We start from the raw sequence: 115343 nt of genomic DNA, 5'->3' as shown, positions 1-115343 counted from the left end.
GAAAACGGATCTTTTCGATCTGGACTTTGCTGCCCTCATCGAAGACAAAACGGACCAGGACGCGGTTGCTGTCCTCGCGGCTGACATATTGATTGACCTTGACCTTGGCCAGGAGGTAGCCCTTTTCCTTATATTTGTCGTAAATCTTGGATTTGGCGCGGCTGATCAGGGTGGGGCTGACCACCTGACCAGGGTAGAAATTGAGTAGGGTCTCGATATCGCCTTTTTTCAGCTTCTTGTTGCCTTCGATCTCCACCTTTTCCAGGCGGGGATTCTCCACCACCTTGATCGTCAGATAGGCCCCGTCGGCCACCTCACGGTCCACAACGATTTCGACATCGGCAAAAAGCGCGAGACGCCAGAGCCGGCGTATGGCCTCCTGAATGCCATCGCCAGTGACCTCGCTGCCGACATTCAGACCGGAGCTGAGACGGATCATGCTCGCGTCGACCGTCTTGTTCCCCTCCACAGAGAGGCCAAGGATTTTAAGCGATCGTTTCTGGGCAAAACCCGTCAAAGGCAAGATCAGCAGGAGCAGCACAAGAGGGATGTATCTACGATGGTGCAGCAAGGTCATGAGGTTTCAGCCTTTTCCAGTTTGATTAAAACTTTTAAATTTAATAAATTCTAATATTTTTGTAAAGAGAAATATTTCAAAAGGGCGGCTGACCCCGTAATTCCGATCGGAATCCATGGCGTTCCTTCCGTTGCTTCGCCTTCCGGTTGTACTTCATCTTACTCTTACAAAGCCATTAAGTTCCCTTAAAAGGTGCTTGCCGCACCGCGCTCCGAAACCGCTCCGCCGCCTGCGGCGGCCCAGGCGATAGTCGAGTCGGGAATCGCCTGAGAATGGATTGGAATCGCGGAAAAAAGGGAGGGCTGGATCACCCGGTGACCTTGCCGAAGCGGCGCTCGCGGTGCTGGTAGGATTCGATTGCATCAAAAAACTGATCGTGGCGGAAGTCCGGCCACAAGATCGGGGTGACGTAGAACTCAGAATAGGCGAGCTGCCAGAGGAGGAAATTGCTCAGGCGCATCTCGCCGCTGGTGCGAATAAGAAGATCCGGGTCGCCGATCTCTGCGGTCTGGAGATGGCGGGCAAAGAGCGCTTCATCGATCTGATCCGGGTCGAGACGGCCGGCGGCCACTTCGCGAGCCAGCGCCCGGGCCGCCTGGGTGATCTCCTGGCGACCGCTATAGCTCAGGGCGATATTAAGCACCAGGCCGGTGTTCTTGCGCAGCCGGGCGGTCACTGCATTGAAACCTTGACGCGGCGTTGCTGGTAGTGCATCGAGATCGCCGATCACAGTCAGGCGGACGTTGCTGCGATCCAGCTCATCGGCCTCACGGCGCACGGTCCGCACCAGCAGGGACATCAGGGCGCTCACCTCGGCGCGCGGCCGCGCCCAGTTCTCCGAGGAGAAGGTATACAGCGTCAAAGCCTTGACTCCCAGGGCACCGGCGGCCTCGACGCAAGCCCGCACCGATTCAATCCCCTCCTTGTGGCCTTCAGTGCGCGGCAAGCCGCGACCCCGGGCCCAGCGACCATTTCCATCCATGATCACCGCAACGTGGCCTGGCACGTTGCCTCGCGCGATGATTCGATTGACACGCTCCTGATCGATCACAAGATACTCGCCGTCTGACACCGTACTGCACTGATAACTTGTTCGCCGCGACAGAGCGCGACGGCTATGTGTAGTAATAATAAACGCAAAATTTGCATGAGATTCAAGGCAAAAAAAAGCCCCACAGCGCGTGCGGGGCTCGCAGGGGAAAAGACTGGCTACTTGCGGAGCTGTTCGGCCTTGTTGAAGAATTCGGCGCCCTTGGTCTGATCGCCGATGTTGATATAAGCGACGCCCAGGTTGTAATAGATCGCCGAGTTATCCGACTTGACGGCAATTGCCTTTTCCAGGAAGGGGATGGCCGCTTTGTAAAAATCCTTCAGCTTGGCCACATCGGCATCCGAGACGGTCTGCTTGGCGGTCTCCTTCTCAACGAGGCTTTTGCGCAGATCATCGGCCATGGTCAGATAGGCATTGCCAACATTCAGATTGGCATCATAGTCCTCGGGATTGAGGGTGATGACCTTCTGAAAAAGCTCGATGGCCTTGTCATATTCCTTGTTGAGATAGTGGAGGCGGGCAAGGTTGAAAAGCAGGTCCTGGTCATTGGGATTCTTGGCCAGGGCGGTCTCATAGGTTGCCAGTGCCTTGTCGTTCTGGCCGCCGAGATCGTAGGCCATGGCCAGGTTTGAAATGGCATCCAGATTGGCCGCATCAATAGCCAGTGTCCGCTGTGCGGTCTCTTCAGCCTTGGAGTAGTCCTTGGCTTCCATGTAGAGGCGGGTTACCTCGTTGAGGATGGTGACCTCTCTGGGATTGACGGTCAGATACTTTTCATAGGTCGCGATGGCGCTTGGGGTATTGTTGCTGCGCAGATAGGAATAGGCCAGGTTTTTGTAGGCCTCGACGCGGCTGGGATCGATTTGAATGGCGGAGGCGAACTCATTGATAGCGCCTTCGAGATCCGCAGTCTGCCCCTCTTTGGCGTTCACCTTGGAAACGCCTTGATTGAAGGACGACACCCAGTACTTCTCGCGGGTGTTCTTGATCTGCGTTGCGAAGGTGGGTGCCAGAGCAAGAGACGCATTGAACATCTGGTTCATTTTATCCCACATCCCCTTGTTGCCGTACCCTTCGCCGAGGAGATAGTGCGCCTCGGGATCTTTCGGGGTGATCTGAATGGCCTGTTCGAGTTGTTCGATGGCCTTGTCCCAGTTGTTCTGGCTGATGTACACCTTGGCTGAGGTCACCTCTTTGGTCGGGCATCCGGTCAGCGTCAGAAGAGCGACCAGCATGACGAGCGGCAGGATGCGAGAGAAGAATGTTTTCATTTTGAATGCTCCCGAGTTAAGGTTGAATATTATATTAAGAAATTTACTATAAAAATATTTTTTAATCAAGCTTTTAGTTCAATTATTGCCAAACTTTCATCGTAGGGGGGCCGGAGGATACCCTTCTCGGTGATGAAGGCATCGATCAGCTTGGCCGGGGTGATGTCGAATGCGGGATTGAGGACGGGGACGCCTTCAGGCACCACCCGCAGGCCGCCGCAAATTTCGATCTCAGCCGCACTGCGCTGTTCGATCGGGATGTTGTCCCCGCTGCGAATCTCGGGATCAAAAGTGGAGAGCGGGGCGGCGATATAAAAGGGAATGCGGTAATGCCGCGCGAGAACCGCCAGGCCGCAGGTGCCGATCTTGTTGGCCGTATCCCCGTTGCGGGCGATGCGGTCGGCGCCGACGATGACCATCTGCACCAGCCCGCGCGCCATGGCATAGGCGGCCATATTGTCGCACAGGACAGTCACCGGGATCTCTTCCTCAGCCAGTTCCCAGGCGGTGATGCGGCTGCCCTGCAGCAAGGGTCGGGTCTCACAGGCATAAACCTGCACCTTCTTGCCTGTCTGCATGGCGCTGCGGATGATGCCGAGGGCGGTGCCATAGCCGCCGGTTGCATAAGCGCCGGCGTTGCAGTAAGTCATCACCGAGCTTGTCTGCGGCAGCAGGCCCGCGCCCATCCGTCCGATCGCACGGCAGCGTTCGACATCATCGGCATGGATCTGCTGCGCCTCGGCCAGCAAGGCCCGTTTGATTTCGCGCAGCGGCCGGCTGAGCAAGCGCATCAGGGCGGCCCGCATGCGCTCGAGAGCCCAGAAGAGATTGCGCGCGGTCGGCCGTGCATGACCAAGAGCTTCGAGGGCCTGATTCACGGTCTGGAGGAACGAGGGACGGTCCGATTCCTCAAGATACCAGATCGAAAGGACCACGCCATAAGCCGCGGCGATGCCGATGGCGGGGGCGCCGCGGACGTTCATCTCCCTGATCGCTTTGACAATCCCCTGATAATCGGAAATCTCGAGTAGGACCAGCTCTTCGGGGAGTCTGGTTTGATCCAGGATCCGAACCCGGCCGTCATGCCAGGCGATCCCCCGCAGCTCATCCATGGTTGCGCTCCTCTCCTGCCGGCAAATGACGAATGATGGCATCAACGACCCGCGCGCTGGCCCCCAGATTCTCCCGGACCATCTTCAAGGCCTCCTCCCCGCTGGTCTGGATAGTCTCACCCTGCTCAAGAAATCTCTCGAGCAGGCGCTGCATCTCCTCGGTCGTCGTGATTTCGATACCGCCGCCGCGGCGTTTTAGTTCGGCGGCCTCAAGCGAGTTGATGTGGCGGGGTCCAAAGGCGACGGCACAGCCATGGGCCGCCGGCTCCAGTACACTGTGCACGCCCGGGCCAAAGCCGCCGCCGACAAAAGCAAGCCTCCCCAGGGCATAGAGATTGGCGAGCAAGCCGACGCGGTCGATCAGGAGCACGCGAAAGGGGACGGCCGGATCAAACCCGGCAAGACGCAAGAAGGAGACCTCGGCCGCAGCAAGCGTCGTCTCGATGCCGTGGAGGTGTTCTTCGGTGGTCTCATGCGGAGCAATGATCAACGTCAGATCAGGATCCCGCTGCAGCCCTGCGATCAGGGCGGGCAGGATCACTCTTTCATCGCTCGGCCAGGTACTGCCCGCGACTATACAGCGATCGCGCCGGAACCGTCCGCTCGCGCGCAACATCTCGATCCTTCCGGTTTCCAGTGCCCGCAGGTTCACCTGATCATAACGGGTGTCCCCGCTGACCGCTATCTTGCCCGGTTCAGGATAGATCCAGCGGAAAGGTACGACATTTTCTGCCGTGGTCACCAGGATTTCGGCGAAAGTCGCATAGACCGGCCGCAGCACGCCGCGCGCCAGCCGCACCGTACGCAGCCGCTGCGGCGTGAGGCTGGCGTCGACCAGGAGCGACGGGATATGACGGCGCTGCAACTGGTGCTGCATATTGGGCCAGATGTCGTGGCGGATGATGAGATGCACGGCGGGCTGCAAGATGTCGAGGAAGGCTCCGGTACTGCGCCAGGAATCAAGAGGCAAGTAGGTGATGAGATCCGCCTCGGCGTATTTCTGGGCGGGCTCGAAGCCGGATGGCGAGAAAAAAGAGAGCACGATCCTGCACTGCGGCAGGCGGCCGCGCAAGACCCGGACGATCGGCTTGGCCTGTTCGAACTCGCCCAGGGAAGCCACATGGATCCAGATGCGCGGCGCATCAGGGGGCAGCCCGGCGCAGAGCCCCCGCAGTCGCGGCAGGAGATCACGGCGTCCGGCGAAACCCCGCGCTATTTTACGGTTGAACAGTGAGGCGATGCGAATGATGAAGGAAAAGAGGGGGATGAAAATCCCATTATAGATCAGCAAGATTATGGGCTGCATGCTTGTTAGAGGATTGGTGCCAAAGGATCAGACCTCCCCTTGCAGGGAGGTCTGCCGGAATCAATGTTTTTTGCGGTATGCGCGCAGATCCTTGTAATCAGCGCCGACGACAAATTCGACATCGCTTTGTGCGGTTTTGCTTTCGATGGTCAGGATGCGGTCGCGGGAAACGCCCACAATCGAGGCAATCCGCTCGACCTCCTTGTTCTCGACCTGCCCGCGATTGATCAGGACCGATTTTTCGTAATCGAAAGTTTCCGCATTTCCAACTGCGACGACATTGTACTGTTTCTCGCGCAGGGCATCGGCGAAGACGTTGGCGACGCCCTTGACGCCGCAGCCGTTGAGCACGGCAACGCTGGTGGTGCTGCTGTTAACGATGGTGGTCGGCGTACCGCCGGCTGGCAGCACGATCTTTTTCACCAGGGAGGCGATGAGGACGATATTAACGACCAGGAGCCCCCAAATGAGAATGTCTTTGCCGCCCTTTTTGAAAAAGCCGGCGGCGGGACTCGAACTCCGTGCCGGCTTTTGGTTCGCAGGCCGTTTGACGTACACTTTTCTGGTGGCAAATGCTCTCTTGTTCACTGCCTTTTTCCTTCCCATTAACCCGTAATTATTTGCCGCGCGATACCGCCCCACCCCCAAATAAAGATTTGATATCAATAAAGATATAAAAAATAGCGAGAAAAACAACAATTAATTTGGCTTTTTTGGGGTTTTCCCATCAGTCATTTTTAACGGCAAGCCGCATGTTATCGATCAGCCGCGTCCGGCCGATATAGACAGCGAGCAAGGCCTGGACGTCTGCGACAATGTGCTGGACGGGCTCCAGGGTATCGGGATCGACGAGGGCGATATAGTCGATCCGGCTGGAGGCTATTCCATCGATGAGAATCCGCATCGCGGCGATAATTTGGCCGGCATCCCGTTCTCCGCTCCGGACCAGTGCTTCCGCGAGGCGCAGGGCATGGTAAAGCACTGTGGCTTCGGCGCGCTGCTGCGCTGAGAGATAGCTGTTGCGAGAACTCATGGCCAGTCCGGAGGACTCGCGTACAATCGGGGCGACCTCAATCGCAATGCCGAAGCAGAGATCCCGGGTCATCCGCCGCACGACAGCGGCCTGTTGGTAATCCTTGGCCCCGAAGACGGCGATGTGCGGTTTGGCGAGATGGAAGAGAAGGGTGACCACCGTCGTCACTCCGTCAAAATGGCCGGGGCGGGAGGCGCCGCAGAGCCCCGCGGTGAGTCGCTCCACGTGGACGCTGGTCTGAAATCCGGAGGGATAGAGATCGGCTGCTTCGGGCACGAAGAGGAGATCCGTCCCCTCCCGGGTGACGAGCGCCTTGTCCTTCTCGAGATCGCGGGGGTAAGCGGCGAAATCCTCATTCGGGCCGAATTGGATCGGATTGACGAAAATGCTGACGACGACGCGGTCCGCCAGCTCGCGCGCGCGCCGGATGAGACTGGCATGACCCTCATGGAGAAATCCCATGGTCGGCACTAGGGCGATTGTCAAACCTTGGCTGCGCCAAAGATCAGCCTGGGCCCGCATTTCCTCGGGGCGGACGATCACGGTGAGAGCGGAATCGGACATCCACCTGCTCCTCTACAGTTCAATAACTTTCGTCGGGGCCGGGGAAGGCGCCGCTGCGTACCTCCTCCGCGTAGCGGCCGCAGGCCTGGCGTACGACCGCGGCCAGCTCGGCGTAGCGACGCACGAATTTGGGACGGAACGCTTCAAAGAGCCCAAGCATGTCGTGGGTGACCAGAATCTGCCCGTCGCAATGCGGGCCGGCCCCGATTCCGATGGTCGGCACCTCCAGCTCAGCGGTGACCTTTCGGGCCAGCTCCGCTGGGATCTTCTCCAGCACCAACGCGAAGATGCCGGCTTGTTGCAGCGCCTGGGCATCGACGCGGAGCTGCTCCGCCGCCCAGGTCTCGGTCGCCTGCACGGGGTAGCCCCCAAACCGGTGCACCGACTGCGGCGTCAACCCGAGATGCCCCATGACCGGCATGCCGGCCTGGACCAGTTGCCGAACCGTGCCGGCGATGGTTATGCCGCCTTCAAGCTTGACTGCATCGACTTCCGCCTCCTTGAAGAAGCGGCCGGCATTACGCAAGGCCTCCTCTGCGGAAACCTGATAGGAAAGAAAGGGCATATCCGCAACCAGCAGGGCCGTCCGCACGCCGCGGCGCACCATGCGGCTGTGGTAAAGCGCCTCCTCCATGGTCATCGGCAGGGTCGATTCGCGGCCGGCGCAGACCTGCGCGGCAGAATCCCCGACCAGAATTACATCGATACCCGACTCCTCAAGCAACCGGGCAAAGAGGGCATCATAGGCCGTAAGCGCGACGATCTTGTCGCCGCGTCGTTTGTAATCAATCAGGGCGGGTACGGTAACAGGGTGCGGTTGATCCGGGTTCATGGTATGACCCTTGTTAGGGGGCACGGCCGGCTTATATGCCGGTTAAAAGCTGCCCGAAAGGGTAAAGCGATTGAGAACGCCCAGAGCGCCCATGGAGCTGATGGCGTAGTCGATCCGGTAGTCGCGCCAGACGGTACCGAGTCCCAGGGCGGCGCCGGCGAAACGATCGTTCGATTGATCGACGTGCAGCTCTCTTCCGGACTGATCGTAGCCAAGCCGCAGGAAGACGTTCTCATAGACGGTGAACTCGCCGCCGAGAGCACCGTGCCATTCCTCATCCGAATATTTATAGAGCTGCAGACTCAGCACCAGGGGCAGATGAGCAAGTCCCTTGGAGAGACCGAAGCGGAAGACCGCGGGAAGCGGATCCTTGCGAATGATATAGGCGCTGAGAACCTTGCCGGCGTTCGCAAAACTGGCGCCAATCGCCAGCTGCTGGCTGGGGATGCGGTAGATCAGGCCGCCATCGAAGGCCACGGCGTCCGAGGCGTAGTCATCGATTGCGGCGCGGACATACTTGATCGCAAGGCCGACGGCAAGATGGGGCAGTGGCTGCAGGCCATAGCCGCCAGTGAAGGCAATGCTCCCCGCATGAAACTGGCCAAGATCCTGGTTGTCCTGATCACGTTTGTCAAAGTCCCCATAATCCATATAATCGATGGCGGCGGCGGCAGTGCCCGGGCCGGTACGGGGCTGCAGGTAGACAATGTGACCAGCATTGAAATCGAGGAGATGGTGGAGGTAGCTGAAACTGCCGGAACGACTGCCGGTGAAGGCGATAATGGCAGGATTGTAATGTATGGCACCGGGGTCGGGGGAGACCGCTACCATGGCGCCGGCCATTCCGGCGGAACGCGCGCTGGTGTGCGTCTTGAGAAACTGAAAGCCCGCCGTTCCGCCGGGAGTGGAGGCCAGGCTCGCTGTGCCCATAGCCGTCAGCGCGAGGGCCAGGATCCATTGTTTCATGAGTTTTTCCAGATTCGGGTTCATTGCCCTGCCTCCACGCCAGAAATAGCATGAGCCACCTGTCGGAATCGAACCGACGACCTGCTCATTACGAGTGAGCCGCTCTACCGACTGAGCTAAGGTGGCTTTGCATAGGTTTCGTATTTTAAATCTTGATAATTTATATAACTATATGATTGGAATCAAGCAAAAAAATGCCCCTGGAGGGACCCCGGCGACTGCTTGCAGCTCGTATCACGGTGTATCCCCCTGCTGCAGGTAATAAAAAACCGTCAGGCCGATGCTCACCACCACCAGGCCGACGACGATGGCCATGACCACGACCATGCCGATCATCGCGATAATCTCACCGCCGGCCGAGGTCGCTTTGCGGCGTTTATACTGGTCGAGGATGGCGTCATAAAACATCTTGCCGCTGAAAAGGATGAAGAGCAGAATACCGAGGACGACGCGGCTGAAATCGACCGCCTCCTCGCCCGCGTTGCGCAGCGGGAGAAGCAAATAGATCACGGCGCCCCATTTGGCCAATTCGAGCAGCCAGGGGCCGATTTTTATCCATAGGCGTTTCAAAATCGCCCCGCCATGTCGGACATCCAGAAGGCATTGCGCAGGTGCATCAAGCCGGCTTCACCCTGGCGGAGGTCGATGGCGATGACATCGAAACGGCAGTCCTGGTTTTCGCAGTGGTGCTGGTGGATCCAGGTCAGAGCGGCGCCGGCGATGCGGCGCTGTTTGCGCGGGGTGACCCAGCTCTCCGGCCGACCAAAGGAATCCGATGAGCAGGTTTTGATCTCGACGAAGAGCAGCACCTCCCGCTCGCGGGCGATGAGATCGATCTCGCCATGCCGGGTGCGAAAGTTGCGCGCAAGGATCGTGCAACCCTGCTGCTGGAGGTAGCGGGCAGCCTGCTCCTCGCCCGCCCGGCCCACACGCTGCTGACGGTTCAGTGGATCCGCCACTCAGAACTCCTCAAGCGCTTTGGGGTGAAAGGAACGGCGATGCACCGGCGAGAGTCCGTAGCGGCGGATGGCTTCAATGTGCGCCGCAGTCGGATAGCCCTTATGGGCGGTGAAGCCGTACTCGGGATAGTGCTGATGCAGTTCTATCATCATCCGGTCCCTGGTTACCTTGGCGATGATGGAAGCAGCGGCGATACTCTGGCTCAAGCTGTCGCCCCGGACGATCGCCCGGGCCGGGGTATTGCTCTGCGGCACGCTGCGGCCGTCGACGAGGAGATAATCCGCCTCGGGATCGAGGCGGGCGATTGCTCGTTCCATGGCCAGATAGGTCGCATGCAAGATATTGAGGCGGTCGATCTCCTCATGCGAGGCCATGCCGACTCCGATAGCGAGGGCAGTCGCCATGATTCCCGTGAAGAGCAACTCCCTGCGGGCGGCAGAGAGCTTTTTTGAATCGTTGATCCCGGCGATGACCGCGGTTTCCGGAGCGAAGAGTACCGCCGCAGCGACGACGGGGCCGGCCAGGGGACCGCGGCCCGCCTCATCGATCCCGGCGACGTGGCGGAATCCCGCCTGCCACAACTCCCTTTCATGATATAACCAATCCATGGCTGAGCAAATTTCCCGTCTCATCGGTTCTGTTGAGTTTGACGGCTCCGCCGCTGCAGCGCCCCCTCAGGGCCGCAGGCAGCGCAGGGAGTCGCCGTTGGTTGCAAAGAGCACCGCCCCGGACTCGTCGGTGCGAAACACACGGGCGCCGCTTGCCTGCCAGCGAGCGACTACGGCAGGCGAGGGCAGATCGTAGCGGTTGCCGCGCCCCACCGAGATCACCGCGTAGCGCGCCGCCGTGGCGGCCAGCAGGGTGTCGGTGCTGGCGGTCGAACTGCCATGGTGGGCTACCTTGACTACATCACTACGAAGCAGTTCACCGTTTTCCAGCAGGCCTGCTTCACCCGCCTCCTCAATATCGGAAAGGAAGAGAAAGCTCCGGCGCCCATACTGGAGCCGGATGATCATTGAACCATTGTTCTCATCCCAGGGTTCCCCACCGTCGCCGCCCGCATGCAAGATTCTCAGCCAGGCGCCCGGCGCCGGAAAGAGATCGTTCCCTGTCAGTCCGGCATGAAACGGTACCCCGAAACACTGGGCGAGGCTGTCGAGGCTGTGGAATGCCGGTAGAGCTGTGCCGCCGGGGTGGTATAGCGTCCGGACTCTTCTCCGCCGCAGCAAGGCCGCCACGCCACCGGCATGGTCGCTGTGCGAATGGGTGACCAGCGCCGCATCGACGGCCCGAATACCATGGCGGCGCATCCAGGGCAGCAGGATGCGCTCGCCGCAGTCAAGGCGCTCGTTCGCCTCCCCCCCATCGATGAGCAGGTGCACCCCGTTGGGGAAGGCGAGCATCGCCGCGTCGCCCTGGCCGACATCAAAAAAGAGCACCTGCGCCTGACACCGCGGCCGCAGCGCCTGAGTCCAGATCCAGCCGTTCGCGACAACCAGCATTGCCAGGAACCAGCCCCTGGCTATCCGCGGCCGTGGCCAGGAGAGCAGCCCGCCAAGCGCCAAATACCAGAGTGCCAGCAACCAGAGCGAGGGGGTAGCCACCTCAAGGACGGCACCTGGCACATCGGCAGCCCCCTTGACGATGGCAGTGAGCAGATGCAGGAGAAGCCAGTCGCACTGGAGAAAGATGAAACCGGCCCAGGGTGAGATCAACGCCGCTCCAACCGCGGTAAAACCGGTCATGACGATGAGCGAGGCCAGCGGCACAACCAACAGATTGGCCAGGAGACCGAGCAGCGGCAAGGTATTGAAATACCAGACCGTCAACGGCAAAGTGGCCGCCTGGGCTGCCAGGCTGACCATCAACAGCTGCAGCGCCGCTTTGCGCCACGAATGATCCCAGCGCCGCCACCAGACGATGTGATTGGCCGCCCACTGATCGAGATGCCGGTAGATCAGCAGAATGCCAAGGGTCGCCGCAAAGCTGAGCTGAAAGCCCGCCGCGAACAGGTCGAGCGGGTTGCCGAGCAATATTACAAAGGCGGCCAGGGCGATGGCGTTGACCGGGTCGAGTTTTCTTTGCAGCGCTGGCGCTGCAAGCACCAAGGCGGCCATGACCGCCGCGCGCACCACCGGCGGAGCCGAGCCGGTGACCTGGACATAGAGCCAGAGCGCCGCCAGCAGCAGCGGCAACCGGGCCCGGTGGGGAATCCGCAGGACGTTGATACAGAGCAGAAGCGTGGCCAGGACGAAGCCGACATGGAGCCCCGAGACCGCGAGGATGTGGACCACCCCAACCGCGCTGAACTCCTGCCGCAGTTCATCATCGATATCGGAGCGCACCCCGACCAGGAGGGCGCGAAGCAGGGCGCGGCTCTCGCCCTCGAGGCCGCTATCGATCACACGGAGGATGTGCTCGCGGACGGGGCGCACCAGCAAGCGCTGGATCCAGGGATCCCGGTCGCGCTCCAAGAGCAGCAAACGGGCCGGGCTGGAAACGGAAAGCTGGGTATGGATCCCCTGGCTGGCCAACCAGGCGCGGAAATCAAATGCACCTGGATTGCCGGCGCCTGCCGGCGAGCGCAGCATCCCCTTGGCCACCAGCCGGTCCCCCTGCCGCAGTGTCAGGAGGGTATCGTAATAGATGACCCGCGTCCGGCCGCGGGCGGCGAACCCCTGCTCTTCGCTCCAGAGCGAATCGATCTCAAGGCAGAAGATCTGCCGGTCGCCCCTCCATTCGACGGGACCGGAAATGGTCCCTTCGAGGTTCACCAGGGCGGGCCAGTCCGCCACCCTGCGCACGTCATTTCGCGGTGTCAGCTGCAAAAGGAGAGCCAGACGCAGCCATCCGGCGCAGAAGAAGGCGAGGAGGACGGCAGCCGTGAAGAGGAGCGCGCTCCAGCGCCGCATGCCGATGAACGCAGCGGCCAGCAAGAGGACAAGGCTGAGGGCAGGAATCAGCCAGGGGAGGACGCTCCAGCGTGCCCAGACGATGCCCGCGGCAAAGGGGAGCAGAATTTTAACGGCAGGTCTGCCGTGCAACAGGGACCGCATGAAAGCCTCGCGATGTTGCGGGATAGTTATCTACTGTGCAGCGTGAGCTACGCCGGCAGCATGGCCGCAAGAAGCAGGGCAAAGAGGAGAAATCTTATAGGAGCTGATTTTTCCGCGCCCATTTTCCGCAAGGAGGAGATCGGGTTTTGAAAGGCGGGCAGATAGGGGAATATATTAAAAAGCAAGCTTAATGTAAAGAGCTTTTCTGCTGCAGAAGCCACGCGTGTAGCGCCACGATGCGTGCTTGCAGCGCGGTCAGATCGCCGCTGTTATCCAGGACGTAATCGGCGCGGCGGCACTTTTCCTCCTGGGGGAGCTGGGCGGCCATCCGCTGTTCCGCCTCGGTGCGCGAGAGCCCATCGCGGGCCATGGTCCGCTCGAGGCAGAGGGCGCTCGGTGCAAAGACGGCCACGACGCAGTCGAGCTCCCGCTCGAAACCAAGCTCGAAGAGGAGGGCGGCATCGACCAGGAGGTAAGGTGCTGCGCTTTGCCTGGGGGCCTGCTGCATCTGGCGGCGGACGATGGCGAGCATGGCGGGATGAACGATGGCATTGAGCCGCTGTCGTGCCGCCGCATCAGTGAAAACGATGCGCCCGAGAGCGCGGCGGTCGAGCGCCCCGGCCGCTGTCAGGATCTCCGGGCCAAAAACCGCGCGCAGCCGCAGCAGCACCGCCGGGCGCTCGACCGCCGCGCGGCCGGCCAAATCCATGTCGATCACCGGGATCTCCCAGGCGGCATGCAGCATCCGCGCCACTTGCGATTTGCCGCAACCGATCACCCCCGTCAATCCAACTCGCAGCACGGAGCCCTCCTACCGGACCACGGCCAGTTTTCCGAGATGATCTTTGCCTCCGGCGGTCACTCGGTAAAGATAGATTCCGCCAGGCACAAGCCGCCCGGCCTCATCGCGGCCATCCCAAACCAGACCGCCATCGCCGTTCTCCTCGTTGAGCAAACGCACAGTCTGGCCGGCGATGGTTAGGATGCGGATCTCGCATTCGGCGGGAAGATCGGCGAAGGTGATCCCCTCAGGATCAACGCCCATCCGGTAGGGATTGGGAAACGTATGGACGGCATCGAGGGTCCGGGCGGTGAACAGCAGCTGGATCACATCCCCCCGTCCGGGCACCAGTGCCACACCCGCGGCGCTCCGCAGACCGCTCACCTTGATCGTCAACGGCTTGCCGACCGCTCCCCAGGCGACGCTGCCGGTGATGTGAAGACGGACTGAGCGGTTATCGGGGGCGATCGCTTCCGCCCAAGCGACATATAGGCCCGTGCCCGGATTGTAGTTGTCGCGCGCCTCCAGCCCACTCTTCTCCATCGGTTCGTTGAAGGTGAGCTCGACGATCCCCCGGGCCGGTGCGCTGACATTGCTGAGATAGGGGGTGCTGGCCGGGGCACTGACGCTGAACGCGCACCCGGCGCGGGTGGTGTCGATGGGGAGGCCGTCAAGGTCCGCCACCTGGCGGACCTCCACCCGGTAGCGGCCGGCCGGCAGTGGCGCCGCCAGATTGAGCAGCACCCCGCCGCCCGAAGCGAGCGGCAGCGCGGTGTTGGGATGACCAACCTCCGGCGTGATGAGGTAATTCCGGCTGTTCTGAAGCATGCCGGCATCCATCGCTGTGCTGAAGCGCAGATGCAAGGTGCGCTCGCCCGTCACCGCAGCCGACAGCAGCGCTGGCCGTACCCCAGGGCGCGCTGCGACCACCGCAGAGCGCAAACTCACGGCAGGGGTGCGCGCCGAATCCTCGGCGGCGACGGCATAGTGATAACGCACCCCCGGCTGCACCAGGCTATCCCGGAAAGCGGGCTGCAGCACCCTCGCAAACAGGGCGAGACGATCCTCTGCCGGGCCGCGGTAGAGAAGGTATGCCTGCGCGCCCGGTACAGCGGACCAGGAGAGATCGACCCTGGTGGCATCGAACGGCCGGGCCAATAATCCCACCGGCATGGCCGGGGCGGACAGGTTCTCCACCAGCACCCAGGGATGGATGGCCTTGCCATCACTGAACCAGCACTCCCGCAGTGAATCGCCGTCGCTGTCGACGACCGTCACGGCATTGGCTTGAACGGTAGCCGTATGAAAGCTCAGCGCATATCCGCCCTCCGGCGTATATTCCGCCAGGTAGAGATCCGGATAGACGGCCATGAAAAGCTCGTCGCGCCCGTCGCCGTCGCTGTCGCCGCTCGAAACCCCGCTCTCGAAATCTTTGGACGACTCATAGCCGAAAAAGCGCCACTCTGCGGCCACCCCGTAATCATTATCTCCTCTCTTGTCGTAAATGCGATAGCACCAGTGGCGGCTGTCATAGGTGTGCTCGGTATTCAGGTCGGGATCGGAGTGGCAGCCGGCCGCGAATTCCGGATCGCCGTCCCCGTCAAAATCGCCCGCTGCAATGAAATCGACCGCATCGAGGAGAGGCAGCCGCTCCTGCCAGGTCAGGGTGAAGCGGTTCCCGTCCATCTCATAGATAAATAGGTCGCCGTCGCTATCGCCAAGGAGGATCTCGCTGCGACCATCTCCGTCAAAATCACCGGTTTCGCAATGCGGCACCCCGTAGAAATTGTCGCCCCGGCTGGGATTGGAGAGGACGGCAATGGGGGTAAATTCACCCTTGCCCGTGCAACGCCAGACCTCGAAATCATCGGAGGCATTGCTGCCAGAGCGGACCACGCGCATGATCAGCTCGCCGCGTTTGTCGCCGTCGAGATCCGCCAGACGGCTCCCCCAGTATTGCAGATTGCTGTCGCCCTGCCACTTGCGCACCAGCGACAGGCTCAGCGGGGCGATGCCGTTGACCTCATAGAGCCAGGTCGTAAAACCATAGCCGGTCAGCAGTTCGAGGCGGCCGTCGCCGTCGCTGTCGCCGATGCTGCGTGGGATGGCGGGTTCCTGGAGGGCCAGGAGCTGTCGCAGCCCCCCCACGCCATCCTGGCTGAAGAGCGCGGTTACAAGGCGATTGGGGTTCTCCTCATAGCCGAGGATGATCTCGGGACAGCCGTCTCCATCAAAATCGGCTGTACGGTCGAGGAGATGGCCATGCGGCAGGCTCGCTCCCAGGCGCGTATAGCGCATGGTATTTAGGGGGGGTTGGCCAGGATCCGCCTGCAGCAGTGTGTCGCCGGTCGTTTGCAGGCCCGCGGTGTTGGCGGCCCGGACTTGCAGTTCGAGCGGCATGGCGGCCATCTCCCGCGAGACGAGGAACCGGGATTGGCGGGTGCGATAGCCCATCGGCTCTTCCTGCCAAGAATCGCTGCTGCCGGCGCGGCGATACAGGACGGCGCCCTCGCAGAGATCGTCGGTATCAAACTGGAGAAGAGCGGCGGGGTACTCGGCATCGTAGAGGCCGAGGAGCGCGATCCGGGAGAGCACCGGCGGGCTCTGATCGATGAAGATGCGCACCTGGGACTGTTCGAGGGTGCCGTTATGATTCTGCACCCGCAGGCGTAGGGTAAAACTGGTATCCCGGGCTGGCGGGTTCGTCCAGACGCCGAGCAAGCCGTCCAGGACGCGGCTGGTCTGCGGCGCGGCGACCGGCGACCAGGCGGCCGGGTTATCGCCCATGCCCCATTCCAGGGCGTAGCTTCGCAGCGATGAGGTCCAGGCCGAGCCGTAAATTTCGATCGGTCCCTTCCGGAAGCCTTCATCCAGCCAGGGTGCGCGGATGCGGACAGCCGACTCGATCTGCGGCGCCAGGGCGCGCGCAAGATTGAGCCGACCGGCACCGTAATAGACGTCCCATCCCTGCAGGCCCAGATCGTCGGCGGTGGTGGTGAGAATGCTGCGCACTGCGTCCGGCGAGCGGCTGCCATCCTGAGAGAGCAGGAGTGCTGCGGCCGCTGAAACAAAGGGGGCGGAGAAGGAGGTGCCGCTGAGGGACGAGTCGTACAGCGCGTGCCGCACGGTCGTGAGAATGTTGACGCCCGGAGCGACCAGATCCACAGAGGGGCCGTAATTGGAGAAACTTGCGAGCTGGTCGGTGGCATCGGTCGCGCCGACGGAAATTGTACAGGCGAAGGCAGAGGGATAATGGATTGCATCGGTAGCGCTGTTGCCGGCGGAAGCGACCAGAACGACCTGCATGGCCGCGGCATAATGGAGGACATCATCCAACAATTGCGAAATGAACACATCGCCCCAACTCATGTTGACTACGGCGGCGCCGTTGTCGATGGCATAAAGCAGGGCGGCTGCGACGTCATCCTCCTCACCGTTGCCCGCCGCCGTGAAGGCGCGCAGATTCATCAGCCGGCAGCCGGGCGCCAGCCCGGCGATGCCCAGGCTGTTATTGGCCGTGGCGGCGATGATGCCGGCCACCGCCGTGCCATGGCCCATCTCGTCCATCGGATTATTATCGCGCTCGCGGTAGTCGCCGCCGTCCGGATAGTTGGGAGCATCGGTGAAATCCCATCCCTGCACGTCGTCGACAAAGCCGTTGCCGTCGTCATCGATCCCGTTATAATCGAGGGAATCGGCGCGGCCGTTGCCATTGAGATCCTCGCCGGGATTGATCCAGAGGTTGGCCGTCAGATCGGGATGGGTGTAATCGATGCCGGTATCGATGACGCCGACCACCACGCTGGAGCGGCCGCGCTCGATCTCCCAGCCCGCAGCGGCCGCAACCTTGTTCAGGGCGTACTGTCGGGAGATCAGGGGATCGTCGGGAAGCCAATCCGGATGGAAGGGGCGATTGATCGCGGCGCTGGCGACCTGTGGCGCGGCGCGCAGTGCCGGCAGGAGGGCATTGGGATCCGTTCCTGCGGAGAGGGTGATAAGGAGCCATTTGCCGAGTTCGGCTCTCGCTGCGGCCGCCTCCGCACCGGCTCTGGTCAGGGAAGTTCCGGTTTCGACGAAGGGGTGCCAGTCGGCGATCTCCGGACGACCGGTCCAGTCGCCGAGCGGCAGCACGGAGGATTTCTGCAGTCCTTTCGCATCCGCAAGCGGCAGCAACGGGGTCTTGAGTTTGACGAGTAACGTGCTGCCTGGGGCAGCGGCGGCCGCGGGCCAGACGGCGGCCAGGGTCGGCAGCAGCAACAAAGAGCACAGCATGCGGGGAAGGGGCCGGTTCATGATCTCAGCTTTTCCTAACCGTTTCTGCAAGCCAGCGTACGCCCAGGACCATTCTCAGCAGCAGGGCGATGAAGAAGGTGCCCAGTCGGTCACGCGGAGTGCGGTCGTGCATGGCGAAATAGTCGATAAAAGAGCGCGTGGAGGTCACCAGCATCCGCCGGCGGTCGCGGCGGATGCTGGCCCCCTTGTGATGGTAGACAAAAACCTCGCTGCAAAAGCGAATCCGCCAGCCCGCAGCGCGAATCCGTTCGCACCACTCGACATCGCTGAAAAACATAAAAAAGCGTTCATCCAGCAGGCCGATCTGCTCCAGCACCTGCCGCCGCGCCAGCAGGAAGGCCCCCTGCGGCTGATCGACGTAGATGCTGGTGCGATGATCGAACTCGCGCATCTTCCAGTCGCGGTAGCCGCAGTGCCGCGCCAGATGGACCAGCCCGGTGCTTTCCATCACAACATCCAGCTTGCGCGGGAAGCGGCGACATGAGGGCTGAATCCGGCTGTCCGGATATCGCAGCTGCGGCGCAACGACCCCGATCTGCGGATCGGCGTCGAGTTCACGCAAAAGGAGAGGGATCACCCCCGCCGGGATGATGACATCGGGATTAAGGAGCAGGATCCGATCGCCCTGGCACTGCGCCAGCCCCTGGTTGACCGCTGCCGTGAATCCCCGATTAGTACGGTTGAGGATCAAGTCAAATCGGGGAAAGCGGCCGGCGAGATCGCGCCGGGCAGCTTGCAGCCACTCAGCCGTGCCATCGTTGCTGGCATTGTCGACAAGATGAAGGTGCGCTTCGCAGGATGCCAGGGTGGGATCCAGCGCTTCGAGGCAGGCGTCGATTTCGGTGCGGTTGTTATAGGTGACAATGACAACGGAGAGGATCACAGCCGTTCAATTCCACCGCTAAGATCTGTCCGGCGCCGCGGCAGCTCCGCGAGCCGACCGGATCGGGGAGGCGGCCGCTGCCCGGAATCTATATCTTTTCATCCTCGAGCCGCTTGCGCAGGTAATCCAGTTTGGTGCGATACCACTCGTTTTCCGGATTTTTCTTGAGCAGCATTTCAAAGACGTTGATCGCCTTGGCGTATTGCCCCTGGGCGGCGTAGATTTCGCCCAACGTGGGGGTGACGAATTTTTCCTTGGGCTTGTCAGCCGCCGCGGGCGTCTCATCCGGGCTCTCTGCACCCGGCGGCGGTGTGCTGGATTCGAGAGGTTCCCGCCGGGGCGGCATCTCGACAGCAGGCGGTTCCTCCGGCTCCTCATCCCAGGGTATGGGAAATTGTTTCTCCCTGCCGGGCTGAGTCGGTTCCTCCGCCTCGTTTCCAAAGACAGCACCACCGAGACGGTCCAGATTGGCGAGAAAATCGCTAAACTGCTCCTCCTGCTCTTCCTCGTCCAAAAAGGCCTTCCCCAGATCGTCCTCCTGTTCCGGGCCGATCGCGCTGGCCAGGGGAACTTCGGTCTCCTCTTCCTCAAAGGGCTCGGACTCGACTGTCGGGGGTTCCAGCCGGACCGGCGTTTCGGGTTCGGGGGCTTCCGCAAAGCGGTTATCCTCCTGCCACTCCTCATCGCCGCGGAAGGGAAGGACCGGAGACATTTCGGGCTCCTCCGGAAAAGCAGCGCCAGCGGGCTCGGCGGGGGCTTGCGGCGGGGTGGCCAAGGGCGGTTCGGGAAAGTAGGGTTTGAAGTCGCGCAGCGGGGCGGGTGCGGCGACCACCTCCGCCGCCGGAGCAGGCGGTCCCAGTTCCGGCTCAGGCTGGCGAGCGGCGCGCTCGATCGAATGGCGGTCTTCGAGCGCGCGGCGGTCTTCTTCGTCGCGACTCAGACTGAACAAATCGTCGAGCATTTCCGAGAAGTGGATCTCCTCGCGCTCAAAATCGCTTTCCGGGCTGGTGCGATCTGCGGCGGATTCTGCCAACGGCTGGATTTCCTGCGGGCCGCTGCCTGCTTCCAGCGTCATTTCCCCCTCGGGCACATCCAGCGCTGCCAGCTCGCGTGCGAATTCATCGAGGTCCATTTCCGGCACAGGGGGTTTGTACTCGCCGAGCGGCACGGCTGCCGGTTCCGGTCCCGCTAAAGGCGCCTCAGGAGCGGCCGGCTGCCGGGCACCGGCATCCCATGCGCTTTCGGGTGCAACAGTCGGAGCGGCCGCGGTTTCCGGCTCCGGCGGAACTATTGCAGCGGTAGGCGTAACGGGTGCAGGCGCCGCCGCAACGCTGGCATCCACTGGTAAGGCCACAGCCGGCGGCTCTGGAGACGCACCAGGCTCCATCTCCGGTGTCACTCCAGAAAAGAGGGGATCCAGATCGCGGATGCGGAGCAGACTGGCGCGTTCACGCGTGGTCATCCCCATCCGTCCCATCAGCTCGGCATAAAGCCTGTGCGCATTGAGGAACCTGGGATCACTGAAAATCAAATGTTTGAGATGCTTTTCGGCCTCTTCGTATTGGTTGAGAGCGATAAAACATTTGGCCAGCACATAATGGGCGCTGTCGTAATGCGGATGATTGCGCAGGCCATTCTGACAGATCTCGAGCGCCTTTGCGGTTTCGTTAAGCTGCAGATATCGATCCGCCAGCCGGGCAAAGACCATCGACTCCTTGTGCGTGCCCAGATGCTGGGTCAAGGTTTTGATCTCTGCGGCATAGTTATCGCGCATGCCTTACTCTCCCGATCGTGCAATTCCTCACTACCGGCCAATCTCTATAGTTTACCTGTACCTGCATGAGGCGTCATATGCTGATGGTATTATTACAAAATTAACCATTCTTTGTAAAAATACCAAACAGTTTGTGCTAATATGCGCAAAAATTACCAATTGGCTACGGTCTTGTTAAGAACATCCTCGCTCACCTTTTGCATCGCCTCGGTGAGGGCTTCGCTGCGCGCCTCCTGCCCGCCGGAGGGATCGTAGCTGCCAAAATGGGTCAGCCGCTCTTGCCAGAGCACCTCGCGTTGAACCTGGTCGGTGCATTTTATCTGAACACTGAGATAGACCTTCATATCCTGCACGTTCTCGCCCGCATCGAAAGCGCCCGCCCGATCATCGATCTGGAGAATGCTCCCCTCGATAAGGACATCGGCCGAACTGCGCTCGGCGATCTTGAGCGAGTTATCGCTGGTGAACGCCGTGATAATGGCGTCGGTCAGGTCTTCCGCCACGCGGAACTCCGCGGTGCGGTTGTCAAAAAGCGGGATCGCCACGGTTTTAAGATGGGGCGCCATGGAGCCCTTTACCGAATAGATGCCGCAACCGGCTGCAAGGCCGAGCAGCAGCAGAATCGAGCCTTGTTTAATCACGGGAAACCTTCAATCCGTATTTTTCAATCTTACGGTAGAGTGTGCGCTCGCTCAGCCCCAGGGCGAGGGCGGCCTTGCGTTTGCTGCCGCCGAATTTCTGCAGGGCGCTCTGGATCAGCTCCTTCTCCATCTCCGCCACCGATCGGCGTTCCCCCTCCGCCGCTGGCGGTACCGGCTCGAGATACTCTTCGGCGAGCTCTTCCCGCCAGGGCGCCAGGGGATAGTGCGACGGCTGACGCTGCAGCACCAGTTCGCGCAGCTGGGCGATCTCGCTCTTGATCTCCAGTAAAATCCGCAAAAAAAGCTCCCGCTCGGTCTCTTCCCGTCCCCGGGTGACCGGCACCGGCAAGGCGGGATCCATGGGATGGCTGATCCGCAAGTATCGGCGGACAGTTTCCTCATCGATCCAGGTGCCGCGTTCGAGGACGATGATCTTTTCTACGACGTTGCGCAGCTCGCGGATGTTGCCCGGCCAGCTCGCCTTGGACATCGCCGCCAGAGCTGATGGGCTGAACCCCGGAAAATCGATATGGTTTTCGCGAGCAAATTCGGCCGCGAATTTCTGCACGAGAAGCGGAATGTCCTCGCTGCGCTCACGCAGTGCCGGCACGCGGATATGGACGGCATTCAGGCGGTAAAAGAGGTCCTCGCGGAAATGGCCGCGTCGCACCTCCTCCTCGAGCTGCTTGTTGGTGGCGGCGATGAAGCGCACATCGACCTGGACCGACTCAACGCCCCCCACCCGCATGAACTCACGCGCTTCAAGCACCCGCAGCAGCTTGACCTGGGTCGTCAGCGGCAGCTCGCCGATCTCATCGAGAAAGATCGATCCCCTGTCCGCCAGCTCAAAATAGCCCTTGCGCGGTCCAACCGCTCCGGTGAAGGAGCCCTTTTCATGCCCGAAAAGCTCGGACTCGATGATGCCCTCGGGGATGGCGCCGCAATTCACTGTGATCAGCGAATGGATCTTGCGGTGGCTACGCAGGTGGATCGCCCGGGCGACGAGTTCCTTGCCGGTGCCGCTCTCTCCCGTAATCAACACCGAGATGTCGGTGCCGGCCACCTGCTCGATGGTCTCCAGCAGCCGGCGGATCGCCTCAGAATCGCCGAGGATACCGGTCTCCCGCTGCACCTCGCGCCAGTGTTCATGTTCCGGTTGATCGACGCACATCGGACGTTCAGGATCTCGCTTTCTTGAAGAATTCAACGGTCTCATGCAGACCGGTCTCGAGGGTGAAGCGTGGTTTCCAGCCCAGCATCCTGGCGGCATGGCTGGCGTCGATGACGCTGCGGAACTGCTCTCCTTCCTTGGCCGGGCCGTGCTTTTCGGGCTTGTTGCTGCCAATCAGCGCGTTAAGGGTGCGGTAGACCTCGTTGATGGTGCTTTCATGGCCGGTGCCGATGTTGAAGGTATCGTTGGACGTCTGCGCCAGGGCCAGAAGGTTGGCGGCAACGACATCGGCAACGAAAACGAAGTCGCGGGTCTGCTCACCGGTGCCGTTGATCACCGGCTCTTCCCCTGCCAGCAAGCGGCTGCAAAAAATCGCGACCACCCCCGCCTCACCATGCGGATTTTGCCGCGGGCCATAAACGTTGGCGTAGCGGAGGATGGTATGGCCGATGCCCCAGGTCTGGCTGTAAAAAAAGAGGTACTTTTCGCCCACCAGTTTGGTGATCCCGTAGGGACTGCAGGGTTGGGTCTTGTGACGCTCATCTGCCGGGAAGCTATCCTGCTCGCCATAGATCGCCCCGCCTGAAGAGGCAAAAATAACGCGTTTTACACCGGTCTTGGCGCTGGCCTGGAGGATATTGAGAAAGCCGAGGACATTATTGCGGGCGTCGTAGATGGGATCTTCGACGGAGCGGCGCACATCCATCTGCGCAGCATGATGATTGACGATATCGAACTGATGACGTTTGAAGACCTCGACAAGCGCGGGGTCCTGAATGTCCATCTGATAAAAGGTCGCCTCGGGATTGAGATTCTCCCGTTTTCCGGTGACCAGGTTATCGAGAACCACCACCTGGTGGCCGGCGGCGATATAGGCATCGGTGATCTGCGAGGCGATAAAACCGGCGCCGCCGGTGACGAGGATTTTCATGATGGGCTCCTTGCGAGTGATGGCTGCATGCCCGGGAGCATGAAGCGATGAATGGCTGATAGGTTTCCGTGTGCTGAAGACGATGAAAACCGGCCGCAACGCCGGGCTCTTATTTCCGCCGCAATCCCTTGGCGCCGATATCCTTGCGGTAGTAGGCGCCGTCAAAGGCCACCTTGCCCACGGCCCGGTAGGCGCGGGCGATCGCCGACTCGAGATCCGGCGCCCAGGCAGTGACCGTGAGCACCCTCCCGCCGGCGGTCACTGGGTAACCGTCGGTTTGTTTCGTGCCGGAATGAAAGATGACGACATCCTTGTCGGGTGAAGCGTCGAGGCCATAGATCCGGTGGCCGGTGGTATAGCGCTCCGGATAGCCGCCCGAGGCAATGACGACGCCCACCGCAGCGCCGGCATGGTTGCGCCACTGAAACGAGCCGAGGCCGCCGTCGCGACTGGCCATGATCGCTTCAACCAGATCGCTGGCCGCCAGCGGCAGGATGACCTGGGTCTCCGGATCGCCGAAACGGCAGTTGAACTCGAGGACCTTGGGACCCTCGGCGGTCAGTATCAGGCCGGCATAAAGAACGCCGCGATAGGGGCGGTCTTCGCGCGCCATCGCGCGGATCGTCGGTTCCATGATCTCCGTGCGAACCTTCTCCGTCAGGACCGCGTCCAGGAAGGGCGCCGGGGCATAGGCCCCCATGCCGCCGGTGTTGCCGCCCTGATCGCCATCCAGGATCCGCTTGTGGTCCTGCGCCGGGGCCATATAGACCAAATGCTCCCCGTCACTGAGGGCGAGCACCGAGACCTCCTCGCCGGTGAGAAACTCCTCGATCACCACCCGGCTGCCAGCCTGACCGAAAACCATTCCGACCATGATCTTGTGCAGTTCCATCGCCGCTTGTGTCGGATCGGTGCAGATCACCACCCCCTTGCCCGCAGCGAGGCCATCCGCTTTGATCACCACCGGCAAGCGAGCCCCGCTCAGATAGCGCCTCGCCGCTTCATAGTCCGAAAAGACGCTGAAACGGGCGGAGGGTATGTGGTGGCGCGCCAAGAGCTCCTTGGTAAAGGCTTTGCTCCCCTCCAGTTCCGCGGCGCGCTGGGTCGGGCCGAATATGGCCAGGCCGTTGGCCTCGAATTCATCGACGATGCCGGCGACCAGAGGCTGCTCCGGCCCGACGATAGTCAGATCAATCTTCTCCTTGACGGCAAAGGCAAGCAGCCGTTTGATGTCATGCGCCGGAATCTCCACGCAGGCGGCTTCCCGCGCGATACCGTAATTGCCCGGGGCGCAATAGACCTTCTTGACCAGCGCGCTGCGCTTCACCTTCCAAACCAGCGCGTGCTCGCGCCCGCCGCTGCCGATGATCAGTACTCGCATGATCTTTCCTATTTCTCGAGGATGTGCGCGATCTTGAATTTTTCTTCATGGCTGAGACGGAGCAGATCGATCTGATCGCGCAGTTCCGCCGCCTGTTCGAACTGCAGCGCCGCAGCCGCGGCGAACATCTTCTTCTCCAGCTCGCCCAGGAGCTCGAGCTGTTCCTTTTCGCTCATCCGTTTCCAGGTCTGCCGGAACTCCTTGTCCTCGATCGTGACCTCTTTTTTGCCGTAAGGCTCCGGGCGGGCATCGGCGACGCGCGTTGCTCCCATCACCTCTTCCATTGACTTGACAATCGAGGTGGGTGTGATATGATGGGCTTCGTTGTACTCCGCCTGGATGGCGCGGCGGCGGCTGGTCTCATCGATCGCCATGCGCATCGAATCGGTGATCTTATCCGCGTAAAAGATCACCTTGCCGTTGATGTTGCGGGCGGCACGCCCGGCGGTCTGGATGAGTGAGCGCTCGGAGCGCAGGAATCCCTCCTTATCGGCATCGAGGACGGCAACCAGCGAGACCTCGGGGAGATCGAGTCCCTCGCGCAGCAGGTTGATCCCAACCAGCACGTCGAATTCAGCCAGGCGCAGGTCGCGGAGGATCACCACGCGGTCGAGGGCGTCGATCTCCGAATGCATATAGCGGACGCGGATGCCCATGCCCGAGAGGTATTCGGTCAGATCCTCCGCCATCCGTTTGGTCAACGTGGTGACCAGGATGCGTTCGCCGCGCCCGGCGCGAAGATTGATTTCGCCGATGAGATCGTCGATCTGGCCCTTGACCGGCCGCACCTCGATCTCCGGATCCATCAGTCCGGTCGGGCGGATCACCTGCTCGACAACCACACCCTTGCACATTTCCAGTTCATATTCAGCCGGCGTGGCGGAGACAAAGATGCACTGATTGATCGAAGCGGTGAACTCGTCAAAATTGAGCGGCCGGTTGTCCAGGGCCGAGGGGAGCCGGAATCCATATTCAACCAGGACCTCCTTGCGCGATCGGTCGCCATGGTGCATGCCGCGGATCTGCGGCACCGTGACGTGCGATTCGTCAATGATCAGGAGATAATCCCGGGGGAAATAATCAATCAGGGTCGAGGGGCGTTCGCCGGGCTTGCGGCCGCCGAGATGGCGGGAGTAGTTCTCGATCCCGCTGCAATAGCCGATCTCCTGCATCATCTCGAGATCGAAACGGGTGCGTTGTTCCAGCCGTTGCGCCTCGAGCAGCTTCCCCGCTTCGCGCAGCTCACCAAGACGCTCCTTCAATTCCCCGCGGATCGATTCCATCGCCACTTTCAGCCGCTCCGGTGAGGTGACGAAATGCTTGGCCGGGTAGATCGCCACCGTCTCCATCTCTTCCTTGATCTCTCCGGTGAGTACATCCACCCGGGAGATCCGCTCGATCTCATCACCGAACATCTCGATGCGAATCGCTTCACGCTCATAGGCCGGGATCACCTCGACTACATCACCGCGGACGCGGAAGGTCCCGCGGTCGAAATCGACATCATTGCGGGAATAATGCACCTCGACCAGCTTATGCAAAATCCGGTTGCGCTCGATGTGCTGCCCAACCTTGAGAATGATCAGCATCTCGAGCCAGTCCTCGGGCGAGCCGAGGCCATAGATGCACGACACCGACGCGACGATGATCACATCGCGGCGTGAGAGCAGGGCTGAGGTGGCGCGCAGCCGCAACCGGTCGATCTCGTCATTGATCGAGGTATCCTTCTCGATATAGGTGTCGGTATGCGGAAGGTAGGCCTCGGGCTGATAATAGTCATAATAGCTGATGAAATACTCGACGGCGTTCCCCGGGAAAAAACCGCGGAATTCACCGAAGAGCTGCGCGGCCAGGGTCTTGTTATGCGAGATGATCAGGGTGGGCCGGTTCATCCGGGCGATGACGTGCGCCATCGTGAAGGTCTTGCCGCTGCCGGTGACTCCAAGCAGGGTCTGGTAGCGTTCCTGACGCTGCAGTCCCTGGACCAGCTGCTCGACTGCTTGGGGCTGATCGCCCTGCAGCTCAAAGGGAGAAACCAGTTGGAAGCGATTCATGCCGGCACCTGTTCATAGAACCAAAAGAGATAACCTAAACAATTAATGTACCATGAATCAGGGAAATAGTCAAGCTGGAAATAACGTGCCGTGAAGCTGCAAAATACCAATAAAAGGATTTGATAGTAACTGCTTTTTGTGTAAATTCTCCCATCAGAATGACCAGAATGGAGCCTGCATGCGTAGCGGATTGGGCCTAACCGGCACCCTGATTTTCATCACCTTGTTTTGCACGATTGCCATCGCTTCGGGGGAGGAACCCGAAACGCGCGCCCTTTGGGTGACGCGCTGGGATTATCAGTCGCCGGCAGACATCGCTCAGATCATGGAGAATGCCGCGGCCGCCCACTTCAATACCATCCTCTTCCAGGTCCGTGGCGACGGTACCGTCTTCTACCGCTCTAGGATCGAACTCTGGGCCTCCGAGCTACGCAACAGCAACCCCGGCTGGGATCCCCTACAGGTGGCCATCGATCAGGCGCATGCCCGCCGCCTCAAACTGCAAGCCTGGATCAACGTCTACCCCGGCTGGATGGGTACCAAACCGCCGCGAATCGGCAATCAACTCTACAACGCCCATCCCGACTGGTTTATGGTAGACCGCTTCGGCCAGCGCCAACCCCTTAACGTGCAATATGTCTGGCTCTCCCCCACCCATCCAGAGGTCACCCCCTATCTCCTCGGACTCTGCGAGGAACTGTACACCACCTATGCCATCGACGGAATTCATCTCGACTATATCCGCTATCCCGCCCCCTCCTTTTCCTATGATCGGGCCTCGCTGGAAGTTTACCGGCAGGAGACCGGCGGAACCCCCGACCGCGACGAAACCGCTTGGAGCCAGTGGCGGCGCGAGGCGATCAGCCGGTTCATCGCCCGGCTCCACACCGCGATGCAAATCCATAACCCCACCCTGGTCCTCTCCGCCGCCGTCCTCGGCAACTATCCGACCGGCCGGCGCGTCTACCTCCAGGACAGCCACGAGTGGCTCGCCCGCGGCATCATCGACGCCATTTATCCCATGATTTACACCCGGGACGATACCCTCTTTCGCCGCCAGTTACTCGAGCACCGCTATAACGATCATAACCGCCATGTCTATCCCGGCATTTACCTCGGCAGCGCCCGTCATCTCGCCACCCAGTTGCGCATCGCCCGCGATGCCGGCTGCAAGGGCATGGCCCTCTTCTCCTACGAGTTGCTCTTCCCCAATCATACCCCGGATCCCGACCTTAACCGGATCCTGTCCGAAAACTTTGCCAGTGAAGTCGCCCTGGCCGAACAACCCTGGAAGCGCTATGCCGGAGATTCGCAGGGACCGATCGTCGAACAAGCCTATACCCTCCCTGATCGCGTTTATGCCCACTCCAAATTCCGGATCGCCGCCAAGATCACCGATCCCTCGGGCGTCTATGACGACCGTACCGGTTCGGACGGTAAAGGGATTTATCTGCTCTTCGACTGCGATTGGCCCCCCAATCCCGCCAATGAAGTCCAGATGAGCAAACTCAAGAACTACAAGGACTGGTATATCACCGACAAGGCCATCAAGGCCGATGATGCGGGCCTCGATTTCCGTTTTCGTATCCATGCCTGGGACAACCATGAAGAGTCCGCCGGCCACCCCAAACGCAATTTTGGCTATAGCGATGTCTGGTCCCTCTCAATTCTGGCCAGGTACCAGAACTTTCTCGCCCGCGGCACGTTCGGCCCGGTCATCGAGTCACCCTGCGCACTTGCAACTGACGACCGCGGCCAGATCTGGGTGGGTGCGCTGAGTGCTCCAGCCATCACCATCCTCGATCGCCAGGGCCATCCGGTTTCCTTCTCGCCGATCCAGTACGGCACCGACAAGGATCTCCAGAGCCGGCCGCTGGGCGTCATCAGCGCCATAGCCTTCGCTCCGCCCAACCTGATCTGCGTGCTCACCGAAGAAGAGCCGCGCATGATCTACCGCTTTCACGCCGGCAACGGCATACCCCTCCCCGGCATCGCCCTCGACTTTCCCGCCAGCGGCATCGACTGCGACCGTGAGGGGCGCTTTTATCTCCTTGAGGAAAACTCGACGCGCTGGCATCTCCTCTCCCCCCTCGGCATCGAGTTGAGCGGCAGCCCCTTCGGCATCGACCACACGGGCGGTGATATTGCGGTGCTCAAGGACGGCAGCCAGGTCTATCTGACCGATCAGACCACAGGCGGTGTGCAGTGCTGGAACGGCGCCATTGAGGGCTACCTGGCGCGCTACTGGCGGGTAAAAAATTTGCTGCCGGCGGATGCTGCTGAAGGCGGGGTGGCCAGCGATTCGGCGGATGTCGTATACGTCTCCCACCCCCAGCGCGGTGTGATCACCATCTTCAACCGGGCCGGACGCCTGCTCGCCCATCTCAGTGGCGGCGATCCCCCGCTTAATGCGCCGGAAGCCCTCGCCATTTCGGCCTCCACCGACTCGCTCTTCGTCCTCGATGCAGCAGGCCGGGGCCCGGCAACCCTCAACCTCTGGGTGCGGAAAAAATAACATACGGCTTGATCAAGCCCGTTTCCCAATCGCGGAAACGGGCTTTTTTTTTGCCCCGGATTGATCGCCGGAGCGGCGCACGCTATAGCGCGGCTTACGCGTCACCAGGATGGCATCAGGCAGAGTTTGCAGGAGGTGGGTCAAATTGTTTTTGATGAGACGATCCCAAACGCCGCTCTGGCGTCGCGGGCCGGGAAGAACCAGCAGGTTGGCGTTGAGATCGCGGGCGAATTCGAGGGTGGCGGAGAGCGAGTGTTCATGAAAGCACTGGGCCCGGCAGGAGACACCCTGTGAGGGAAAGCGGGAGAGGAAGCGGCGCAAACGCAGATCCTGACGGTGATAGATGCGCTGGGTTTCCTTGGTATCCACCTTACTCATCTTGCCCTCCCATTCCGGGATGTGGAAGGAATGAGTCAGCACGAGTTCGCGGCTGTGCATTTGCCGGGCTATGCTGATGGCCACCTCGACGGCAAAGTGAGCGGGCCGGTCATATTCGACGGCACAGTGAATCCGAAAGATCGGCGTCGGCGTGAGAGAGGAATCGGTCATCAGCAGCAGTGAGCACGGCGCTCCGGAAGCCAGCTGCGTGGCCACCGAACCGAGGAAATGGCGCAGCAGACTCTCTTTTTTGGGCGCCCCGGCGATGATCAGATCGGCGCGTTCGCGGCGGGCCACCGCGGCGATGACCTCGACCGGCTGCCCGGGCTGAATGATCAGCGCCGGCGTCTGATCACGGCCGAATGCCGAAGCGGCGATCGCTTCCTCCAGCCGCCGTCGCGCCGCTGCACTATCCCCGCCGACGTGCAGCAGCAGCACCTCCGTTCCTAGCGGCCGGAGAAGATGGCTCGACTGATTCAGGACCGCCGGAAGGTGCGGTGAAAGGGCGACAGCGACCACCGCACGCTGGAAAGGTGGAAATCCCTCCAGCCCCCCGGCGTTGTCTTGCTTGATTCTCATCCCTCTCCTGCCTTCGGCGCTGCCTCATGGCTGCTGTGCGGCTTACTTCCAGGCCGTCGTGGTGTCCGATAGTGTATGATCGATGTAGCTTCCAGAGCCGTCGGCCTTCCAGACGGCTTCGAATTGAAGCTTCCCGGCGAGTGTATAGCGATAACTCCCCGAGAAATCCCGGGCATTGGTCAGGTGCCAGAGGCCATCGGTCGCGGCAAAGGTGTCATCCAGCAGAATCACGCCGTTTTTGTTTTTGCTCCAGGCGATCTTGTGGGTGATGCCGCCGGAGACGAGATCATAGAACGTCCACGACTGTGCACTGTTATCCCCCGCCGATTTGCCGACGAAAAGTTTGCGGTCGCTGTAGAGCGTGCCGTCCGCCGCCACGCCGTTCAGCACCGCCGCCCAGTCGACCGACTGGTCCGAACGCCGGACCGCCTTGATCTGCTTGGTGATAGTGCCGTTGCCGAGTGGTACTTCCCAGGAATAGATGTTGCTGTTGATCGCCGGAGCCGTCTTACCGAGATCGGCCAGCAACCCGGTGACCGAGTTGAAATAGAAATTGATCTCGTCCGCCTTCTGCCCGATTTGCGGCGGTGCATTGACCGAAGCAGGCCCGCGAAGGACGATCATCGCCGGGGCTTCCGGTATTTTTTCTTCTGATTTGGTGGGCTCGGAGCACTGGATCCCCAGTAAAACCAATCCCAACGCCAACCCAAACAACCCGTTACGCATCCAGGCCTCCATAAATGAAATAGCACGTGACTATAAATTTAAGATAGTTGATGAAAATAGCAAGCTCTTTGTAATTTTGTTGGTTTCTCCCGCTATTTTTCCTAAATTTCCGCGGAGAGCCCTTCCCGAAGGAGGAAGCCATGCATTCGATCAAGCCCGCCGCCCTGCTGCTCGGAGGCATCGCCATGCTGGCGCAGCTCGTCCTGCTGCGCGCCTTCATGGCGATCTTTTGGGGCAACGAACTGCTGGTCGGATTTCTCCTCGCCATCTGGATGGGCTTTTCGGGACTGGGCAGTTGGCTCGGAAACCGGTTGCGGCTGCCTCGGCCGCAGCAGGCACCCGCCCTCGCTTTCCGCTTGCAGGGAGTCGCCCTGCTCTGCGGCATCGCCTCGCTTTTAGTGCTCCCCGGCGCTCGTACCTTGCTGCAGGTCCCGGCGGCCGAATACCTGACCATCCCGCACCTCTTCCTGCTTGCACTCATGACCGTCGTTCCGGTCACCGTTCCACTCGGACTCTCCTTCGCACTGCTCGCCGGCGCCGGCGCTGAGGAGAGTGACAATCCTGCGGCCAGCGTCTATGTTTGGGATGCCGCCGGAAGCGTCGCCGCCAGTCTCCTCTTCACCTTTTTGCTGGTGCACTGGCTTTCGCCCGTGCAGACCCTCCTGATCGCCGGGCTGCTGCTGACCGTCCTGATGACCTGGCGTGCAGGCCGCCGCCCGGGGCACGCCGTCCTGGCCGCCGTGCTATTGGCCCTTCTCCTGCTGGCGCCCGGAATCGAGCAGCGCCGGGCTGCGGCCTGGTGGCACGCCTTCGCCCCCGGTATGTCGCTGCGTGCCCGCGCCGCCTCGCCTCACGGCGAACTGGCGGTAGTCGACTGGGGTGGCGCGCCCAGCCTCTTCAGCAACGGGGTTTTCCAGACCGCGCTACCCAATCTTATCGACAGCCAGGCCCAGGCGGCCTTGCTCCTCAGCCAGCCCCTGTCTTCGCCGCGGCGCATCCTGTTGATTGGCGGCGGTCTGGGAGGACTGGCCCCCGAATTGGCGCGCCCCCAGGATGTGAAGGTCACGGTTATCGAAGCCGACCGTCGCGCCTTTGAGATCGCGCTCGCTGCCTGGCCCGATTCTCTGCGCGCGCTATGGCGCACACCCCGATTGACCGTCCTGCACACCGATGGCCGTCATTTCCTGCAGCGCTGCAGCGAACGCTACAACCTGTTGGTCCTTAATGTCGGGCGCCCCGCCGGAGCTCTGGCCAACCGCTATTATACTGAAGAGTTTTTCAGCCTCGCAAAAAGCCGTCTGGCCCCCACGGGGATGCTCGCCCTGCTGAATGTCCCTTGCGGTGAGAACTATCTCGGCCCCGAGTTGCTCCGCCTCAACCGCGCCCTGCACGCGGCCTTGCGGCGCTGTTTCGAGCATGTGATCGTCATCCCGGGCAATGATGCGCTCTATCTGGCGGGACAGCGGGAGGTGGTGACGGCTGATCCAGTGCTGCTTGGCAGCCGCCTAGCGGCTCAGCAGCTCGATCTCGACTATTTCTTCCCGCCGATGTTCGCCACCTGGCTGCCGACGGAGCGCCTCGCCGCCCTCGAAGCGCAACTGGCCGATGCGCCCGCTTGGCGTAACCGCGATTTTCACCCGATTGCTTATTTGACTGACTTGATGCTTTGGCAGAAGACAGTACGCGGCAGCAGCGCCCTCCTGCTCGCCGTCGAACGCATCGGCTACCGCCGGATCGCGATGTTTTGGTCGCTACTGCTGGTGATAGTACTGCTGGCGGCCTGGCGGCGGGCGCGTCGGGCGGGAGGACGGCGCAAACGCGGCCATCCTTTGCTCCCCTTCATTCTCCTGGCGGCGTTTACACTCGGCATGGCGGCGACGGCCTTTGATGTGCTCTTCATTCTGGCGCTGCAAAGCCTCTACGGCAATCTCTACGAGGCCATCGGCCTCGCTTTGGCCGCCTTCATGGGCGGACTGGCCGGGGGAGGAGGGCTCGCACTGCGCGTCCCCCCGCAGCATCGGGGTACTCTGGCGGCCCTTCTCCTCACCCTGATCGCGCTCTCGGCTCTTTTACTGACCCCCTTCTTCGCGCTGCTGGCACGCCATCCGCTGACGCCGCTCTTTTATCTCGGGCTCATCGGCATCAGCGGACTCACCGGCGCCCTTTTCCCGCTGCTTTCCGGGCTGCACGAAACCTTCGCCGGTCGCGGCAGGTGGGGAACGGTCAACGGTGTTGACTTGGCCGGCGGCGCCACCGCCGCCTTGCTTATCGGTGGTCTCTGGGTTCCGCTTTTCGGCTTCGCCCGAAGCCTCTGGCTGGTCGCCTTGGCCAACCTAGCGGCGGCTTTGGTTCTTGTTGCGGCAATCCGTCCGCAGATCGAGGAGGAGATAAATGGTCAAAACCATCGGGATTCTGATCGCTGCCGTGAAACTGATTTCAGGGAGTGACTGCATGCAAGAAGAGAAGGCAACCCCGCAAAGGAGCGCCGCGTCGGCGGAGCAGGCCCTGAACTCCGAACGGCAGCTCATGGTCGACCGTCAGATCCGCGCCCGGGGCCTCCAGGACTCCGCCGTGCTGGCGGCCATGGAAATGGTGCCGCGCCACCTCTTCGTTCCTCCCGGCGAGCGTAACCGGGCCTATGAGGATCATCCGCTGCCCATCGGTTACGAGCAAACGATCTCGCAGCCCTATATCGTCGCCTACATGACCGCCATGCTCAGCGTGCGTCCCGGCGACCGGGTGCTGGAGATCGGCACCGGCTCCGGCTATCAGGCGGCGGTCCTGAGCCTCCTGGCCCGGGAGGTCTACTCCATCGAGATCGTCGAACCGCTGTGCAGGAAAGCTGCCGGGCGCCTGGCCGCCCTGGGCTATTCCAATGTCCAGGTCCGTTGCGGCGATGGCTATGCCGGCTGGCCCGAACAGGCGCCATTCGATGCCATTATCCTAACCGCGTCGCCTGAGGTGATCCCTGAGCCCCTGGTCGAACAGCTCGCCCGCGGCGGCCGTATGATTCTGCCGCTCGGTGGCGCCTATCAGGAACTGGTGCTCATTACACGCAACCAGGAGGGGCATCTCTCGCGCAGAGAATTGATTCCGGTGCGCTTTGTGCCCATGACCGGGCGTGCAGAGGGGGGCCAGATGGAAAGCGGAATGGAATTTCACAACCGGGATGAAACAATGCAAAGGGATTTACGTTAATATAGGCAGCACAACTCTCCACTACGAAGAGGGATCCTCATGAAAAGAAAATACGACTCCAATCTGGTCCTGGGCCTGATCCTCATTCTGATCGGCGGCGGGCTTTTGTTCAAACAGATGGGCTTGTTCAGTTTCGGCTGGGAGGAGATTTACCCGGTCGCCCTTCTGCTCTTCGCGGCCATGTCGATCGTCTCGGTAGCCAAGGGCGACAAGGGCAATGTCTTCTGGGCGACCTTTCTGCTGGTTTGCGGCCTTTTCACTTTTTTGAAAAATTACGGTGTGATCGACTCACTCTGGAGCATCAATCTTTGGAGTATCCTGCTTCTGGCCTTCGGCCTGAGTTTCTTTGCCCTTTACGCGTTCAAACCGCAGGATTGGGGGGTTCTGGTCCCCGGCGGTATCCTATCCGCGTTCGGGCTGGTCGCCATTCTCGATGACCTTGGCATCAACTGGCTGACCATGCGCGAGATCATGGCTTACTGGCCCCTGCTCCTGATCGCCGTCGGACTGGGCATCATCTTTAGCAGCTATCACCGCAACCGCACCGAATAGCTCCACTTCTCCAGCGGCCGTCAGTGCTGCCGGTAATAGTCCTCACGCAAGATTCCCATCACGTAAAAATCGACATAGCGGTCATGGTGATACATCGCCTGGCGCAGGGTACCCTCAATGGCATACCCTGCTTTTTTATAGGCCGCAACCGCATGCGTATTCTCGCAGCTCACGTGCAACTGGATCCGATTGAGGTTGAGCTGGTCAAATCCATAGGCGACCATCATCCGCGTTGCCTCCCCGCCATAGCCCTTCTTCCATTCCCCGGGATCGTAGATTGCGATGTAAAAGATCGCTGCGCGACTGATCAGGTCGATGCGCACAAAGGCGGTCTGTCCCACCGGTTTGCCCTCCGTTTTGCTGCAAATTGTAAAGAGGACCGTCTCCTTGCTGGTGCTCCAAGCGGCCATCTCCGCCCGGACCTGTTCCAGGGTCTGCGGCATGGCCAGGAAGAGGGTCTCCCGCACCCGTGGGTCATTCTTGCCAAACTGAACCAGTTCCAGGTCCTCTTCCGCAAAAGGCCGCAAATAGATACTCTCTCCTTGTAAAAATGTGCAGGTGTACACAGGTTATCCCTCCGATTCTACTGCCGCTTCGGCGAGTTTCCGGTGGCGGCGGATGAAGAAGCGCATGCGTTTGAGATAGCGGGTAAGATAGAGTCCGCTGACCAGCAGCAGGCCGCCGCTGATGCAGAGCGTGGTCGGGGCACTGGTGTGCCGGGTGAGGAGCCCCGCCAACAGGCTGCCGAGCGGTGCCATGCCCTGGTAGGTCATGGTATAGAGCGCCAGGACCCGGCCGCGTTTGTCGTCCGCGACAAGAGTCTGCAGGATGGTGTTGCCCGAGGAGTAGACGGCCATGAGGCCGAAGCCGGCGAATATGATGAAAATCAGCGAGGGATAGAGCCGCTGCACCAGGGCGATCAGTACCAGCGCCGCGCCGGCGATGAGGATCGCCGCGACCATCACCCGCTCCAGCCCCGTTACGGTTTTACGGCTGGCAAGGTACCAGGCGCCATAGAGCGCGCCGACCCCGGTCGAGGCGGTGATGAAACCGAGGGTGGCAGCATTGCCATGAAAAACATCCCTCGCCAGGACGGGCAGGAGGACGGTGAAAGGAAGGCCGATCAGGCTGAAGAGCGCCAAAGCTAGGAGGATAATCCGGATCGGGAAAACGCGCCAGGAATAGGAGAGCCCCTCGCGCATGCTGGCGATCAGGCCGGGCGGTACAGAGGCCGGCCTTGGCGCGGGCGCAGTCTGAATCTGGAGCAAGGCTAAGATGATGGCGATAAAGGAGAGACTGTTGATCAGGAAGCACCAGCCTTCACCCACCAGGGCGATGGTGATCCCGGCAATGGAGGGGCCGATCAGCCGGCCGGCGTTGAACATAGTCGAATTGAGGGCGATGGCATTGCCGAGGTCTTCGCGCCGGAGGAGAAGGTCCTTGACAATGGCTTGACGTCCCGCCTGGTCGAAGGCATTGATCAGCCCGAACAGCCCGCTGAGAACGAGGATGTGGTCGATGCGGATCCAGCCGGCAAAAATCAGCAGGGCGATCAAGGCCGCCTGGACCATCAGTAGCACCTGGGTGGCGATCAGGGTGCGCCGCCGGTCCCAGCGGTCCAGATAGACACCGGCCACCGGGGCGAGAAAAAAAGCGGGGATCTGGCTGACAAATTCAACCACCCCGAGCATGAAGGCGGAATCCGTCAAGCGATAGACCAGCCATCCCATGGCCACGCGTTGCATCCAGGTTCCAAGCAGCGAGACCGCCTGGCCCCCCCAGTAAAGCCGGTAATTCCTGGAGGCGAAGGCGCGCAGTATCGAATCGGAATTCATCCGGGGACCTCTTGATACGCCTTGTAGAATTTTAATGTACTGAAATCCCGCTCTTTTTCCCACACCTTTTTTATCTCTTCTCCCTCCCGCACCTTCGCACCCCGCCTTCCGGACTTCTCTTCTGGCATGCTTTTTGAGCAACAGGAGTGCGAACGGCGCTCGCGATCTTCTACTTATTATTTGATATAAATAGAGTTATCAATCACATAAAACAGCTGCAAATGCGGATTTTCTGACAAAGAAATAGGACAAGTGTAACTGATATCATAGAGGAAAAGAAGTAACGAAAGGAGGTGCAGGACAGGGAAGGGGTTTATCGGCGAAAAGAGCGAGTCAGGCGGCTCTGGGCTCAGCCTGAACGTGACAGGTGATGTGAATTGATCGACAGGAGATGAGTACAATGAAGCAAATCAAATGGCAGCATCGCGTCAGCACCGGGTTATGGCTTCTGGTTTTCACGTTCTTCTTCGCGGCAGCCTTCCTGCCGGCGGCTCAGGCCGGCCAGGTGGTCCTACCCAGCAAGGACAATGTGTTGATGCAGACCAACGGACCCGCGGCTGAATTTGATGACGGGGACTGGTGGACCAATCCCGCCTATGGCAACTCCCCGCACATCTTTTGGCTCGAGATCCCCAAAGGCGTGAATCCCGACTTTGTGGCGACCATCCAGCTCTGGGATCCCGAGTCCTTCAGCAACAATCCCGAGAGCGCCACCGATTCGGATGAAGAGAAATCCAATGGCTGGGAAGCGACGACCTTCTCCCTCTACGCTCCGGATAACACCCTCATCGCCAGCCATGTCTACGAGGGCGGCGACGTCAGCACCAGCCAGAAGTGGGTCAAGTTCTACGATCTGCGCGCGGGCGACTACGGCCCCGGGATGTACAAGATCACGGTCGCGGTGGCGGGCGATGACGAGAACGGCTATAAGATCGGCATCGAGGACGGCAATGCGGACAAGATCGCCGCAAACGGCAACGAAATCAAACTCTATGCCCAGCGCACCGCCTTCCAGTTCGTCGGCGAGGGATCGCTGACCAATACCTTCTGGTTCAACGTGTCCAAACGCGACGTTCTGCGTCTCTTCAATTTCGATCTCGAAAAAGACGGTTGCTCGGTCAAGTACATCAGCCCCAGCGGCGTCGAATATCCGGGCACCCTAACGGAGGACGGCAGCTGGAATACCGATCCCCCAAGCCCCAACTTGCCCCTGAACGGCGGCGGCGATCTCATCGAAAATCCCGAGCCCGGCTGGTGGCAGGCTGTGATCACCACGTATCATCCCTCCAATATCGTCCGGCAGGGCAACCAGTTCATCTTCTGGCCGGATGATCTGCTTTTCAACGGCCCGCCGACCATCCATCGTGGCCTGATCGGCGACCGCATCTGGCTCGACGCCAACCAGAACGGCTTGCAGGACAAGGATGAAACCGGCATCGCCAATGCCACGGTTCGTTTGCTCGATGGCAACACCAGCGAGGCGATCCGCACCACAACCACCGATCTGGACGGTCTCTTTCTCTTCAGCGATGTCGCGGAAGGGAATTACAGGCTAGAATATCAGCTGCCGCAGAATTTCTTCTTCACAGCGCCTCGGGTCGGCGGCAATCGTGAGGTGGACTCCGATGCCGATCCCAACACCGGCCGGACCGGTGTGTTCTATCTCAAGGAGAACGAATCGCGCCTCAACCTCGACGCTGGAATGATCCCGAAGCATGTCTCCAATCTAACGGTGACCAAGAGCGTCGAGGGCGGCGATCTCGAGCTGGTACCCGGTGAAGAAGCGACCTTCGATATCACCGTCACCAACAAGGGCCCGTTCGAAGCCATCAATATCCGCGTCGTCGACAAGCTGCCTGCGGCCCTTGAACTGGTCAATGTGGACCGCCACTACGATGCCGGTCCCGATCCCCTGATTTGGATCGAAACCTCGCTGGCGGCGGGCGAATCGCGCACCTACAAGGTCAAGGTGAAAGCCACCAGCGTCCTCGGTGAGGTGGAGAACTGCGTTTGGGTCTCCAGCCCCAACAAGGATGAGGATTTGACCGACAACTCCAGTTGCGTGATCCTGCGCATCCAGCAGGAATACCCCAATCCGAGCGGTATCCGGATCGGCGATCGTGTCTGGATCGACAGCAACAACAACGGCCTCCAGGATGCGGGCGAGCCGGGCATGGACAAGGTCACTGTCCACCTGCTCAGCGGCGTCGACCAGACCCTGGTGCAATCCGACGTTACCAACGCAGAGGGCGCCTACCTCTTCAAGGAGATGCCGGCCGGCGCTTATCTGATCGAATTCGTCCTGCCCGAGGGATACGCCTTCGCCAAGCCAGACCAGGGATCGAACGATGACCTGGATTCCGATGTCGACCAGGTCTACGGCAAAACCCCGGCGATTTTTGCGATGAATGGCGGCAACTACCCGATGTGGGATGCCGGCCTGGTACCCTATATCCCGCCGCAGAAAAGCAATATCTCCATCGGTGACCGGGTGTGGAAGGACCTCAATCGCAATGGCATCCAGGATGAAGGCGAGCCGGGTATGCCCGGGATCACCGTCAACCTGCTCAGCGGCCTGGATGAAAGCCTGGTCCTGACCAGTCAGACCGATGCCGACGGCCTCTATCTCTTCAAGGATATGGCGCCCGGCTCCTACCTCCTCCAGGTGGTTCAGCCGGCCGATTACGATTACACCCTGCTCCAGCAGGGCGGCGATCCGGCTGCCGATTCGGATATCATCCCCGAAAGCGGCAAGAGCGCGCCCTTCAGCGTCGTCTCCAATGCCGCTTATCTGGGCATGGATGCCGGCTTTGTCCCCTTCATTCCGCCTGTGGTCAGCCACATTACCATCGGCGACCGGATTTGGAAGGATCTCAATCACAACGGTCTGCAGGAAGAGGGCGAACCGGGTCTGCCCGGGATTATCGTCAATCTGCTCAGCAGCCTGGATGAAAGCCTGGTCCTGGTGGATACGACGGATTCAGACGGGTTCTATCTCTTCAAGGACATGGCACCCGGCTCCTATCGCATCCAGGTGGTTCAGCCGGCCGGCTATCTCTTCACGCTGTACAAGGCGGGCAGCGATCCAGCCGCCGACTCGGATATCGCCCCCGAGAGCGGCAAAAGCGCGCCCTTTACGGTGGCTGCCAACACCAACTACCTGACCCTGGACGGCGGACTGACCCCCTACGTGCCTCCCGTGAAGAGCAACATTCTCATCGGCGACCGAGTCTGGAACGATCTCAACCAAAACGGCCAGCAGGATGCGAATGAGCCCGGCATGGCTCATGTCACCGTCCGCCTTGTCACCGGCGCTGCTGAGACCGCTGTCGATACCACCACAACCGACGCGGATGGCTTCTACAGCTTTGCCGACATGGCCCCCGGCGTCTATCGCGTGGTCTTTTCGCTGCCGGCTGGTTTCTTCTTTACAATCTGGAACAGCGGCGACGACGCCATGGACTCGGACGCCAACCCGGTCAACGGCCGCACCGACGAGTTCAGCGTCGAAAGCGGCAAGACCTACACGGGATGGGATGCGGGTGTGGTCGAGAACAGCGAGTCCGATCTCGAGGTCGCCAAGATCATCGAGGACAGCCGCAGCTATTTTTACCGCGGAGACTCCCTGACCTTTGTCATCACCGTCACCAACCACGGTCCTGATGATGCGCGGGGCATCACCCTTATCGACAACCTGCCGGACGGGCTCGCCTTCATCACCGCAGAGCGCGCCCAGGATGAGGGGCCCAACCCCCTGATCTGGCACGAGAAGCACCTCGCCGTCGGCGCCAGCGTCACCTATCGGGTACGGATGTGCACGACCGATGAATTGGGCGGCATGGACAACTGCGTCACGGTGAGCAGTGTCTCCTTTGATCCGGATCTAGCCAACAACATCGCCTGCGCGCAGGTCCACATCCTTGTGCCGGTCGAGCTTTCCTCCTTCACCGCCAGGAGCAGCCAGGGCAAGGTCATCCTCAACTGGACCACCCAGTCGGAGACCGAAAACCTTGGATTCCACATCCTCCGCGCTGAGAGCGAGAATGGCATTTATACTCGCGTCAACAAGGAGCTGATCCAGGGCGCCGGAACGACCTCCTCGGTGAGCAGCTACTCCTACACCGACGAGAGCGAGTTGAAACCCTCCGCCAGCTATTACTACAAGCTGGTCGATGTGGATTACAAGGGACGCCTCAATGCCCACGGGCCGGTCAATGCCGTGGTCGAAGTCCCGACCAAGCACGCTCTGGAACAGAACTATCCCAATCCGTTCAACCCCGAAACCCGCATCAACTTCAGTCTGAAGGAAGCGGGCAGGGTTGCGCTGACGATCTACAACGTCCGCGGAGAAGCAGTGCGCACGCTGATTTCCGGCCCGATGAATGCCGGGGCGCACATGGTAGTCTGGGATGGCCGCAACGACTATGGCCAGCCGCTGCCGAGCGGGATGTATATCTATACCATGCGGGTCAACAACTTTGAAGAAAAACGCACCATGATGTTCCTCAAGTAGCCCCCTGTTCTGCCGCTACACAAAAAAAAGCCGGAGGCTGGTTGGCCTCCGGCTTTTTTATTCGACAAATTTGCAGAACATGCTCTGTTCAGTGGCCTTCATGCGTCCAGAGACAGCTGCTTAAAGAAAATAAATGAAAAAGCACTTGATTTGATCTCATGTAAGGATTATCTTTCAGCAAATACTTGAAACGCAAGAGCTAAAAAAAGAAATTTTTGCCGGGATTAGGAGTTCTTTGCTGGCGTTTTGTATAAGGGCTGGGCATTGGCGGGCTGCAGGGAGCCTGAAAACGGTATATTCCTTTCGTAAATACTCTCCAAAAAAATGATGACTTCCTCCCTCTTCCCTCTTTGATTCCGAATTCAACAATTATTTAAACTGTATTTGTATTACCGCGAGGCTATTCTGTAGGTGTATTGAAGTGATCAATAACCACCGAGGGTCATTCCTATAGAATGTCCTAATAGTGAATTTGCAGGAGATGTTATGCCAAAAAAAATTATACTATACGCCATGCTCCTGGGACTCCAAGCATATTCAAGGATTTCAGCGCAAATACCGGCTGACTTTTTGCAATATGAAGATCTCGTAAAACCCACCGATGTTTTTGTGAATACCGTAATTGGCTCGGGGGCCCGCGCTTTTGGCGTTGGGGGAGCCTTCATCGCAATCGCCGATGATGCCACTGCAACTACATGGAATCCTGCAGGATTGGCAAGAATGATCGACCCTGAAATGTCTTTCGTTTTTACAGACTATTCCTACAATGTGAAGGTCCCGCCATTATTTGCCTTCACGAACAATTATTCCGAGCAAAAGCTTGAAGGGAAGGGCACGAACATAGATTTTATCAGTTTTGCCTTTCCTATTGAAGTCTCTAAAAGAGAGTTGAGGATTGTCCCCCAGATGAGTTATCAGCGGATACTGAATTATAAATCAAACGAGCACTTGCTCGAGCCAGTTTCATTGTTGATGGGGTTGCCGCCATTGCAGTATTTTAAAGGAAGTATCAACAGCTTCCGGAAAGAGTATTCAGGAGGCTTTAATAATATCTCTCTGAGCGTTGGAATACCCTTCTCAGCATCCATGCAAATTGGAGCGACTTTAAACTATTGGTATGGCGGACATACCGGAACTGAAAAATCTCAATTGGAGGGTACTCTCATCAGGAATTTTCCATGGTTTTCACCCAAGGGTATGTCTTTCAGATCGGATACAACGCACTTTTCAGCGGATATTCTTCAACAATCGACGGCTCGTATTCATGGCATAAATGGAAATTTTGGTCTCATGATTTGTATGTCGGAGAACTTTCGTATTGGCCTAGTCTATAAATTGCCTTGCATCCTGAATTATGAGAGCGAGTTCCTATTTTCCAATAAAAATGTGATCATCGATAGTACATCTTATGAACAATCCGGCAATTTGCATTATCCGGGAATACTGGGATTGGGGGTTTCGTTTCGGCCTGCCAGCCAGTGGACCATCACCACGGATTATACCGTTTGTGAGTGGTCAAAGTGTCAATTGGAAATGCTAAGGCGCACATGCAGAAATGGGGCTGATAGTCTGATTGATCAGGAAAACTTTCCGGGAAATGACTACATCAGTGCTTCAAGGAAACAAAGCAATACACAACAATATCGTTTGGGGACTGAGTATGTACTCCTTCGCAGCAAATATTCATTCCCCTTACGGCTGGGCTTCTTTATTTACACCCCGTATATCAAGGATGGTCGTGATCGAACTCCCCTCTATTATGGTTACACTGCGGGGGTTGGCATCGGTTGCATGAATAATCTATTCATTGATGCAGCTGTCGTTTATCAGACCGGTTCATCATTTATAAGCGATAACAAGGAACGAAAGATGGAATACACCCAAGTTTATCTTTCCATGAATTACAAGATGGATTTTTTCAATAAATGAATTCAAGAGAGGAAAACCAGATATGCGGCGACATGGAGGGAAAAATATTGATAGGTGCAATAGCATGCAGAATGTGCTGACCTTTTTCCTCTTTTGTCTTCTGATAAATCACGCCCAGGCGCAAGACTGGTATTCGAACTATCGAAAAGCGCTCAAATCGATCAATCAGGGTGCATGGGTTGATGCATCACATTTTCTTTCTGAAGCCGTTTTGGAAAAGTCCCGATCAGAAGCCAAGGCCAGGCCCTATGGCACCATCTTCATTGATTATTTGCCTTATTTTTATCTGGGAAGAGTCGCAGAAAAGTCCAACGATTTCATTTCAGCACTGGATTATCTCGCGGTTGAAGAAAAGTTTCATCAAATTGAGAAGAGTTTTGAACACAGCCGATATCTCAAAGACATCCAAGGAATACGGGAAGTAGCTTATCGCAAGTTGTTTTTTTCCTTCATTGCGTATATGAAAAAATCGGATTACACTGAAGCGATGCACATCATCGAAGTCCTGGCGAATCATTTCCCTGAAAAAGAGGTGATTAAAACAGCTAAAGCAATCATCGAGAAACGGGTAAAGACAAGAGATGTAGAAGGGATCTCATCAAGTCATCCGCCTTCATTGGAAACTACTCCCCAGAATTATGCCCTGCTTTTTGCTGTTCAAGACTATAACGACAAAAATGTCGCCGGCCTTCAATATCCCAAAGAAGATGCCTGGAATCTGGCATTAGTTTTATACAAGCATTATGGATACGATAAAAGGCATATTTACCTGGTCACTGATCCGGATCGGCTGACCATGATAGATTCATTGATGAGTCTAAAAAAAAGACTGTCAGCAGCTGATAATTTACTGATATTTTTTGCAGGCCATGGCTGTTTCGAAGATGATGAAGGTTATTGGTGGCCGCGTGATGCTGCACAGGAAAAACCGGGCACCTGGTTCCCTAACTATGCTATAATACAGATAATAAAGCAGATGAAGTGCCGGCATATTCTCGTCGTCGCCGATGCCTGTTTCAGCGGTACACTGACCATGCGTACGCCGGATCCGGCTGCCCAAAAAACAATCAAGGAGTTGAGAAAACGTCCAAGCCGGCACGCTTTAACAAGCGGAGGCAAAGAAAGAGTGCCCGATGTCAGTGTATTCATCACATACCTGGTGCAGGCCCTGGATAAAAATACTAACAAGTTCCTAACCTGCCAGCAACTGTACAGCAGGTTGATAGAACCTGTCGTATATAACAGCCCGGTTTCACAGATTCCGCAGTATGCTCCCTTGCACGGAACAGGCCATGAGGGAGGTGATTATATCTTTGAAAGAACTCCATAGAAACAGCACAACACTCACCCATTTTGGATGCATCGATTTCTAAACAGTATAACTTTACAGTCTTTTAAAAAATACTTGCTTTGCCTCGATCCATGGAGTATCTTTCACTAGCAGGAGTTTTTAGGCTGATCCTATTTTTTCAAGAGCTTTGCGGCGAGTGACCAGTAAGATGTGATCAATTGTTGTATATTGCTGGGCAACGACGGGATGCGGGGAGACAGAAATACCACCAATACCTTTCCTCTGGGCAGCACAACGTGCATCTACCTCAAGATTTCCCCTCCTGAGTACCCCCTGTTCTGTTTAACCTGCTATTCAACTGCGATACCCACTCAGAATCATAGCATCAGCATTTGGCATCCAATCGGCCTGCTGCCTCAGCAGGCCTCGAGGAAGGCAGGGGCAACAGCGGGGAGATGTTATGATCTCAATAAAACTAAGCGATTCTTTAATTAAAACGGTGCTGTATACCTTCCTACCCGGAGTGGTCTCGTGTGTGGCGTTCGCACGCGAGGTGTCGGGCGAAAATCTGCTCTTGTCAGCATGGAAAGCAGCGCTGCAAGCAGCATGCAGATTCTGCAATATCTTACATACTATCCTCGCTCAACAGTACAGGAGCGCGCTGGTGCACCTTCTTCATCCAAACCTCATTAAAACTCGTGTCGTAAAGAATAGGCAGTCAACCTCGCCAAGGGGAATCCATATGTCCAAATGTTCCTGCCTTGTCTTATGCATCTTTGCCTTGATCCTTTGTCAAGCGTGCAAGAAGCCTTCCTCATCTGAGGTCAAGATTGTACCCATCACCCGGTCTATACCGATTCCTGTTGAGATGCTCGGCGGCTCTGGCGACCGATCTGCTGCAGTCAATGATCCTGGTCGCATCGGCTTCATGCCGGGGGCTGAAGATGAGCTGCCAGAGGGACCGCAAAGTTTTACGGTTCTGAATAATGGTACTATTGTCATCGCTGATCCGCTGAAATTGAGATTAGCTTTTTTTGACCCGTCCGGCGCCTTCCTCCGCGACATTCGGACGGGATTCGCCATGAAAAGACTATATTCCACGACATACGGCGTACTCGTTGTGGAGAACGCAATAACCGGGGAATGGACAAGGATCAGTGAAAAGGGAACCATGGACCCCCATCCACTCTCTGCCCGCGCCGGCGAGCCCAGCAGCGACGTCAAAGTCGGTTTCATCAAGCCGAATCTCGGCGAGATCCGTCTGCCGGCAGCCGGAACCCGGAGCGCCACGGCCATTCCGATATACTATGCCAGCGACGACGCCACGATGATCGCCTTGAGATGTCTGGGGCGTGAAGAACGCGGCAAAATATATGTACTGCTCGAAACGACCCGGGGCAGTGCGGAAATCGAAATCCGTCAGATCATCCGCAAATACACTGCAAAGGGCCGGCTGATCTGCCAAATAGAGGATATCCCTGTCGGGAATTTCATTTCTCCCTTTGATGAATTTTGCATCGTCGAAGGTACCGTCTATCATCTGTTGATCAACCAGGACGAAATCGTGATCAGCGAGTGGGATACAAAGCCATTCTAGTCGGTCCGTCTCATCCGCCAGCCGGAGAGAAATGCTATGAAGAACTCCATACAAAGTACGATCGTCCTGGCTCTACTGGCCACCTTGCTGCTTGCCCAGGGAATAGATTATTCGCATTTGCCGGAACGGAGCCGTGAGCAAATCATCCAAACCGCCAGGCAATACAGTGAGCATGCCTGGACATGCGGCGCCAACAACCAGGAGGCCAAATGTGTCACCGCGGCAACCTATCAATGCAAATTCAAGCCGGGTGATACCATCACCGGCATCGCCTACGACTGGGGCGGCTTTGATAGCCCTGAAGAATTCGACCGCAAGCTGGCGGCAGGCCAGGCGGCCGGCTCGCACAGCAAGGAGGGGATTACAAATTGCACCACGGGCATTGATTGTTCCGGTTTCGTGATGCGCTGCTGGGGCATCGACACGGACAATCCCCGTTATACCACCAGCACCATCCGCTCGATCGCCCCGCGTCCGAAATATATTTGGTACACCGAGATGCAACCCGGCGATGCACTGGTCAAACCCGGTTCCCATATCGTGCTCTTTGCAGGTTACAGCCCGGCCAATGAGCCCATGGTCTATGAAGCGTCCGGCAGCGCAAGCCGGGTCATTTTCCAGGTTTGCAGCTGGGGCAGGTTCCGTGACTATTATCCTCTGGTTTACCGGGGCGTAAAATAGAGCGGCAACAGGCCATCCGATAAACCAAGGCCGTTTATCATGCTTATTGTGTCTTGATCATACTTGTAATGACTAGCCGAACTAAAAGAAAGGAGTCCGGGTCATGTTTGCACTGAAAAAATATATCGTCCCCATTGCGGTCGTCATAACCTTGCTCTCGTTGGCATCAGCCATTAAAGAGCATTTCTTCAGCGACAAGGAACGCATCATCAAGGATCTCCAAGGCCAGATTGCGGCAAATAACACGCGCTATAACCAGCTGAAATCGGAAATGGCTCAGATGGTCGAGGAGGAGAACAAAACCCTCGCAGAGATTGAAAAACTGAAAAATCTGTTGCGTGATGTCGAACTGAGCATCAAAACCGAGGAGGGAAACATCGATGAGATTAAAGGCAAGATCACTAGTTTCAGTCAGGCGGTGGATATCATCGCCCAGAACGCACAGGGTACTGTTAGCCGCGGCCGTGGTATTGTATCCACTTTCAACCCTGGCCCAAACCAGTGAACCCATCGAGACGACCCAGTCTTTATTGGAGAATCTGGCCAGACAGGTTGATCAGAATATCGAGGAAATCAAGTTTCTTCGCGCTGATACCGCAGGCGCTCCCGAGAGCATCGGTCAGATGATGGAAAGCATCGCCCGGGAATTCCCGCAGCCTCAAGCCCGCGAAGTAGGGGAATCAACCTCCTTTCCGCTTTACGAGGTCGGTTTTTCCATAATCTCCGGACAGTTTTATCAAGTAAAGGACAGGGAAGGCCGTCTTGGCCTGGTGCTTTCGGACAGATTGGCGCAAGACTATGCAAAAAAGATAGAGTTAATCCCAGCTTATGAAAAAGCCCTGGCTGGCTACAGGAGCCAGGCGGATTTGCACAAGCAGTTGGTGACGCAATACGAATTCGCTATGGAGATCAAAGACAAGCGTATTGCTGCATTGAATGAAATGGGCACCCTCCTGAGCGACAATGCCGAACTGTACAAAAAAATATCCGAGATCCGCCGTGGCAGCCTGTGGGAGAAAATCCTGCAAAAGCTGGCCTTTCCGGCCGGTTTAGCGTTCGGAATAGCCGTGGGCGCAAACCTGCCAGGGAAATAGCACACTTCAATAAAAAGCGTATGTAAAAAGCGTATTGATCGGTATCTGCTGTATTCGCATCTGTTTCCTCTTCATTGTATTTAGGGGAGAAAATCATGACAGTAATAAAGAGCGTTCTGGTCGGTCTGCTGATGATTTCACCCATCATAACAGGCTCACACTGCAAGCCGAAGCAGGTTGATGAGAGTATCCCGCAAAAGCCGCCAGCGGCGACATCTCCTCTCAAACTCGCTCTGCTGGTAGGCATCAATACGTACCATCCCAACGCCAGAATCAGCCCTCTGGCCGGCTGCATCAACGATGTTAAAGCCATGAAAACCCTGTTGAAAGGCAGATTTGAGTTTCCTGAAGAGAATATCGTGACCCTCATCAATGAACAAGCCACACATGCGGGCATAGTCAAGGCTTTTCAGGAGCACTTGATCAACAAAGCCAACGGGAACACCATTATCGTTTTTCATTACAGCGGACACGGATCGCAGATGAAAGATACCTCGGGGGATGAAGCCGACAAATTGGATGAGACCCTCGTGCCCTACGACAGCCGGCAGGGCGACATTTTTGATATTAGCGATGATGAAATTAATGACTTGCTCCAGCAATTATGCGCCAAAACGCCGTATATCACCTTCATCTTCGATGCCTGCCATTCCGGCACTGCGACGCGTGCCGCGGGACGCATCCGCGAGATCCCCGCAGATATGCGAATCCCACCGGAAACGGCGAGCAGGGCCCGGGCACGAGCCGCCGAGATCGGCAAAGCTGATTTGCGCCGGGAGGATCTCCCCTATACGTTGCTTGCCGGCTGTCTATCGAAACAGAGTTCCTATGAGTACCTGGACGAGAACAACACCGAGCATGGTGCTCTGACTTATTTTCTAACGCAGGAATTGTCCAAAGGGGAGTCCACCCAGAATGGTGTGACCTGGCGCGACATCTTCCCGGGCGTCAAAGGCGCTGTGATGAGTGCTTGTCCCGGCCAGGAACCACAGCTCGAAGGCAAGAAGAGTGAAGACCTGGTTTTCGGCGATCGATCCAGCCTGGCGCAGTGTTTCATTGAAGTCTCACCCCAGGGGAAAAAGATGGTCATCTTTGCCGCTGGTCAAGTTCAGGGGATGACAAAGGGCTCTCTATTTGATATTTACGTGCCAGGGACAAAAAAGTTCGAACCGCCGGAAACGCCGATCGCTCGAGCCCGGGTGGGCGACGTCACGCCCTTTGCGGCGGCGGGTGAATTGGTACAGGGCGCGAATATTCCTCCATACTCCCGGGCGGTAGAGCGGGAACATAACTATGCTGATCGCAAACTTGTCGTCGCACTTTCCGGACTGTCTGCATCCAGTACCTTGCAGGCTGTCCAGGCCGAGCTCGGCAAGTACAACCACATTTCAACCCGGACCGATCCCTACGGGTATCATCTCCTGCTGCGGGAAGCGCGCGGGAAGATCATCACCGAGGGGCCCGATACTCTTGAAGTCTCACCCCCGGTCAAGACTTCGGATCCGGATGCCGTCGCTGCCATCGTGAGCCAGGTCAACCATTGGGCCAAATGGTACAATATACTCTCCATTACCAATCCATCTCCTCAGATGATCGATTTCACGATTAATGTGACCACCGCAGGAAGCTCGAGGGACCCTTTTGCGCATATGGATACTTCGGATGCCGTGATGTTTGACGGTGAGATCTTTGAGTGCAGAATAAAAAATACATCTGGCCGCGGGCTCTATCTTTCGCTCCTGGATCTGACCAACAAAGGATTGGCTCAAGTGATCTTCCCGTTCACCCAAGGGGCCAATGAGCTGCTTGCTCCGGATTCTGTCAAGACCTTGAAGATGAGGGCAACCGTGCCGGAGGGGCAGCCCCATGTGAGGGATATTCTAAGAGCCTATGTTACGGAAAAACCTGTCAACCTGCGCATCATCGATCTCCCAGCCCTCGCGGGTGGCGAAAGAGGATCAAAGTCGGTTCCAGCCGATCCCCTTGAAGCCTTGCTGGAACAGGCCGCTGCCGGCACCACGCGTGATGTCCAGATGGCCAATATCGCCCCCGGCGAGTGGGCCACAGCGGACCGTGTGTTTGTTGTCAAAAAAACCAACTAGCCCGAAAGGCTTCAGAATAGCACAACGTCTGGTAGATCAATCCGCGTATTCCTGCGCTTCGCCTGCACTTGGCGAGGATGCACCTTTAGTCTATTTTGAGTAATCTCTCTCATGGTGATAAAAATGATATCGCAATATTGGCACATTCATTGTCAAACTTTCCCGATTACTGAACTCTATTTCTCCTGAACAACTTAAGTGCCGGTGGTAGCATGAAAGGTCCTGCAAAACAACAATTTGTTTGGCCGCGAGAGATCATCCTGCTGATCGGTATCATACTCCTCCTCCCCTCCCGCCTGCTCTTCAGCCAGCAGCTCATGGAAAGCGAAAAACAAGCTCTCAAAGAACGCGCCAAATCCCTTTTCGATCAAGGAGTGGCCTGTTATAACCAGGCAACGCATCAGGACAAACTCAAAGCCCTGGACTGCTGGAATCAGAGTGCCGCCCTTTACCACAGAATCGGGCGGTCTGATAATGAAGGCCTGGTGTTATACAATATCAGCATCGTCTACCAGGATTTTAAAGATCAAAAAAATGAAACGCTGCACCTGAAAAAATGCCTGGCAGCTTTCTCCAGCAATCCATACCCCGAACAAGAGGTAGAGGCATATCGCCGCGTTGGTGAAATACATCGGCAGACGAGTCAGTCCGATTCTGCATTGTTTTATCTGAAACAGGCCGCAGAAAAATATCACCAGTTGGGGAACCGTAAAAGTGAAGCCAGCACCCTCGACAGCATTGGCCGCATCTATCACGCAATTGGCCGACTGGAGATAGCTGTTGATTATCTGAACCAGGCTTGTACCCTCTTCATACAAACAGGCGACCAGTTAGGTCTCACGGCATCCAAACTGGAACTCCAGGGTGTCTGGTTGGGGATTGGCAACAAGCTCATCAGAGAAGGGAAAACAGAGGAAGGGCGCGCGATCATCGAAAAATATCTCAAAGCCAGTGATGAGGGATTTGATGATCTCGCGAAAATCCTCCAATCCGATGAAAATATAACGACCAGAGAGAACTTGTTCGGCAAGGAGTGTTCACAACAGGACTTGACCCGATTCACAACGGCGATGCAGTTGAAAGATCCCAATCTATCCGCCCTGATTGCGGTACGCCTCCTGGCAAAAAAGGCTGGAAGTCGGCAGGAAGAAGCCATGGCGCTTTGCTATACCGGGGATTATTATGTGGAAAAATCCAGGCCAGCCGAAGCCTTAGCCTATTACGATTCCGCACTGACTATGCAGAGGCATATCGAAGATGTGCGGGGGATGAGGACAACACTTACCGGAATCGCTCGTACCTGGCACCGCTGCTGCCATCCTATGGATTTGAACAAAGCGCTTCGCTATTATCAGTCGGCAGCAGAGGCGAGTTCGAGGATTGTTACTCGTGCAGGTGAAGATCCGGATCGTGTAAGCATGGCAGAACAGGACATCAAGCTTTATGGCGAATGGGTGCTCGCCTGCCTTGCCCTGGCCAAAGAATCAGGAGAACAAAAAGCGATTCTATCAGCCCTAGCTGCATCCGAGCAAGGACGTACCCAGGCGATGCTCAGCTTGATGCAGCGCACGTCGAGTGTGATCAAAGCTCAAACCTCTCTTTATCAACTGGGATCCTCCCTGGTGGAAGACCGGGAACCCAACACTACTATCCTGAACTATATGCTCACGGCGGACACCCTGCTTGTATGGATTATTCCTCCGCGAGGCGGGGTAGAGCTTTATCGCAAAGGATTGGCGTCTGAATCACTTGCCAGACTGGCTCAGCGAGAGAGCGCAACGATCCGTGAAGGCGCTCTGGCGCAAAATGCCCGCCAGTCCCTTGGCGAGTTGGTAGCTGCTATGCGGTTCGCAATGGGAGTCGCTAATACGAGGACGGTCAAGCGGATTGCCGGCGGCATCAATGATCGCGATGTCATCCCCCTCGAGCAAGCTGATGCCACCAGTTTGGCAATCCTTGCCCAGGGTGCAAATTCCAGCGAATCAAAGGATTCAGAAAAGGCATATCTCCATAACTTATCGGCGATTCTTCTGCCCACCGAGGTCCGCGTTGCCCTCCCGGCTTCCGGTGAAATCATCGTTATTGCACATGGCGCGCTTGACCTGGTACCCTTTGCGGCACTGCCCCTAGGTGACTCCGAAGTAACTCTCGGCCAACACTACGCCCTGCGTTATGCGCCCTCGCTACAGGTACTCGCAGAAGCCGGGAAGCGGCCCGGATCCGATGGCCGACTAGCCAGAAAATCGATTCTGCAAAAGGCGTATGTCATCGGCAATCCCGCGATGCCACAGGTGCTGGGCAGCGATGGCAGGAAAGTCCAGCTAACCCCGTTGCAAGGCGCCCAGCAGGAGGGACAATGGCTGGCCAGCTATGCAGGTGTGCCTTTCCATACCGGGACAGCTGCAAGCGAGACCGAACTGAAAAGGCAGGCAGGTGGAGCCAGTCTACTTCATTTTGCCACCCATGGATATGCCTATGCTGCAGAGACGAGAGCGCGTGATTCATTCATCGCACTGGCGCCCGATCACAGTAACGATGGCCTGCTAACCGTTGGCGAGGTCCTCGACCAGCTTCCGGCCCTATCGGCGGAGCTGGTCGTACTCAGTGCATGCCAGACTGGGCTCGGCAATATTCAGGAATCGGAAGGAACCATCGGCTTGCAGCGGGCATTTCTCGCCAAAGGTAGCCGAGGCGTGCTTGTCAGTCTATGGAATGTCTCAGACCCCGCCACGCTTTTATTGATGAAAAGATTTTATCAGCACTTGATCGACGATACCGATAATCCAAGCAAATCCGAAGCCTTGCGCCGCGCCCAGAATGATGTGCGCAAAACGTCCGGTTTCGAGGCGCCGCGATATTGGGCGGCATTCCAATTGGTAGGGGCGAATTGACAGCATCTTGGCGGGATAAGAAATTGAGAAGTTTAATTTATCTCGTATTGCCGGAAAAATAGGTCGTTCTTTGAGTTGAATTCAAGATTTGTGGCTAGAAATAGTCGGCGGACATAACTCTTAGACCGAAAAAGAGATACTTAAAAATGAATTTAATACAAAAGAATATATGGTTATCATTAAAGATCTATTTGATCATAGCGCTTTTCACCGCTATTATCGGGCTTATTATTTTATTAACACAATTTGAGCGGAAAGTTAACGGCATTTATCAGGAAACCGTAGTACTAAATGCCAGACAAAAAGCTCTGCTGGATTCCCAAGAAGTTATCAACCGATATAGGGTATTAACTCAGGAGGCTATTCTTGATTCCGTAAAAAGAATCGACCGGCGCTGGCAAGAAATGATAAGTGAATATGCAAATCGAGATGAATTACTTGATTCTTCTGGTCATGTTGAGAGAGGCAGTAAGAAACCGTGGGAGGATGATGACTATTTGTATGAACGAGAGCCAACAAAGAGGATTGCAGCCAATGATTCAAACGGATCTGATAAGATAGCAGCAGACGAACGCGAGATCCTGCGTTTGTTAGGTTTAGAGCCTGATTCCCTCAGTCACGATACTACATCCCAAAAGGAGAACAGAGCAGATAGAATATTGCTCTATCGATATCCAACAATAGAATGCCCTGCAGCGGTAGCGGCGAGTGATTCGTTCGCATTGCTTATATCCTTGACGGAAAGATTGCTCACTAAAGAAGTCCAGATCATTTTAGGTGATACGAACAACAGAGGGCAAATAGGTTTGAGTTTACTGCGCCGCGAATCCTGGAAGATTACGGCGGTGATAAATGCCCCGGACTTTTCGATCTATAAAGGATCAAATATTTCGACCTTCATCCTGCCACTTAAAGGCGATTCACAGCCGGCGATTTTTTATCTTTGTGCTAACCCAATCCTGGAGCAAAGGAAAATAACAAAAATCTATGTCTCCTTTTGGAATGAAGACGGCTTTCTCGCCCGTAGTGTTCGTGAAATCGTTATAGAAAATAAGAATATGAAAAAGAAGCCAGATAGTACACTCGCTCTCCAGGCACTCCTCTCCCGATCGAGCTCAGATATTAAGAGCCTGGTTACTCAAGCTAGGCGGGCTACGATCCATGGTCATCAAGAAAATCCAGATCTCACCGTGGAGTATATCCAGAACAAGGACGTAATAATGGTCAACATCCATAGTAAATTTTTTAATTTTAGCTCCGAGGAATACGCCAAACCAGACGGCTTGTCCGATTTTGTGCAGTCATACTATCACCAATTTGTGCAATATGAAAGAAGGGATGTCTCGCCCGTTGTACCGTCTGAGGCCATTGCTAACGTTGAAAAAGACCAAACTCTCTCCCTTTGTCGATCATTCGGCCGAGAGCTTTATAAAAGGTATGCACCACCGAACTTGAAGGCTATCTTTTGGAAACTGGTTGATAAACTTGGTAATGACTTTCAATCGATTCAGTTCTATTCAAATGATCCACTAATTCCATGGGCATTGATGAGGCCTTATCGTGGTACTGAGGAGAGAGATTTTTTAGGAATGGACTTTAATGTTGGGCTTTGGCCTGTAGACAAGAGTGACGAGGTCGATGACAAGCCTCCATCCGTTTTACTTTGGAAGGCGCTCGCAGTTGTCGCACCGAATTATCGCGATCAACTATTTTTAAAAAATCAAGAAAACGAAATTAAAGTACTTCAGTCTTTTAAAAATTTCATCCGATTTCCAGGCGATTATGCTAGTGTAAAAGCACTTTTTAGCTTACCGCCTCAGGGCATAATTCATTTTTGTGGACACGGTCAAGTCATTCCATCTCAATTTGGACATTATGAATATCAGATAGTTCTCGAACATGGAAGTTTAAGTGTACGGATCATGCAAGGATTCTTACCAAAAATAAATATAGGACAGCATCCTCTTGTCTTTTTCAATGCCTGTGAAGTTGGGCAATCTAACCAGATTGCCAATTTTGTTGAAGGATGGGCACCAATGCTGCTGGAGGCGGGGGCAAGTGGGTATATCGGGGGATTATGGCCAATAAGCGACCAAGGAGCAGCAGAATTTGCTATTGATTTTTATACGAACCTATCTCATGGCCTGCAGAAGGGGCCAATCAAAGTAACTGAAATCTTACAAAAGACACGGCGCAGGTTTTTTGAAACTGGCGACCCAACCTATTTGTCCTATGTCTACTATGGGGACTCCAACCTGAAATTGGAAATGGATGCAGAGAAAGAATGAAAATGGTTTTAATAGTTACCGAGCATGAGTACGCCTTAATGATGACATGGAAACGACCTACCATTCGTGCAAAGCTCTAATGGAAAACATTCATCTTTACATTAGGAGGCCAGACCATGAAATCTCTTAAAGCGCTTTCCTCGGTCTTGATCCTTTCATTTTCGTGCCATTTGACGGCTATGCACCCAGGACGAGAGGATACTCGGAACTCAAATCAGATCACAGAACGAATACCGGTTGAAAAATCGGCTGCGAATATCGCCTTGCTCATCGGCATCAATAGTTATCCCAACATGCCGCAGAACCGGCAACTTAAAGGCTGCATCAATGATGTACTCCTCATGAAAAAACTTCTAATCGAACAATTTGGTTTTAAAGAAGACAATATAAAAACGCTTCTCAATTCAGAAGCTACCAGGGAAAATATCGAGACATCTTTTAATAATTTCCTGATCGCACAAGCCAGTCCGAAAAAGCAGGTTCTATTTTATTACAGCGGTCACGGCGCTAAAATGACCGATCTGAACAACGATGAGATGGATGGGTATGATGAAGCGATCGTTCCCTATGACGGCGGCAATCAAAGAGACCAGGCGCTGTATATTGTCGACGAAATTTTGGGCGCCTGGATTGAAGTTCTGACCAAAAAGTGCAAAAACGTAACGGTTATCCTGGATTGCTGCCATTCCGGTTCCGGAACACGCGGCGGTTTCGATCTGTTCGATGCGCGGGCACGATTCGCTGATACCCTGAAACTGGATCTGCCGCACGCCAGAGGCTCTAGGACGGAAATTCCCAAAGGTCCCTCCGGCTTTCTTCCTCCCAATCCCAACTATGTGTTGATCTCCGGCAGCGCTGATAACGAACTATCCTGGGAAATTGGCAGTAATGGCGCTCTTACAAAAGCTCTGTATGAAGCCCTCAGCACCCCTGAGTCCAAGACCTACCGCGAAGTGATGTATCAGGTCGCAGCAAAGGTTTTACTAAAACTCCCCGACCAGCATCCGCAGATTGAGGGCGGGCGTAGAGATGCCCAGGTTTTTGGCGAATTGGGCAAAGTTGATCAATATCTCACTATAAATAAAAGGTCGCTGAATCGCATCCAGCTGAGCGGCGGCTCCGCCCATCGGGTAACGCCAGGGTCGGTTTATGCAATCTTCAAACCGGGCACGAAAAATAAAGCGGACAGTTCACGATATCTTGGGGATGTCACAGTGTCTTCGGACGTGGAGGCTTTTACCGCATGGGCTGACCCGAGAGATCCTGGCATTGATTTACCTCTCCACGCCTCAGCATTTGAGAGATTCCATCACTATGGCGACATGCAGCTGCCAATCCTTCTGGAACTCAAACAGGATCCCGCTTTTTTTGGTGAAGTCAAACGCGCGCTCGAAGAGTACAGAAAACAGGAAGATCTCGTGAAAATCGTCAGTGGGAATGAAGACTATGCAGTCAAATTAACCCTAAGTCCTGACCGTAAGATACTTTTGCTTAAAGGCCAGGATCAACGTGATATCAAAGCATTTGCGCGAGACACCTTAGACCTTGCAATGCATTTGCTGCCGCAGTTGACAAAAATCGCGCGCTGGCGGAATCTCTTTGATCTGGAAAACCGAGCTGATCTGAAAGTCTCCTTATCGCTCCATCGCTGGGCGAGCTACGATTCACAGCAAAAACGACCTGTCGGGCCTATGCCCATTGAAGAGACCGCCGGTGGTACCATGGTTTTTCACGATCAGGATATTTTTACCGTGACCTTTAAAAATAATGGCGATCGGGAAGTCTATTGCTATTTATTGGATCTGGGCTCAAGCGGCAAGATCACCTATCTTTTCCCGGGCAGGGGCGCGAAGGACAGACCTCTGGCGCCGGGAGATTCTGTTTCAAGCTACGCCATGCAAATCAGCTTGCCTGAAGGCCTAAATGCCATTAAATTAATCGCGACTAACAATCCAGCGGATTTTTCTGTGCTGGAACAGGAAGGGTATCGGGCCGTCGGTAGAGGTCAGGCGGCCCCGTCAGGCATAGAAAGTCCTTTGGGTAGGCTTCTCAATCTCGCCTATGGTGGAACGCGTGACACTTCGGTGATCGACGCCTCTCCCATCGATGAGTGGACAACAGCCATGGCGGCATTTGTGATCAAGCCAAAAGCGTCCAATTAAACGTACTCAATTCGTGATCCCAAGAGGCAAAACGATGAAAAGGGTGATAATATCTCTTTCCCTCATTCTGGGGATCAGCCTGGCCGCAGCCGGTTGGATACCTGATGAAAAAACGATCCCTCCGGAAGCTGAATTCCTCTACAAACAAGCAGTAGAGTGTTATGATAAAAACATTTATCAATGTGCCATCGATTACTGCAGTCAGGCTATCGAAATCGAGTCTGAATATGCGGATGCCCTACATCTCAGAGCCTAATCCAACGGCGCTTTGAAAAACTATGATCTAGCGGTCACTGATTTACGTAAAGTAAACCGTCTGGTGCCGGATTATGGCGATGCATTTCTAAGTTTGGGTTGGTACTCATTTGTGCAAGGAAAGTTCTCTGACGCCAGAAAGCCGACAGAGAAAGCTTGTCAGATACTACCAGAAAGCATGGCAGCCAACTTGAATTTGGGTCATATTCACTTGTTCCATAATGAACCGGCGAAGGCAAGAGAGTATTATGAAAAAGCTTTGACATTGATAACCTCGGACGAGAAATTAAAAACAGGCCCCGCGAGCGATTTTATTCTATTTAATAAAAACGGTTGGTGCATGGCGGAATGCAACGAACAGCTTTTATGGATGAGAAAAGAGTTCAAAGCCGATCTACCGATGTACACCATGGCAAATTCCTGTAATTCTCGTGCTGAAGCATATTTTGAGCAGGGGCAGTATGCTGAAGCAGCTGAACAATTTGCACTCGCTGTAGCGACGGAGGAGAAATGCTCAAGAAAGCAGTTGCTTATTTACGTTGAACAGCTCTATGGGGCGGGGAAAGCGTATGAAAAGGATGATGATTTTGAAAAGGCCGAACAATTCTTAAAAAAAATTGTCTCTACCAACATGCAGATCTACCCTGCTTTACATCCAGTGATCGCTTCAAATTTTGAGACCCTTGCCTGTCTCTATTTTAACCGGAAAAAAATATCCCGAAGCCAAACCCCAATTTGAAAGAAGTATTGAGATTAAAAGACAAGCATCGGGTGATAACATCATGGATGTTGCATATGACTATTATTTTTTAGGTCTGATCAATTTTTATGACAGGCAAAATGAAAAAGCTGAAACCTATTTGAAAAAGAGCCTTTATATTCAGGAAAAAATCCTTGGCGCTGATAATCAGGACTTAATCAACATCCTTCGCACGCTGGCAACTTTTTATTCCATGCAATCAGATATCACTTCAGAATGCAATACCTTGGAAAAGTTGATCGCCATCAGAGAGAAGTCTCCGGGTAATAACCAAGGTGTTCTCGCAGACGACCTCAGCAGATTAGCGGTGCTCTATTATAAACAAAGAAATTACATGAAAGCTGCTCCACTCTTTTCCAGGACTCTGTACATGAAGGAGCAGAAATTGGGGACCGAAAACCCTGAATTATGCCACTACTATAAGAATCTTGCTTTCTGTTACCAGGGGCTGGGTAAATTCGATGACGCTGAATCGCTTCTCAACCGATCCCTTTAATTACTCGCGTCCGCAGGCAGTGTTGAGGGCTTCACCAAGGCCATCATCGAAGGATATTTGGAAAAATTACACCATGCCAAAAGGGAATACGAAAGACAACAGGCATTTGATGCCCGAAAAAGGGCTTTGCTGGGTGCATGGATCACCGGCGAAACAGGTTGGCAATTCTCTTATTATGGTACCTTTTGCAAAAAAGCACCTTATGTTATCGCACTGGGACAGTACGGGTGGAATTACTATTGCGGGCGATATCAGATTGGGGATGACTTTTTAATTTTTTACTGGCAGAATGGCGCCATGGACAGGGTACCTTACAGCATAGGCTACGGGACTTTAGCAATAGACGGCGTTACCCATGGAAGAGAATTATAAAAATCCTCGAGGCCAGATCATGGACAAACTCCGCTCCTGTATTGCCCTGGCAATCACTCTGATATGGATCATTTCAGGTACTGCAGCAGGAGCGCGTGAGGAAAAGGAATCCGCTTCTACTACAGAAAGAGATACATTATTAGCAGAAAGCGGGAAGACAAAGAAATCCTTAGCAGACGATCTGATTGCGACCCGGACACAGATGGCCGAGCTCGAGGCCCAAAGAATAGCTTTCATGAAGGATTTTCAAAACGTATTCGATCATCTGCATCTCTATCGCGCGAATCTGCGACAGAGGCTGTTGCTGGTCCAACTCATCTATCAGCAATGGACAGGTTATTCAGAGAAGGATACTCTGACCTATTCGCAAGCCTACTGGCAAAATCTGGGTGAAGACTTAAAAAAACAAATGGAGTCGAGTTCATGGCAGTTCCCGGATGGAGGTGGCGAGGAGCTCGGCCGTCTCACCGGGGAGTTGAACTCGTCGATCGATCTTCTCAATACCAAAATGCTGCAACATCCGATGATGAAAAGTATCGTGACCGCACTCATCAACTTATTGCTGAAGCAGCCATTGGATCCGGCCATGACAATCGATGCCTCCGCCGCCGTTGGGAAGCTCCGGCAAGCGCTTTCAGGTACGAAGTGGGAACCGTCTATCTTCAAGGGGATTAAAAATTCTCTCGCAGGCATCGAAAAGAGTCTGACCAAGATAGATGATCCGCTGGCAAGTCTTGAAGAGTATATGACCGTTTTGAATCAGAGATTGACCCTGCTTTCAAGTATGCTCGAGCACCGCCTGACCAAACTCGATACCCTTCTGGGATCGGTTCAGGTGCTCGAGAAAAATATACACAGCCTCCATGATTTCAATCCGGCAGAGGTGCGTCAACAGCTTATTTTTCTGCGTAATCAGAACCGTTTCCTCGATTATGAACACCGGGTGTTAAAGTCCTATAATGGCGTGATCGAAAGTGCGATTCAGGCAAGGGACTGCAAAGCCATACTCGAGGCCATTTTCTGTCAAGATCCTGAGGCCGGCAAGATTGACCTTGAAAAGAATGGTTATCTTATCTTTATCGGAGCGGGCGGGGTCAATCTTCCTTTCCTTATCCATGAAGAAAATCATGCTCCCTCCGATTACCTCTACGCCATTGACTCCCTCTATGCCATCTGGTTGGAGGACAATCCCTGGGAAACCTATGATATTACGTTGTCTGTCGAGTTGCTACAATCCGAGTTTGAATTAACCTTTGGTCAATTTAAAACCGTACTGGAGGCGCGACGCAGAGGCGAGGAGCAGAAACCCGAACCCACCCTGTTCTTTTATGGTATGAAAAGACTAAGTGACATCTCCTCGCCCTCCCGGATTAATCTGTCGATTAAGAGAAATGTACTGCAGCCGGTCGACATTGGTGCGCCTGTCACGCAGGTCATTGAAACAAGTGATGTATTCAGCACCAGTTATATCGTCCACGAAAAAAGTCTTGTGCATATGAGTGTCGGGATAGCGGCAGGATATGTCAAGAAATCGAATTTCAAGATCGCTGGCAACCAGCTTGCAATGAGTGAATCGGGCGATAAAGAGCTGGATCAGCACCTCTACGCCCTGCTGAATTTCCATCTGGGCGGGCGGGATATCGATCGCTTTCAACAGCATAAATTTCTCAGTCTGCAAAAATTGATGCTGCAAGCTGGATTGGGCGTTTCCCAGAATCCTTTGGACAGGATTTATCTTGGTCTCGGCTACCGGATACAAAAAGAGCTGCAGCTCGACCTACTTTATTATTGGCGAAGAGGACCGAAATTGAGCCAGTCCGTTTCCCTGGACGACGTTGCAACCATAGAAGATGCGAAGAAGAAATTCGACGAAGTATATCAGAAAGGCCATGTTGCTTTCGGCCTGAGTTTTTATCCCCAGCGGTTGTTTGGCTTTTTAGGCTTATGATACAATTGCACCAGTCCAATGTAATATCTCATTACCGGCAATCCTTCAACCAGAGGTGGTTATCATGCATCATCTGAAAATAGCTTGTGATCGAATGCTCTCCTCCATTGGTTTCTTCTTGCTATTTTGCTTGATACTTCCTGGGTATTCGCAATTTTTCAGCACCTGTGATTGCGCCAGTGAGGCAGAACTCGTCCAGTCCATCGGTGCTCATGAAGAGCACAATTTCAGGATGAGTCAAAAATTCATCAAAATCTTCTACGATCAAGGCAAGCTGCCTTCATCATTCGATCCCACTTCAAAAAAAGAAACCCTGCACTATCTCACATTACTTGGTAAACGTAATCCCGCCCTCCTTTTTTACGCCTACAATGAGAACAAGGGTCGCTTTTGTGCCTGGCTCATGCAAGGCGAGGAGGTATTCGCTTCGGAGGCCACCTTGATCGATCCGTATGCTTTTAATGCTTTGGTCCCGGACCTGCAAAAAGCTTTACGGATCAGCGTGGCCAACCAGAGTAATATTCCGAGGCTGAGGGATGCAGCGCCCCTGGAGTCCTTTGAAGATCCACAACCATCACTTCCAAAGATGATCACAAAAGTAAGCGCGGTGATGTTCCCTCCCCAGATATCAGAAGCTATCCGCCAAAAAAAGATCAATACGTTGGTAATTGTCCCCAGCTCAAATTTAGGTACCATCCCCTTCTATTTGCTACAAATCGGTGAGCTGAATCTTGTTGACCATATTTCCATTGTCGTGGCCCCTGGTTTTTATGCCTTTAAGGAGTTACCTAGAAAGAGTGACTACACCTTCAGAACTCCGATTATCTTTGGGGATCCGAAGGGGTATGATGATGCCCGCTGGATTTTTCCCGCCTTGCCTGGGGCTCGCGCTGAAGCCAGAGAAGTCGCGGAGTTGCTTGCGGCTGTTGCCGATACGGGCGAGGCCGCAAGTCTGGCTAATTTTCAAAAGCAGTTACAGAAAAAACCGCAAACCGGTCTCATTTATCTGGCAACCCATGGCATTGCTGATGCAATAGATGCAAATGACAGCAGCTTCGTTCTGTTCAGCGATGGCCACTTGTCTGCCCGGGATATCTCCCGTTTGCAGCTCAGGTCGCACCCACTGGTTGTGTTGAGTGCCTGTCAGACCGGACTTGGTAAAAACTTCGGCGCAGGAACGATCGGCCTGGCCAGGGCTTTTATTCATGCTGGCGCATCCCAGGTCATCATGAGTTTGTGGAGTATCGATGATCTTTCAACCAGGCACCTGATGACGGACTTTATCACACTCACTAAAAAGTTTCCGGTGGATCTTGCGCTGCAGCAAGCAGTACAACACGCTCGCAATGCGAATCCGGGCCAGCCAGCGCTATGGGCGGGATTCAGCGTGTTCGGAGTGCCAAGCTATTAATTGGACCACTCATATTTTGATCATCCGCTTTGATAAAAAGTGTGTTTACTCCTTTTCAACAGGATCAATAATGATACAACAATACATTATTTCCATCACAGCAGATACAACCGTTTTTTGTAAGAGGAGGCTCGTATAATGATTTTTATCAAGCAATTAGCCCTATTATTGACGGCTATTGCAGTTGTCTTCATGCCGCCCGCGACCGCCTCCAGCCAGCTTGTCTCCCAAAAGTATGCACTGCTTATCGGCGTGGACAATTATCGCAATACAGCCCAAGGCATCCAGCAGCTTCATTTCGCGGTCAGCGATGTTGATTCACTCGCTACGGTGTTGCGGGAGAACGGCTTCCATGTGGTCTGCCTGCGTAATGATGATGCAAAGCGGGAGGATATCGTCACTGAGCTGAATCGACATGCCTTTATGTTGACCGAGGATGATATTTTTCTGCTTTTCTTCTCCGGCCACGGCATCCGCAATCAGATCTTCAATAACAAAACCTATTGGCTCACCTATGATGCCCAGCTCCACTGTCTGGACGCGGACGGGATTCGTTTCGAGCATTTACTTGATTATCTGCGTGATATCAGGGCCAAGCGCAAGCTGATCCTGCTCGACAATTGCTTCGGCGGCGATCTGGTGCGGCTTGTCCCCTCCGCCCTCTCCAGTGAAGCCTCCAATCGTGCCGCAGGAACAGGTGCTCCAGGAGGAAGTAGAAGTGCAGCGTCCGATCTGGCCATCTCGCGCAATGTCATTCCCCTGGCTGAGATCAAGAGCCAAATCCAAAGCGGTGCGCAAGGGATGGTAGCCATCGCAGCCTCCAGGGCTGAAGCCATGGAATCTGATATATTCAAGCATGGTGTTTTTACCTATGCAATCCTGCAGGCTTTTAAATCCCGCGTCGCGGACAGCAACAATGACGCACAACTCTCGATAGATGAATTCAAGGCCTATTTAGCGGATAGTGTCCCGAAATTCGCCCGGCAAATCTCGCCCAGTCTGGTCCAGGATATCACCGAGGCTACAGAAGGCATTGATTTGACCAAATGGATTCTCGTCAATAATCTCCCCATCAATGTGACGGAGGTCGAGGCGAAATACAACCGTTACATTGAAAAGTTGAACCGCTGGTACCAGCGCGGATGGGTCGAACATGCCAGCAAGCTTAATTGCAGAAGCATATTGGTGATGTGGAAAGAAAGCGTGGCCTCGAATACCGCGATGGACGAACAAAGTAAAAGACTTTTTGAAAATATCCAGGCGGATATGGAGAACGAGGAGCGGCCGGAGGAATTCAGGGCAGGCGATCTTAACGAAGCCTGCAAGGCGATACAATAAGCTATGTAACTTTTCCCGAAGATATTGCTGATCTTAATAGACCTAACAAAAAGGTGCAGATATGAATAACCCCACTGTTACCAATAGACGGACCTTATTGCTGTTTTTTTTACTCACTGTCCTGTCCATCGGCGATTCCGCCTATTCTAGTCTCATTGCCAATCAAAAAATGACGTTGGTGAGGCCGGCCAAATGGGCGCTGATCATTGCGGTCGATGCGCCGGGTTCATCTGCCGGGAACAGCGTCGGGATTGCACGGGAGATCGCGGCGGTTCTGCGATCCCGTTATGGTTATGATGCTGAGCACTTGATTGAACTATATGATGAAAATGCAGATAGCAGAACCATCAACACCACGTTTTTCCGCCTGATCGACGAGATCAATTCTCACGATACTTTTTATGCCTATTTTGCCCTACCGGTCAGCCCATATTTTAAGGAACCGGTTCTGGTGACATCCGGTTCAGATCGAGGCGGCATTCCCTTTTCACAGATCGAAAAAGTGTTCTCTTCCATCCGGGCGCGCTCATCCTTTGCAGTTTTTGCTGGATGCTTTGAATTAACAACGAGGTGGTTCTCGACCGATATCAGGCAGATTATTGCGAGAGGGCCGGGCAGGATTCCCTTTCCCATGTTGAGTCTATGCGCCAACAGAGAGCTTGAGAAAAATCCAGGTTCGACTTTTCTGGCGGCCATCAGGGGAGAAGCTGCCGATGCAAGCGGCTGCATTAAGATCTCCAATCTGGTTTCCTATTTGCGCCGGCAGCAGCCACAGGCCTCTTTCCCCTTGTATATGCCTTATGTTGATCCATCAATGGAATTCCGCTTTGCCGCCGAGATTTCCGAATTAAATCCGGATCTCATTCAACAGATAACCGATCCGGCGAATGGCAGCCAAAATCGCTTACGCGCCATAGATGAACTGTTGACCTCCTGGCAGAGGATGCCTGAAGACTCGAAAAGAGCGTCAGTTGCACAACTCCGGGAGATTCTCCAGCCGCTCGCGCGGGATGTCAAAGCCGACGAATCGCTGCGCTCCCGGAGTATCCAAGCGTTGGGGCAGCTCAGGGACGGAGCTTCCATGGATATCATCACCCGCCTCCTGCAAACCTCCAATTCCGTTAAGATCAAGGAGTCCTGCATCAGAGCCCTAGCCGCCGTACCCGATCGCGATGCCCTCGAGGTCATACGGAACACGCTCGGCGATGAAAATCCGGATATCAGAATCCTGGTCATCCGCACGCTGCTCAGCCTGGGGGACGCGAATTCATATCCGCACATTCTCGAAATCATCCGATCCGATCAAAACGCAGCTGTCCGGTTGACCGCCCTGGAATTGTTTCCCTTTGCCCAACTTGAAAATGCACAGAAGGAAGAAATTCTGTTCCAGTTGCTGCGTGATCCCGCTCCTGATATACGCAACGAGGTCATCAATACATTTAGTCTCATCAACTACCAAATTGCTATCCCGCCGATGATCGAGCAGTTTAAGCGGGAACGGGATGAGCGCATCCGGCAGAATATCGCCTTCAAACTCGGGCAATTGTTCAAGGAGGAGTACCGTGCTATCGTAGAAGAAATCTTGTTAAGGGCATTACAAAAGGATGTGTCCCGTAGCGTTCGTGCCGCAGCGGCCATCGCACTGGGACAGATCGGAGCAAAAACTGCTGAAGACCAGCTTATCAAAGGGCTTGATGATGACAGCCGTGATATCAGGCGATCAGCGGCGGAATCGTTGGGAAATCTGCAAAGCGGCAAAGCTGCCAAGAAACTCATCCAGCTTCTGAGCGACCAGGATGCAGAGGTGCGCCGCGCGGCGGTCATTGCGCTGGGGCAAATCGGAGATGCCAAAGCAATCGATCCTCTGATCTCGCGTTTGAATGATGACAACATGTATGTGCGCGCCGCCGCCGGGGAGGCGCTCGAGAAAATTAAATCGGCGCCGAAGAAAAATGTCCTGGTAGAGGCCCTGAATTCGTCCTCACCCAATATGCGCATCGAGGCGATTCGCAAATTGGCAGAGCTGCAAAATACTGAAGCGATTCCGCATCTGATAAGAAGATTGGCTGATGATGAATATGCTGTCCGGCAGGCCGCAATTGCGGGATTATCACAGTTCCGGGATGAGCGGTCCTTCGGCCTGATCAGCACGGGACTGCAGGATGATAATTTTCTTGTCCGTCAGGGTACTGCGATTGTGCTCGGGGCATTGGCCACTCCGTCGGCGTTGGTATCTTTACTGCAACATGGACAGGATCCCAGCAGCGTTGTGCGATCCCAAATCGCCACCATCTTGGGTGCGTGGGATGACGATCGGGCTGTCGATGCAGTGGTCGCTTGTCTGAATGATGTCGACGCATCGGTCGCCAACGCCGCAGCGGCTGCCCTGGTCATGCAGGTTTTCCGTCTCGAGAAACAGGATCGCAGAGACAGACTGGATGCGATCGCCGTAACCATTCAGGACAGGTTGGCAAACAGCAAGAAAGTAGATCGCCAATGGGATTCTTGGTTTAAGATGTTCTATTTAAACAGCCCCTCACCTTTCCTAAAGCTAGCCGTTTCGGCGAGCAAACCGAGCCCGGCGAGCGCACAGGAGCCCGGAGAAAGGATGCCCCATCTGTTCAAGGAGGCTGAGGTGGTCAGGGTCAGGATTGAAAATTCTTCTGATGTGGACTATTATTATGTTGTTATGGATCTGGGTGATGACGGTTCCATCACCGGTTTGTCCTACTTTGATCACACTGAGAAGGTTCTGGCCCATTCCGCAGCCGAAAACATGGCGATTCTTGACCTGCCAAGTGGACGTGAACGGGCATCGGATATGATAAAGGTTTTCGCCGCCCCACACCCTATTTATTTCCCGGAGCACTTTTCACTGGATTCTGTTCTATCCCTGCTTCCAGCCCTGCAGCCGCTCTATTCTGCAGGGCAGTTGATCGACGTGACAAAGAATTGAGCCTTCCTCTGGCATGCGCTGATTGTAATTTCTATCCCTATTATTTTTATATCTAGAACTTGGCATATGGAGATGACCATGAATGACAATATAATCGACGTCCATATCCATTTCGGTGCACCCGAAGATGAAGTCAGTGGGTGCTACTGGTCCGAAGCGTTCACCAAGACCGCCGCCTATTACGCGATGCTGTTGCTGACCAAATCACTATTCAAAAAGGTGAATATCACGAGGGTGGAAAAGCAGATTCTGGCGGTGATCAACAAATCCAAACAGGTGGGCAAGTGCATATTGCTCGGCATGGATCAGGTGTACGACGAGAAGGGCATGGTGCATCCGGAGTGGACCCACCTCCATACTCCCAACCGCTATCTGGCCCAGATGGCACAAGAAAATGACCGGGTTCTCTTCGGGGCTTCTGTCCATCCTTACCGCAAGGATTGGCGCGAGGAGCTCGATTTTTGCCTGGCTAACCGTGCGGTGCTGTGCAAGTGGATCCCCTCTTCGCAGATGATCAAGCCCGATCATGACCTATGCCTTCCCTTTTATCAAAAGCTAGCCGAGCACGACCTCCCCTTGCTAACACACGCCGGGCCCGAGTACGCCATCCCCTCTTCCAATCAAGAATATAATAAATATAACAATCCCAAATATCTCCGCAAGGCACTGGAACTGGGTGTCACTGGCATTATCGCCCACTGTGCCTTGCCCTACTTAAACAAATTCGACAAACCCTATCTGGATGATTACGAAGACAGCCTTAAGCTTTTCGAGGAAGCCGGGAAGTATGGCTGGAGATTGTACGCCGATCTCTCGGCCATCACCGGTCCCATGCGCTCAACCTATGTAGAAACAATCCAGAAAACCATACCGGCCCAGCGAATCCTTTATGGCAGCGACTACCCCATCCCCATTTCCGGACTGAGCTACCACAGCAGAATTAATGTGATCACCTGGTTCAAGTTCCTCCGAGAGCTGGGGCGAATCAAAAATCCCCTCGATAAGAATTACAGGATCATCGAGAAGATGAAATTCGATCCGTGCATCTATACCAACGCCTCGACGCTCTTTGCCCGGATAAAGTACAATTGAGGCTGTACCTGCCTCACCGAGCAGTGCCGTAGAAATCGAAAAGATGCGGAGGCCGCATGAGCACAGTAAAAAATGCAATCGTGATGTCGGACTTGCACCTTGGACGACCGACGAGCTATCTCCATATCGGCAACGCTCAGTACGCCTACAATCAAGCCGAATTGGCCGCTGTGCTGCGTAGATTGGGACCCCAGGATGAGGTTGTTATCAATGGCGACTTTATGGAGTTGTCCCTGATCGACATCAAACGCATCTATCCTGACGTGAGAGCCTTTTTCAGCACACTCGCACAGGCAGGCCCCTTTCAGAGGCTCGTTTACATTCCGGGCAACCATGATCATCACTATTGGCGCTATCTTTCTGAACAGGTCTACGAAAAAACGATCATGCATCTGCCCGAAGGAGCCGACAGCAGGACCTATCCCGATTTTCACGTCGACATGCGGTATTCAAGCCGATCAAACCGCCAGACCTGCACTATTTCCCTGGCCGAACTTTGGCCACCGAATTATCCGATGCCGGAATTCATTGTAAAATATCCCCATCATCTCATCAGGAATCAGGCCGACGGGAAAAATTATCTCTTTACCCACGGCCACTTTCTCGAAGACCGCTTCCGACCGGTGGATCTGGTAATCGAGCCCGCTCATCTGGAAGAACTGGAGGCCTTTAACAATATCTGGCTCGAGGCCTTTGACTATCATCTCGGGCATGCCGGCAGATTCTCAGATACCGTTCTGAAGCTGCTCGAACATTATGAGAAGGGCGGCAAAGAAGCCAGAGAACATATAAAGGCCGTAACAAACGAAATCCAGACCAATATGAAGACAAAGCTCAAACTAAACCGCTTCTATTCCTGTATGCTCAAGTTGGGCTTCAAGCTCATGCTTAAAAAGGTACCGCTTGAACGCAAGAGTGGGCTGCTGGGACAACCGTTGACCGGCGAGCTGCAGCAGAGCATCCAGAGTTATATCGATAAATACCTGCTGCAGCGCTATACTAAGGAAATGATCAGGGAATTACATCTGATCTGTGAAAGTGATCTTCCCGTTCCCTTCATCTTCGTCTTTGCCCACACTCACCGCCCAGTCACCGATATCAGCGGCAAAAATGCGGTCATGGTGCGGAATGCCAGCTTCCCGATCCTCAATACCGGCGGCTGGGTCAACGCAGATGAATGTGGTTCCTACGCCGGTGAGAATGCGGGCATCCTGGCCATCCATGAGAAGGGATTCACCTGGGAAAGCATGGCGGGTAGACTGAAATAACAGGAGGAAAAGGATATTCTCATTCAGCCGATGCTGCAATCGTGATACCCTGTCCCTTTTCCGTTCAGAAAGGTGGACCGGCTGGAAACCAGGACAGCCTGCATTTGGTAAGAAGGCAGAGCAACGCAGGAAGATTGAGGCTGTTGAAAAAATGGAAGGGATAAGGACTTTTAAGACTTCAAGCGTGTATCATTCATCGCCGGACTTGGAAGAAATCATCGCAATTTGGGAATAGCGGCAGCGGCATAGAGATTCTCGAGGAAAGGGTTGATGTGATTGTATTCACACGCCATCGCCAAAATACAATGCAAATCGTTAGTGATGTGGAACGACTGCGCTCCGATATGAGTATTCTTGATCCTGTCACTATAAAGTCCGCAACGGATGCCCTGAAATACAGCCCTCTGAACTCATCGGTTTCCAGTATTGCCCGCAAGGGCAAGCTCACCAAAAGTCTGCAGGTCGAAAAGAGCCTCCCTTATCAAAATCCTTAAAAGAATTATCTCACTACCCCGGCTTTCATTAACTACCATATCCGCTGTATTAGCCGACCAGGATTGGGCATGGCAGCGATACTCCAATTTATAGTTCTGATCGATGGGGCATTTAAGGATATGCTCTGAAAGAGAATGTAGCTGGGTATTAACCACGTGCCGTTCAATTTTGCCCGGATTTCTGCAGCGCCCGCAGCGCGGTGAGTTCATCTGCCGTTAGCGGCCGCCAGGTACCGGAAGGCAGGCCGCCGAGCTCCAGAGGGCCGATGCGGATGCGGATCAGCCGCAGCACCTCGTAACCCCGCGCCGCGAACATCCGCCGCACCTGCCGGTTCTTGCCTTCGTGAATGACAATCTCCGCCCAGTGGCCCGGTTTTTCCCCGGGCAGCACCCGGATCTGCGCGGGGCGCGTCCGGTATCCCTGGAGATCGATCCCCGCCGCGAGCGCGCGCCGGTCGGCCTCCTGCAGGGAGCGATGCAGGCGCACCCGATAACACTTTTCAATACCGCTCTCAGGGGAGAGCAGCCAGCTGGACATCGGACCATCGTTGGTCAGGAAGAGGGCGCCCTCGCTCTCCATGTCGAGCCGCCCCGCAGGAAAGATCCATGTTGCAAAATCGGGCAGGAGGTCATAGACGGTTGCGCGGCTTTCCGGATCGGTGCGGGTGGTGAGAAAACCGGCGGGCTTGTGGAAGAGGTAGTAGAGTTTCTCCTCCGGCGACCTAAGCGGCCTGTCATCCAGGGTGATGACATCCTTCTCGAGATCGACCCAGGCATAGACGAAGCGTTCCACCCGGCCGTTCACCTTGACCCGTCCGGCCAGAATCCACTCCCGCGCCTGAGCGCGGGAGCCGACGCCCTTTTTGGAAAAAGCGCGCTCCAAACCGACCCGTATCCCGGGACCGCTCACATTTTGTTGAGGGCTCATCATTGCTCCAGCAAATAGGACCGAAAAATATAGCAGATTTCCTGTTGCAGGACAAGAAGAAAATAGGTGCCGAAATCGGCCCAAGGCAATAATAGGTTTGAATATTCAATTGGACTTACTAAATTGCCTGTAAGGTTTGGATCCTCAACAGGGAGCGGATTGTGGGTTCATCGGAAATCCCGGACAACACCATCGAAGCCTTCGCACGCAACTTCCACAAGGAAGCGCGGATGTACGGATTCAGCGACGCGGATTGCTTGCGGTTCGTCAATGCGATTCTGGATCTTATCCTGAAAAATGACCAGACGAACGCGCAGAAATTCAGCGCCCTGCACTGGTCGCGCACGGGTGAGCCACACTACGCCCGGCTGCCCATCCGTACCCCCCAGATCACCATTCGCGACTATGACCAGGCCAGTGACCAGTCTTTTTTTGCCCCATGGCTCGAGGAGGAGGCGGGCCGCTACTTTCTGATGTCGCGCTTGAGCCTGCGCCAGGCGAAATTTGATGACCTGGTCAACGATCCTTCCAACAGCATTGGCGTGATTACCCTCCCGGACGGATTGCCCATCGGCGCCGTGGCCTACCTTGAACATGACCTGCGAGCTAAAAAGGCGGAATTGCGCAAGATCATCGGCGACCCGGCCTACCGCGGCAAGGGCTACGCCAAGCTGGCCACACGGCTTTGGGTCGAATACGGCCTCTTCGGCCTAGGGTTGAAAAAGATCTACCTGCACACGGTCAATACCAACATCCGCAACATCCGTCTCAATGAAGAACTCGGATTCAGCATCGAAGGAATTCTACATAATGAGGTGGTCATCGACGGCGTCTACCACGATGTGTTGCGCATGAGTTTGTGGCTGGAATAGCCGGTGATCCTGTTCATCAGCCTGGCAGCAGCCATGCAGCATGGAATCCTGAACCTACTGGAAGGTTCTGACCCGCAAAATTCACTAAGCGAATCAGAATCACGGCGTCCAGACCATCCAGCTGAATAATTTTGCAGACACCGGATACTCAAATCCCTTTGACAGCGAGAAGGGCAGCAAGTGAAAACACGGCACCTGAAGATGGTCCGCCTCGCCGGACTCCTGATGTTGTACGCCGGGCCGGGACTCCTGATCCTTTGCGCACGGCAGCATGGCACCGGGCCCGTCATCACGGCGGTCCGCACCTCGGTGAGCCTCCGTATTGATGGGGTCCTGGAAGAAACCGTCTGGAACCAGGCCCGGCCGGTTATGCTTCGTGAGAATCGATCGGGAACCGCCGTCACCGATTCCAGTGTCGCCACGCGTGTGTTTACTTGCCATGATGACAGCACCCTCTATATCGCCTTCATCTGCAACGATCCGGATATCTGGACCAGCTTCCAGAAGCGGGACGATCATCTGTGGGAAGAGGAGGCCGTCGAGGTCTTTATCGATACGGATGATCAGCCGGACGACTATATCGAGATCGAGGTCTCACCCGCCAATTTGCTGTTTGACAGCTATATCGTCGATCCGCAGCAGATCGATGTCGCAGCGACTTGCGCGTTCGATCTGCCCGGCATCCGGACGGCGGTCCACGTCGCCGGAACGCTGAATGCCCGCGCGGACCGGGACAGCAGCTGGACCGTCGAAATGGCGCTCCCTTTTCGCGATCTGGCCACCGCGAGGAATAACCGGATTGACACAGCGACAAAGATCAAAGTCAATTTCTTCCGCCTTGACAAAAGCCGGGGCAGAGCGGCCACCGGCTATGCCTGGTCGCCCACCGGCGCACGCTTCCACAAACCCGCTGCCTTCGGGAGGCTGGTCCTGGAGTGACATGCCGCCGGGTGAACCCGGCCCATCACTCCGCCGCTAGGTGGGCCTCCGGGCAGGAACCGTAACAGGAGGATCGATATGAGACGCTTCATCAGCTTGGCTTTTTTATTAATGACGGGCTTGTTCGCAGTCCTTGCTCAGGCACAGAGTGGGGATTTAAAGCTGGCGGACTGGAAACCGGTCAGTCAGTTGAAAGTCAAGGAGACGCGGATAGAAAAAGCCCGGTTTCCGGTGATCGACATCCACAATCATTTGGGAAAACTGGAGAATACCGCCAGGTATCTCGAGGAGATGGACAAGGCCGGGGTCTGGAAATGTGTCAGCCTGGATGCTAATTCCAAAGATGATTTTTTCATAAAACATCTGCAGGTATCGCGGGAGGCTGCAAAGGAGCGCTTCCTCCTCTTCTTCAGGCCGGACTTTAGCCGCATCGATGAGGAAAATTTCGGTGCAAGAGAGGCCGCAAGACTGGAAGAGGCGGTTAAAATGGGGTGCAGGGGCTTGAAGATTGCCAAGAGCCTGGGGCTTGGGTTCAAGGATAAATCCGGTCAGTACATCCGCGTTGATGATCCCCGCATTGATCCCATTTGGGCAAAATGCGGTGAGCTGGGCATCCCGGTGGAAATCCACGTCACCGATCCCAAGGCCTTTTTTACCCCGGTCGACCAGTACAATGAACGCTATGATGAGCTGCACATGAATCCGGAATGGTCGTTCTACGGCGGCGATTTTCCCAAAAAAGAGGAGATACTTGCCGCTCGCAATCGGGTGATTGCGAGACATCCCGAAACGATCTTCATCGGCGCGCACTTTGGCAACCTCCCCGAAGAGCTGGAGACCGTAGCGCAGTGGCTCGATGCCTATCCCAATTTTTATGTGGACATCGATGCCCGGATCAGCGAGCTAGGCAGACAGCCCTATTCCGCCCGCCGGTTCTTTATCAAGTATCAGGACCGCATCCTCTTCGGCACGGATACGCCCTGTAATGCGGAAGCCTACCGGCTCTATTTCCGCTTTCTGGAAACCGATGACGAATATATCGATCCAACTCCAGCTCACAAGCTGCAGGGACGATGGATGATCTATGGACTCTATCTGCCCGACGAAGTGCTCGAAAAAATCTACAACAAGAATGCTTTAAAAATTCTCGCCCTATTCAAGGGCTGATCATACAGGCTGAATAATAGCGTGCAGAGCGCCTGTTGACTTGTGGCAGGCACAATAACCGGTCGGATGGCCACCTACAACTCGGGGCGGGCACATGGAAGGACCCCGTGACCGGCCTGAACGAATTGTCCATAATTTGTCTTTGAAAATAATTAATTATTCACTATGTTTCTTCATAAGCACCCGGGGAAAAACGGGCTGACGTGCAGCCCGGCTGAAGCGTACATATCAAGTTGCACATTTTGTCTACTTCGCAGGATATGGGATTGAAGAAGGCGCCTCCTTGTGGCGCTGCGGATGGGCGGTGAACCTCCTTGAGCAGTTGGTCGATGCAGCACTCCATATCGAATACCCGGTTGCCCTGGCTGGTCGTCAGCGGTGCCGCTGGGCAAATTTTCGAGATCCCCGGCCTCGAAATGGCGGGCATGCGTCTGCGCGAGCAGCGTCTGCCGGACCCTGCCGAGTTGATCCCCCTCCCTTTCGGTAGTGCCCTCTTTCAATTGCCGCAGCGCCGGCCCATAGGGTATGACCGCAGCCAGGACCAATTCCTCGTGCTCGATGAATTCGAGGGACAGCCGGTGTTTGCCGTCGGAGCCTTCATCGCCCCGGCCTATACCCAGATCCTCCTGGCTGCTTATCAGAGTCCGCCCGGGGCCGAACCGCTGCCGCTATTCGCCTACAGCGCTGTAGGTTGGCGAGGCGAGCAGTTCATCACCGCCGGCGTGCGGGTCGATTCCGATATCCGCCAGGACCCGGCCTATTTCAATGGCCGGCTGATCGAGCAGCAAGCGGCTGCACTCCTTGCCCGCTTCCCCGGAAACCGGCTGGTCGAGCATCTGGTCGAAAATTGCGTCCGCCGCTACGCCTGCCCGGCGGCGCAGAATCTCGCCCTGGGGCGATGGGAAGCCCCTATTCCAACCAGCCCCGCCTGCAATGCCCGCTGTGTCGGCTGCATCTCCAAACAGAACGGCACCTGCGTCCCCGAGACCCAGCAGCGAATCCGCTTCGTGCCGACACCGGAGGAGATCGCCGAATACACAGTGCCTCACCTGGAGACCGCTCCGCGTCCAGTGGTCAGCTTCGGCCAGGGCTGCGAGGGCGAACCCCTGCTCCAGGGCGAACTGCTCGAAGCGGCCATTCGTCTCATCCGCAGTCGTACGGCGAGCGGCACCATCAACCTCAACACCAATGCTTCGCGGCCGGAGGTCATCGACCGGCTTTGCGTGGCGGGACTCGACAGCCTGCGCGTGAGCCTCAACAGCGCGCGGCCCGATTATTACCGCGCTTATTACCGGCCGGCAGGCTACGATTGGCCGGAGGTAGCCGAGAGCCTCCGCATCGCCCGCCGCCACAAGCGCTGGATTTCGCTCAATTACTTCATCTTCCCCGGTTTCACTGATGATCGCGAAGAGATCGCGGCTCTGATCGATCTGGTTCGGGACCATAAAATCGACTATATCCAGATGCGCAACCTCAATATCGATCCCGAGTGGTACTGCGACGCCCTCGGACTCGGTCCCGCCGCCCCGCACGCCGTCGGCATCCTCTCCTGGATGGAGCAAATCCGGACCAAGGCTCCCTGGATCCGCTTCGGCTATTTCAATCCCCCCAAAGAAGAATGGCAGGCCGCATGAAACGCAACAGCCGAAGAACCCTGTGGATCCTGGCAGCCCTGCTGGCGCTGCTCTCCACCTCGCTGTGGCTGCCCAATCCGCCGTGGATCGAGGATGCCCTGACCCAGCAGCCGGCGGCAGGCTATTCCGTCCATATCCCGAGGCTGCATCTCTTGTTTGAGCCTCTCCTCGGCCCGCTCTTCTTTTTCAGCCGGGCGGACACGCCGCTGCCACTGGTCCTCTGGCTGCTCTTCTGGCTCTGCGCCGCCATCCTGTCGGCGCATGCCATCAAAGCGTTGCAGAGTGGCCTGCGCCCGGCGGACGCCCTCGCCAATGGCCTGCGCAAAGGGCTTTTTTGGCTGCCGGTGACGTTCATCCTCGTTGTCGGTGTGCTGCTTATCTTCCTTTTCTCCCCCCTGCCGGACAACACCATCACAGGGCATGGCGAGGATATAGTCCTGGTCAATTTTCACAGCCACTCCTATTACAGCCACGACGGGCTGATCTCGCCGCTGCGGCTGCTCCGCTGGCATAAACGCAACGGCTTTGACGCCTTTTTCCTGACCGAACACAACACCCACACGCGAACCCTCAACCTGGTGGCGGAGCAGCGCGCAGGCAGGCTGGAAGGCGAGCCGCTGATCATCACCGGCGAGGAATACTCCGGGAGCAATCATCTGCTGCTGCTCGGCTTGACCCGCGATTTTCATTCTAAGGACTATTCGGATCAGGCCGCGATCGACTCAGCCCATGCCCAGGGCGGCGTCGCCCTGCTGGCCCATTGGTTCTCGCCCCAGCGCAACACCAGGCCACTGGCTGACTATATCGCCATGGGTGTGGACGGCTTTGAGATCGCCAACCAGGCTGAAGGCATCTTTTATCCGGAACGCTATCTGCACCCGCTACGCCAGTCTGCGGCGGAGCACGGCCTGCTGCTGACCGGGAATGCCGATTATCACGGCTACGGGCCGGCCTGCTTCGCCTGGAATGCCCTGCACCTACCCGGATGGCGCCAGCTGGGACCGACGGCGCGCGTCGAAACGGTCCTCAATCTGCTGCGCGGCCACGATCAGTCCCGCTTGCAGATTCTGCTCTATCGCGACCGCCAGCCGATAGCGCCAGGCCTTGCTTGGATCAGCCCTTTCATTACCCTGCTCGACTATTTCCGCTCGCTGCACTTCGCACAGGTGCTCAGTTGGCTGGCCTGGCTTGTGCTCGCACTGCTCTTCATTCGTTATGCGCCGCGCATCCCGGAACGGCTGCGCATCGCGCTCACGGTGCAGGAGGTGATGGCGATCACCGGTGCAGCCGCTGCGGCGATCACCCTCTTTTTCGGCTTGTGGATGCTCGGCCAGATCCCCTTTTTGGCCGGCGAGAACGAAATTTTCTTCAAGGACGGCCTCTGGTTAAGTGGAGCAGGCATCCTATTGTTTTTATATTGTATATATGCACTAAAAAAACTGAAGAAAATCCAAATATTTTAGCGAATCGGTCCCGCAAAAATTCGATACTGTTGGTATGAATAGAAAAATGGAAAAACGTCCAGCTAAACAACTCAGGGTGTGAGGCCATCAATGGAGATCACAGAGATCAGCATCAGGTTACGAAATGAGAGCAAGCTAAAAGCCTTTGTCAACGTCACCTTCGACAACCAGTTCGCCGTCAAGGGCTTGAAGATCATCCAGAGTAAAAAAGGCGTGCTCTTGTGCATGCCCTCGCGCAAGTCGGAGGATGGCATGCAGCGTGATATCGCCCACCCTATCACCAAAGAGTTTCGCACCAAGCTGGAACAAGAGATTCTCGCCGAATACGCCCGCGTCGAGAAGCGCGCCGAGCGCGGCGAAATCATTTATGACGATGCCAGGAATGAAGAATGGGCCTATGTCGATGACGAGATTTGACGCACCCTCCTTTCCTGATGCTGCATGACACGCACTCTTTCCTCCCGGGCTTGGCCACAGACCCATATCACCTCTTGCGCGCCCCAGGCATAACCTCTTCGAGGTGATCCTGCGGCGCGCTTATTTTTCCCTCCTTTTTCTAGGCATTCTTCCTTTCAATGTAAACTTTTTCCCCCGTCGTTGCGTCTAATTCAATGACTGTCAAAACCAGGGAAACCCATGGAGCCTCGCGAAAGAGACTGGATCATCCGCGCGCAATCAGGCGATCTGCCGGCGTTCGGGGAACTCGTAAATCGTCATGACGCCTATATCATGCGGCTAATCCGTTCCCTAGCCCCGCGGGAGGATGCCGAGGATCTCTGGCAGGAGACCTTCATTAAGGCCTATGCCGGATTGGCCGGCTTTCGCGAAGAGAGCAGTTTCCGGACCTGGCTGACCCGCATCGCCGTCCGCCAGTGTTTCAGCCTCCGCCGCAAGGGGCGTTGGAAACGCCGGGTTTCGTTCCACACCGATCCCCCCGGGGAGGCGGAATCCGCACCCGAGCTGTCCAGCCCCGATCCCCTGCCGGATCAGCAGGCACTGCGTCAGGAGATGTGGGACCACCTGCAGCGCGCCCTGGAAGCACTCCCCGGCGGCCAGCGTGCGGCCTTCGTTCTCAAGTATGTTCAGGGATGCAGCATCCATGAGGTGGCGGTGATTCTCGGCAAGGCTGAGGGCACCATCAAGAGCGACCTCTTCCGGGCGATGCATCACATCAGGAGAAGGATGCAGCGGATCTATGCACCATAGCCATGGATGCGACACCATACCGTTGGTTTGGTAAAATCGAGCACAGCCATGAAACCATGCCCCAAAATGCAGCTTTCCATCACCCTCTATCATGCCGATGCCCTTGACGAAATCGCCCGTCTCGAGGTCGAGCGCCATCTGGCCCAATGTCCCGCCTGCCGCGAGGTCTCGGAGCGCATCGGCGAAATCGCTCGATTGGCGGCCGAGGCCCCCGAACCGGATGAGGGATTGGCGTCGGTCTCTGCGCGACGCAGTCGGCTTATGGCCGCCCTCAATTCGCAGCTGCAGGAAACGCACGTTGCGCCTTCTCTGCCCAGGATGACGCCGTTCCAGCCCCTTTATGCCGCCCTCGCTGCGATGCTGCTGGTGGCGTTCGGCTTTCTGATCGGCCGCTTCAGCATCCGGACGCAAGCTCCCGATCCCACCCTGCAAGCGCTGCTGACCGGCTTCCAGCCGGTGGTCGCAGCCAACCATACCGTGCAGCCGGAGCTGCTGAAGGTTCAGCGCGTACGCTATGATCCGGCAACCAGGCAATTCGAGATTGAATACAGCACGGTGAATGGCGTCCGCTTGCAGGGCACGGGGGATCAGCCGCAGGTGCAGCTGATGCTGGCCCGGGCGATGGTCGACAGTGACAATCCGGCATTGCGGCTGCACGCTGTCAAAGCCGCCGGGGCAATCGCGGTACAGCAGCAGAGTCTCGATGACGAGCTTCTCCAGGCTATCGATTTCCTGCTCAGCAAGGAGCAAAACCAGGGAGTGCGCCTGATGGCGATCCGCGTGCTGCGCGCCCTGCCGCTCAATGAGGCCATCAAAAAAATGCTGCTGCAAATCGTCCTTCACGACGAAAACCCAGCCCTGCGCCTGGAGGCCTTTGACGGTCTTGCAGCCCATGCGGGCGGCCAGGAGATTGAGCCCTATCTGCAAACCATTGCCAAAGACAGCAGCAGCTCCTTGCGCGTCAAAGCCAGAGCGCTGCAGCAAGCCATGGATGCCGCACCGGTACGATCGGCGGAACTCAGTCAGGAGAATTGACATGCGACAGAAACTGTATGTGCTTGCAGGCCTCCTCGCTCTCTTTATGGTGCCGCTCAAGGCGCAGACCATCGAGGGTGGCCGGGGCCGGTATACCAGCACCATCGAGAAGGAATTCACCGTCACTCCCGGCGGCAACCTCGTCATGGAGGTCGAGGGCGGCGACATCCGCATCACCTCCTGGGAGAAGGGGAGTGTGCAGGTTCGTGAAACCCTCACTATGAGGGTTTTCACCCGCGCTGAGGCGGAAGAGATTGTGAAAAAGCTCAACGCTTCCTACAGCCAGGAGGGATCGACTCTGACCATCCGTACTGAGGAAAGCGGCCACAGCCTGCGCGAGCATCTCTATGAAATCACCCTCCCGCAAAAGTTCAATCTGGACCTCAAGACAGCAGGCGGGGATCTTGAGGTCAGCAAGGTTGATGGCCGGCTGCAGATGGCCACCAGCGGCGGTGATGTGGTGCTCTCATCCCTTTCTGGCACCATCGAAGCCAGGACCTCCGGCGGAGACTTGAATCTGGAAACCATCTCCGGCCGGATCAGCGCTGCCACCTCCGGAGGGGATGTCGTGGCCACAGCGATTTTTGCCGAGGGCGACCTCCAGACCTCCGGAGGCGATGTCTCTGTGGAAAATGCGACCCAGCGTCTCGGCCTCGCCACCTCCGGCGGGGACATGGTTCTGAAGGATATGGCCGGTTCCTTCACCGCGGCCACCTCCGGCGGCGATATCAACCTGACCAATTTCAGCGGCGCGCAAGGCTCGCTCAAGACCTCAGGCGGTGATTTGCTGGTGCAAAAATCCGCCGGGCAACTCGAACTCTCCACATCGGGCGGCGATATCGATTGTCAGGAGATCCGTAAAAGCCTGCGCGCCTTCACCAGCGGCGGCGACATCCAAGTCCGCGACCTCCGCGCCGCCGCCGAGCTGCGCAGCTCGGGCGGCGACATCACGGCGATCATGACCTTGAAGGATTTCCGCGTCCCCCATTCTCTGAGGGCTGAAACCACGGGCGGGGAGATCCGCGTCACCCTGCCCGCCAAATTGCCAGCCACCCTTGAAGCCGAAATCTGGCTGCAGCGGCGCGCCGACCCGGATGAACGTAATGACATCTACAGCGACTTTCCCTTGACCAAGCTGCCGCCCGATGAAACCAGCAATCGGATTCTACGTAGTAAAGGAGAGATTAACGGCGGCGGAGACCGCATCTATCTGAAGACAACCGGCGGCGATATCACCATCACTAAAGGTCAATAAAGGAGGCATCATGAATAGTAAAGGATTCAACACACTGATCGCCGTATTTACGTGCATCGGCCTGGCGGTGGCTGCACAGGCCCGGGCGGATATCGAACGCACGGTTCAAAAAAACTTTCCAGTCTCTCCCGGCGGCTGGCTCTACATTGATGCCGACCTCGGCACCATTGAGGTGACCGGCGGCACTGGCAACCAGGTTGAACTCACCCTCCTTGAAACCATTGATGCTCCGACAGACAAGGCGGCGGAGAACATTCTCAAGGATCTCCATCTCGATTTCACCGCCACCGGCAACGAGGTGCGCGTCAGCGCTCGCTACGACCGCGACCGTTTTTTTAAGTGGGGCAACCGCCGCCTCAAACTGCGCTTCACCGTCACCCTTCCCCGGGCTTTTAACGTCAATTTGAAGACCGCCGGGGGTTCCATTTCGGTCGCGGAGCTTGAGGGCGAAGTGATCAGCAAAACCTCGGGCGGCAGCCTGAGCTTCGGCAAGATCATCGGGCCGGTGAAGGGCAATACCTCAGGGGGCAGCATCACCCTCGAGAGCTGCAAAGGCAAGGCTGATGTCGCCACCTCCGGAGGCAGCATCTCGATCGGCCGGGTAGACGGTGATGTCCTGGCCGCCACCTCGGGCGGATCGATCCGCATCGAGTCCGCCAAAGGGCGGGTGCAAGCCTCGACCTCCGGCGGCGGCATTACCGTCGAAGAGGTTGCCGGCGAGATCGATGCCTCCACCTCGGGCGGCAGTATATCAGCGCACATCACCCGTCAGCCCGCTGCTCCCTGCCGGCTCGCGACCTCAGGTGGCAGCGTCAACGTCAGTCTGGCCCCGGGCATCAAGGTGGACCTTAATGCCAGCACGAGCGGCGGACGCGTTCGTAGTGAAGTGGACGTATTGGTCAAGGGCGAGTTTGGCCACACGGCGTTGCGCGGTCAGATCAACGGCGGTGGGCCGGAGCTCTATTTGCGCACCTCGGGCGGCAACATCACCATCAGCAAAGCGGTGATCTAGTCCGAACGCAGGCGGCCGGCTCGCGACAGCGGGCCGTGCCGCCTGAACAGCCAGCCTCTCGCGCCCACCCGGATTTGGACTGACCGCGACGATGCATCCCGGCCAGCCAGCCTCGCGCGCCCACCCGGATTCGAGTCGAATGGAGAGCTCTTTCAAGTACAAATTTGTAATTCAGCTAGAGTTTGGATGCGCCTATATCCGCAGCCGCCCTTTTGTCCTGTTCGTCCGTGACCGATGTCAAAAAACTGGACATTTCTCCTCCGAGTGTACAACTATTCCTTGCGATTCTCCCGATTTGTGTTATATTACTCTTCAGGAATACATTTGGGGGAGATATGCGACCAGCCCCCATAGCCCCCTCCCCCTGCTTCCACACATCTCCTGGTCCGGCATAATTCGCTGCACATAACCCAACAATGGAGGAATAATGAAAAAAGCACTGATGCTCATCGTCCTGGTCTTGATGGCCGGATGCAGCAAACAGCTTGTCCGGTTTGATCAATATTCCGTGGCCATGAACCTAAAGGTCGAAGCGGACAGTTCAATTTATCTGGGCGACGGCGACAAGTTTAACGGTGTGCTCTTTATCGGCCCGATCCTGAAAAAGGAAACGGCCCCGATCACCTCTGTGAAGGTGATCCAGAATTACGGACGGTATTATCTTTGTGCAGAGGATTTCCGAAATCTCTGGATGATCCAGCCCACCACCGATGGCGCTTCGGGTAAGTACAAGGCGATCGATGTAACTCCCGAAGACAAGAGCGACACACTGAAGAATATCAGCCTGGCGCGCTATGGCGATGAAGAGAGGACATGTGTCCGTTTCCGCTTCAATGGCAAGGAAATTTTCATAAATCAGAAAGGTGGTTTGAATGAAGAGTGTAAATAGATGGGCGACACTGCTGCTGGTGTTGCTGGCACCTGTTCTTTATGCCCAGGATATCCAGGATCTTTACGAGCAGGCCAAAGCGGCGCTTCGCTCCGCAGATTATCAGAGCAGTCTGGACAAGGTCGCTGCCGCCAAGGCGGAGATCAGCAACGATCCCAAACTGGATCCCAACGGGGTGTTTATGAAGCGGCTGCTGCCCGAAGTGGAGACCAATGGCCAGAATATGGCGGCCATCATGTTGGCGCTGGATGAGCTCTATGACTCCTCGCAGAGCGGCCTCACCTTTCCCGACCTCGGGCTTTCTCAGGAAGCCGTGACCACCTATTATTCTCAAGCCCGCGATGCCAGTGAGGAATTGCAGCGGAAACGTGACGAGATCCTTGCCTCGCGCGAGCTGGCGCCCGAGTATAAGGCGGCTCTGCTCAAGGCCCCGGTGTTGACCCGGATCGAAAAATTGGCCTCCACCGGTATCATGGAAAAACTGACGGGCAAATTCTCGCAAATGGTGGGTGTGCTCACCGATTCGCTCGCTGCTGTGGACAACCGCTTCCGAATGGCGGAGGCGCGCCTGACCAAAATGCAGAAATCAGCTGCCGCCTCCAAGCAGGAGATCGAGAAGATCAAGTCCGATATGGCCAAGCTTAATGCCGAGCGGCTCTCTTATATCAACACGATTTCGGAGATGCTGGCCGGCGAGGCCAGTCCCGAGATGGAGCCCATCCGGGTTGCTCTTTCCGAGAACCAGGTCGACGACGTCTTTCGCGGAGTGATCGAGTCGGAGATCCGCCGCGTCAAGGGCATCGCCATCGTCGACTCAGCGGGTTACAAAGAGCTGATGAAGGATTATGACCGCATCCGCAATTACAACCGCATATTCGCCAAGAACAATGTTGCGCCGGACCAGGCCGCCCTGCTGGCCAGTTACGAAGCGGCGATCAAGGCGGTCCCGATCGAGGTGCCAAAGCGGACGAACTGGACGATGCTCTATATTCTCGGCGGCGTTCTTATCCTGCTCCTCCTGGTCGGACTCTTCAGGCTGAGCAGCAGCAACAAACGTAAAAGCCCGCCCGCCAGTTACCAGCCGCCTTATCAACCTTGACCTGATTTCAGGAGCATGCAAAAAAGCTGTGTCCCGCCTCCGCGCGGGCCACAGCTTTTTCTTTTGCGACGATCACGAGACCGCTAGCACGCCGTGTTGCACCCCCTGGTCCCGCGGCGCGCAGCCCCATCCTGCCCAAGTAATTCCTTGATTATTTCATAAATTATTCCTACTTTAAGGCCGAAATAAGTGCATTCCATAAAAGGATAACCCATGCTCAGCAAAAAAAAGATGGAGATCGGCATCGAGGTTGAGGCGTTGTGCAACAAGTGCAAAGCCGCTACCGTCCATGTCGTTGTCGCGATCAAGAGTCAGGACATGGTGCGCGTAATGTGCAAGACCTGTCAGAGCCTGCATCGCTTTAAATCGCCCGAATCCAAATTGCTCAAGAAGGCGGGCAAGGTCGTTAAGCCGAAAAAAGCCAAGCTGACGCTGGAAGCCAGAGAAACCAAAAAATGGAACAAACTGCTCACGGCCGCCGATCCCGAGAAGGCGATTGCATACTCGATGTCGCAAGGCTATTCCGAAAATGACGTCATCCAGCACGACAAATTTGGTCTGGGTGTTGTGGTCAAAATCCTTGATCCCAGCAAAATCTCGGTGGTTTTCGAGGACGGGCTGAAAAACATGGTGCAGAACCACAAGTAGGCGCCACACCCACCGGTCTCAAATATAGCAAAAAGGTGCGATTTTCATCGCACCTTTTTTTTATGCTTAATTGGTATAGAGATAGCGCTTGATCTTTTTCGTCGGCGTTTTCTCAAACTCCTCCGGCTGCTCAATAATCCGGTGGATCCTGGAATAGGCAGCCAGCCGCGCATTGACCTCCGTCCGAATCGATTCCAGCTTCTGCGCCACCACCCTGGCGGCCTCCGAGCCATCGAGCTTGGAAAGATGAAACGCCTCCTCCATCGCATCCATATCGAGGTGGATGCGCGCTACAATGCGTCCCGCCTGTTCGTATACCAGGGATTCGAGCACAAAGGGGGATTCGGAGAGATGGAATTCGATCTCCTCGGGGTAGATGTTTTCGCCGCTCGGCCCGACGATGATATTCTTGGAACGCCCTTTGATGAAGAGATAGCCATCCGCATCGATCACCCCGCGGTCGCCGGTGATCAGCCAGCCATCCTCGGTGAAAGCATTGCGGGTGGCTTCCTCGTTGCGGTAATAACCCTTCATGACGTTGGGACCGCGCGCGACGATCTCGCCGATCCCGGTTTGGGGGTCCGCATCGAGAATGCGCAGAGACACACCTGGAACCGCCTTGCCGGCGGATTGCTGCTTGACCCTGCCGACCGGATTAACGGTTAAAAGCGGCGAGCATTCTGTGAGACCGTATCCCGTGGTATAGGGGAACTTTCCGTCGCCGAGGAAGGCCTCAAGGTCGGGAGGCGTGGCCGCGCCGCCGAAAACCATGAGTCGCATGCGGCTGCCAAAGGCCTGCAGCAGCCGCTTGCCTGCGATGCGGTGGACCACTTTTTTCGCTGGTGCCAGATTGTACAGAGTCTTGGAGAGCATACGCGAGTTGATCTCGCCGAGGACCTTCTTTTTATAAATCTTGTCCATGATCAGCGGTACGGAGAGAATGATAGTCGGCTGCACTGCTTGAATGGCGGGCAGCAGGGTTGCAGCCGTCGGCAATCCTTTGAAAAAATAGACCTTAGCCCCCAGAGAGAACGGGGCGATGAATCCGCAGGTGCACTGGTAAGCATGCGGCAACGGCAAGATCGAGAGCAGGCAGTCGTTATGATCGATCTGGATCGCCTCGGTGGCTGCTTGTGCATTCGAGATGATATTTTTATGGCTGAGCATGACGCCCTTGGAGTGCCCCATGGTGCCGGAGGTATACAAAATCTCCGCCAGATCCTCTTCTTCCGGCTCAATATTGCGTCTGGCCGCCTTTTTCCGCTTGCGCGGCTCCTTGCCGGCGATGAGATCGCTGAACTTTTCGCACTCCTCACTGTCGATCTCCAGATCCTGGTCATCCAGCGCGACCACCACCTCGAAAGAACGCAGATTCAGTTCGGCCACCTTGTGAACCAGCCGGCTGGAAATGAAGAGTCCCTTTGCGCCCGAATTCCGGATAATATGATGGATATCGGACTTGTGAAAATCGTTGAGGATCGGCACGATAACCGCACCCATTCCTGTCACCGCCAGGTAGGCCATGCACCAGCGAGGCGAGTTTTCGCCTAAAAGAGCGATACGGTCTCCCGGCTCGATGCCCCGCTGCCGCAGCGCGGCTATCATCTTCATGACATGATGGCCAACCTGCGTGAAAAGAAAGGGCTCTTCATCAACAAAAGCGAGAGCCACGTCCTCGGGGAAGTTGGCAACTGCCGTACGCAACAGTTCGTACAGTGTACGCTTGTGCAATGCAACCATCGGGAGACTCCTTATCAATTTTTAAGGCCCTGCTGCGTCTATAAAAAGAAAAATAACAATTTTATCCTGTCTGGTCAAGGATTATTCTGAATCCTTCCGCAGCAGCCGGAGAAACCGGGCTGGTGGGCGGCGAGAAGCCGGGTGGGGACGAGAGGCGGGGGCTGCGGGTCAGGCACGGGGGCCGGTCAAAAAAAAGACCGCCCTCCCTGAGGAAGGCGGTCCGGAACCGGTGGCGAACCCGATTACTGGGCGCGTTTCTCGCCAATACGGGCTGCTTTGCCGCGCAGATTGCGCAGATAATAGAGCTTGGCGCGGCGCACTTTGCCTTCGCGCACATTCTCGATCTTGGCTATGTTCGGCGAATGCAGCGGGAAAATGCGCTCCACACCAATGCCTTCCGAAATCTTGCGCACCGTAAAGGTGGCGTTGATGCCGGCGCCCTTGCGGTTAATCACAACACCCTGGAAAACCTGGATGCGCTCCTTATCGCCTTCGATTACCTTGACGTGCACATTGACCGTATCGCCCGGGTGAAACACAGGAATGTCGGTTTTCATTTGCGAAGCTGCCACAAGATCCAGTTTATTCATGATGACTTCCTCCTCACTACGAGGGTTATATTTCAATCCTGCTGATTATACTTTTCGTAGAGATCCGGTCGCAGCGTTTTGGTTCGATCCAGGGCATGCTGCAAACGCCACTTGCGGATTTCGGCATGGTTGCCGGAGAGCAGCACCGGAGGTACTTCCATGCCGCGAAAATTCTGCGGGCGCGTATAGTGCGGATGGTCCAGAAGGCCGGACTGGAAGGAGTCGGTCTCCGCCGAATCGATGTCGCTGATCGCCCCAGGCAGCAGCCGCACTACGGCATCGATGATCACCATGGCCGCAATCTCGCCGCCGGTGAGGATGTAATCTCCGATCGAGATCTCCTCGGAAACCCAGGTCTGGATGACGCGCTCGTCGATGCCCTTGTAATGTCCGCAGAGCAGGATCATCTTTTCCCGCAAGGATAGGATCATGGCCTGCTTCTGGGTGAAGAGCTGGCCGGCGGCTGACATCAGAGTTACCGGCACCCCCTCCAACGCATAAGTTGCAAAGAGATGTTCAAGGCAGCGGAAGAGGGGTTCGGGTTTGAGGATCATGCCCGGTCCGCCGCCAAATCCATAATCATCGATCTGCTGGTGCTTGTCGGTAGCGAAAGTGCGAATATCGTGAAAATAGATCTGCACCAGATCCCTGGCCTGCGCCCGCTTGAGAATGCTGTCGCCCAGCGGGCTTGCGAGCAAGCCGGGAAATGCGGCGACGACATGGATTTCCACGGTTACTCCGTTACAATTCCAACAAGCCATCCACAACGTGGACGATCATCAGGCCGGTCTCGCTGTCGATCTGGCGGATAAACTCGGGAACAGCCGGGATGAGATATTCGCGCTCCTCACCGCGCACCACATAGACATCGTGGGCCGGGTTGCGCAGGATATCCACCACCTGGCCCAGGGCCACACCATCCTCGGTAACCACCTGGACCCCGATGATCTCAAAAAGGTAATGCTTGCCCTCCGGCAGAGGCAACACTTCAGTACCGGGAATCTCCACCCAGGCGGCGCGCCATTGTTCCGCAGCATCGCGGTCATCGATTCCGGCCAGAGTCACAAGCACTGCATCAGGCTGCATCTGCACCCGAGTGATGGAGAAGGGGGTTCTCTCCGTCTCGCTATGGCTCAGCCAGATCTGTTTGAGCTGGCGGAAGCGCTCCGGATGGTCGGTCATCGGGGCGATGCGCAGGGTGCCTCGCACGCCGTGCGGTCGGGTGATGCGTCCGACCACGACATAGGCCGGGGTTCGGGGCCGTCGCTCACCGGAGGCGGCCAGGTCCGATGGAGGATGGTCGTCGCTCAGGCTTCGCTCTTCGGTTCAGTGCTCTCTGCGGCGTCGGAAGCCGTCTCTGCGGCAGCCGGCGCACTCTCTTCAACCACAATATCGGCCTCGGCAACGGGGGCGGCCGCTTCCACCGGAGCTTCGGCTTCGGCAGCGGGGGCCGGCGTTCCCACCGTAGCCTTGATTTCGGCGCCCGCTGCGGATTTGGCCGGCTTCTGGGCTTCGGTTTCGCGTTTGGCCATGGCGTTTTTAGCCTCTTCGCGCTTGCCGCGCTGAATCTGCGCATCCTGCCACTTGCCCATTTCCTCGGTGACCTGTTCGTCGCTGATACCGCGTTTGCGCAGGTCCCATTCGTGCAGGATACCCTGGCGGCGGAACAGGCTGTTAACCGTATCAGAAGGGATCGCGCCGTTGTTCAGCCACTGCAGCGCTTTGGCCCGGTCGATGGTCAGCGTGGCCGGCTGGGTGACGGGATTGTAGTGGCCGATTTTATCCAGATAAGAGCCATCACGTGAGGATTTGGAGTCGATGGCGACGATACGGTAATAGGGCTGTTTCTTCTTACCGATGCGGCTTAATCTCAACTTTACAGACAACGTGTTCTCCTTCGGTTAAAATCCAATGGGCAGGCGCATGCCCCTGCCCCCATGCTTCATCGTTTTCATCATTTTCACGATCATACTGAACTGGTTGAGCACCCGGTTGACATCCTGAACGCTGGTGCCGCTGCCGCGCGCGATGCGCTTGCGCCGGCTGCCGTTGATGATGTTCGGGTTGTTGCGCTCTTGCACCGTCATGGAACGAATGATCGCCTCGACGCGCACCAGTGCCCGGTCATCGACCTGTATCCCGCGGAAGGCCCGGGCATTAGCACCCGGGATCATCGTCAGGATCTCCTGCAGGGGCCCCATTCGTTTGAGCTGCTGGAGCTGGTCGAGAAAATCTTCCAGATTGAACTCCGCCCGGCGCAGCTTTTTTTCGAGCTTGACCGCCTTTTCGAGATCGACGGCCTCCTGGGCCTTCTCGACAAGGCTGACGACGTCGCCCATACCGAGGATCCGCGAGGCGAGCCGGTCGGGGTGAAAGGGCTCGAGCTCGTCGAGTTTTTCTCCGGCGCTGACAAACTTGATCGGCTTGCCGGTGACCGCCCGGATCGAAAGGGCAGCGCCGCCGCGGGCATCGCCATCCATCTTGGTCAATACCACGCCGGTGAAATCGAGCTGCTCCTGAAACGCCCTGGCGGTGGTGACGGCATCCTGGCCGGTCATGCTGTCGGCGACGAATAGGATCTCCGCGGGGGCGGTGGCTTCCTTGATGCGCGAAACCTCCGCCATCATCTCGGCGTCGATATGCAGTCGGCCGGCGGTGTCGATAATGGCCGTGTCGAGCAGATTCTTGCGCGCATAGTCGAGGCCATGCACGGCGATCGCCGCCGCGTCCCGGCTCTCTTCCGCATAGACCGGAATACTGAGGCTGCGTCCAAGCACCTTGAGCTGCTCGACTGCCGCCGGCCGATAGATGTCGGCCGCGATCATCAGGGGATTGCGGCCTTTTTTACGCAGGTGGCGGGCGAGTTTACCCGCAAAGGTGGTCTTGCCGGAACCCTGCAAACCGGCGAGCAGGATTACACCGGGCAGCGCCTTGCCGAACTGCAGCGGCGCCTCTTTCTCGCCCAGCAGACGGGTCATCTCGTCATAAATGATCTTGACCACCATCTGGCCGGGGGTGATGCTGCGCAGCACCTCCTGGCCGAGAGCGCGCTGTTCCACCTCGGCGATGAACTGCTTGGCCACCTTGTAATTGACGTCGGCTTCCAGCAGCACCCGGCGCACTTCGCGCATGCTCTCGGCGATGTTCTTTTCGGTCAGTTTGCCCTGACCGCGCAGATTGCGCAGAACACCTTCAAGCTTTTCACTCAATTCCTGGAACATGCGCAAACGGATTCCTCAAAATGATACAGCTAATAAAAATAGCAAAAAAATTGCTTTATTGCAAGATTTTTTTAGGAGTTTGCGGCAAATTCGGGTCTGGATGCGTAAGCCATGCTGCCGCCTTCAGCGAAGGCCGCGGCGGCAGCGGGATTGGGCGGGCAGGGCGGCTCAGCCGCAGAGCACAGAACCGCCGTTGACGTTCAGGATCTCGCCGGTGATATAACTGGCACCGTCGGAGGCGAGAAAGACGATCGGCCAGGCGATCTCCTCCGCCGTGCCCGGGCGCCGCATCGGAATGGTGCGCAGGATGGTTTCATGCTCGTTCGCGATCGCCGCCGCCGACATCTCGGTGTCGACCCAGCCGGGGGCAACGCTGTTGACTTGGATGTTGTGGCGCGCCAGTTCGACGGCATGGGATTTGGTCAGGCTGATCACCGCCCCCTTGCTTGCTGCATAGGGGGAGTAGACTGGCTCGCCGCGCTGTCCGGCGGTCGAGGAGATATTGATGATCCGGCCTCCCCCCTGCTTGATCATCAGCGGCACGACCGCTTCGGTGCAGAAAATCACGCCATCGAGGTTTATCGCCAGGGTGCGGCGATAGGTTTCGAGCGGAAAGCGGTCGATCGGCGCCGGCAACCAGACCCCGGCGTTGTTGACCAGCACATCGATGCGCTCCCATTTTTCTACGACCCGGGCGACCATCTCGCGCACCGCATGGGCTTCGCTGACGTCGGCGCCGATGAGCATCCCCTCGCCCCCCGCGGCCTCGACCGCCGTCAGCACCTCCCGTGCGGCGGCTTCGTGATGATGATAATTGATGGCGACGCGCGCTCCATAGCGGGCGAAAATCACCGCCGCTGCCCGGCCGATGCCGCGCGAAGCCCCGGTAATGAGCACTACCTTATCCTTGAGACCGATCATGCTTCACTCCTCTGTCACAGGGTTGAATGGTCAGCGGATCAACAGCACCTTGCCGGTGCGTACCTGCGCCGCGGCGCGCAACCGGTAAAAATAGAGGCCGCTCGGCTGCCCGCCGGCATCCCAGCGGTAGCGATACCGCCCCGGTTGCAGACCCGCCTCGACCAGCCGGTCCACCACCTCACCCCTGAGGTTGTACATTTGCAGCGAGACCTCGACGGCGCGAGGCAAGTCGAACTCGAGCGTCATTCCGGCGTTGCAGGGGTTGGGGTAGGCGGGATAAAGGGTGAAGAGTTCGGGTTCTCCTTTTTCGAGGCGTTCAATGCCCGAGGCCGGAGGGAAGAAAAACTCCAGCGCTTCCTTGAGATGGGCGCGCCAGCTGCCCCAGCTGTGCCCCTCATGCCACTCCCGGTACTTCACCATGACGCCGACGCTGCGCAAATGTTCATGCAGTCTGGCGGCATCCCCCAGCAGCGAAGGCTCATAGCTGCCCACATCGATATAGCAGCGGGTGAACGGTTTGGGAGAGGCAAGCAGCTCCATCAGCACCGCCCGGTCGTTGGGCCACATCGCCGGAGAATAGAGCCCGGCGAGACCGAAGGATTCCGGGTGGTGGAAGGTAATCTGCGCTGAAATCAGGGCGGCTAGGGAGGGCCCCAGCATCGCCCGCTGCGCGGGATCCTTCGACGTATGCCAGGCGGAGTCGACCTGCGCCATCACCTCCTCAATGATAAAACGCTCCAGGTTGGCGGCGGTGGCGCCGCTGTACTCCTCGATCCGCTGTGCAGCGCTGACCGGGGGCACAAAGACGGCAATGATCGGCTCGATCCGCCGCCCGGCGATCAGGTTGTCCAGGACGGTTTTGGCCGCACCCAGGGAGAGATACTCCAGGCCGTCATGAAAGAGCACCACCGGATAGCCTTTTGGCCGCGCCGCATCGTAGCCAGCCGGGAGATAGATCCGCAGCGCCCGGGTATTCTTGAGAATCGCGCTCGTGATGGTTCCCTGTTCGAGCCGGCCGGGGGCTACTGCAGGATCGGGCGTGCATTCGGGCGAGGGCAGGTAGCCGGGCATCCGCAGCTCGGAGTTGGGGCCATATCCCCCATAGCAGAGGTTGGGATTCTTCGGATCGAGGATCCAGCTACTGTTGTTGAGCACGAATTTGTAGTCGAGCCGGGCATCGACTTCATAGACCTGGCGGGCATAGAACAGGGTGGTTCCGGCGATCCGCCTCATCGCCAGAGTGGCAGGATCCCAGCCGTTGGCATCGCCGGCGATGGTCACCGCCGCGGCGCTGCCGCGATAAAGGAACCAGGCGATGGTATCCGCTTCGATCAGGGGCAGGGGCCCGGCCATCTGCAGAAAGCTGTCCGCAACGACCTGCCGTTGCGCCTCCGGCAGACTCTGCAGGTGCTGCAAAAAGTCGCTGAATCCCGATCCGGTCCAGGCCGGCAGCGCCGCATCGTCACTTGCCGCGCCGCTGCCGGCGGTTGCCCGGAAGAAAGTCAGGAGTACCGCGAGGACGGCGAGGAGCAGGATCAGTCCCGGAAATTCACAAATTTTCATGTTCTCCTCACTAAAAAGTACAGTTCTAATATACGCATTCCGGATCAGTCGGGCAAGCCTGAACATGGGCCGGAGGATGAAACCGGCAAGGAAACGGCATTATAACCGGATACCCGCCTCGACGGGAGTCGCACCTGGCAGCCCGGCTGCAGCCCGATCCGCGGCAAGGGGGAAGGTACCAGAGAGGGGGATCGCGGCCCGGAGCAGCGGATGCGACCGACGAAGGCGGATGCGAACCAGAGAATATAACCATTGATCGGGACGGTAAATATTGATATACTATACCATGGTCTGCTCCTCTCCCAGAACCGCCATCCTCCTGCTCCTTGCAGCCCTGGGCCTGCTCGCACCGCAAGACGCGCTGCAGGCGGGCACCACCGGCCGGCTTGAAGGCAGCGTCCGCGATGCGGCGAGCGGTGAACCGCTGCCCGGCGCGACGCTCCTGGTGCTGGAGACCAGTCAGGGATGTGTCGCCGATGCAGAAGGGCGTTTTGTCCTGCAAAATCTCCGCGCCGGCCTTTATCAGGTACGCGCCTCCCTGCTCGGTTACCGGACGGTTGTTTTCAAGGAGGTCACCATCCTCCCCGATCTCCGGACCAAGCTCGAGGTGCGGCTCGAGGCCGCGCCCATCGAGATGGCCGGGGTTGAGGTCACTGCGGTGCGCCCTGTCATCCAGACCGATGTCACCGGGACTGCCTATGAAAAAACCGCGGCGCAGATGGAGACCTTGCCGATCACCCGATTTCAGGAGGTGGTCGGTATGCAGCCCGGCGCCACGGCCGACGGCCATGTCCGCGGCGGCAAAAGCCGCGAAGTGATCTATCTCGTCGACGGCCTGCCCATACAGGACCAGATCAGCGGCGGTCTCGGGATGGAACTGCCCCGCAGCGCCGTCTCGCAACTCAGCGTCAAGACGGGCGGCTTCGATGCCGAGTATGGCCAGGCCCTCTCCGGCATCGTCAACGTCATCACCCGCAGCGGCGACGACCAGCCGCGCCTGCAGTTGCGCCTGGCCAAGGACGACCTCTTCGGCGGCACCCAGGTGAGTAAAAGCAACGAGGCGGAACTGACCGCCAGCGGCCCCCTGGTGCGTCGCAAGGGCTCCTTTTTCCTCGCCAATACCCTCCTCCTCTCCGGCACCCGCTGGTGGCAGGATATGGAGTACTTTTTCCGCTCGCCGACACAGAAAGAACTCTATGGAATGGCCAAGACGGACTGGAATTTCAGCAGCGACAAGCGACTGACCGGCCAGCTCCTCTATTCCCTCAAGCGCAGCCGGGATTACGCCTTCAGCTGGCGTTACAATCTTGTCGGCCTGCCACTGCGGCGAAGTGAAAGCCTCCGCTCCGCGCTCTACTGGACCCATACCCTGAATCCCCGGCTCTTTTATTCCATCAGTCTCAGCCAGAGCGGGATGCGCGCACGAATCGGCGAGGGGGCGGCGGATTCGGTGGCGGGAACACCCTGGGAATACGATTTTTATCTGCGTTACGTCGTTCGCGGCGACCGTATCTGGTGGGCCGACCTGTGCCAGAACAGCACCACACTTAAAACCGAGCTGACCAGTCAGTGGCGTCCAGCGCACCTTTTCAAGGCCGGAATGGAGATCAAGCAGTATGCGATCCGTTCCACCCTCATTAAAATGGAGCCGCAGCTCTCCTATTTCGGCAAGCCGCTGATCGATCTGGCAATGCTCAATTACTCCACCCGCTACCGCTACTTCCCGCGCTTCGGCGCCCTTTTCATCCAGGACAAGTACGAATCCCCAGCGACCCGGTCGGTCATCTCCGCCGGCTTGCGCTGCGAATTTTTCGATCCCCGCGCCCGCCGTCCGGCAGTCGAACTGATTCCCGCAGGACCGGACGAGTACCGCGAAGAGATCACCGGCTCTGTCCCCGCCCGGATCGCCTGGCAAATCAGCCCGCGGATCGGCTTTGCCTTCCCTTTCACCGACAAAAGCTTTTTTTTCATAAACTGGGGCCGCTATCTGCAATTCCCGCTATTCGAGCACCTCTACTCCGGCCTCGACAACGTCACCTTCGAGCGCGGCGTCAAGGTGCTGCGCGGCAATCCCGATCTGCTCGCGGAAAAAACCAGCGCCTTGGAGATCAGCATCCGCCATAACTTTTACGAAAACTGGGTCGGCTCGGTGCTCTGGTTCCAGAAGGAGACCACCGACCAGATCGACAGCAAGACCTTCGTCTCGGCCAACAGCCGCATCGCCGGGGATTACGGCTTTGCCGAGTATGTCAACAACCCCTACGCCACGGCGCACGGTTTCGAGTTCGTGATCAGCCGAGAACGCGGCAAATGGCTCACCGGCAGCCTCTCCTACACCCTAATGGAGGCCAAAGGGCTGAGCGAAACCGAGGATCAGGGGTTGAACTATGCCCAGTGGGGGTTCCCGGTCGCCCATACGCCCTACTACCTGAGCTGGGACCAGCGCCATTCGCTCAAGGCGGACCTGGATCTGGCGCTGCCCGGTTCGGTGCAGATGAACCTGGTCTGGCACTACCACAGCGGCCGGCCCTATACCTATTACCCTTCGGAAAACGGCTTTGCAGCGGAGAATGCCGAGATGCTTTTTGTGCCCAACAACCGCCGCATGCCCGGTTTCAATCAGACCGATCTGCGACTTTCGAAGGCGATCGCCTTCGGCGGCACCGCCAGCCCCTGGCTTGAGCTTTACTTCGAAGGGCATAATCTCTTCAACGCCCGCAATGTGATCTGGATTGACGCCTCGGGTCGGACCGGCGGTGAGTTGGGCGATCCATCAGCCCGCGAGACCGGCCGGCGTCTGCTGGCCGGCTGCAGGCTCGGTTTCGGGGCCGGATCCCGGCAGCGCTCCTGAAGGATAATACGCATGAAATCCCGCAAACTGATGTGGCTGCTGCCGCTGCTGGTTCTCGCCTGCGACGAGAGCCTGCCGCCGCGGCAGGAACCGCAAAATACGCTCGCCATCACCCAGGTCATCTACACTCAGGGCATGTACGCCAGCGGACCCTTCATGGAATTCGTCTTCATCATCACCAATCTTTACGAGGAGACCTTCCAGGGCGAGGTTGCAGTCAACGGCCACGCGACGGTCTGGTGGAAAAACCGCCCGCAGATCCGCACCACACTCGCGATCAACAATCAGCATTTTACGCCGCCGAGCCGTCTCCAAGGCAATACCCTGACCATCGATCCCGGCGGCCGCTGCGCCCTCAAAATCTACTGGTACCTGACGCTCGAGGATGGCCGCAGCCTCCTCGATCTGCTCGACTACTCCGACAGCGTACCGGTCGAGGGACTGATCAAATCCCGGCCCGAAACCTTCGTCATGGAGGCCACGATCAAATTGTTCGACCAGACCGGCTACCTTCGCAGCGAGCCCTTCACCTTCAGCTTCACTGGCTACAAGGCGGCGCCCGCCAGCGGCGGACAGTAATTTTTGGCCTTGATATCCTGAGAAAAAATTGATATACTTTCGGGTACAAAGAGGGGCGGGGCGGTTGCGGCAAAGACCAATCCGGCCGGGAATAACCGGCTCCGGTGCGAAAAGGGGAAAGCATCTCAACATTTCGAGGAGTCTTTGCATGAAAAAGGGAATAGTGTTCCTGGTACTGTTGTCAGGAATTATGCTCAGCGGACTGGCTCAGGAGGCCAGTGCACAGTACACGGCGGAGAGGTTGTACCAATACCTCCTGGCGGTGCATGACCGCAACGATGGCAGCACCACTGATTTCCTCATCTCTGAACTGACCGCCTTCGGGCAGACCTTTCCGGACGACCCACGTGCTGCGGATGCAGCCGGGCTGCTCGCCCAGGTCTATCTCGAAAAAGGCAAGAAGAATGAAGCCCTAGCCACCGCCTACAAGACTCTCTACCTCTACCCGCGCTGCGCCCGGGAGACCGATTGCCGCGATATGATCCAGGCGATCCTCACACGGGAGCCGGCCTATGCGCCGAAAAAAGGCGTTCTCGAGGCCGCCGTCTACGGCACCGCCATCGATGCGACGATGACCGAACGCTGGCGCGCCTATCTCAAACTCCTGCGCGACCTGGACCAACCCCGTCTCTACGACTGGTCCCTGGCGGAGGCAACCCGTTACATCAGCCGTTTCCCCGGTGATTCGCTCCTCTATACCGTTCTGGAGTGGACCGGCGACCTCTACACCCGGCTCAACCAAGAGTGGCCGGCCATCTACAGCTACCGCAAACTCTCTGAACTCTTTCCCGACGATCCCCAGCTTCCCTACGCCCTCTATCAGGAAGCACAGCTGTTGACAGGAAGGGTGGGAAAACATGAGGATGCCGTGGCGCGATGCACCCGCATCTTGGCCCACTATCCGGAGAGCGAGCTGGCGCCAACGGCCGCCTATACCATCGGCCAGATCAAGGAGCAGAAGCTCAAGGATTACAGCGGCGCCATCGAAGCCTACCGCAAGCTGGTCACCGGCTGGCCCAAGGATGAGCGGGCCGTCGAGGTCCTCTTCACCATCGCCAACATCCAAGACAAACGGCTAAAGAAGTACGACCTCGCCTTGGCCACCTACGACGAGATCCTTAATAACTTTCCGACCGATCCCCGCGGCGCTCGCGCGCTGGAACTGGCCGGAGATGTTTATGCCGACGACCTCAAGGAGTATCTCAAGGCGGCCGAAAGCTATGCCCGGATTTCCAAGCTCTATTCCGCGGATGAAAAGGCACCGCAAATGCTGATCCAGGCCGGCAATCTCTGTGAGGAAAAACTCAAGGATCCCCGCAAGGCCATCGAGTACTATCAGATGGTCGTTGACCTCTATCCGAACAGCAAAAAAGCAAACGACGCCAATAAACTGATCACCAAAGCGACCAACAAGGCGGCCGAAAAGCTCTAGCCGCTGCCCCTTTTCACTGCATCCTGCCAACGGGTATAATTTCCGGAGGAGGGCCACCATGGCCCTCTTTTTTTTATCCGCCCCGCAGATTTTGTTTGCATATTTATTCATTTTTATGTATATTTATTCATGAATAGAAAGAATGACCGTCATACCGCGATCCGGGAACTCATCGAATCCCGCCCCATCGCCAGCCAACAGGAACTCCTCGAGGCCTTGCAGGCGCAGGGTTTTGCGGCAACCCAGGCGACTCTCTCGCGCGACCTTCTCGCCTTGCGGGTGATGCGGATCCCCGACCCGGTTCGGGGCTATCTCTATGCCATGCCCGGGGAGGCTGCGCAAATGGCCGTGCCCGGTGCCCCGGCCGATACCTCGCCACTGCACGGCTGCCGCTCGCTCGCCTTCTCCGGCAATCTCGCGGTGCTCAAGAGCCTGCCCTCCTTCGCACCCAGCATCGGCCTGCTCATCGACAGCCTGATGATGCAGGAGATTGTCGGCACCGTCGCCGGCGACGACACCCTGCTTATCGTCCTGCCAGAAGGGCTCTCCCATGAGCGATTCAGGCAAGCCCTGTTGGAGCGCCTCCCTGAGCTGCGCATCCGTCTTTGATTCCCTCTCTGTCTGGATTCCCTGTTTCTTCGCGACGGTCCCCCGCGGGCCGTTCCAATCGTGCACCTGAACCTGGAAGGATTTGCCATGAAAGAAAAAGTCATTCTCGCCTACAGCGGCGGCCTCGACACCTCGGTTATCCTCAAATGGCTCGATCTCAAAGGCTATGAGGTCATCGCCTACGTCGCGGATGTCGGCCAGCAGGAAAATTTTGACGCGGTGCGGGACAAGGCCCTCAAAACCGGGGCCAGCAAGGTCTACATCGAAGACCTCAAGGAAGAATTTGTCCAGGATTATATCTTCGCCGCGGCCCGCGGCAACGCCCTCTACGAAGGCCGCTATTTCCTCGGGACCGCCATCGCCCGCCCCCTGATCGCCAAGCGGCAGATCGAGATTGCCGCCAAAGAGGGCGCCCATTTCGTCGCCCACGGGGCGACGGGAAAGGGCAATGACCAGGTGCGCTTCGAACTGGCCTATTATGCCCTTCAGCCTGAGATCCAGGTCATCTCCCCGTGGAAGGATCCCGAGTTCCTCGGCCAGTTCAAGGGCCGCAGTGACATGATCGCCTTCGCCGAAAAATGGAAAATCCCGGTCAAGGCCTCGATTGCCAAATCATACAGTGAGGATGACAATCTCATGCACATCTCCCACGAAGCGGGCATCCTCGAGGATCCACAGTTCCGGCCTTACGAGGAGATCTTTTCCAAGACCGTCTCGCCGCAGCAGGCCCCGGATGCCGAGACCCTGCTAGAACTCGAGTTCGCCGACGGCTATCCGGTCAAGGTGATCAACAAAAGCGACGGCACGGTGGTGACCGGCGCCCTCCCGCTCTTCACCTATCTGAATCAGGTCGGCGCGGCCAACGGCGTCGGCCGAGTCGACATGGTTGAAAACCGCTTCGTCGGCATCAAGTCGCGCGGCGTTTACGAAACCCCGGGCGCTACCATCCTCTGGGCCGCTCACCGCGATCTCGAGGGGATCGCCATGGACAAGGAAGTGATGCGCATCCGCGACATGCTCTCCCCCCTCTTTTCGGAACTGATCTACAACGGCTTCTGGTTCTCGCCGGAGATGGATTTCCTGCTCAGTGCTTTTGAGAAGAGTCAGGAAAAGATCAACGGCACAGTGCAGCTCGCGATTTACAAGGGCAATGTGACCCCCATCGGCCGGCAGTCCCCGATCTCGCTTTACAATCAGGAGCTGTCAAGCATGGATGTTGAGGGTGGATACAATGCCATGGACGCTGGCGGATTTATCCGCATCCATGCCATCCGTCTCAAGGCCCATAACATCGTCCTGAGAAACAGCAAGCCCTATACCTGGCGGCACCGGGAGTAGAACCTTCCGGAAGACCTCAAAGGGCGCTTATCCGGCCTCCGCCGGCACAGCGTCACAAGGAGCGGTATGAAACTCTGGCAACACACCCATACGGGGGCCGAATCGCAGCAGGCGATCGTCATGGCAGTGGAAAAATTCACCGCCGGTAAGGATCCCGTGCTCGATCTCACCCTGCTGCCCTATGACTGCCTCGCCTCCAAGGCCCATGCGCGCATGCTGGCCAAAGTGGGGCTGCTCAGCCAGGCGGAGGCCGCGGATCTGACCGCCGGCCTCGACGCAATCCTCAGCCAGCATGCACGCGGCGAATTCCTCATCCGCCCGGAGGACGAGGATGGTCATACCGCCATCGAAAACTATTTGGTGCAGCACTACGGCGAGGCCGGTAAAAAGATCCACACCGGCCGCAGCCGCAACGATCAGGTGCTCACCGCCCTGCGTCTCTACAGCCGCGATCAGGCCGAGGCAGGCATCGCCACCCTGCGCAAGCTCCTTGAGACCTTCGAGGTGCTCATCGCTGCCCGCAGCGCGACGCCCTTACCGGGCTACACCCACACGCGCAAGGCCATGCCCTCAAGCGTCGGGATGTGGGCCGGAGCCTGCCGCGACGCCTTCAAGGATGATCTGCAGCTGCTCGAAGCCGCCGTCCGCCTCCTCGACCAGAATCCCCTCGGCACCGGAGCGGGCTATGGTGTCCCCCTGCCCCTGGACCGGCAAATGACGACTGCAGAACTGGGCTTCGCGCGGACCATGGAGAATCCGGTTTATGCCCAGAACAGCCGCGGCAAATTCGAGGGCATTCTGCTGCATGCCCTGGCGATGGTTATGGCCGATATCAACCGCCTGGCTGCGGATTTGATCCTCTTCACCATGCCGGGATTCGGCTATTTCACCCTGCCGGCTGCATTCATGACCGGATCCTCGATCATGCCGCAAAAACAGAATCCGGATGTGCTCGAACTGCTGCGCGCCAAATACCATGAGGTGGCCGCCTGCGAATACCAGGTACGTGCGACGACGCTCAACCTCATCTCCGGCTACCACCGCGACCTGCAGCTCACCAAGGAGGCTTTGATGCGCGGCCTCGAAGCCGCCCTCGAGGCCCTGCAGATGACCTTGCTGGTGATCCAGAACCTCGGCGTCGACGAAGCCCGGTGCCGCGCCGCCATGACCGCCGAACTCTACGCAGCCGAAAAGGCCTATGAACTGGTCCGTCAGGGCGTGCCCTTCCGCGAAGCCTATCGCCTCATCGCCGCAACCTTCCGTAAGGAGGGAGATGATGCCAGCCTATAGGGTCTCCATCGTCGGGGCATCGGGCTACACCGGCTTCGAGCTGGTCAAGATTCTGCTGCGCCATCCACACGTGGAGCTGGCGCATCTGGCGGTACGCGAGCCCGGGGGGCAGCGTTTTTCAGACCTCTTTCCTGCCCTGCGCGGCCTGTGCGACCATCCCCTCTCGGGCTTCGAGACGGAGCGCATCGCTGCCGAGAGCGACGTCCTCTTTTTCGGGCTGCCCCATACCAGCAGCATGGAATGGATCCCGCGCTTTCTCTCCTACGGGAAAAAGCTCATCGACCTCAGTGCCGACTACCGCCTCGATGACCCCGGGCGGTATCGCGCCGCCTACGGCTGCGATCATCTCCAGCCGGAGGCGCTGCCGGCCTTCGTCTATGGGCTACCGGAGGTCAATCGGGCCCGGATCGCAGCGAGTACGACGGTGGCCAATCCCGGCTGCTTCCCGACCAGCGTCGCGCTGGCACTGCTGCCGGCGCTGCGCCGCGGGCTGATCGAGACCGGGACGATCATTGTCGACAGCAAGACGGGGGTCTCGGGCGGCGGCAAGAGCCCGAAGCCGGCCTTTCATTTTCCGGAATGCAATGAAAATCTCTTTGCCTACAAGGTGGCCCGTCATCAGCATGAACCCGAGATGGAACAGGAACTCACCAAGATAGCCGGGATGCCTGTGGACCTCCTTTTCGTCCCGCATCTGGTGCCGATGACCCGCGGCATCTTCAGCACCATCTATGCCCGGCTGCTCGTGCCGCGCACCATCGCGGAGGTGCATGCGCTCTACGAAGAGGCCTTCCAGGACGAGCCCTTCGTGCGGGTGCTGCCCGCCGGCGAGATACCACAAACCCGGCAGGTGACGGGATCCAATTTCTGCGACATCGGCCTGGCGGTGCAGGACCGCACCCTGATCCTGATGAGTGCTATCGATAACCTCATCAAGGGAGCCTCCGGTCAGGCGGTGCAGAATATGAACCTCATGCTGGGCCTGGATGAAACCATGAGCTTGAAATAAGGGCCATCCCATGAACTTTCTCGACCATCCCAAGATCACCGATGCCAAAGGATTTACCGCTGCCGCTGTGCGCGCCGGTTTCAAACGCAAACGCCGCGACCTCTGTCTGATCAAGAGCCAGGTTCCGACACGATGCGCTGCCAAATTCACAACCAACCGGGTCAAGGCCGCACCGGTCCTTGCCGGCATCGCCGCCCTGGGCAAATCGGGCCATATGCTCCAGGCTCTGGTGGTCAATTCGGGCAACGCCAACGCCGGAACCGGCGAACAGGGCCTGCGCGACGTCCAGGACACCATCACCTGCGCGGCCGAACATTTAGGTGTCCCCGTGGAACTGATCCTCGCCGCCAGCACCGGGGTCATCGGCCATTATCTTGATATGGCCAAGATGCGCAAGGCGATCGGACGCGCGGCTGCCCATCTCTCGGTCGCGGGTGGCGCAGCCTGCGCCGAGGCGATCCTGACCACCGACACGGTGGAAAAAGCCTTTTCCATCCGGCTCGAGATCGGCGGCAAAGCGGTGACCTTGAGCGGTATCACCAAGGGTTCGGGGATGATCATGCCCGACATGGCCACCACCCTCGCTTTTGTCACCTGCGATGCGGCGATCGACCACGCGCTCCTTGACCGGCTCTTCACGGCGGCGGTCGATAAAAGCTACAACATGATCACCGTCGACGGCCATACCAGCACCAACGACACCGCGCTGATCATGGCAAACGGTCTGGCCGGCAATCCGGAAATCCGGCCGGAGACGCCCGAGGCGGAGTATTTCGCCGCGGCCCTCGACGCACTGATGCTGGCCATGGCCAAAGCGATCGTCCGCGACGGCGAGGGGGCGACCAAGTTCGTCACCATCACCGTCGGCCAGGCCGAGAGCGCCGCAGCGGCGAAACGGATGGCTTTCGGCATGGCCAATTCACCCCTGGTCAAAACCGCCCTTTTCGGGCAGGATCCCAACTGGGGCCGGCTGCTTTCGGCCGCCGGGATGGTGGGGGTTGATTTCGATCCCGCCAGGGCCGATCTCAAGATCAACGGCACCTACATCTTCTCACAAGGCAATCCGGTGATGCTCTCGCGCCGCGAGATGAAGGGGCTGATGGCCCCTAAAGACCTCGACATCGAACTGGATGTTTTCACCGGCGGCCAGTCAGCGGTGGTCTATACCAGCGACCTTTCCTACGATTACGTCAAGATCAATGCCGAATATCACACCTGAAGGACAGGGGTTACCATGGAAAAATACATCGAAAAGGCCCGGGTCTTGATGGAGGCGCTGCCCTACATGCAGGCCTTCCGCGGCAAGATGATGGTCATCAAATTCGGCGGCAGCATCATGGAGAGCGATACCGCGATGCGCGAGGTGCTCCAGGATGTTGTCTTCATGAAGTTCATCGGCATCAAACCCGTGCTCGTCCACGGCGGCGGTCCGGCGATCAGCGCCGGCATGAAGCGGCGCGGCCTCCCGCCGCGCTTTGTCAATGGTCTGCGGGTCACCGACAAGGAGACGATGGATCTGGTCGAGGATATCCTTGCGCACAAGATCAATGCCCAGATCGTCTCGCTGCTCAATGACCTGCAGGGCGATGCAGTCGGTCTCTCCGGCCGCGACCGGCAAATGATCAAGGTGGACAAGCTCATGCCCGAAGTCAACGGCGTCAAAACCGATATCGGCTTTGTCGGCCAGGTGCGGTTCATCAACGCCGAGTACCTGAAGGAGTTGCTGGAGGCGGGCCGGATTCCGGTCATTGCCCCAATTGGCGTCGGCGACGACGGCCAGAGCTACAACATCAACGGCGATCTGGCGGCCGGAGAGATCGCCTCAAGCCTGGGCGCCTGGAAGCTGGTCTACATGACCGATACCCCAGGCATCCTGCGCGAGCAGGGCGACGAGCAGACCCTGATCAGCACCATCAGCCGCGACCAGGCCGAGGAACTGATCACCAAAGGGGTCATCAGCGGCGGGATGATCCCCAAGGTGCAATCCTGCCTGGCCGCCCTGCAATTCGGGGTCAACAAGGGCCATATTATCGACGGCAGGTGCCGCCACTCCCTCCTGCTCGAGATCTTCACTCCCAAAGGCATTGGCACGGAGATTCTGAAAAATGGATAAGTCCACTTTCGATCAGTACGTCCTACAAACCTACAAACGGGTGCCCCTGACGCTGGTCAAGGGCGAGGGAATGCGCGTCTGGGATGACGCTGGCAACGAATACCTCGACTTTTTTCCCGGATGGGGCGCCGGCAACCTGGGCCACTGCCATCCGTCGGTGGTTGCAGCGGTGCGCGCCCAGGCGGAAAAGATCATGCACATCCCCAACGTCTATTATAACGAACTCCAGGGCAAGCTGGCGCAGCTGCTGGTCGCCAGCAGTTTCGACGGTCAGGTTTTCTTCTGCAACAGCGGCGCCGAAGCCAACGAGGGGGCGATCAAGCTGGCGCGCAAGCGCGATGCCACCAAAAAAACGATCATCACCCTGAAGGATTCCTTTCACGGCCGCACCCTGGCCACCCTCGCCGCCACCGGCCAGCCAGAGTACCAGCAGGGCTTTGATCCCCTTCCCGCCGGTTTTGTCTACAGCGAGCCCAACGATGTGCCGATGCTCGAGCGCCTGATGGACACCGAGGTCGCTGCGGTGCTGCTTGAGCCGGTCCTGGGCGAAGGCGGCGTCCTGCCGCTCACGCCCGCGTATTTGCGCGCCGCGCGGACGCTCTGCGACCGCTTCGGCGCCCTGCTGATCCTCGACGAGGTGCAGACGGGAATCGGCCGCACCGGCCGGATGTTCGCGTGGCAGCATTACGGGGTGGTGCCCGATGTGCTCACCCTCGCCAAATCCCTGGGCGGCGGCATGGCCATTGGCGCCTTTGTGGTGGGGCGCGCGCACTGCGGCATCCTCGGCCCGGGCAGCCACGGCTCGACTTTCGGCGGCAATCCCATGGCCTGCGCCGCCGGCGTCGCGGTGTTGCAGACCATCGCCGCGGAGGGGCTACTTGACCGGGCAGCGAAGACCGGTGCCCTGCTTCAGGCCGGCTTGCTGCGGCTGGCACAGCGCCATGCGCTGATCGCCGAGGTGCGCGGCTTGGGAATGATGTGGGGAGTCGTGCTGAAGGGCGAGGGTGCGGAGGTGGTGATGCGCTGCCGCGAAAAGGGAGTGCTGATCAACTGCACCCACGGGAATGTGCTGCGCCTGATGCCGGCGATTACCGCCACGGAGGGCGAAATCGCCCAGGCGATCACGGTGCTGGACGAAGTCTTAGGGGAATTACCGCAAGCCTGAGACCCGTAGGGTGCCCTCCCAGAATCGGTAGAGCAAATCGCGGCGGCGGATGGCGCCGGTGGTCTGGCCTGCCGTAAGAAAATCGAAACAGAGCTGCGCGAGTTCCGGTGTCCGCAGATACCCGTAGACCTTGTGCGGATTTCGGCTGCCATTGATCTCGTAATCGTTATAGACTGAACTATCGGTGGCGCTGATGCCGCGGCTGTTGGGGGCAAAATCATCCTTCAGCCGGCAGTCCAGAGCGACCTTGTCGGTGGGATCGGCGAGATTATACCAGGCACCAACATTCTCCGGCACGCTGAGCCGGGCGCCGCGCGGCAGATTCTGCTCCTGGCGGATTTTTTGCATCACGAGCGGCACGCCAAGGGGCGAGCCGATGGTGATCAGGGTGTGAACGGCGATCTCCGGGACAGCGAGGGTGAGAACATCATAGGCGATGATCGAGCCCATGGAGTGGGCGATCAGCAGGATCTCCTTGCCTCGATGAGCCTGCAGCTTGTTGGTCAGCCGGGCGCGGACGACGTCCCGGTAGGCTACCTCCGCCCCCGGGACGATCTCCAAGCTGTTGGCATAATAAGCCTCGAGTTCCTGGAAAAAACTGCGCAGCACCAGATCGCTGAAATGTTTCCAGACCACGCCGTTCTCGTCCAGTTCCATCCGTTTGAGTGGCTTCTCGAGGAGATCGATGATCTTGCGGCTCACCGGGTCGGTGCGTGCAAAAGACCGGCCGGGAGAAGGGCGGTAGGGCTCTTTCAGGAAAAGCGGGTCCCGGGTGTCGGTAACCGCTGGACTCTCAGGCGTCCGGTGCAGGATATCGGCCCAGTAGACGGTCTCGAAAGGAATACCGCGCCGGGGGTGGCCGATCGCCCGGAACCCCTCATAGAGGCTTTTTCGCCACCAGGCGTGCAGCAGCCCGGGTGCGGGTTTGTTGCCCAAGCCATGGATACCGAGGATGATGCGCTTCATCCTATTCCTTCCGTCTTTTTTCGAGTATCAACCGCAACCCCCTTGCTATCAACACGATGCCGAGCCAGGCAAAGAGGAGGATGGCCGGATAGACCAGCAGCGCCGGCAGCCAGAAAGCGAGAGCGGCCAGGGCGACGAAGAGCGCACCGATCAAAAGCATCAGGCGCGCTTCGACCGGTCCGAGGAGACGGCGTCCGGTGATTGCGGCGCCAACCGCGTGGCCGATGCGCACCGCCCCGGCGGCAGCGCGGCCGGCGCTGCCGCTGCCCTTGCCGACGGCGTGCGCGGTATGAGCCGGCTCACCCGGAGCCAGCACTTTCTGCTTGCGCGATAACACAATCTCGGTAGCGTGATCCAGATCCTCGAGGTACATCCGTTCCATCGCGGCGGCAAAGTTCTGGTCCTCCACCACCACATCGAGTTCGCAATTGCCGATCCAGCTCGAGATGTTAAGATTAGTCGAACCGACACGCGCCCAGATCCCGTCGGCGAGCGCGGTCTTGGCATGCAGCATGGTGCCGTTCCACTCAAAAACTCGCACCCCCGCCTCCAGCAGGGTGCGGTATCCTGCCCGTGAAAGGGCGCGGACGACCGGAATATCGGTGGCATTCGGCACCAGCAGACAAACCTCCACTCCGTCACGGGCGGCAGCGCGCAGGGCCTGGACATACATGGTGTTGCCGGCATAATAGGCGTCGGTCAGCCACAACCGTTTGCGTGCGAGGGCTGCGACCAGTTGGTCAAGGCGGAAGAGCCCGGCGGTGGCGGGCACATTGGCGACGACGCGCAGGCTGGCCGTTCCCGCCGGGGGTTGTCCGATGATCGAGGGGCGTTCTGCAGCCGGCAGTGGCTCTCCCATCATCGCCCAGACCTGCGCGAAGGCCTTTTCAATCTCCGCGACCGCCGGTCCGCGCACCTCCACCCCGGTATCGCGCCAGGGTTCGATCCTTTTTGCGGGCACGCCCTCCCAGGCCCGGCCGATGCAGAGGCCGGAGACAAAGCCGACCTCGCCGTCCACCGCGAGCATCTTGCGATGATCGCGTGAAATCCAGCCGAGTGGGCGATCCAGGCGCGGGGGATTGTAACAGCGCACATCGACACCGCTCGCGCGCAACCGGCTCCAGAATTTGCGCGAACTCTTGCCTACCCCACCCAACCAATCGTAGATCAGGCGGACACGCACGCCGTCCCGCGCTCGGGCCATCAGGGCCTCGGCGAAGCGGCGGCCGGTTTCGTCGTCGTAAAGGATATAACTTTCCAGATGAATATGCCGCTGCGCGGCGGCAATCGCCGTGAGCCAGGCGGGATAATTTTCGGCGGCATCCCTGAGCAGCCGGACCTGGTTGTCCGGAATCAGGGGCGCCCCCGCGGCGCGCGAAAACGCGTGCCCGGCCAGCACCCGCAGATCGGCCAGGTCAGCCTGTGCGTGATCCTTTTGATGCATGGTGATGCTCATGATTCCACAAGCAGCGATTCCTTTGCACTCCCTTCCCGTTCCAGACCCTTAAGCGAAAATAGCTAATCGTGCGAATAAAATCAAGGGCAAAGTGGTACCGCGCCCCCGCACTTTCAGGCAACCCGGCCGGCGAAAATGGCTGCACACCGGCCTTCCGTGAAGAATAAATGCGGGAAGAGGCTTGTATTTCAACCGGATTATCAGTATACTGAAAGTACGACAGCATGTGCGAACGAGGAGAAAGAATGAAACTGCTGATGCTCACCAATCCCCGGGCCGGCCGCAGCCGCGGGCTGGACGTGGCGCAGAAATCCCTGGAGCGCTTCCAGCAGCAAGGCATCACCGTGGAGAATGTCTTTTCCGAATACCCCGGCCATCTGGTCGAAGTGGCAGCCCGCGAGGTCAACGGCCCCTGGGACGGGATCGTCGCGCTCGGGGGCGACGGAACCCTCTTCGAGGTCATTAACGGCATGATGCAGGGCAATCCGGAACTGCCACTGCCGCTCGGGGTGCTACCCGCCGGAACCGGAAACTCCTTCTCACGCGATCTCGCGATCCGCACACACGCCGACGCTATGCAAAAGATCCTCGCCGGCCAAACCCGCCCGGTGGACCTCGGCTTGTGTACCTGCGGCGACCGCCGCTTCGTCTTCATCAACATCCTCGGCTTCGGCTTCGTCGCTGACGTGGCGCAAAAGGCCTGGAGCTACCGGCGCTGGGGAGCCCTGAATTACGTCATTGGCGTCTTCATCATCACCAAAAACCTCCGATCCTATCCCCTCGAGATGGAAATCGACGGCCGGCTCTATCAGCGTGACAATATCTTCGTCGAGATCAGCAACAGCCGCAAGACCGGCGGCGACATGATCATGGCCCCGGATGCCCTGATTGACGACGGGCTGCTCGATGTCGTCCTCCTCAACAAGGTTTCCCGGCTGCGCCTGCTCTCCGCCCTGCCGAAAATTTTCAAGGGAACGCACCTTCAGATGAAAGAGGTGGAGCATTTCACCGCCAAAAGCATGAGCTTCAAGACCATCCCGGCCAAGGCGCTCACCCCCGATGGCGAGATCGCCGGCAGCACCCCGATGACCATTGCGGTGCTGCCCGGCAAAATCCGCGTCTTCGGATGACCGGCCCCCGTCTTGCACCCGGCCAGCCGGTTTCCAGCGGTCAAACGAAAAATTACTTGATTTTATGAGTAGATCGTGCTAAATTTAAGCGCTTATTTTTAAATCGACTATGAACCTTTCATCGAGGGGGCTCAACCTGCTGTAGCGGGGGCAAAACGGACCTCCTCTCTCGAACCATCAAGACAGGAGCATTGAAGATGAACAAGAGTGCGGTTCTGCTGGTTGCAGCGTTTGTGCTGACCAGCGCCACCGGCGGCTTCGCGGCCGGAATTGGTGTCCAGTACAATGCCAACGCCGGTGATATCTTCACCAACGGTATAGCCCTGAACATGAAGCTCGACGAAAAGCCGGTCGTTTTCGCCTTGAGCTATTACCTTGGCGATGAGAAGACCCTTGGTCTGACCGCTGATTACTGGCTCTTCAACAACCGGATCAGCGCCATGGGCAACTCGGATGCCAACTGGTTCTTGGGTGTAGGCGCTTTCCTGAGCACCCGTTTCACCGGCGACGACAAGAGCGTCAAGGGTGGTGTCCGCATCCCCCTGGGCGTTAACATGCTCATCGATAAAAAGATTGAACCCTTCTTCCAGGTTGCGCCTTCGATCGGGTTGGCCTTCTCGCCCAGCATCAAGGCTACTCACGTCTATTTTCCCATCTCGGTGGGATTCCGCATCTGGTTCTGAAAGGTCATTAATCCGGCAGCCGTCCCTCTCCCGGGACGGTTTTTTTTTACCTGTTAATCAGGGGGGCTGCCTATGGATACCGTTTCGATTCTGCCGCCGGGGGCGATCGGCAAGAACTTCGTCGCCGATCCCTATCTGCCAGCCGGCCAGGATGAATACCATTACCGCAATCTCCAGACCCTCTGGCCCTTGAAGCGCTGGCGCCATTTGCGCGCCGCGGAAGTGGAACAGCTGGTCAAGAACAACAACACCTCAAGCAGTTGGGATGACATCCTAGTCACCGACCAGTTCGAGCCGTCGCTGGTGGTCAACAACCAGTTCTTTGGCCTGGTGCGCATCGGCCGGCTCCAGAATGAGGTGCTCGAGCACAACGACCTGCGCCTCCCTACCGGCATCACCGGCAGCATCATCATCGCCTGCGATATCGGTGACGATGTCGCCATCCACAACGTCGGCTACCTCTCTCATTTCATCATCGGCGATCGCTGCATCCTCTCCAAAGTGGACGAGATGAACACCAGCGACCATGCCAAATTCGGCAACGGCATTGTCAAGGAAGGCGAAAAGGAGGAGGTGCGGATCTGGCTCGACCTGATGAATGAGGCCGGCTGCCGCCGCGTCGCCCCCTTCGACGGCATGATCGCCGCCGATGCCTGGCTCTGGGCCAAGTACCGAGACGACCGGAACCTGCAGTACCAGCTGAAAGAGATCACCCAGCGAAGCATGGATCCCCATCGCGGTTATTACGGAGTGATCGGCAGCCAGTGCGTCATCAAAAATTCGCTCATCCTCAAGGACGTCCAAATCGGCCCCCACTGCTATATCAAGGGCGCCAACAAACTCAAGAATCTGACCATCCACTCCTCCGCCGAGGAACCCACCCAGATCGGTGAAGGTGTCGAGCTGGTCAACGGCATCATCGGCTGCGGTTGTCACATCTTTTACGGCTGCAAAGCGGTGCGCTTTGTCCTCGGCGATAACTCCAATCTCAAATACGGTGCGCGGCTGATCAACTCGTTCCTCGGCGACAATTCCACCATCTCCTGCTGCGAGGTGCTCAACAACCTGATCTTCCCGGCGCACGAACAGCACCATAACAACTCCTTCCTCGTCGCCGGCGTGGTCATGGGGCAGAGTAATATCGCCGCCGGAGCGACCATCGGCTCCAATCATAACAGCCGCGCCAACGATAACGAACTCCAGGCCGGCCGCGGTTTCTGGCCGGGACTCTGCACCAGCATCAAACATTCGTGCCGCTTCGCCTCCTTCACCCTGCTCTCCAAGGCGGATTATCCCGCGGAGTTGGATATCCCTCTACCCTTCGCCCTGCTCAACAACAATACCGCCCAGGACCGGCTCGAGGTGATGCCCGCCTATTGGTGGATGTACAACATGTACGCTCTGGCGCGCAATGCGAACAAATACAGGAGCCGCGACAAGCGCCGCAACAAGATCCAGCACATCGAATATGACGCCCTGGCGCCTGACACCATCGAAGAGATCTTTACCGCCCGGCGGCTGCTCGAGATCTGGACGGCTAAAGCCCATCTGCGCGCCGCCGGTGGACCGGAAGACCGCCCGGAGGCGGAGCTGGTTGCGCTGGGACGCGAACTCCTTGCGGGCGCAGAGGAGCGCACCGCCTCCCTCGAGATCCTCGGTGAGGCGATGGAGCATTCGAACCGCAAGGTCATAATCCTCAAGGCGCGCAAGGCCTGGTTCGCCTACCGGGAGATGATCCTCTATTACGGCGTCAAGAACCTCCTCGCCTTTTGCGAATCCAATCCCGGGATCGGATTCACCGCGATGCAGCAATCCCTCGCCGGCCCCCGCATCACGCACTGGGTCAACTTTGGCGGTCAGCTGATGCCCGAGACAGATGCCGATCAGCTGCGCGCCGATATCGGCGCCGGCCAGCTCACGAGCTGGCCGGAGATCCATGGCCGTTACGACATCCTGTGGGATCGCTATCCCCTCGATAAACAGAGACATGCCTGGGCGGCACTCTGCGACCTGAACGGCACGAAGGCCCTGGATCGTGAAACATGGCTGCTGATGCTCGAGGAGGCCGTCCGCATTCAGGAACAGATCTGCGATCAGGTCTATCTCTCCCGGCAAAAGGATTTTGAAAATCCCTACCACCGTGCCACCTTTCGCAATGATGCGGAGATGGCCGCAACCGTCGGCACCATGGAGGATAACAGCTTGGTGCACCTGGTGCGCGAAGAGACTGAGGAGTTCAGGAATCGCGTTATGGTGATTCGGGAACGTATGGGAAACCCGACGGAGGCCGATCCCGGAAAGGTTTGAACGATGAATCTGGATGAACCACGCTACTCGCGCTACGCTCTCGTCCGTGAGATGATGGAAACCCTTGCGGTGGTGCGCAATTTCGATCCCGAATGCACCCGTGCCATAGCCGCACCGATCCAGGCGGCCGGTAGGTTGCTGCTGACCGGTGAGGGTTCGAGCCGGATTTTCCCGGCCAAGAATGCGATCCGCAAAGCCCTGACCCGCGGCCTTGATCTGACCATCGTCACCGAGGGGTCACGGCAGGCGGCCCAGTACGATCTGAGCCGCTTTGCGGTTTTTTGCGCCTCCAATTCCGGGCGGACCCGCGAGGCGGTGATGCTCGCTAGCAAACTGGCGGGATCCGGCACCCGGCGTTTTGCCCTGTGCGCCCGGAGCGGCTCTCCTCTAGAGAAGGTCTGCGATCACACTCTCCTGCTCCGCTGCGGTGCAGAGGCCGCTGTGGCCGCGACTAAGAGCGTCGTGGAACAGGCGCTCGTTTATGAATCGCTGCTTTGGCATCTGGGCACGCCCCCGCGGGAGGGCTGGCAGGAGGCGCTCGCGCTCCACCTGCACACCGCCCTCACCCTGCGCATCCCGCCCGCCCTCGTCCTAGCAGTTGCCAAGGCGCCGCTGCTCTATTTTGCGGGCTACAACGATGGTGTCGCCGAAGAGCTCACCCTCAAAACCAACGAGATCATCCGTAAAAAATCGGATTTTCTCGAAGGGACCTACGCCGCCCATGGTATCGAGGAGGTCATGAATCCGGAGGATGTGGTGATAGTAGTCGATCCAATCGAGGAGGAGATCGGAAAATTCAGGGAGGTGCTGGTGCAGGGCGTCGGGCTGACTGTGATCGCCATCGCCTCGCGTATAACCCCTTTCCCGACGATTCTCGTACCGGATGCCGGGGAGATGAATCCCTATCTCTATCTCGGCGCCGGTTGGAATTTGCTAGTGGAGACCGGCCTCACCCTGGGGATCGATCTTGACAAGCCGGTACGGGCGCGCAAGGTAGGAAACGAATTCAGCGGGTAACTGTTGTCCCCCGGCGCTCCTGCAGCTCGAGAGCTAGCGGCAGAGCGGATCATTCTGCGTAAGACTTGACTGTGAAACGCAACCATTCCAGGAGGAAGGCAGCCCATTCATGAATGATGATCGTCAAACCGCCGCTCTGGGCACGCAGAACGTCTGGCATTTGCTGGTGCAGTATGCCATCCCCTCTGTGATCGCGATGACGGCGGCCTCGTTGTACAACATCACCGACAGCATCTTTATCGGACACGGCGTCGGGGCGCTGGCCATCTCGGGGTTGGCCATCACCTTCCCACTGATGAATCTCTCCGCGGCATTTGGATCGCTGGTTGGAGTTGGCGCCTCCGCGTTGATGTCGCTGCGGCTGGGGCAGAAGGATTATGCCAGCGCCAACGCCATCCTCGGCAACGTCTTCGTCCTCAACCTGATCCTGGGCGGGACCTACACCCTCTTCGTCCTTCTCTTTCTCGATCCGATCCTGCGCTTTTTCGGCGCCAGCAGCGAGACTCTCCCCTATGCGCGGGAGTATATGCAGATCATCTCCGCCGGCAACGTGGTCACCCACATGTACATGGGACTCAACGCCCTGCTGCGCGCGACCGGCCAGCCCAAAAAAGCGATGCGGACCATCCTTTTCTCGGTTATCATCAATGCGATCCTGGCCTGGATCTTCATCTTTCATTTCCACTGGGGCATTCGCGGCGCCGGCTTCGCCACCGTCACCGCGCAGGCAATGATGCTGGTGTGGCAGATCCAGATTTTCAGCGACCATAGCAATTCCATCCACCTCCGCTGGGGTACCTTCCGTCTGAAATACCGGATCGTCAAGGATTCTCTGGCGATCGGGCTCTCCCCCTTTCTGATGAACGCGGCCGGTTCGGTGATTGTCATTGTGATCAACCGCGGACTCATCAGCCATGGTGGCGATCTCCATGTCGGGGCCTACGGTATCGTCAACCGGGTGGCTTTTCTCTTCGCCATGGTGGTTCTCGGCATCAACCAGGGGATGCAGCCCATCGCAGGCTATAATTTTGGCGCCGGACAATTCAGCCGGGTGAACCAGGTGCTGCGCCATGCGATCCTGTTGGCCACCGCGGTGATGACGACCGGATTTCTCATTGGCGAGCTTTTCCCGCACGCTGTCGCGGCTGCCTTTACCACCGATGAAGCCCTCGTCAACCTGGTGGTCCCCGGGATGCGCATCCTGTTCATTTTCTTCCCAATCGCCGGGTTTCAGATGGTCACCGCCAACTTTTTCCAGAGCATCGGCATGGCCGGAAAGGCCATCATGATGTCGCTGACTCGGCAGGTGCTCTATCTCCTGCCATGTCTGCTCATCCTGCCGCACTTTTTCGGTGTCAAGGGGGTGTGGTACAGCATGCCCACTGCGGATCTGCTCTCGAGCATCCTCGCCGCATGGCTGCTGGTCAAGCAATACAGGAAATTCAATACGGCTTCACAACCTGGCCAGTGAAAGGACGTTGCATGAACGGGAATTATGTCATCACCCTAGGCCGGCAGCTTGGCAGCGGCGGCCGCCTGATCGGCGAACAGGTTGCGAGCCGGCTCGGGATCGCCTTTTATGACCGCGAGCTGATCGAGCTCGCAGCGAAGGAGAGCGGCCTGGGCAAAAGATTTTTTGAAAAGGCGGAAGAGCAAAGGGGCCGCAGCCTATTTACCGGCGTGATGGACCTCTATGGTAGCTTTCGCGCCGAAGGCTATACGGGGAATTACCTGAGTAACGAGACCCTCTTCAACATCCAGAGCGGTGTGATCCGCGATCTGGCCGCCAGGGAGTCAGCGGTCTTCATCGGCCGCTGCGCCGATTATGTCCTCAAGGACCATCCGCGAGCCCTCAATATTTACATCTGCGCCGGGATGGAAGAACGCATCGAACGCATCGCCGGAATTCAGCAGGTCTCAAAGAAAAAGGCGCGGGAGATCATCATCAAAACCGACAAGCAGCGGGCAGCCTATTATAACTATTTCACCGAGAAAACCTGGGGCGCGGCGGAGTCCTACCATCTCTGCATCAACTCCTCCATCCTTGGCATCGAGGAGACAGCAGCCTTCATCTGCCAGTTTGCCCGGATCAAGTTCGGTGCATAAGCTTGTGCAGTCTATCGTTAATGAAAAAGCCCTCTGTCACTCGGTGATCGAGGGCTTTTTCATAGACCGGAAATGCCCAGAATTTTGTGCAAATCTGTGCGACCTAAAACCCGATCCTGTTCATTTACACAAAAACTTGTCACAGCAAGACTACCAGAATGTGATCGCAGATTAATCAGAATTTTGCTCCCCGCTATTCTGATTATTATGTCTGAATTTGGGCCATGGCGCAAGCAAATCAAGACCACGGCTGCCGGTTTTAATGGCATACAAACGTCCAGAAATATCATTTATGAAAAGTGTGCCGATCCTGCTCAGCGCCGGTGAGCTCCAGATAACTCCAGTCTCCACATTGACTATCGATCGCACCGCTCCAGTCATGGAATCGAGGGCATATACTCGGCCAAATTCCTGCCCAAAATAAATAGTCCCATCTGCACCAATGGCTGGAGAGGAATAAATATCAAAATGCGTGGAGGGGACATCCTTTGGAAGATTCTCAGGTGTGAAGGTCCACTTGACCGTTCCATCAGAATTGAGGGCGAGAAAGATCGAGGCAGGAATTCCTGAATTGGTTCCAAGATAGATCGTGCCTCTTTCATCGATCGCTGGTGAAGAACGCAATGTACAATTATATCCAATCGAAGTGGTTGAGAAGGACCACAAAAGTTCCCCCGATGCAGAGACTTTATAGATTATGCCAGGGTTGGTGGCGACCACCAAAGCGCCATCCGCAGCGATTGCCGGCGAGGCGAAGACGTGGTCATTCACACCGAGTTCACAGGACCAAATTGTATGCCCATCGGATGGATCAAGTGCAGTAAGTGGAATATTATGGTAGACAAAAAATACTGTCCCCTCCCTGCCGATCACTGGTGCGTTGCGGAGATCTTCCGCAGCAGGATAATAACGCACCCATTTGAGTGTGCCGTCCGGATTGATGGCGAAGAGTCCGCCGGCCGCGACATAGATCTTGCCATCCCGGGCCACCGCAGGGGCGGATTGACCGACATCGACGGCAGCCCGGAAAGAGGGATTGATGTTAAAGCTCCACAACATCCGACCGTCTGGGGAGAAGTGATAAAGGATATCCCGCTGCGCGTCCATCCCGCTGGGGGATCGCTCGGATGCTACCACTGAGATGTCCCCGTTGGGGCCAACGGCAGGCGTCGAGCGGACTTCTTTTGATCCAAGCTGATATTTCCAGCTTGTTTTTCCATTGGAAGTGCTAAGGGCATAAAGGGTGTTGTCTTTAGCCGGGGTTGCGAGAATCCCGGATGATGTCCCGTAATAAACCGTATTCTCGTCCTCGCTTAGCGCCGGTGAGCCGTAGTAAGCCTCGGAAGCAGCCTTAAAAGTCCAGAGTACATTCTCGTTGACCTCTTCATCGGGAGTGTTGACCTTTTGGCAGCCGGGCACACCTGCAAGCAGTGTAATCAATAGAAAAGTAGAAATCTCCGTCCTCAGGAATCTCTTCTCTAATATTGAATACAGCATAGTCGCTCTCCTGAAAAGAGGTAAGATAGAAGGAGAATTCAATGGTCGTGATGCCATCCATCCAGGTCCACAGGAGCTCGTTCTTCTCCTTCCAGCAGGCTGGAGGAGTGGATCGGCGCAGAACAGCCTGCAGCGCGATCGTTCGCGAGCAAACGACGGGATCCAGCAAACCCCACGGTGCTTAAAATCTGTATTTCATATAACAATTTGTTTTTATTTGCTTGCCATCCTTCCCTGATAGTTTGCAGATTAGCG

At 57.2% G+C, this 115343-nt stretch carries 93 protein-coding genes and 1 tRNA gene (1 of these 94 running past the window's edge); 54 read left to right on the top strand and 40 right to left on the bottom strand.

What is annotated here, in order from left to right:
* The 23 genes from bamA to uvrB all read right to left on the bottom strand — a co-directional run.
* Positions 1-577 carry the 5' portion of an outer membrane protein assembly factor BamA gene (gene bamA, locus PLH32_12485; GenBank protein ID HQJ65423.1) on the bottom strand. 1742 nt of this gene lie to the left of the window's left edge, so the window shows 577 of its 2319 coding nt (coding positions 1-577); its start codon is at positions 575-577; the stop codon falls past the left edge of the window.
* A gap of 307 nt (positions 578-884) precedes the next feature.
* Complete coding sequence (locus PLH32_12480; protein HQJ65422.1) at positions 885-1628, bottom strand: isoprenyl transferase; 744 nt, start codon at positions 1626-1628, stop codon at positions 885-887.
* Positions 1629-1786: 158 nt separating this feature from the next.
* Positions 1787-2899: a tetratricopeptide repeat protein gene (locus PLH32_12475; protein HQJ65421.1), complete on the bottom strand. Its 1113-nt coding sequence runs from the start codon at positions 2897-2899 to the stop codon at positions 1787-1789.
* 65 nt (positions 2900-2964) lie between these two features.
* Positions 2965-4011 (bottom strand): S-methyl-5-thioribose-1-phosphate isomerase, encoded by a 1047-nt coding sequence (gene mtnA, locus PLH32_12470; protein HQJ65420.1) that lies wholly within the window; start codon positions 4009-4011, stop codon positions 2965-2967.
* The gene (locus PLH32_12465) at positions 4004-5302 is read right to left on the bottom strand and encodes a glycosyltransferase N-terminal domain-containing protein (GenBank protein HQJ65419.1); all 1299 of its coding nucleotides are present in this window, start codon (positions 5300-5302) and stop codon (positions 4004-4006) included. The genes mtnA and PLH32_12465 overlap by 8 nt, the downstream gene beginning before the upstream one ends.
* 75 nt (positions 5303-5377) lie before the next feature.
* The gene (locus tag PLH32_12460; protein ID HQJ65418.1) at positions 5378-5905 is read right to left on the bottom strand and encodes a LytR C-terminal domain-containing protein; all 528 of its coding nucleotides are present in this window, start codon (positions 5903-5905) and stop codon (positions 5378-5380) included.
* A 139-nt stretch (positions 5906-6044) separates the two neighbouring features.
* Positions 6045-6914, bottom strand: coding sequence for a pantoate--beta-alanine ligase (gene panC, locus PLH32_12455; GenBank protein HQJ65417.1), 870 nt, complete (start codon positions 6912-6914; stop codon positions 6045-6047).
* Between the two features lie 19 nt (positions 6915-6933).
* The gene (panB, locus tag PLH32_12450; GenBank protein HQJ65416.1) at positions 6934-7746 is read right to left on the bottom strand and encodes a 3-methyl-2-oxobutanoate hydroxymethyltransferase; all 813 of its coding nucleotides are present in this window, start codon (positions 7744-7746) and stop codon (positions 6934-6936) included.
* Positions 7747-7788: 42 nt separating this feature from the next.
* Positions 7789-8736 carry a PorV/PorQ family protein gene (locus PLH32_12445; protein ID HQJ65415.1) on the bottom strand — a complete coding sequence of 316 codons (948 nt, stop codon included), beginning with the start codon at positions 8734-8736 and terminating at the stop codon, positions 7789-7791.
* A gap of 29 nt (positions 8737-8765) precedes the next feature.
* Positions 8766-8838 (bottom strand) — tRNA-Thr (locus PLH32_12440).
* Between the two features lie 108 nt (positions 8839-8946).
* The gene (locus tag PLH32_12435; protein HQJ65414.1) at positions 8947-9282 is read right to left on the bottom strand and encodes a hypothetical protein; all 336 of its coding nucleotides are present in this window, start codon (positions 9280-9282) and stop codon (positions 8947-8949) included.
* Complete coding sequence (locus PLH32_12430; GenBank protein HQJ65413.1) at positions 9279-9671, bottom strand: YraN family protein; 393 nt, start codon at positions 9669-9671, stop codon at positions 9279-9281. Before PLH32_12430 ends, PLH32_12435 begins: the two co-directional genes overlap by 4 nt.
* Positions 9672-10304: a ribonuclease HII gene (locus tag PLH32_12425; GenBank protein ID HQJ65412.1), complete on the bottom strand. Its 633-nt coding sequence runs from the start codon at positions 10302-10304 to the stop codon at positions 9672-9674. It lies immediately after the preceding gene.
* A gap of 42 nt (positions 10305-10346) precedes the next feature.
* Positions 10347-12728 carry a DNA internalization-related competence protein ComEC/Rec2 gene (locus tag PLH32_12420; protein ID HQJ65411.1) on the bottom strand — a complete coding sequence of 794 codons (2382 nt, stop codon included), beginning with the start codon at positions 12726-12728 and terminating at the stop codon, positions 10347-10349.
* Between the two features lie 187 nt (positions 12729-12915).
* Positions 12916-13530 carry a dephospho-CoA kinase gene (coaE, locus tag PLH32_12415; GenBank protein HQJ65410.1) on the bottom strand — a complete coding sequence of 205 codons (615 nt, stop codon included), beginning with the start codon at positions 13528-13530 and terminating at the stop codon, positions 12916-12918.
* 9 nt (positions 13531-13539) lie between these two features.
* Positions 13540-17802: a S8 family serine peptidase gene (locus tag PLH32_12410; protein ID HQJ65409.1), complete on the bottom strand. Its 4263-nt coding sequence runs from the start codon at positions 17800-17802 to the stop codon at positions 13540-13542.
* Between the two features lie 4 nt (positions 17803-17806).
* Positions 17807-18685, bottom strand: a complete 879-nt coding sequence (locus tag PLH32_12405; GenBank protein ID HQJ65408.1) for a glycosyltransferase family 2 protein — start codon at positions 18683-18685, stop codon at positions 17807-17809.
* Between the two features lie 88 nt (positions 18686-18773).
* On the bottom strand, positions 18774-20459 hold the full coding sequence (locus PLH32_12400) for a tetratricopeptide repeat protein (protein ID HQJ65407.1): 1686 nt from the start codon (positions 20457-20459) through the stop codon (positions 18774-18776).
* 152 nt (positions 20460-20611) lie between these two features.
* Positions 20612-21100, bottom strand: a complete 489-nt coding sequence (locus tag PLH32_12395) for an LptE family protein (GenBank protein ID HQJ65406.1) — start codon at positions 21098-21100, stop codon at positions 20612-20614.
* Complete coding sequence (locus PLH32_12390) at positions 21093-22271, bottom strand: sigma-54 dependent transcriptional regulator (GenBank protein ID HQJ65405.1); 1179 nt, start codon at positions 22269-22271, stop codon at positions 21093-21095. The genes PLH32_12395 and PLH32_12390 overlap by 8 nt, the downstream gene beginning before the upstream one ends.
* A gap of 7 nt (positions 22272-22278) precedes the next feature.
* Positions 22279-23202, bottom strand: coding sequence for an NAD-dependent epimerase/dehydratase family protein (locus PLH32_12385; GenBank protein HQJ65404.1), 924 nt, complete (start codon positions 23200-23202; stop codon positions 22279-22281).
* Between the two features lie 109 nt (positions 23203-23311).
* Positions 23312-24583, bottom strand: coding sequence for a phosphoribosylamine--glycine ligase (purD, locus tag PLH32_12380; GenBank protein ID HQJ65403.1), 1272 nt, complete (start codon positions 24581-24583; stop codon positions 23312-23314).
* Positions 24584-24591: 8 nt separating this feature from the next.
* A complete protein-coding gene (uvrB, locus tag PLH32_12375) occupies positions 24592-26637 on the bottom strand; it encodes an excinuclease ABC subunit UvrB (protein HQJ65402.1) in 2046 nt (681 codons plus the stop codon).
* Between the two features lie 178 nt (positions 26638-26815).
* Between uvrB and PLH32_12370 the strand changes: the two genes are divergently transcribed.
* Positions 26816-29152 (top strand): family 10 glycosylhydrolase, encoded by a 2337-nt coding sequence (locus PLH32_12370; GenBank protein ID HQJ65401.1) that lies wholly within the window; start codon positions 26816-26818, stop codon positions 29150-29152.
* A gap of 12 nt (positions 29153-29164) precedes the next feature.
* Here the strand turns inward: PLH32_12370 and PLH32_12365 are convergent, their stop codons facing one another.
* Together PLH32_12365 and PLH32_12360 are read right to left on the bottom strand one after the other, a co-directional pair.
* On the bottom strand, positions 29165-30109 hold the full coding sequence (locus PLH32_12365) for a universal stress protein (protein HQJ65400.1): 945 nt from the start codon (positions 30107-30109) through the stop codon (positions 29165-29167).
* 42 nt (positions 30110-30151) lie between these two features.
* Positions 30152-30835, bottom strand: a complete 684-nt coding sequence (locus tag PLH32_12360) for a hypothetical protein (protein ID HQJ65399.1) — start codon at positions 30833-30835, stop codon at positions 30152-30154.
* A gap of 140 nt (positions 30836-30975) precedes the next feature.
* On the opposite strand from PLH32_12360, the gene PLH32_12355 reads away from it, so the two are divergent.
* From PLH32_12355 to PLH32_12345, 3 genes are read left to right on the top strand one after another with little or no spacing between them, the layout of a single operon-like run.
* A complete protein-coding gene (locus PLH32_12355; GenBank protein ID HQJ65398.1) occupies positions 30976-33282 on the top strand; it encodes a fused MFS/spermidine synthase in 2307 nt (768 codons plus the stop codon).
* Entirely contained in the window at positions 33227-34033 is an 807-nt protein-coding gene (locus PLH32_12350) for a protein-L-isoaspartate(D-aspartate) O-methyltransferase (protein HQJ65397.1), read from the top strand. The genes PLH32_12355 and PLH32_12350 overlap by 56 nt, the downstream gene beginning before the upstream one ends.
* Positions 34034-34072: 39 nt before the next feature.
* Positions 34073-34585: a hypothetical protein gene (locus PLH32_12345; protein ID HQJ65396.1), complete on the top strand. Its 513-nt coding sequence runs from the start codon at positions 34073-34075 to the stop codon at positions 34583-34585.
* 20 nt (positions 34586-34605) lie between these two features.
* On the opposite strand, the gene PLH32_12340 is transcribed toward PLH32_12345, so the two are convergent.
* A complete protein-coding gene (locus tag PLH32_12340) occupies positions 34606-35151 on the bottom strand; it encodes a GNAT family protein (GenBank protein HQJ65395.1) in 546 nt (181 codons plus the stop codon).
* Between the two features lie 3 nt (positions 35152-35154).
* A complete protein-coding gene (locus PLH32_12335; GenBank protein ID HQJ65394.1) occupies positions 35155-36420 on the bottom strand; it encodes an MFS transporter in 1266 nt (421 codons plus the stop codon).
* Between the two features lie 400 nt (positions 36421-36820).
* Between PLH32_12335 and PLH32_12330 the strand changes: the two genes are divergently transcribed.
* From PLH32_12330 to PLH32_12230, 21 genes are all read left to right on the top strand, one after another.
* Positions 36821-40933, top strand: coding sequence for an SdrD B-like domain-containing protein (locus PLH32_12330; GenBank protein ID HQJ65393.1), 4113 nt, complete (start codon positions 36821-36823; stop codon positions 40931-40933).
* A gap of 486 nt (positions 40934-41419) precedes the next feature.
* Positions 41420-42862 carry a hypothetical protein gene (locus PLH32_12325; GenBank protein HQJ65392.1) on the top strand — a complete coding sequence of 481 codons (1443 nt, stop codon included), beginning with the start codon at positions 41420-41422 and terminating at the stop codon, positions 42860-42862.
* 64 nt (positions 42863-42926) lie between these two features.
* On the top strand, positions 42927-44192 hold the full coding sequence (locus tag PLH32_12320; GenBank protein HQJ65391.1) for a caspase family protein: 1266 nt from the start codon (positions 42927-42929) through the stop codon (positions 44190-44192).
* Between the two features lie 421 nt (positions 44193-44613).
* Entirely contained in the window at positions 44614-45750 is a 1137-nt protein-coding gene (locus tag PLH32_12315) for a hypothetical protein (GenBank protein ID HQJ65390.1), read from the top strand.
* A gap of 36 nt (positions 45751-45786) precedes the next feature.
* The gene (locus PLH32_12310; GenBank protein HQJ65389.1) at positions 45787-46431 is read left to right on the top strand and encodes a hypothetical protein; all 645 of its coding nucleotides are present in this window, start codon (positions 45787-45789) and stop codon (positions 46429-46431) included.
* A 103-nt stretch (positions 46432-46534) separates the two neighbouring features.
* Complete coding sequence (locus tag PLH32_12305) at positions 46535-46936, top strand: hypothetical protein (protein ID HQJ65388.1); 402 nt, start codon at positions 46535-46537, stop codon at positions 46934-46936.
* Positions 46896-47525, top strand: a complete 630-nt coding sequence (locus tag PLH32_12300) for a hypothetical protein (protein ID HQJ65387.1) — start codon at positions 46896-46898, stop codon at positions 47523-47525. Before PLH32_12305 ends, PLH32_12300 begins: the two co-directional genes overlap by 41 nt.
* A gap of 95 nt (positions 47526-47620) precedes the next feature.
* Positions 47621-49627, top strand: a complete 2007-nt coding sequence (locus PLH32_12295; GenBank protein ID HQJ65386.1) for a caspase family protein — start codon at positions 47621-47623, stop codon at positions 49625-49627.
* A gap of 212 nt (positions 49628-49839) precedes the next feature.
* Entirely contained in the window at positions 49840-52518 is a 2679-nt protein-coding gene (locus tag PLH32_12290; GenBank protein ID HQJ65385.1) for a CHAT domain-containing protein, read from the top strand.
* Between the two features lie 146 nt (positions 52519-52664).
* On the top strand, positions 52665-54806 hold the full coding sequence (locus PLH32_12285) for a CHAT domain-containing protein (GenBank protein HQJ65384.1): 2142 nt from the start codon (positions 52665-52667) through the stop codon (positions 54804-54806).
* A gap of 116 nt (positions 54807-54922) precedes the next feature.
* Positions 54923-56968, top strand: coding sequence for a caspase family protein (locus tag PLH32_12280; protein HQJ65383.1), 2046 nt, complete (start codon positions 54923-54925; stop codon positions 56966-56968).
* A gap of 34 nt (positions 56969-57002) precedes the next feature.
* On the top strand, positions 57003-57224 hold the full coding sequence (locus PLH32_12275; protein HQJ65382.1) for a hypothetical protein: 222 nt from the start codon (positions 57003-57005) through the stop codon (positions 57222-57224).
* A gap of 12 nt (positions 57225-57236) precedes the next feature.
* Entirely contained in the window at positions 57237-57962 is a 726-nt protein-coding gene (locus PLH32_12270; GenBank protein HQJ65381.1) for a tetratricopeptide repeat protein, read from the top strand.
* A complete protein-coding gene (locus tag PLH32_12265; GenBank protein ID HQJ65380.1) occupies positions 57907-58479 on the top strand; it encodes a tetratricopeptide repeat protein in 573 nt (190 codons plus the stop codon). The genes PLH32_12270 and PLH32_12265 overlap by 56 nt, the downstream gene beginning before the upstream one ends.
* Before the next feature lie 57 nt (positions 58480-58536).
* A complete protein-coding gene (locus tag PLH32_12260) occupies positions 58537-58851 on the top strand; it encodes a hypothetical protein (GenBank protein ID HQJ65379.1) in 315 nt (104 codons plus the stop codon).
* Between the two features lie 19 nt (positions 58852-58870).
* The gene (locus tag PLH32_12255) at positions 58871-60799 is read left to right on the top strand and encodes a hypothetical protein (protein HQJ65378.1); all 1929 of its coding nucleotides are present in this window, start codon (positions 58871-58873) and stop codon (positions 60797-60799) included.
* Positions 60800-60863: 64 nt separating this feature from the next.
* A complete protein-coding gene (locus tag PLH32_12250) occupies positions 60864-62210 on the top strand; it encodes a CHAT domain-containing protein (GenBank protein HQJ65377.1) in 1347 nt (448 codons plus the stop codon).
* A 138-nt stretch (positions 62211-62348) separates the two neighbouring features.
* Complete coding sequence (locus tag PLH32_12245) at positions 62349-63548, top strand: caspase family protein (GenBank protein ID HQJ65376.1); 1200 nt, start codon at positions 62349-62351, stop codon at positions 63546-63548.
* Positions 63549-63609: 61 nt separating this feature from the next.
* Positions 63610-66504, top strand: a complete 2895-nt coding sequence (locus PLH32_12240; protein ID HQJ65375.1) for a HEAT repeat domain-containing protein — start codon at positions 63610-63612, stop codon at positions 66502-66504.
* A gap of 78 nt (positions 66505-66582) precedes the next feature.
* Positions 66583-67596: an amidohydrolase family protein gene (locus PLH32_12235; GenBank protein ID HQJ65374.1), complete on the top strand. Its 1014-nt coding sequence runs from the start codon at positions 66583-66585 to the stop codon at positions 67594-67596.
* Between the two features lie 56 nt (positions 67597-67652).
* Entirely contained in the window at positions 67653-68864 is a 1212-nt protein-coding gene (locus PLH32_12230) for a metallophosphoesterase (protein HQJ65373.1), read from the top strand.
* 657 nt (positions 68865-69521) lie between these two features.
* On the opposite strand, the gene PLH32_12225 is transcribed toward PLH32_12230, so the two are convergent.
* The gene (locus PLH32_12225; GenBank protein HQJ65372.1) at positions 69522-70286 is read right to left on the bottom strand and encodes a pseudouridine synthase; all 765 of its coding nucleotides are present in this window, start codon (positions 70284-70286) and stop codon (positions 69522-69524) included.
* A 161-nt stretch (positions 70287-70447) separates the two neighbouring features.
* On the opposite strand from PLH32_12225, the gene PLH32_12220 reads away from it, so the two are divergent.
* The 13 genes from PLH32_12220 (at position 70448) to PLH32_12160 (ending at position 83505) form a co-directional block, all read left to right on the top strand.
* On the top strand, positions 70448-71158 hold the full coding sequence (locus PLH32_12220; GenBank protein ID HQJ65371.1) for a GNAT family N-acetyltransferase: 711 nt from the start codon (positions 70448-70450) through the stop codon (positions 71156-71158).
* Positions 71159-71338: 180 nt separating this feature from the next.
* A complete protein-coding gene (locus PLH32_12215; GenBank protein HQJ65370.1) occupies positions 71339-72097 on the top strand; it encodes a carbohydrate-binding family 9-like protein in 759 nt (252 codons plus the stop codon).
* 78 nt (positions 72098-72175) lie between these two features.
* A complete protein-coding gene (locus PLH32_12210) occupies positions 72176-73264 on the top strand; it encodes an amidohydrolase family protein (protein HQJ65369.1) in 1089 nt (362 codons plus the stop codon).
* 329 nt (positions 73265-73593) lie between these two features.
* Positions 73594-74898 (top strand): radical SAM protein, encoded by a 1305-nt coding sequence (locus PLH32_12205; protein HQJ65368.1) that lies wholly within the window; start codon positions 73594-73596, stop codon positions 74896-74898.
* Positions 74895-76361 (top strand): hypothetical protein, encoded by a 1467-nt coding sequence (locus tag PLH32_12200; protein ID HQJ65367.1) that lies wholly within the window; start codon positions 74895-74897, stop codon positions 76359-76361. The genes PLH32_12205 and PLH32_12200 overlap by 4 nt, the downstream gene beginning before the upstream one ends.
* A gap of 90 nt (positions 76362-76451) precedes the next feature.
* A complete protein-coding gene (locus tag PLH32_12195) occupies positions 76452-76778 on the top strand; it encodes a SpoVG family protein (GenBank protein HQJ65366.1) in 327 nt (108 codons plus the stop codon).
* A 219-nt stretch (positions 76779-76997) separates the two neighbouring features.
* Entirely contained in the window at positions 76998-77567 is a 570-nt protein-coding gene (locus PLH32_12190; protein HQJ65365.1) for an RNA polymerase sigma factor, read from the top strand.
* A gap of 48 nt (positions 77568-77615) precedes the next feature.
* A complete protein-coding gene (locus PLH32_12185; protein ID HQJ65364.1) occupies positions 77616-78602 on the top strand; it encodes a HEAT repeat domain-containing protein in 987 nt (328 codons plus the stop codon).
* A gap of 1 nt (position 78603) precedes the next feature.
* On the top strand, positions 78604-79857 hold the full coding sequence (locus tag PLH32_12180) for a DUF4097 family beta strand repeat-containing protein (protein ID HQJ65363.1): 1254 nt from the start codon (positions 78604-78606) through the stop codon (positions 79855-79857).
* A 10-nt stretch (positions 79858-79867) separates the two neighbouring features.
* On the top strand, positions 79868-80869 hold the full coding sequence (locus PLH32_12175) for a DUF4097 family beta strand repeat-containing protein (GenBank protein ID HQJ65362.1): 1002 nt from the start codon (positions 79868-79870) through the stop codon (positions 80867-80869).
* Between the two features lie 427 nt (positions 80870-81296).
* On the top strand, positions 81297-81758 hold the full coding sequence (locus PLH32_12170) for a hypothetical protein (GenBank protein HQJ65361.1): 462 nt from the start codon (positions 81297-81299) through the stop codon (positions 81756-81758).
* Positions 81742-82857 carry a hypothetical protein gene (locus PLH32_12165; GenBank protein HQJ65360.1) on the top strand — a complete coding sequence of 372 codons (1116 nt, stop codon included), beginning with the start codon at positions 81742-81744 and terminating at the stop codon, positions 82855-82857. The genes PLH32_12170 and PLH32_12165 overlap by 17 nt, the downstream gene beginning before the upstream one ends.
* A gap of 213 nt (positions 82858-83070) precedes the next feature.
* Complete coding sequence (locus PLH32_12160) at positions 83071-83505, top strand: hypothetical protein (GenBank protein ID HQJ65359.1); 435 nt, start codon at positions 83071-83073, stop codon at positions 83503-83505.
* 66 nt (positions 83506-83571) lie between these two features.
* Here the strand turns inward: PLH32_12160 and PLH32_12155 are convergent, their stop codons facing one another.
* The 8 genes from PLH32_12155 to PLH32_12120 form a co-directional block, all read right to left on the bottom strand.
* Positions 83572-85245: an AMP-binding protein gene (locus tag PLH32_12155; GenBank protein HQJ65358.1), complete on the bottom strand. Its 1674-nt coding sequence runs from the start codon at positions 85243-85245 to the stop codon at positions 83572-83574.
* Positions 85246-85487: 242 nt separating this feature from the next.
* Positions 85488-85835 (bottom strand): 50S ribosomal protein L19, encoded by a 348-nt coding sequence (gene rplS / locus PLH32_12150; protein ID HQJ65357.1) that lies wholly within the window; start codon positions 85833-85835, stop codon positions 85488-85490.
* Positions 85836-85867: 32 nt separating this feature from the next.
* A complete protein-coding gene (gene trmD, locus PLH32_12145) occupies positions 85868-86566 on the bottom strand; it encodes a tRNA (guanosine(37)-N1)-methyltransferase TrmD (GenBank protein ID HQJ65356.1) in 699 nt (232 codons plus the stop codon).
* Positions 86567-86576: 10 nt separating this feature from the next.
* Entirely contained in the window at positions 86577-87074 is a 498-nt protein-coding gene (gene rimM / locus PLH32_12140) for a ribosome maturation factor RimM (protein ID HQJ65355.1), read from the bottom strand.
* A gap of 68 nt (positions 87075-87142) precedes the next feature.
* Positions 87143-87721 (bottom strand): 30S ribosomal protein S16, encoded by a 579-nt coding sequence (gene rpsP / locus PLH32_12135; protein ID HQJ65354.1) that lies wholly within the window; start codon positions 87719-87721, stop codon positions 87143-87145.
* 15 nt (positions 87722-87736) lie between these two features.
* A complete protein-coding gene (gene ffh, locus PLH32_12130; protein ID HQJ65353.1) occupies positions 87737-89056 on the bottom strand; it encodes a signal recognition particle protein in 1320 nt (439 codons plus the stop codon).
* 168 nt (positions 89057-89224) lie between these two features.
* On the bottom strand, positions 89225-89977 hold the full coding sequence (locus PLH32_12125) for a 3-oxoacyl-ACP reductase family protein (GenBank protein HQJ65352.1): 753 nt from the start codon (positions 89975-89977) through the stop codon (positions 89225-89227).
* A gap of 30 nt (positions 89978-90007) precedes the next feature.
* Positions 90008-91540, bottom strand: a complete 1533-nt coding sequence (locus PLH32_12120) for an alpha/beta hydrolase-fold protein (protein ID HQJ65351.1) — start codon at positions 91538-91540, stop codon at positions 90008-90010.
* A gap of 271 nt (positions 91541-91811) precedes the next feature.
* Here PLH32_12120 and PLH32_12115 point away from each other — a divergent pair, with 271 nt between their 5' ends.
* From PLH32_12115 to PLH32_12070, 10 genes are all read left to right on the top strand, one after another.
* Positions 91812-94391 (top strand): TonB-dependent receptor, encoded by a 2580-nt coding sequence (locus PLH32_12115; GenBank protein ID HQJ65350.1) that lies wholly within the window; start codon positions 91812-91814, stop codon positions 94389-94391.
* 12 nt (positions 94392-94403) lie between these two features.
* Complete coding sequence (locus PLH32_12110) at positions 94404-94970, top strand: hypothetical protein (protein HQJ65349.1); 567 nt, start codon at positions 94404-94406, stop codon at positions 94968-94970.
* A 148-nt stretch (positions 94971-95118) separates the two neighbouring features.
* Positions 95119-96402, top strand: coding sequence for a tetratricopeptide repeat protein (locus tag PLH32_12105; protein HQJ65348.1), 1284 nt, complete (start codon positions 95119-95121; stop codon positions 96400-96402).
* Between the two features lie 129 nt (positions 96403-96531).
* On the top strand, positions 96532-97011 hold the full coding sequence (locus PLH32_12100; protein ID HQJ65347.1) for an ArgR family transcriptional regulator: 480 nt from the start codon (positions 96532-96534) through the stop codon (positions 97009-97011).
* Positions 97012-97098: 87 nt separating this feature from the next.
* Positions 97099-98349: an argininosuccinate synthase gene (locus tag PLH32_12095; protein HQJ65346.1), complete on the top strand. Its 1251-nt coding sequence runs from the start codon at positions 97099-97101 to the stop codon at positions 98347-98349.
* A gap of 66 nt (positions 98350-98415) precedes the next feature.
* Complete coding sequence (argH, locus tag PLH32_12090) at positions 98416-99639, top strand: argininosuccinate lyase (GenBank protein ID HQJ65345.1); 1224 nt, start codon at positions 98416-98418, stop codon at positions 99637-99639.
* Positions 99626-100648: an N-acetyl-gamma-glutamyl-phosphate reductase gene (gene argC, locus PLH32_12085; protein ID HQJ65344.1), complete on the top strand. Its 1023-nt coding sequence runs from the start codon at positions 99626-99628 to the stop codon at positions 100646-100648. Before argH ends, argC begins: the two co-directional genes overlap by 14 nt.
* Positions 100649-100658: 10 nt before the next feature.
* On the top strand, positions 100659-101867 hold the full coding sequence (gene argJ / locus PLH32_12080; GenBank protein ID HQJ65343.1) for a bifunctional glutamate N-acetyltransferase/amino-acid acetyltransferase ArgJ: 1209 nt from the start codon (positions 100659-100661) through the stop codon (positions 101865-101867).
* 15 nt (positions 101868-101882) lie between these two features.
* Positions 101883-102761, top strand: a complete 879-nt coding sequence (gene argB, locus PLH32_12075; protein HQJ65342.1) for an acetylglutamate kinase — start codon at positions 101883-101885, stop codon at positions 102759-102761.
* Complete coding sequence (locus PLH32_12070) at positions 102754-103926, top strand: aspartate aminotransferase family protein (protein ID HQJ65341.1); 1173 nt, start codon at positions 102754-102756, stop codon at positions 103924-103926. The genes argB and PLH32_12070 overlap by 8 nt, the downstream gene beginning before the upstream one ends.
* Here the strand turns inward: PLH32_12070 and PLH32_12065 are convergent.
* Both PLH32_12065 and PLH32_12060 read right to left on the bottom strand, forming a co-directional pair.
* Positions 103912-104892 (bottom strand): hypothetical protein, encoded by a 981-nt coding sequence (locus PLH32_12065; protein HQJ65340.1) that lies wholly within the window; start codon positions 104890-104892, stop codon positions 103912-103914. The genes PLH32_12070 and PLH32_12065 overlap by 15 nt on opposite strands.
* Before the next feature lies 1 nt (position 104893).
* Positions 104894-106336 (bottom strand): phospholipase D-like domain-containing protein, encoded by a 1443-nt coding sequence (locus PLH32_12060; protein HQJ65339.1) that lies wholly within the window; start codon positions 106334-106336, stop codon positions 104894-104896.
* Between the two features lie 257 nt (positions 106337-106593).
* On the opposite strand from PLH32_12060, the gene PLH32_12055 reads away from it, so the two are divergent.
* The 6 genes from PLH32_12055 to PLH32_12030 all read left to right on the top strand — a co-directional run bounded on the left by PLH32_12055 (position 106594) and on the right by PLH32_12030 (position 113591).
* Entirely contained in the window at positions 106594-107478 is an 885-nt protein-coding gene (locus PLH32_12055; protein ID HQJ65338.1) for a diacylglycerol kinase family lipid kinase, read from the top strand.
* A 197-nt stretch (positions 107479-107675) separates the two neighbouring features.
* Positions 107676-108161, top strand: coding sequence for a DUF3996 domain-containing protein (locus PLH32_12050; protein HQJ65337.1), 486 nt, complete (start codon positions 107676-107678; stop codon positions 108159-108161).
* Positions 108162-108233: 72 nt separating this feature from the next.
* The gene (locus tag PLH32_12045) at positions 108234-110468 is read left to right on the top strand and encodes a DUF4954 family protein (protein HQJ65336.1); all 2235 of its coding nucleotides are present in this window, start codon (positions 108234-108236) and stop codon (positions 110466-110468) included.
* A gap of 3 nt (positions 110469-110471) precedes the next feature.
* Positions 110472-111485 (top strand): SIS domain-containing protein, encoded by a 1014-nt coding sequence (locus PLH32_12040; GenBank protein ID HQJ65335.1) that lies wholly within the window; start codon positions 110472-110474, stop codon positions 111483-111485.
* 109 nt (positions 111486-111594) lie between these two features.
* Entirely contained in the window at positions 111595-112956 is a 1362-nt protein-coding gene (locus PLH32_12035; GenBank protein ID HQJ65334.1) for an MATE family efflux transporter, read from the top strand.
* An 11-nt stretch (positions 112957-112967) separates the two neighbouring features.
* On the top strand, positions 112968-113591 hold the full coding sequence (locus PLH32_12030) for a cytidylate kinase-like family protein (protein ID HQJ65333.1): 624 nt from the start codon (positions 112968-112970) through the stop codon (positions 113589-113591).
* Between the two features lie 171 nt (positions 113592-113762).
* Here the strand turns inward: PLH32_12030 and PLH32_12025 are convergent, their stop codons facing one another.
* Together PLH32_12025 and PLH32_12020 are read right to left on the bottom strand one after the other, a co-directional pair.
* On the bottom strand, positions 113763-115088 hold the full coding sequence (locus PLH32_12025) for a PQQ-binding-like beta-propeller repeat protein (GenBank protein ID HQJ65332.1): 1326 nt from the start codon (positions 115086-115088) through the stop codon (positions 113763-113765).
* Positions 115089-115126: 38 nt separating this feature from the next.
* Positions 115127-115343 (bottom strand): hypothetical protein (locus PLH32_12020; GenBank protein HQJ65331.1); only part of this gene is annotated, 217 nt, incomplete at its 5' end.

It is taken from the genome of bacterium (genome assembly GCA_035419245.1).
Classification (GTDB): domain Bacteria; phylum Zhuqueibacterota; class Zhuqueibacteria; order Residuimicrobiales; family Residuimicrobiaceae; genus JAKPUX01.
The sequence above is the reverse complement of the archived record's forward strand: the minus strand, read 5'-3'. Positions and strand labels throughout refer to the sequence as shown.

Bases quoted from the DNA above. Each gene is read 5' to 3' on its own strand.
- PLH32_12475 (HQJ65421.1), bottom strand. From the start codon at position 2,899: ATGAAAACATTCTTCTCTCGCATCCTGCCGCTCGTCATGCTGGTCGCT.
- mtnA (HQJ65420.1), bottom strand. From the start codon at position 4,011: ATGGATGAGCTGCGGGGGATCGCCTGGCATGACGGCCGGGTTCGGATC.
- panC (HQJ65417.1), bottom strand. From the start codon at position 6,914: ATGTCCGATTCCGCTCTCACCGTGATCGTCCGCCCCGAGGAAATGCGG.
- panB (HQJ65416.1), bottom strand. From the start codon at position 7,746: ATGAACCCGGATCAACCGCACCCTGTTACCGTACCCGCCCTGATTGAT.
- PLH32_12445 (HQJ65415.1), bottom strand. From the start codon at position 8,736: ATGAACCCGAATCTGGAAAAACTCATGAAACAATGGATCCTGGCCCTC.
- PLH32_12425 (HQJ65412.1), bottom strand. From the start codon at position 10,304: ATGAGACGGGAAATTTGCTCAGCCATGGATTGGTTATATCATGAAAGG.
- PLH32_12420 (HQJ65411.1), bottom strand. From the start codon at position 12,728: ATGCGGTCCCTGTTGCACGGCAGACCTGCCGTTAAAATTCTGCTCCCC.
- PLH32_12410 (HQJ65409.1), bottom strand. From the start codon at position 17,802: ATGAACCGGCCCCTTCCCCGCATGCTGTGCTCTTTGTTGCTGCTGCCG.
- PLH32_12400 (HQJ65407.1), bottom strand. From the start codon at position 20,459: ATGCGCGATAACTATGCCGCAGAGATCAAAACCTTGACCCAGCATCTG.
- PLH32_12390 (HQJ65405.1), bottom strand. From the start codon at position 22,271: ATGTGCGTCGATCAACCGGAACATGAACACTGGCGCGAGGTGCAGCGG.
- PLH32_12385 (HQJ65404.1), bottom strand. From the start codon at position 23,202: ATGAAAATCCTCGTCACCGGCGGCGCCGGTTTTATCGCCTCGCAGATC.
- purD (HQJ65403.1), bottom strand. From the start codon at position 24,583: ATGCGAGTACTGATCATCGGCAGCGGCGGGCGCGAGCACGCGCTGGTT.
- uvrB (HQJ65402.1), bottom strand. From the start codon at position 26,637: ATGAATCGCTTCCAACTGGTTTCTCCCTTTGAGCTGCAGGGCGATCAG.
- PLH32_12370 (HQJ65401.1), top strand. From the start codon at position 26,816: ATGCGTAGCGGATTGGGCCTAACCGGCACCCTGATTTTCATCACCTTG.
- PLH32_12365 (HQJ65400.1), bottom strand. From the start codon at position 30,109: ATGAGAATCAAGCAAGACAACGCCGGGGGGCTGGAGGGATTTCCACCT.
- PLH32_12360 (HQJ65399.1), bottom strand. From the start codon at position 30,835: ATGCGTAACGGGTTGTTTGGGTTGGCGTTGGGATTGGTTTTACTGGGG.
- PLH32_12355 (HQJ65398.1), top strand. From the start codon at position 30,976: ATGCATTCGATCAAGCCCGCCGCCCTGCTGCTCGGAGGCATCGCCATG.
- PLH32_12350 (HQJ65397.1), top strand. From the start codon at position 33,227: ATGGTCAAAACCATCGGGATTCTGATCGCTGCCGTGAAACTGATTTCA.
- PLH32_12345 (HQJ65396.1), top strand. From the start codon at position 34,073: ATGAAAAGAAAATACGACTCCAATCTGGTCCTGGGCCTGATCCTCATT.
- PLH32_12335 (HQJ65394.1), bottom strand. From the start codon at position 36,420: ATGAATTCCGATTCGATACTGCGCGCCTTCGCCTCCAGGAATTACCGG.
- PLH32_12330 (HQJ65393.1), top strand. From the start codon at position 36,821: ATGAAGCAAATCAAATGGCAGCATCGCGTCAGCACCGGGTTATGGCTT.
- PLH32_12325 (HQJ65392.1), top strand. From the start codon at position 41,420: ATGCCAAAAAAAATTATACTATACGCCATGCTCCTGGGACTCCAAGCA.
- PLH32_12320 (HQJ65391.1), top strand. From the start codon at position 42,927: ATGCAGAATGTGCTGACCTTTTTCCTCTTTTGTCTTCTGATAAATCAC.
- PLH32_12315 (HQJ65390.1), top strand. From the start codon at position 44,614: ATGATCTCAATAAAACTAAGCGATTCTTTAATTAAAACGGTGCTGTAT.
- PLH32_12310 (HQJ65389.1), top strand. From the start codon at position 45,787: ATGAAGAACTCCATACAAAGTACGATCGTCCTGGCTCTACTGGCCACC.
- PLH32_12305 (HQJ65388.1), top strand. From the start codon at position 46,535: ATGTTTGCACTGAAAAAATATATCGTCCCCATTGCGGTCGTCATAACC.
- PLH32_12295 (HQJ65386.1), top strand. From the start codon at position 47,621: ATGACAGTAATAAAGAGCGTTCTGGTCGGTCTGCTGATGATTTCACCC.
- PLH32_12290 (HQJ65385.1), top strand. From the start codon at position 49,840: ATGAAAGGTCCTGCAAAACAACAATTTGTTTGGCCGCGAGAGATCATC.
- PLH32_12285 (HQJ65384.1), top strand. From the start codon at position 52,665: ATGAATTTAATACAAAAGAATATATGGTTATCATTAAAGATCTATTTG.
- PLH32_12280 (HQJ65383.1), top strand. From the start codon at position 54,923: ATGAAATCTCTTAAAGCGCTTTCCTCGGTCTTGATCCTTTCATTTTCG.
- PLH32_12275 (HQJ65382.1), top strand. From the start codon at position 57,003: ATGAAAAGGGTGATAATATCTCTTTCCCTCATTCTGGGGATCAGCCTG.
- PLH32_12255 (HQJ65378.1), top strand. From the start codon at position 58,871: ATGGACAAACTCCGCTCCTGTATTGCCCTGGCAATCACTCTGATATGG.
- PLH32_12250 (HQJ65377.1), top strand. From the start codon at position 60,864: ATGCATCATCTGAAAATAGCTTGTGATCGAATGCTCTCCTCCATTGGT.
- PLH32_12245 (HQJ65376.1), top strand. From the start codon at position 62,349: ATGATTTTTATCAAGCAATTAGCCCTATTATTGACGGCTATTGCAGTT.
- PLH32_12240 (HQJ65375.1), top strand. From the start codon at position 63,610: ATGAATAACCCCACTGTTACCAATAGACGGACCTTATTGCTGTTTTTT.
- PLH32_12235 (HQJ65374.1), top strand. From the start codon at position 66,583: ATGAATGACAATATAATCGACGTCCATATCCATTTCGGTGCACCCGAA.
- PLH32_12230 (HQJ65373.1), top strand. From the start codon at position 67,653: ATGAGCACAGTAAAAAATGCAATCGTGATGTCGGACTTGCACCTTGGA.
- PLH32_12225 (HQJ65372.1), bottom strand. From the start codon at position 70,286: ATGAGCCCTCAACAAAATGTGAGCGGTCCCGGGATACGGGTCGGTTTG.
- PLH32_12210 (HQJ65369.1), top strand. From the start codon at position 72,176: ATGAGACGCTTCATCAGCTTGGCTTTTTTATTAATGACGGGCTTGTTC.
- PLH32_12205 (HQJ65368.1), top strand. From the start codon at position 73,594: ATGCAGCACTCCATATCGAATACCCGGTTGCCCTGGCTGGTCGTCAGC.
- PLH32_12200 (HQJ65367.1), top strand. From the start codon at position 74,895: ATGAAACGCAACAGCCGAAGAACCCTGTGGATCCTGGCAGCCCTGCTG.
- PLH32_12195 (HQJ65366.1), top strand. From the start codon at position 76,452: ATGGAGATCACAGAGATCAGCATCAGGTTACGAAATGAGAGCAAGCTA.
- PLH32_12190 (HQJ65365.1), top strand. From the start codon at position 76,998: ATGGAGCCTCGCGAAAGAGACTGGATCATCCGCGCGCAATCAGGCGAT.
- PLH32_12185 (HQJ65364.1), top strand. From the start codon at position 77,616: ATGAAACCATGCCCCAAAATGCAGCTTTCCATCACCCTCTATCATGCC.
- PLH32_12180 (HQJ65363.1), top strand. From the start codon at position 78,604: ATGCGACAGAAACTGTATGTGCTTGCAGGCCTCCTCGCTCTCTTTATG.
- PLH32_12175 (HQJ65362.1), top strand. From the start codon at position 79,868: ATGAATAGTAAAGGATTCAACACACTGATCGCCGTATTTACGTGCATC.
- PLH32_12170 (HQJ65361.1), top strand. From the start codon at position 81,297: ATGAAAAAAGCACTGATGCTCATCGTCCTGGTCTTGATGGCCGGATGC.
- PLH32_12165 (HQJ65360.1), top strand. From the start codon at position 81,742: ATGAAGAGTGTAAATAGATGGGCGACACTGCTGCTGGTGTTGCTGGCA.
- PLH32_12160 (HQJ65359.1), top strand. From the start codon at position 83,071: ATGCTCAGCAAAAAAAAGATGGAGATCGGCATCGAGGTTGAGGCGTTG.
- PLH32_12155 (HQJ65358.1), bottom strand. From the start codon at position 85,245: ATGGTTGCATTGCACAAGCGTACACTGTACGAACTGTTGCGTACGGCA.
- rplS (HQJ65357.1), bottom strand. From the start codon at position 85,835: ATGAATAAACTGGATCTTGTGGCAGCTTCGCAAATGAAAACCGACATT.
- ffh (HQJ65353.1), bottom strand. From the start codon at position 89,056: ATGTTCCAGGAATTGAGTGAAAAGCTTGAAGGTGTTCTGCGCAATCTG.
- PLH32_12125 (HQJ65352.1), bottom strand. From the start codon at position 89,977: ATGATCGGTCTCAAGGATAAGGTAGTGCTCATTACCGGGGCTTCGCGC.
- PLH32_12120 (HQJ65351.1), bottom strand. From the start codon at position 91,540: ATGAAAATTTGTGAATTTCCGGGACTGATCCTGCTCCTCGCCGTCCTC.
- PLH32_12110 (HQJ65349.1), top strand. From the start codon at position 94,404: ATGAAATCCCGCAAACTGATGTGGCTGCTGCCGCTGCTGGTTCTCGCC.
- PLH32_12105 (HQJ65348.1), top strand. From the start codon at position 95,119: ATGAAAAAGGGAATAGTGTTCCTGGTACTGTTGTCAGGAATTATGCTC.
- PLH32_12100 (HQJ65347.1), top strand. From the start codon at position 96,532: ATGAATAGAAAGAATGACCGTCATACCGCGATCCGGGAACTCATCGAA.
- PLH32_12095 (HQJ65346.1), top strand. From the start codon at position 97,099: ATGAAAGAAAAAGTCATTCTCGCCTACAGCGGCGGCCTCGACACCTCG.
- argH (HQJ65345.1), top strand. From the start codon at position 98,416: ATGAAACTCTGGCAACACACCCATACGGGGGCCGAATCGCAGCAGGCG.
- argC (HQJ65344.1), top strand. From the start codon at position 99,626: ATGCCAGCCTATAGGGTCTCCATCGTCGGGGCATCGGGCTACACCGGC.
- argJ (HQJ65343.1), top strand. From the start codon at position 100,659: ATGAACTTTCTCGACCATCCCAAGATCACCGATGCCAAAGGATTTACC.
- argB (HQJ65342.1), top strand. From the start codon at position 101,883: ATGGAAAAATACATCGAAAAGGCCCGGGTCTTGATGGAGGCGCTGCCC.
- PLH32_12070 (HQJ65341.1), top strand. From the start codon at position 102,754: ATGGATAAGTCCACTTTCGATCAGTACGTCCTACAAACCTACAAACGG.
- PLH32_12065 (HQJ65340.1), bottom strand. From the start codon at position 104,892: ATGAAGCGCATCATCCTCGGTATCCATGGCTTGGGCAACAAACCCGCA.
- PLH32_12060 (HQJ65339.1), bottom strand. From the start codon at position 106,336: ATGCATCAAAAGGATCACGCACAGGCTGACCTGGCCGATCTGCGGGTG.
- PLH32_12055 (HQJ65338.1), top strand. From the start codon at position 106,594: ATGAAACTGCTGATGCTCACCAATCCCCGGGCCGGCCGCAGCCGCGGG.
- PLH32_12050 (HQJ65337.1), top strand. From the start codon at position 107,676: ATGAACAAGAGTGCGGTTCTGCTGGTTGCAGCGTTTGTGCTGACCAGC.
- PLH32_12045 (HQJ65336.1), top strand. From the start codon at position 108,234: ATGGATACCGTTTCGATTCTGCCGCCGGGGGCGATCGGCAAGAACTTC.
- PLH32_12040 (HQJ65335.1), top strand. From the start codon at position 110,472: ATGAATCTGGATGAACCACGCTACTCGCGCTACGCTCTCGTCCGTGAG.
- PLH32_12035 (HQJ65334.1), top strand. From the start codon at position 111,595: ATGAATGATGATCGTCAAACCGCCGCTCTGGGCACGCAGAACGTCTGG.
- PLH32_12030 (HQJ65333.1), top strand. From the start codon at position 112,968: ATGAACGGGAATTATGTCATCACCCTAGGCCGGCAGCTTGGCAGCGGC.
- PLH32_12025 (HQJ65332.1), bottom strand. From the start codon at position 115,088: ATGCTGTATTCAATATTAGAGAAGAGATTCCTGAGGACGGAGATTTCT.